Source organism: Arthrobacter nitrophenolicus (assembly GCF_045833485.1).
GTDB classification, from domain to species: domain Bacteria; phylum Actinomycetota; class Actinomycetes; order Actinomycetales; family Micrococcaceae; genus Arthrobacter; species Arthrobacter nitrophenolicus.
This window is the reverse complement of record NZ_CP174504.1, coordinates 342,082-455,494: the sequence shown is the minus strand read 5'-3', so window position 1 is coordinate 455,494 and position 113,413 is coordinate 342,082. Positions and strand designations below refer to the sequence as shown.

115 protein-coding genes and 1 tRNA gene (2 of these 116 running past the window's edge) are annotated in these 113,413 nt (G+C 64.2%); 72 read left to right on the top strand and 44 right to left on the bottom strand.

Features of this window, described 5'->3' with window-relative positions:
- From ACJJV6_RS02125 to ACJJV6_RS02110, 4 genes are all read left to right on the top strand, one after another.
- Positions 1-516, top strand: the 3' portion of a protein-coding gene (locus ACJJV6_RS02125; protein WP_407709821.1) for a flavodoxin family protein. Its footprint begins 207 nt before the window's first position; only the last 516 of its 723 coding nucleotides appear in the window; its start codon lies beyond the left edge, outside the window; the stop codon is at positions 514-516.
- Between the two features lie 110 nt (positions 517-626).
- Complete coding sequence (locus ACJJV6_RS02120; RefSeq protein ID WP_407709820.1) at positions 627-1,709, top strand: YgfZ/GcvT domain-containing protein; 1,083 nt, start codon at positions 627-629, stop codon at positions 1,707-1,709.
- A complete protein-coding gene (locus ACJJV6_RS02115; RefSeq protein WP_407709819.1) occupies positions 1,709-2,113 on the top strand; it encodes an ankyrin repeat domain-containing protein in 405 nt (134 codons plus the stop codon). The genes ACJJV6_RS02120 and ACJJV6_RS02115 overlap by 1 nt, the downstream gene beginning before the upstream one ends.
- A gap of 56 nt (positions 2,114-2,169) precedes the next feature.
- Positions 2,170-3,687, top strand: coding sequence for a DHA2 family efflux MFS transporter permease subunit (locus ACJJV6_RS02110; RefSeq protein WP_407709818.1), 1,518 nt, complete (start codon positions 2,170-2,172; stop codon positions 3,685-3,687).
- Here ACJJV6_RS02110 and ACJJV6_RS02105 read toward each other — a convergent pair.
- From ACJJV6_RS02105 to ACJJV6_RS02085, 5 genes are all read right to left on the bottom strand, one after another.
- Entirely contained in the window at positions 3,649-4,365 is a 717-nt protein-coding gene (locus ACJJV6_RS02105; RefSeq protein ID WP_407709817.1) for a GNAT family N-acetyltransferase, read from the bottom strand. The genes ACJJV6_RS02110 and ACJJV6_RS02105 overlap by 39 nt on opposite strands.
- 44 nt (positions 4,366-4,409) lie before the next feature.
- A complete protein-coding gene (locus tag ACJJV6_RS02100) occupies positions 4,410-5,435 on the bottom strand; it encodes an ATP-dependent 6-phosphofructokinase (protein ID WP_009358329.1) in 1,026 nt (341 codons plus the stop codon).
- Positions 5,436-5,602: 167 nt separating this feature from the next.
- A complete protein-coding gene (locus ACJJV6_RS02095) occupies positions 5,603-5,860 on the bottom strand; it encodes a PspC domain-containing protein (protein WP_009358328.1) in 258 nt (85 codons plus the stop codon).
- 3 nt (positions 5,861-5,863) lie between these two features.
- Positions 5,864-6,172: a hypothetical protein gene (locus ACJJV6_RS02090; protein ID WP_407709816.1), complete on the bottom strand. Its 309-nt coding sequence runs from the start codon at positions 6,170-6,172 to the stop codon at positions 5,864-5,866.
- Between the two features lies 1 nt (position 6,173).
- Complete coding sequence (locus ACJJV6_RS02085) at positions 6,174-7,748, bottom strand: PspC domain-containing protein (RefSeq protein WP_407709815.1); 1,575 nt, start codon at positions 7,746-7,748, stop codon at positions 6,174-6,176.
- Between the two features lie 125 nt (positions 7,749-7,873).
- Here ACJJV6_RS02085 and ACJJV6_RS02080 point away from each other — a divergent pair, with 125 nt between their 5' ends.
- On the top strand, positions 7,874-9,292 hold the full coding sequence (locus tag ACJJV6_RS02080) for a PspC domain-containing protein (RefSeq protein WP_407709814.1): 1,419 nt from the start codon (positions 7,874-7,876) through the stop codon (positions 9,290-9,292).
- Positions 9,289-9,969 (top strand): response regulator transcription factor, encoded by a 681-nt coding sequence (locus tag ACJJV6_RS02075; protein ID WP_009358324.1) that lies wholly within the window; start codon positions 9,289-9,291, stop codon positions 9,967-9,969. The genes ACJJV6_RS02080 and ACJJV6_RS02075 overlap by 4 nt, the downstream gene beginning before the upstream one ends.
- 81 nt (positions 9,970-10,050) lie before the next feature.
- On the opposite strand, the gene ACJJV6_RS02070 is transcribed toward ACJJV6_RS02075, so the two are convergent.
- A complete protein-coding gene (locus ACJJV6_RS02070; RefSeq protein ID WP_407709813.1) occupies positions 10,051-11,268 on the bottom strand; it encodes a pyridoxal phosphate-dependent aminotransferase in 1,218 nt (405 codons plus the stop codon).
- A 274-nt stretch (positions 11,269-11,542) separates the two neighbouring features.
- Here ACJJV6_RS02070 and ACJJV6_RS02065 point away from each other — a divergent pair.
- From ACJJV6_RS02065 to rplL, 9 genes are all read left to right on the top strand, one after another.
- Positions 11,543-11,615: transfer RNA gene (locus tag ACJJV6_RS02065), tRNA-Trp, on the top strand.
- A gap of 83 nt (positions 11,616-11,698) precedes the next feature.
- Positions 11,699-11,983, top strand: a complete 285-nt coding sequence (gene secE, locus ACJJV6_RS02060; protein WP_009358322.1) for a preprotein translocase subunit SecE — start codon at positions 11,699-11,701, stop codon at positions 11,981-11,983.
- Positions 11,984-12,097: 114 nt separating this feature from the next.
- Entirely contained in the window at positions 12,098-12,901 is an 804-nt protein-coding gene (nusG, locus tag ACJJV6_RS02055; protein ID WP_407709812.1) for a transcription termination/antitermination protein NusG, read from the top strand.
- A gap of 128 nt (positions 12,902-13,029) precedes the next feature.
- Positions 13,030-13,461, top strand: coding sequence for a 50S ribosomal protein L11 (gene rplK / locus ACJJV6_RS02050; protein ID WP_003803853.1), 432 nt, complete (start codon positions 13,030-13,032; stop codon positions 13,459-13,461).
- 180 nt (positions 13,462-13,641) lie between these two features.
- On the top strand, positions 13,642-14,349 hold the full coding sequence (gene rplA, locus ACJJV6_RS02045) for a 50S ribosomal protein L1 (RefSeq protein ID WP_009358320.1): 708 nt from the start codon (positions 13,642-13,644) through the stop codon (positions 14,347-14,349).
- Between the two features lie 136 nt (positions 14,350-14,485).
- Positions 14,486-15,583, top strand: a complete 1,098-nt coding sequence (locus ACJJV6_RS02040) for a GNAT family N-acetyltransferase (protein WP_407709811.1) — start codon at positions 14,486-14,488, stop codon at positions 15,581-15,583.
- Between the two features lie 8 nt (positions 15,584-15,591).
- The gene (locus tag ACJJV6_RS02035; RefSeq protein ID WP_407709810.1) at positions 15,592-16,710 is read left to right on the top strand and encodes a GNAT family N-acetyltransferase; all 1,119 of its coding nucleotides are present in this window, start codon (positions 15,592-15,594) and stop codon (positions 16,708-16,710) included.
- A gap of 326 nt (positions 16,711-17,036) precedes the next feature.
- Complete coding sequence (gene rplJ, locus ACJJV6_RS02030; protein WP_133345774.1) at positions 17,037-17,618, top strand: 50S ribosomal protein L10; 582 nt, start codon at positions 17,037-17,039, stop codon at positions 17,616-17,618.
- 78 nt (positions 17,619-17,696) lie between these two features.
- Positions 17,697-18,074: a 50S ribosomal protein L7/L12 gene (gene rplL, locus ACJJV6_RS02025; protein WP_009358316.1), complete on the top strand. Its 378-nt coding sequence runs from the start codon at positions 17,697-17,699 to the stop codon at positions 18,072-18,074.
- 67 nt (positions 18,075-18,141) lie between these two features.
- Here rplL and ACJJV6_RS02020 read toward each other — a convergent pair whose 3' ends face one another.
- Positions 18,142-18,639, bottom strand: coding sequence for an aminoacyl-tRNA deacylase (locus tag ACJJV6_RS02020; protein WP_407709809.1), 498 nt, complete (start codon positions 18,637-18,639; stop codon positions 18,142-18,144).
- A complete protein-coding gene (locus ACJJV6_RS02015; RefSeq protein WP_407709808.1) occupies positions 18,639-19,838 on the bottom strand; it encodes an acetyl-CoA C-acetyltransferase in 1,200 nt (399 codons plus the stop codon). The genes ACJJV6_RS02020 and ACJJV6_RS02015 overlap by 1 nt, the downstream gene beginning before the upstream one ends.
- 228 nt (positions 19,839-20,066) lie before the next feature.
- On the opposite strand from ACJJV6_RS02015, the gene ACJJV6_RS02010 reads away from it, so the two are divergent.
- The 9 genes from ACJJV6_RS02010 to ACJJV6_RS01970 all read left to right on the top strand — a co-directional run bounded on the left by ACJJV6_RS02010 (position 20,067) and on the right by ACJJV6_RS01970 (position 37,602).
- Complete coding sequence (locus tag ACJJV6_RS02010; protein ID WP_407709807.1) at positions 20,067-20,531, top strand: hypothetical protein; 465 nt, start codon at positions 20,067-20,069, stop codon at positions 20,529-20,531.
- Positions 20,532-20,839: 308 nt separating this feature from the next.
- The gene (gene rpoB, locus ACJJV6_RS02005; RefSeq protein ID WP_133345782.1) at positions 20,840-24,349 is read left to right on the top strand and encodes a DNA-directed RNA polymerase subunit beta; all 3,510 of its coding nucleotides are present in this window, start codon (positions 20,840-20,842) and stop codon (positions 24,347-24,349) included.
- A 159-nt stretch (positions 24,350-24,508) separates the two neighbouring features.
- Complete coding sequence (locus tag ACJJV6_RS02000; protein WP_407709806.1) at positions 24,509-28,408, top strand: DNA-directed RNA polymerase subunit beta'; 3,900 nt, start codon at positions 24,509-24,511, stop codon at positions 28,406-28,408.
- Positions 28,409-28,783: 375 nt separating this feature from the next.
- Positions 28,784-29,158: a 30S ribosomal protein S12 gene (rpsL, locus tag ACJJV6_RS01995; RefSeq protein WP_009358312.1), complete on the top strand. Its 375-nt coding sequence runs from the start codon at positions 28,784-28,786 to the stop codon at positions 29,156-29,158.
- A gap of 1 nt (position 29,159) precedes the next feature.
- Entirely contained in the window at positions 29,160-29,630 is a 471-nt protein-coding gene (gene rpsG, locus ACJJV6_RS01990; protein WP_003803829.1) for a 30S ribosomal protein S7, read from the top strand.
- A gap of 69 nt (positions 29,631-29,699) precedes the next feature.
- Complete coding sequence (fusA, locus tag ACJJV6_RS01985; protein ID WP_009358311.1) at positions 29,700-31,814, top strand: elongation factor G; 2,115 nt, start codon at positions 29,700-29,702, stop codon at positions 31,812-31,814.
- 247 nt (positions 31,815-32,061) lie between these two features.
- Entirely contained in the window at positions 32,062-33,252 is a 1,191-nt protein-coding gene (gene tuf, locus ACJJV6_RS01980) for an elongation factor Tu (RefSeq protein WP_009358310.1), read from the top strand.
- A 151-nt stretch (positions 33,253-33,403) separates the two neighbouring features.
- Positions 33,404-37,447 (top strand): hypothetical protein, encoded by a 4,044-nt coding sequence (locus ACJJV6_RS01975; RefSeq protein ID WP_407709805.1) that lies wholly within the window; start codon positions 33,404-33,406, stop codon positions 37,445-37,447.
- Positions 37,448-37,476: 29 nt separating this feature from the next.
- Positions 37,477-37,602, top strand: coding sequence for a hypothetical protein (locus ACJJV6_RS01970; protein ID WP_009358308.1), 126 nt, complete (start codon positions 37,477-37,479; stop codon positions 37,600-37,602).
- A gap of 46 nt (positions 37,603-37,648) precedes the next feature.
- On the opposite strand, the gene ACJJV6_RS01965 is transcribed toward ACJJV6_RS01970, so the two are convergent.
- The gene (locus tag ACJJV6_RS01965; protein ID WP_407709804.1) at positions 37,649-39,088 is read right to left on the bottom strand and encodes a GH1 family beta-glucosidase; all 1,440 of its coding nucleotides are present in this window, start codon (positions 39,086-39,088) and stop codon (positions 37,649-37,651) included.
- A gap of 401 nt (positions 39,089-39,489) precedes the next feature.
- On the opposite strand from ACJJV6_RS01965, the gene rpsJ reads away from it, so the two are divergent.
- The 23 genes from rpsJ (at position 39,490) to map (ending at position 52,551) form a co-directional block, all read left to right on the top strand.
- Positions 39,490-39,798 carry a 30S ribosomal protein S10 gene (gene rpsJ, locus ACJJV6_RS01960; protein ID WP_003803825.1) on the top strand — a complete coding sequence of 103 codons (309 nt, stop codon included), beginning with the start codon at positions 39,490-39,492 and terminating at the stop codon, positions 39,796-39,798.
- Positions 39,799-39,815: 17 nt separating this feature from the next.
- Positions 39,816-40,466, top strand: coding sequence for a 50S ribosomal protein L3 (gene rplC, locus ACJJV6_RS01955; RefSeq protein ID WP_354175172.1), 651 nt, complete (start codon positions 39,816-39,818; stop codon positions 40,464-40,466).
- 4 nt (positions 40,467-40,470) lie between these two features.
- A complete protein-coding gene (gene rplD / locus ACJJV6_RS01950; protein ID WP_133345792.1) occupies positions 40,471-41,091 on the top strand; it encodes a 50S ribosomal protein L4 in 621 nt (206 codons plus the stop codon).
- A complete protein-coding gene (gene rplW / locus ACJJV6_RS01945; protein ID WP_009358306.1) occupies positions 41,088-41,393 on the top strand; it encodes a 50S ribosomal protein L23 in 306 nt (101 codons plus the stop codon). Before rplD ends, rplW begins: the two co-directional genes overlap by 4 nt.
- Positions 41,394-41,422: 29 nt before the next feature.
- Positions 41,423-42,262, top strand: a complete 840-nt coding sequence (gene rplB, locus ACJJV6_RS01940) for a 50S ribosomal protein L2 (protein WP_009358305.1) — start codon at positions 41,423-41,425, stop codon at positions 42,260-42,262.
- A 12-nt stretch (positions 42,263-42,274) separates the two neighbouring features.
- Positions 42,275-42,556: a 30S ribosomal protein S19 gene (gene rpsS / locus ACJJV6_RS01935; protein ID WP_003803803.1), complete on the top strand. Its 282-nt coding sequence runs from the start codon at positions 42,275-42,277 to the stop codon at positions 42,554-42,556.
- Between the two features lie 38 nt (positions 42,557-42,594).
- The gene (rplV, locus tag ACJJV6_RS01930; protein ID WP_009358304.1) at positions 42,595-42,960 is read left to right on the top strand and encodes a 50S ribosomal protein L22; all 366 of its coding nucleotides are present in this window, start codon (positions 42,595-42,597) and stop codon (positions 42,958-42,960) included.
- Positions 42,961-43,794: a 30S ribosomal protein S3 gene (rpsC, locus tag ACJJV6_RS01925; protein WP_009358303.1), complete on the top strand. Its 834-nt coding sequence runs from the start codon at positions 42,961-42,963 to the stop codon at positions 43,792-43,794.
- On the top strand, positions 43,795-44,211 hold the full coding sequence (rplP, locus tag ACJJV6_RS01920) for a 50S ribosomal protein L16 (protein ID WP_009358302.1): 417 nt from the start codon (positions 43,795-43,797) through the stop codon (positions 44,209-44,211).
- A 2-nt stretch (positions 44,212-44,213) separates the two neighbouring features.
- Complete coding sequence (gene rpmC / locus ACJJV6_RS01915) at positions 44,214-44,543, top strand: 50S ribosomal protein L29 (RefSeq protein WP_009358301.1); 330 nt, start codon at positions 44,214-44,216, stop codon at positions 44,541-44,543.
- Positions 44,540-44,845, top strand: coding sequence for a 30S ribosomal protein S17 (gene rpsQ, locus ACJJV6_RS01910; protein ID WP_009358300.1), 306 nt, complete (start codon positions 44,540-44,542; stop codon positions 44,843-44,845). Before rpmC ends, rpsQ begins: the two co-directional genes overlap by 4 nt.
- A gap of 571 nt (positions 44,846-45,416) precedes the next feature.
- Complete coding sequence (gene rplN, locus ACJJV6_RS01905) at positions 45,417-45,785, top strand: 50S ribosomal protein L14 (RefSeq protein WP_009358299.1); 369 nt, start codon at positions 45,417-45,419, stop codon at positions 45,783-45,785.
- Between the two features lie 3 nt (positions 45,786-45,788).
- Positions 45,789-46,151 (top strand): 50S ribosomal protein L24, encoded by a 363-nt coding sequence (rplX, locus tag ACJJV6_RS01900; protein WP_009358298.1) that lies wholly within the window; start codon positions 45,789-45,791, stop codon positions 46,149-46,151.
- A complete protein-coding gene (gene rplE / locus ACJJV6_RS01895; RefSeq protein WP_009358297.1) occupies positions 46,151-46,732 on the top strand; it encodes a 50S ribosomal protein L5 in 582 nt (193 codons plus the stop codon). The genes rplX and rplE overlap by 1 nt, the downstream gene beginning before the upstream one ends.
- Positions 46,733-46,812: 80 nt before the next feature.
- Positions 46,813-47,211 carry a 30S ribosomal protein S8 gene (gene rpsH / locus ACJJV6_RS01890; RefSeq protein WP_043454616.1) on the top strand — a complete coding sequence of 133 codons (399 nt, stop codon included), beginning with the start codon at positions 46,813-46,815 and terminating at the stop codon, positions 47,209-47,211.
- Between the two features lie 18 nt (positions 47,212-47,229).
- On the top strand, positions 47,230-47,766 hold the full coding sequence (rplF, locus tag ACJJV6_RS01885) for a 50S ribosomal protein L6 (RefSeq protein ID WP_009358294.1): 537 nt from the start codon (positions 47,230-47,232) through the stop codon (positions 47,764-47,766).
- A 2-nt stretch (positions 47,767-47,768) separates the two neighbouring features.
- Positions 47,769-48,152 (top strand): 50S ribosomal protein L18, encoded by a 384-nt coding sequence (gene rplR, locus ACJJV6_RS01880; protein ID WP_133345794.1) that lies wholly within the window; start codon positions 47,769-47,771, stop codon positions 48,150-48,152.
- Positions 48,149-48,865, top strand: a complete 717-nt coding sequence (rpsE, locus tag ACJJV6_RS01875) for a 30S ribosomal protein S5 (protein ID WP_133345796.1) — start codon at positions 48,149-48,151, stop codon at positions 48,863-48,865. The genes rplR and rpsE overlap by 4 nt, the downstream gene beginning before the upstream one ends.
- A gap of 2 nt (positions 48,866-48,867) precedes the next feature.
- Entirely contained in the window at positions 48,868-49,074 is a 207-nt protein-coding gene (gene rpmD / locus ACJJV6_RS01870) for a 50S ribosomal protein L30 (protein WP_009358731.1), read from the top strand.
- A complete protein-coding gene (rplO, locus tag ACJJV6_RS01865; protein WP_009358730.1) occupies positions 49,075-49,551 on the top strand; it encodes a 50S ribosomal protein L15 in 477 nt (158 codons plus the stop codon).
- A 216-nt stretch (positions 49,552-49,767) separates the two neighbouring features.
- A complete protein-coding gene (gene secY / locus ACJJV6_RS01860; RefSeq protein WP_009358729.1) occupies positions 49,768-51,078 on the top strand; it encodes a preprotein translocase subunit SecY in 1,311 nt (436 codons plus the stop codon).
- Positions 51,079-51,083: 5 nt separating this feature from the next.
- On the top strand, positions 51,084-51,653 hold the full coding sequence (locus ACJJV6_RS01855) for an adenylate kinase (protein WP_205753905.1): 570 nt from the start codon (positions 51,084-51,086) through the stop codon (positions 51,651-51,653).
- Positions 51,654-51,723: 70 nt separating this feature from the next.
- On the top strand, positions 51,724-52,551 hold the full coding sequence (map, locus tag ACJJV6_RS01850) for a type I methionyl aminopeptidase (protein WP_009358727.1): 828 nt from the start codon (positions 51,724-51,726) through the stop codon (positions 52,549-52,551).
- A 69-nt stretch (positions 52,552-52,620) separates the two neighbouring features.
- Here the strand turns inward: map and ACJJV6_RS01845 are convergent, their stop codons facing one another.
- Together ACJJV6_RS01845 and ACJJV6_RS01840 are read right to left on the bottom strand one after the other, a co-directional pair.
- On the bottom strand, positions 52,621-52,845 hold the full coding sequence (locus tag ACJJV6_RS01845; protein WP_407709803.1) for a helix-turn-helix domain-containing protein: 225 nt from the start codon (positions 52,843-52,845) through the stop codon (positions 52,621-52,623).
- Entirely contained in the window at positions 52,845-53,336 is a 492-nt protein-coding gene (locus ACJJV6_RS01840) for a DUF2975 domain-containing protein (RefSeq protein ID WP_009358725.1), read from the bottom strand. The genes ACJJV6_RS01845 and ACJJV6_RS01840 overlap by 1 nt, the downstream gene beginning before the upstream one ends.
- 107 nt (positions 53,337-53,443) lie before the next feature.
- Here ACJJV6_RS01840 and ACJJV6_RS01835 point away from each other — a divergent pair, with 107 nt between their 5' ends.
- The 8 genes from ACJJV6_RS01835 to ACJJV6_RS01800 all read left to right on the top strand — a co-directional run bounded on the left by ACJJV6_RS01835 (position 53,444) and on the right by ACJJV6_RS01800 (position 58,724).
- Positions 53,444-54,412 carry a P1 family peptidase gene (locus ACJJV6_RS01835; protein WP_407709802.1) on the top strand — a complete coding sequence of 323 codons (969 nt, stop codon included), beginning with the start codon at positions 53,444-53,446 and terminating at the stop codon, positions 54,410-54,412.
- Between the two features lie 176 nt (positions 54,413-54,588).
- The gene (gene infA, locus ACJJV6_RS01830) at positions 54,589-54,810 is read left to right on the top strand and encodes a translation initiation factor IF-1 (protein WP_009358723.1); all 222 of its coding nucleotides are present in this window, start codon (positions 54,589-54,591) and stop codon (positions 54,808-54,810) included.
- Positions 54,811-54,878: 68 nt separating this feature from the next.
- A complete protein-coding gene (rpmJ, locus tag ACJJV6_RS01825) occupies positions 54,879-54,992 on the top strand; it encodes a 50S ribosomal protein L36 (RefSeq protein ID WP_009358722.1) in 114 nt (37 codons plus the stop codon).
- 182 nt (positions 54,993-55,174) lie between these two features.
- Positions 55,175-55,549, top strand: coding sequence for a 30S ribosomal protein S13 (gene rpsM / locus ACJJV6_RS01820; protein ID WP_003803743.1), 375 nt, complete (start codon positions 55,175-55,177; stop codon positions 55,547-55,549).
- 54 nt (positions 55,550-55,603) lie between these two features.
- A complete protein-coding gene (gene rpsK / locus ACJJV6_RS01815; protein ID WP_009358720.1) occupies positions 55,604-56,005 on the top strand; it encodes a 30S ribosomal protein S11 in 402 nt (133 codons plus the stop codon).
- Positions 56,006-56,134: 129 nt separating this feature from the next.
- Positions 56,135-57,145, top strand: coding sequence for a DNA-directed RNA polymerase subunit alpha (locus ACJJV6_RS01810; protein ID WP_009358719.1), 1,011 nt, complete (start codon positions 56,135-56,137; stop codon positions 57,143-57,145).
- A 68-nt stretch (positions 57,146-57,213) separates the two neighbouring features.
- Positions 57,214-57,801: a 50S ribosomal protein L17 gene (gene rplQ / locus ACJJV6_RS01805; protein ID WP_035753292.1), complete on the top strand. Its 588-nt coding sequence runs from the start codon at positions 57,214-57,216 to the stop codon at positions 57,799-57,801.
- 32 nt (positions 57,802-57,833) lie between these two features.
- Positions 57,834-58,724 (top strand): tRNA pseudouridine synthase A, encoded by an 891-nt coding sequence (locus ACJJV6_RS01800; protein WP_407709801.1) that lies wholly within the window; start codon positions 57,834-57,836, stop codon positions 58,722-58,724.
- A gap of 50 nt (positions 58,725-58,774) precedes the next feature.
- Here ACJJV6_RS01800 and ACJJV6_RS01795 read toward each other — a convergent pair whose 3' ends face one another.
- Positions 58,775-60,442, bottom strand: coding sequence for a sensor histidine kinase (locus tag ACJJV6_RS01795; protein ID WP_407709800.1), 1,668 nt, complete (start codon positions 60,440-60,442; stop codon positions 58,775-58,777).
- 257 nt (positions 60,443-60,699) lie between these two features.
- On the opposite strand from ACJJV6_RS01795, the gene ACJJV6_RS01790 reads away from it, so the two are divergent.
- Positions 60,700-61,494: a response regulator transcription factor gene (locus ACJJV6_RS01790; protein ID WP_407709799.1), complete on the top strand. Its 795-nt coding sequence runs from the start codon at positions 60,700-60,702 to the stop codon at positions 61,492-61,494.
- On the opposite strand, the gene ACJJV6_RS01785 is transcribed toward ACJJV6_RS01790, so the two are convergent.
- The 19 genes from ACJJV6_RS01785 to ACJJV6_RS01695 all read right to left on the bottom strand — a co-directional run bounded on the left by ACJJV6_RS01785 (position 61,491) and on the right by ACJJV6_RS01695 (position 77,592).
- Positions 61,491-61,955 (bottom strand): Hpt domain-containing protein, encoded by a 465-nt coding sequence (locus ACJJV6_RS01785; RefSeq protein ID WP_009358714.1) that lies wholly within the window; start codon positions 61,953-61,955, stop codon positions 61,491-61,493. The two genes, ACJJV6_RS01790 and ACJJV6_RS01785, sit on opposite strands and share 4 nt — an antisense overlap.
- Before the next feature lie 92 nt (positions 61,956-62,047).
- Entirely contained in the window at positions 62,048-62,932 is an 885-nt protein-coding gene (locus tag ACJJV6_RS01780; protein WP_009358713.1) for a type II secretion system F family protein, read from the bottom strand.
- A gap of 7 nt (positions 62,933-62,939) precedes the next feature.
- The gene (locus ACJJV6_RS01775; protein ID WP_407709798.1) at positions 62,940-63,872 is read right to left on the bottom strand and encodes a type II secretion system F family protein; all 933 of its coding nucleotides are present in this window, start codon (positions 63,870-63,872) and stop codon (positions 62,940-62,942) included.
- A gap of 8 nt (positions 63,873-63,880) precedes the next feature.
- Positions 63,881-65,383, bottom strand: a complete 1,503-nt coding sequence (locus tag ACJJV6_RS01770; protein WP_009358711.1) for a CpaF family protein — start codon at positions 65,381-65,383, stop codon at positions 63,881-63,883.
- Positions 65,383-66,579: an AAA family ATPase gene (locus ACJJV6_RS01765; protein WP_354175189.1), complete on the bottom strand. Its 1,197-nt coding sequence runs from the start codon at positions 66,577-66,579 to the stop codon at positions 65,383-65,385. The genes ACJJV6_RS01770 and ACJJV6_RS01765 overlap by 1 nt, the downstream gene beginning before the upstream one ends.
- Positions 66,576-67,331 (bottom strand): Flp pilus assembly protein CpaB, encoded by a 756-nt coding sequence (locus ACJJV6_RS01760; protein ID WP_407709797.1) that lies wholly within the window; start codon positions 67,329-67,331, stop codon positions 66,576-66,578. Before ACJJV6_RS01760 ends, ACJJV6_RS01765 begins: the two co-directional genes overlap by 4 nt.
- Positions 67,332-67,361: 30 nt before the next feature.
- Positions 67,362-68,399: a pilus assembly protein TadG-related protein gene (locus ACJJV6_RS01755; protein WP_407709796.1), complete on the bottom strand. Its 1,038-nt coding sequence runs from the start codon at positions 68,397-68,399 to the stop codon at positions 67,362-67,364.
- A complete protein-coding gene (locus ACJJV6_RS01750) occupies positions 68,387-68,758 on the bottom strand; it encodes a TadE/TadG family type IV pilus assembly protein (RefSeq protein ID WP_407709795.1) in 372 nt (123 codons plus the stop codon). The genes ACJJV6_RS01755 and ACJJV6_RS01750 overlap by 13 nt, the downstream gene beginning before the upstream one ends.
- Before the next feature lie 97 nt (positions 68,759-68,855).
- The gene (locus ACJJV6_RS01745; protein ID WP_407709794.1) at positions 68,856-69,065 is read right to left on the bottom strand and encodes a Flp family type IVb pilin; all 210 of its coding nucleotides are present in this window, start codon (positions 69,063-69,065) and stop codon (positions 68,856-68,858) included.
- 266 nt (positions 69,066-69,331) lie between these two features.
- Positions 69,332-70,210, bottom strand: a complete 879-nt coding sequence (locus ACJJV6_RS01740; protein ID WP_407709793.1) for a type II secretion system F family protein — start codon at positions 70,208-70,210, stop codon at positions 69,332-69,334.
- Between the two features lie 9 nt (positions 70,211-70,219).
- Positions 70,220-71,167 (bottom strand): type II secretion system F family protein, encoded by a 948-nt coding sequence (locus ACJJV6_RS01735; protein WP_407709792.1) that lies wholly within the window; start codon positions 71,165-71,167, stop codon positions 70,220-70,222.
- Positions 71,164-72,630, bottom strand: a complete 1,467-nt coding sequence (locus tag ACJJV6_RS01730; RefSeq protein ID WP_407709791.1) for a CpaF family protein — start codon at positions 72,628-72,630, stop codon at positions 71,164-71,166. The genes ACJJV6_RS01735 and ACJJV6_RS01730 overlap by 4 nt, the downstream gene beginning before the upstream one ends.
- Positions 72,627-73,826: a CpaE family protein gene (locus ACJJV6_RS01725; RefSeq protein ID WP_407709790.1), complete on the bottom strand. Its 1,200-nt coding sequence runs from the start codon at positions 73,824-73,826 to the stop codon at positions 72,627-72,629. Before ACJJV6_RS01725 ends, ACJJV6_RS01730 begins: the two co-directional genes overlap by 4 nt.
- Positions 73,826-74,401, bottom strand: a complete 576-nt coding sequence (locus tag ACJJV6_RS01720) for a Flp pilus assembly protein CpaB (RefSeq protein ID WP_407709789.1) — start codon at positions 74,399-74,401, stop codon at positions 73,826-73,828. The genes ACJJV6_RS01725 and ACJJV6_RS01720 overlap by 1 nt, the downstream gene beginning before the upstream one ends.
- Before the next feature lie 247 nt (positions 74,402-74,648).
- Positions 74,649-75,665: a pilus assembly protein TadG-related protein gene (locus tag ACJJV6_RS01715; RefSeq protein ID WP_407709788.1), complete on the bottom strand. Its 1,017-nt coding sequence runs from the start codon at positions 75,663-75,665 to the stop codon at positions 74,649-74,651.
- Between the two features lie 29 nt (positions 75,666-75,694).
- A complete protein-coding gene (locus ACJJV6_RS01710; RefSeq protein WP_407709787.1) occupies positions 75,695-76,102 on the bottom strand; it encodes a TadE/TadG family type IV pilus assembly protein in 408 nt (135 codons plus the stop codon).
- An 86-nt stretch (positions 76,103-76,188) separates the two neighbouring features.
- Positions 76,189-76,383: a Flp family type IVb pilin gene (locus tag ACJJV6_RS01705; protein ID WP_407709786.1), complete on the bottom strand. Its 195-nt coding sequence runs from the start codon at positions 76,381-76,383 to the stop codon at positions 76,189-76,191.
- Between the two features lie 82 nt (positions 76,384-76,465).
- Entirely contained in the window at positions 76,466-76,648 is a 183-nt protein-coding gene (locus ACJJV6_RS01700) for a Flp family type IVb pilin (protein WP_407710454.1), read from the bottom strand.
- A gap of 278 nt (positions 76,649-76,926) precedes the next feature.
- Entirely contained in the window at positions 76,927-77,592 is a 666-nt protein-coding gene (locus ACJJV6_RS01695; RefSeq protein ID WP_407709785.1) for a prepilin peptidase, read from the bottom strand.
- A 294-nt stretch (positions 77,593-77,886) separates the two neighbouring features.
- Here ACJJV6_RS01695 and rplM point away from each other — a divergent pair, with 294 nt between their 5' ends.
- Complete coding sequence (gene rplM / locus ACJJV6_RS01690) at positions 77,887-78,330, top strand: 50S ribosomal protein L13 (protein WP_009358699.1); 444 nt, start codon at positions 77,887-77,889, stop codon at positions 78,328-78,330.
- 39 nt (positions 78,331-78,369) lie between these two features.
- Positions 78,370-78,876: a 30S ribosomal protein S9 gene (rpsI, locus tag ACJJV6_RS01685; RefSeq protein ID WP_058266545.1), complete on the top strand. Its 507-nt coding sequence runs from the start codon at positions 78,370-78,372 to the stop codon at positions 78,874-78,876.
- A gap of 57 nt (positions 78,877-78,933) precedes the next feature.
- Here the strand turns inward: rpsI and ACJJV6_RS01680 are convergent, their stop codons facing one another.
- Positions 78,934-80,691, bottom strand: coding sequence for an ArnT family glycosyltransferase (locus ACJJV6_RS01680; protein ID WP_407709784.1), 1,758 nt, complete (start codon positions 80,689-80,691; stop codon positions 78,934-78,936).
- Positions 80,692-80,852: 161 nt separating this feature from the next.
- Positions 80,853-82,091, bottom strand: a complete 1,239-nt coding sequence (locus tag ACJJV6_RS01675; RefSeq protein ID WP_407709783.1) for a glycosyltransferase — start codon at positions 82,089-82,091, stop codon at positions 80,853-80,855.
- Positions 82,092-82,394: 303 nt separating this feature from the next.
- On the opposite strand from ACJJV6_RS01675, the gene ACJJV6_RS01670 reads away from it, so the two are divergent.
- From ACJJV6_RS01670 to ACJJV6_RS01655, 4 genes are all read left to right on the top strand, one after another.
- Positions 82,395-83,558 carry an acyltransferase family protein gene (locus tag ACJJV6_RS01670; protein WP_407709782.1) on the top strand — a complete coding sequence of 388 codons (1,164 nt, stop codon included), beginning with the start codon at positions 82,395-82,397 and terminating at the stop codon, positions 83,556-83,558.
- Positions 83,559-83,681: 123 nt separating this feature from the next.
- Positions 83,682-85,043: a phosphoglucosamine mutase gene (gene glmM / locus ACJJV6_RS01665; RefSeq protein ID WP_407709781.1), complete on the top strand. Its 1,362-nt coding sequence runs from the start codon at positions 83,682-83,684 to the stop codon at positions 85,041-85,043.
- A 262-nt stretch (positions 85,044-85,305) separates the two neighbouring features.
- On the top strand, positions 85,306-85,647 hold the full coding sequence (locus ACJJV6_RS01660; protein ID WP_407709780.1) for a hypothetical protein: 342 nt from the start codon (positions 85,306-85,308) through the stop codon (positions 85,645-85,647).
- Between the two features lie 82 nt (positions 85,648-85,729).
- Complete coding sequence (locus tag ACJJV6_RS01655) at positions 85,730-85,969, top strand: hypothetical protein (protein ID WP_407709779.1); 240 nt, start codon at positions 85,730-85,732, stop codon at positions 85,967-85,969.
- Positions 85,970-86,116: 147 nt separating this feature from the next.
- On the opposite strand, the gene istB is transcribed toward ACJJV6_RS01655, so the two are convergent.
- The 4 genes from istB to mscL form a co-directional block, all read right to left on the bottom strand.
- Positions 86,117-86,875, bottom strand: a complete 759-nt coding sequence (gene istB / locus ACJJV6_RS01650) for an IS21-like element helper ATPase IstB (protein WP_009358266.1) — start codon at positions 86,873-86,875, stop codon at positions 86,117-86,119.
- Complete coding sequence (gene istA, locus ACJJV6_RS01645) at positions 86,872-88,107, bottom strand: IS21 family transposase (RefSeq protein WP_009358267.1); 1,236 nt, start codon at positions 88,105-88,107, stop codon at positions 86,872-86,874. The genes istB and istA overlap by 4 nt, the downstream gene beginning before the upstream one ends.
- Before the next feature lie 672 nt (positions 88,108-88,779).
- Positions 88,780-89,091 (bottom strand): hypothetical protein, encoded by a 312-nt coding sequence (locus tag ACJJV6_RS01640; RefSeq protein ID WP_407709778.1) that lies wholly within the window; start codon positions 89,089-89,091, stop codon positions 88,780-88,782.
- Positions 89,092-89,870: 779 nt separating this feature from the next.
- Complete coding sequence (gene mscL / locus ACJJV6_RS01635; RefSeq protein ID WP_009358694.1) at positions 89,871-90,275, bottom strand: large conductance mechanosensitive channel protein MscL; 405 nt, start codon at positions 90,273-90,275, stop codon at positions 89,871-89,873.
- A 248-nt stretch (positions 90,276-90,523) separates the two neighbouring features.
- On the opposite strand from mscL, the gene ACJJV6_RS01630 reads away from it, so the two are divergent.
- The gene (locus tag ACJJV6_RS01630) at positions 90,524-90,868 is read left to right on the top strand and encodes a hypothetical protein (RefSeq protein WP_407709777.1); all 345 of its coding nucleotides are present in this window, start codon (positions 90,524-90,526) and stop codon (positions 90,866-90,868) included.
- A gap of 65 nt (positions 90,869-90,933) precedes the next feature.
- On the opposite strand, the gene ACJJV6_RS01625 is transcribed toward ACJJV6_RS01630, so the two are convergent.
- The gene (locus ACJJV6_RS01625; protein WP_407709776.1) at positions 90,934-91,800 is read right to left on the bottom strand and encodes a D-alanyl-D-alanine carboxypeptidase family protein; all 867 of its coding nucleotides are present in this window, start codon (positions 91,798-91,800) and stop codon (positions 90,934-90,936) included.
- 5 nt (positions 91,801-91,805) lie between these two features.
- Positions 91,806-92,801, bottom strand: coding sequence for a type I pantothenate kinase (gene coaA / locus ACJJV6_RS01620; protein WP_205753896.1), 996 nt, complete (start codon positions 92,799-92,801; stop codon positions 91,806-91,808).
- A 109-nt stretch (positions 92,802-92,910) separates the two neighbouring features.
- Here coaA and glmS point away from each other — a divergent pair, with 109 nt between their 5' ends.
- The gene (gene glmS, locus ACJJV6_RS01615; protein WP_407709775.1) at positions 92,911-94,803 is read left to right on the top strand and encodes a glutamine--fructose-6-phosphate transaminase (isomerizing); all 1,893 of its coding nucleotides are present in this window, start codon (positions 92,911-92,913) and stop codon (positions 94,801-94,803) included.
- 765 nt (positions 94,804-95,568) lie between these two features.
- Here the strand turns inward: glmS and ACJJV6_RS01610 are convergent.
- Entirely contained in the window at positions 95,569-96,858 is a 1,290-nt protein-coding gene (locus ACJJV6_RS01610; RefSeq protein ID WP_407709387.1) for an ISL3 family transposase, read from the bottom strand.
- A gap of 146 nt (positions 96,859-97,004) precedes the next feature.
- Between ACJJV6_RS01610 and ACJJV6_RS01605 the strand changes: the two genes are divergently transcribed.
- The 8 genes from ACJJV6_RS01605 to ACJJV6_RS01570 all read left to right on the top strand — a co-directional run bounded on the left by ACJJV6_RS01605 (position 97,005) and on the right by ACJJV6_RS01570 (position 108,993).
- On the top strand, positions 97,005-97,991 hold the full coding sequence (locus ACJJV6_RS01605) for a hypothetical protein (RefSeq protein WP_407709774.1): 987 nt from the start codon (positions 97,005-97,007) through the stop codon (positions 97,989-97,991).
- A gap of 237 nt (positions 97,992-98,228) precedes the next feature.
- Positions 98,229-98,576 carry a holo-ACP synthase gene (locus ACJJV6_RS01600; protein ID WP_407709773.1) on the top strand — a complete coding sequence of 116 codons (348 nt, stop codon included), beginning with the start codon at positions 98,229-98,231 and terminating at the stop codon, positions 98,574-98,576.
- Between the two features lie 31 nt (positions 98,577-98,607).
- A complete protein-coding gene (locus tag ACJJV6_RS01595; protein ID WP_407709772.1) occupies positions 98,608-100,173 on the top strand; it encodes an NAD(P)H-hydrate dehydratase in 1,566 nt (521 codons plus the stop codon).
- A gap of 89 nt (positions 100,174-100,262) precedes the next feature.
- Entirely contained in the window at positions 100,263-102,518 is a 2,256-nt protein-coding gene (gene glgX, locus ACJJV6_RS01590) for a glycogen debranching protein GlgX (RefSeq protein ID WP_407709771.1), read from the top strand.
- Complete coding sequence (gene treY, locus ACJJV6_RS01585; protein WP_407709770.1) at positions 102,515-104,845, top strand: malto-oligosyltrehalose synthase; 2,331 nt, start codon at positions 102,515-102,517, stop codon at positions 104,843-104,845. Before glgX ends, treY begins: the two co-directional genes overlap by 4 nt.
- On the top strand, positions 104,842-106,611 hold the full coding sequence (gene treZ, locus ACJJV6_RS01580; protein WP_407709769.1) for a malto-oligosyltrehalose trehalohydrolase: 1,770 nt from the start codon (positions 104,842-104,844) through the stop codon (positions 106,609-106,611). Before treY ends, treZ begins: the two co-directional genes overlap by 4 nt.
- 102 nt (positions 106,612-106,713) lie before the next feature.
- A complete protein-coding gene (gene mgrA / locus ACJJV6_RS01575; protein ID WP_009357036.1) occupies positions 106,714-107,757 on the top strand; it encodes an L-glyceraldehyde 3-phosphate reductase in 1,044 nt (347 codons plus the stop codon).
- Positions 107,758-107,907: 150 nt separating this feature from the next.
- Positions 107,908-108,993 carry an inositol-3-phosphate synthase gene (locus ACJJV6_RS01570; RefSeq protein WP_009357035.1) on the top strand — a complete coding sequence of 362 codons (1,086 nt, stop codon included), beginning with the start codon at positions 107,908-107,910 and terminating at the stop codon, positions 108,991-108,993.
- 75 nt (positions 108,994-109,068) lie between these two features.
- On the opposite strand, the gene ACJJV6_RS01565 is transcribed toward ACJJV6_RS01570, so the two are convergent.
- The 4 genes from ACJJV6_RS01565 to ACJJV6_RS01550 all read right to left on the bottom strand — a co-directional run.
- The gene (locus ACJJV6_RS01565) at positions 109,069-109,986 is read right to left on the bottom strand and encodes a DUF559 domain-containing protein (protein WP_407709768.1); all 918 of its coding nucleotides are present in this window, start codon (positions 109,984-109,986) and stop codon (positions 109,069-109,071) included.
- A gap of 130 nt (positions 109,987-110,116) precedes the next feature.
- Positions 110,117-111,793: a formate--tetrahydrofolate ligase gene (locus ACJJV6_RS01560; protein ID WP_407710453.1), complete on the bottom strand. Its 1,677-nt coding sequence runs from the start codon at positions 111,791-111,793 to the stop codon at positions 110,117-110,119.
- Between the two features lie 109 nt (positions 111,794-111,902).
- Positions 111,903-113,168, bottom strand: coding sequence for a D-inositol-3-phosphate glycosyltransferase (gene mshA, locus ACJJV6_RS01555; protein ID WP_407709767.1), 1,266 nt, complete (start codon positions 113,166-113,168; stop codon positions 111,903-111,905).
- A gap of 97 nt (positions 113,169-113,265) precedes the next feature.
- Positions 113,266-113,413, bottom strand: the 3' end of a protein-coding gene (locus tag ACJJV6_RS01550) for a 6-phospho-beta-glucosidase (RefSeq protein ID WP_407709766.1). It continues 1,256 nt past the right edge of the window; the window shows 148 of its 1,404 coding nt (coding positions 1,257-1,404); its start codon lies off the right edge, out of view; the stop codon is at positions 113,266-113,268.

The following is a 113,413-nucleotide window of genomic DNA, read 5'->3' as shown; positions in this document are numbered from 1 at the left end:
TACGGCTGGCAGACCGACGAGTGGCCTGAGCTCTACCCCGCGGTCCAGGCGGCGGACATCGTGATAGTAGCCGGCCCCATCTGGCTTGGGGACAACTCCTCGCAGACCAAGAAGCTGATTGAGCGCCTCTACGCCCATTCCGGAGAACTCAACAGCAAGGGCCAGTGGGCGTTCTACCCGAAGGTGGGCGGCTGCCTGATCACCGGCAACGAGGACGGCATCAAGCACTGCTCCATGAACATCCTCTACAGCCTGCAGCACATCGGCTTCAGCATCCCGCCGCAGGCAGACGCCGGCTGGATCGGGCCCGTGGGGCCGGGCCCCAGCTACCTGGATGAGGGTTCTGGTGGGCCCGAAAGCGACTTCACCAACCGGAACACGACGTTCATGACCTGGAATCTCCTGCACCTGGCCCGGATTCTCAAGGACGCCGGCGGCCTGCCCGCCTACGGCAACCTGCCGCAGGAATGGTCCGCCGGAACCCGGTTCGATTTTGAAAACCCGGAATACCGTTGACTGCTGCCCGGTGGTTGAGCAGTCGAAACCGGAGTACCGATAGAACCCTTGCCGGTGGTTGAGCCTGTCGAAACCGGAATACCTACTGACATAAGGACGTTGCCCCAAGTATGACTATTCCCAGCCCTCTGTTGTCGCGCCGTGCCGCCGTTGAGGCAGCCGGCGCGGACGCCGGCGTCGCGGCCCACTACGGCGAGCCCCTGCGCGAGCAGCGGGCCCTCGCCGCCGGAACCGCCGTCGTCGACCTCTCCCACCGCGGCGTCGTGACCGTAACCGGTCCCGACCGGCTGAGTTGGCTCAACACCCTCTCCTCGCAGCAGGTCACCGGCCTGGCTCCGGGCGAGTCCACCGAGCTGCTGCTCCTCAGCTTGCAGGGGCGGATTGAGTTTGATGCGCGGGTGGTTGACGACGGCGGGACCACCTGGCTGATTGTCGAGGGCACCGAGGCAGCGCCGCTGGCGGAGTTCCTCAACAGGATGAAGTTCATGCTGCGGGTCGAGGTGGCCGACGTCTCCACCGACTGGGCTGTTGTGGGCAGCACCAAAGCCGTCCCGGAATGGTCCGGCCTGCTGGCCTGGCAGGACCCGTGGCCGCATGTCAGCGCAGGCGGCTTCTCCTATGCCACGGTGACCGAGGCCAACCATCCCGGGCTTGAACGTCCCTGGTTTGAATACCTTGTCCCCGCGGCGGCCCTGGAGGAGACGGTTGGAGGCCGGCCTCTCGCCGGCACCCTCGCGGCCGAGGCCCTGCGCGTGGCCGCCTGGCGGCCCCGGATCGGTGCCGAAACGGATGACAAGACCATCCCGCACGAGCTTGACCTCCTCCGTACAGCGGTGCACCTGGCCAAGGGCTGCTACAAGGGGCAGGAGACCGTTGCCCGCGTCCACAACCTGGGGCATCCGCCGCGGCGCCTCGTGTTCCTGCAGTTGGACGGATCGCAGCACACCCTTCCCGCCGCCGGCAGCCCTGTGCTGGTGGGCGACCGGAAGGTGGGGACGGTGACCTCGGTGGCCCAGCACTACGAAATGGGACCGGTTGCGCTGGCAGTCATAAAACGTTCGGTTGCCCCGGATGAGATACTGACGGTTCTGGACGGGGACGAGCCGTACCCCGCCAGCCAAGAACTCATCGTCGCCCCCGACGCCGGCCAGGTGGTGGGGCGCCAGACCGGATTCCTCAGGGGGCCACGCTGATGACTGACAACGCCGCACCAACGGCCGGGACCGACGACGACGCCGTCGCCCTCGCCCATACACTCTTCGAGGCGGCCAGGGAGGGCAACACGGACCTGTTGCGGGCCTATCTTGAGGCGGGCGCCCCGGCCAACCTGACCAACTCCGCCGGGGACTCCCTCCTGATGCTGGCCGCGTACCACGGCCACGCAGATGCGGTGCAGCTTGTCCTCCAGCACGGCGCGGACGCCAACACTCCCAATGACCGCGGCCAGACACCCCTGGCCGGGGCGGCCTTCAAGGGTTACGCGGACGTGGCCCGCGTGCTGCTGGACGCCGGCGCGGATCCTGACGCCGGTTCCCCGTCCGCCCGCGCAGCGGCACAGATGTTCGCGCGCCAGGAGATCCTGGACCTCCTCGGCTAGCCACTGCTTCCCGGTGGTTGACAGGCTCAACCACCGGCCCTGAGAAAGATGACCGAGTGGAAAACGTAGCAAAACCGTGGCCGGCCCTGTGGTCCCTGGTGATCGGGTTCTTCATGATCCTGATCGACAGCACCATCGTCTCCGTGGCCAACCCAGTGATCATGGAGGGCCTGGGTGCGGACATCAACTCGGTGATCTGGGTGACCAGCGCCTACCTGCTGGCGTACGCGGTGCCGCTGCTGATCACCGGCAGGCTCGGCGACCGGTTCGGACCCAAGAAGCTCTACCTCCTGGGCCTGGTGGTGTTCACCCTCGCCTCGCTGTGGTGCGGACTGGCCGGGAACGTGGAGACCCTGATTGCCGCACGCGTGCTGCAGGGCCTCGGCGCCGCGATCATGACGCCGCAGACCATGGCCGTGATCACCCGGATCTTCCCGCCAGACCGGCGCGGGGCGGCCATGTCGGTGTGGGGAGCCACTGCCGGGATGGCCACCCTGGTGGGACCCATTCTGGGCGGCGTCCTGGTGGACGGACTGGGCTGGCAGTGGATCTTCTTCATCAACCTGCCCGTCGGTGTCGTCGGCTTCATCCTGGCGCTGCGGAACGTTCCCGCCCTCACCACCCACCGGCACAGGTTCGACATCCCCGGTGTGGTGCTCAGCGCCGTCGGGCTCTTCCTGCTGGTCTTTGGCATCCAGGAAGGCGAGACGTACAACTGGGGCACCATCATCGGACCCGTCAGCGTGTGGAGCCTCATCATTGCCGGCCTGGTTGTGCTGGCGGGCTTTGTGGTGTGGCAGCGGTACAACAAGGGTGAGCCGCTGCTGCCGCTGGGGCTGTTCCGGGACCGGAACTTCTCGCTCGCCAACCTCGGCATCACGATGGTGGGCTTCACCGTGACGGCCTTCGGCCTGCCCCTGATTTTCTACTACCAGATGGTCCGCGGCCTGACCCCCACGCAGTCAGCCCTGCTGATGGTGCCCATGGCCCTGATTTCAGGCGGACTGGCGCCCGTGGTGGGGAAGCTGGTGGACCGGATCAACCCCAAGTACCTGGCCGCCGGCGGCCTGACCCTGATGGCTGTTGCCCTGGCCTGGAACGCCTTGCTCATGCAGCCCGGAACGCCCATCCTGCTGTTCCTGCTGCCCAGCGCCGTCCTGGGGTTCGCAAACGCCGGGATCTGGGCGCCGCTCAGCACCACCGCAACCCGCAACCTTCCGCCCCGCCAGGCCGGGGCAGGCTCAGGCGTCTACAACACCACCCGCCAGTTCGGGGCGGTGCTGGGAAGTGCAGCCATCGCCGTGCTGATCCAGGCACGACTCGCCGCTGAGCTGCCCGCCGGCGGGCCAGCCGGTGCGACGGGCGAAGGGATGGCCCTCACCGGCACTTTGCCGGAAGCCCTCCACAGCGGGTTCTCGACGGCGATGGCCCAGTCCATCCTGCTGCCCGCCGCGGTGATCCTGGCCGGCGCGGCGGTGGCGCTGTTCTTCGCCAAACCCCAGCCGGTTCAGCACTGGGGCGCGGGAGCGCCCGCATCAGCCAAGGTGGACGCTGGTCTGGATTCCGCCGGCTGAAAGGCCAAGTCTGCGGGCCAGCGCCAGCGCCCCGGTGTTGCTGACGTCCGTCCGCCACTGGAGGGTCAGCCCGGCGGCCAGTGCTTCATGGGCCGCGATGGAGGCGGCCAGCGTCCCGAGCCCCTGCCGTCGCCATTCCGGGTCCACCAGGACACCGAGGTGCGCCAGCAGGCCCTCCCACTCCGCGTAGGCCCCGCAGGCCAGGGGAACCCGCCGTCCCTCTAGCTCGTGGACGATGGTGTAGCGGTTTTCCAGGTCGGAAAGGCCCACCTCGTTGACGTCATCCGGCGGGCACCGGCCCTCAAGTTCGATGGCCTCGGGGTTGCCGTGCGAAACGGTCATTTCCCCTGCCGGCTGCTTGAGCGGCAGGTCGTCCGCAAAGAACAGTGCCGCGGCGCCCAGGCCATGCCCGCCACGGGAGCGGGTCAGGGTCAGGAGGGTCACGTGCTGTGCCATCTCTTCGTCCGGAATGCCCGCCGCGGCGTCGATGACCCACTGCGGGCCCACCAGGGCGGAACTGCCGAAGAGGCGGAGAAACTCCACGGTCCGGGCTGAATCGTCAGCCCGGACCACGCGTTCACCGGATGCAAGGGCTGCCCCGAAGGCGTCGTCATCCAGCCCAAGGCGCCGTGCCCACGCAAGCTGGATGATGGCGGCGGAACCGGGGTCGAGTGTCATGTTCCCAGCCTAGGGCGGCCAGGCCGCTCAACCGAGCAGGCCGCTCAGCCGAAGAGGACCGCGGCTTCGTCGTAGCGCTTCTGCGGCACGGTCTTGAGCTGGCCCAGGGCGTCCTGGAAGCCGACGTGCTCGATGTCCGTACCCTTCAGGGCCACCATGGTGCCCCAGTAGCCTTCCACCACGGAGTCGATGGCGGCCATGCCGAGCCGGGTGGCGAGGACCCGGTCGAAGGCTGAGGGGACGCCGCCGCGCTGGATGTGGCCGAGGATGGTGGCGCGGGTTTCGATGCCCGTGCGGGCCTCCAGTTCCGGTGCCAGCTGGTCGGCGATGCCGCCCAGGCGGGGACGGCCGAAGGTGTCCAGGCCGCGTTCGGAGTGCGGGGTTTCCATGTGCTCCGGGACGAAGCCCTCGGCCACCACCACCAGCGGCGCGCGGCCGCGGGCGTGGGCTTCGTTCACCCATTCGGTGATCTGCTCGATGCTGACCTTCTGCTCCGGGATGAGGATGGCGTGGGCACCTGCGGCCATGCCGGCGTGCAGCGCGATCCAGCCCACGTGCCGGCCCATGACCTCGGCGATCATGCAGCGGTGGTGGGATTCGCCGGTGGTGCGGAGCCGGTCGATGGCTTCGGTGGCGATTTGCACGGCGGTGTCGAAACCGAAGGTGTAGTCGGTGGCGTCAAGGTCGTTGTCCACGGTCTTGGGGACGCCGACGATCTTGAGGCCGGCGTCGGTGAGGCGCTTGGCGGCGGCCAGCGTTCCCTCACCGCCGATGGCGATGATCGCGTCGATTCCCAGCCGGTCCATGTGGGCCTTGATGACCTCGGGGCCGCCGCCGTTGTCGAACGGGTTGGTGCGGGAGGTGCCGAGGATGGTGCCGCCCTGCTTGGCGATGCCGCGGACCATGGTGCGGGGGATGTCGATGATGTCGCCTTCCACCACGCCGCGCCAGCCGTCGAGGAATCCGACGAACTCGTGGCCGTGGATGGCGATGCCTTTCAGTACGGCGCCGCGGATCACCGCGTTCAATCCGGGGCAGTCGCCACCGCTGGTGAGGATTCCAATTTTCATGTTTGGCTCAAATCCTGGGAGAGGGTTTACAGGCAGAGCGCCACGCTGAGCTCATCTAGAAGTGTAGTGGGAGGTGTGGGGTACGACACAAACTGGTTACAAACGCCGCGGCCGCCGGCAACGCAGCAGCCCCTGCCCGGTGGGGGCAGGGGCTGCTGGGAGAGTTGTCAGGGACGGTTCAGCGAGCGCCGGTCCAGGAAGGTCTGGAGCGGGATCACGTTGCGCTGGTCCGGCAGGACCGCCCACGCCAGGAGGTAGAAGACGACGGCGGGTCCCGGCAGCAGGCAAAACACCAGGAAGGCGATCCGGACGTAGGCCACATCCACGTTCAGCTTGGCCGCGATGCCGCCCAGGACGCCGCCGAGCCAGCGCTGCGGGCCGCGTTTCAGGCCGAGGCCCCTGACGATGCTGAAAAACTTGTCCATGGTTCAAGACTTCCCTGTTGTTGGTTCATTGTCACGTTTTCGGGCCGACAGCAGTCCGCCCACCACCAGCGCGGCGCCGGCTCCGATCATGAGCCCGATCAGGACGTAGGTGCCGTTGAGGGTCACGATGCCCAGCTGGGCCACGATGATCAGGGCCGCCAGGGCCAGGACAATCAGTCCCCATACCACCGTGCCCACCCGGGCCGGTGCCGTTCCTGCATCGGTGCTTGCCGCCGTCGGGACGCCCGAGTAGGAGCCAGTGGTCCGGGGTTCGGGGGTCCGGGGCCCGGGGGCCTGGTTGCTGTTGCTCATTTCAGTTGCCTTCCTCGATGGTGACGTTGCTGAACGTGCCGTCGATCTGGACCACCAGGCGGCTGCCGGGCTCGTCGGTGTTGTAGCTGCTTTCGCGGGTGGTGGTGCCGCCGCGCTGTCCGGTCACCTCATTGAGGTTTCCCATGGTCATGTCCGCCTTGATGTCCACGGGCACGTTGTCCGGGATGACCACGGTCACGTTGCTGGCGGTGATGTCCAGCGGGATGACGACGTCGGAGCTGAGCGGGGCGTCGTCGGCCAGGTTGGTGAGGTCCACAGTTCCCCGTCCGGCCGTGACATCGTACCCGTCCTGGGCCTCCGCGATGGTGGCCGGGCTCCAATTGACCTGCTGGAACCGGACCCTGTCGCCGTCGCCCACCACGTTGTACACACCCCCGGTGACCAGCGCGATGACGGCGAACAGGCTCAGGACGCCTGCCGTCCTGCCGCGGATGCCGGCCACCAGGATGCCCAGGCCCAGTACTGCGGCTGCGCTTGCCCAGACGATCGCGTTGGCGGCATCGCCCAGGTCAATCACGTTGGTGACGTCCAGGGCCTTGAGTCCACCACCCACCAGCAGCGCCGCACCCGTTGCGATGGCCACAGCGGGGGCGCCCGGACCCGCAGGCCGGGGCTTCGGCGGCCGCGGTGGCGTGGGGGTGCCGTATGCAGGCGCTCCGGTGCCGCCGCCATAGGTCCCGTCCGCGTAGGAGCCGGTGCCCGGGCCGCTGCCGTAGGACGGCATGGACCCGGAACCGGGGGCGGTGCCGTAGGTTGTGCCGGTGGCGGAGAAGGAGGAGGTGGTGGCACTTCCGGAGTGCCCGGCGTCGTACGTACCGCTGTAGGGACCCGGCTGCTGTCCGGCCATCGCGGGCCTGGCGCCCTTGTTGCGCTGGGACAGGTAGTAGATCAGGTAGATGGCGCCGCCCACCCAGAAGACGGTCCAGAGGAAGCCGCCGAAGCCGTTATGGGTCCAGCCCCAGAAGCCGCCGCCCAGGCCCGTCAGGCCCACGATGATGGCGATCAGGGCGCCGGTCATCCCTGTGGTCCAGCGGCCCGCCCCGGCTTCCTGCACGTGGATCCGGCCGTCCGGTTCGGGGAGGAACGCCCAGGCCAGGCCGTACAGCAGCACGCCGATGCCGGCGAAGAGCGTGAGGACGATGAAGACGCCGCGGATGATCAGCGGGTCCACGCCCAGCCGGTTGGCGATGCCGCTGGAGACGCCGCCCACCCAGCGGTCGGTGCCGCGGTGGATGCCGTGGCCCCGGACCCAGGTGAAGAAGTCCGTGGACTGCGAGGGGGCAGTGGAAGCGTACTGCGGGCCGGGAAGCCCGCCGGACGCCGCCTCATGGCTGCCGGAAGGAATGCTGCCTCCGGGCTGGTAGCCGGAGGCGTTCCGGCCGTCAGCGGGACCGGCGTTATTCCTGTCCGCGTCCTGCGGGGCGGTAGGGCCCGCGGACGGGGCCGAAGTTGGTGGCACGGAGGACGGCAGGGGCTCGGTGGGCCGCTGGCTGCCGGGACCCGGAAGGGGCTCGGTGGGCTGGCCGTCGTCGGGGGAGGGGGTCTGCGAGTTCATACCTAAATCCTCGCGTTTGCGCAGGTCGGCGCTCTACTGGGGGATACCCTGAACCGCCCCTGAGTCACCCCCGGTTGCCGCCGGAATCCGGTCCGGGGAACCCTGATCCGTGCTTGGATTGTTCCATGACAACCCTCCCGGCAAGGCCGCCCCTGGCCCGCAGCAGCGACCGCGTGATCGCGGGCGTGTGTTCGGGCCTGGCGGTCCACCTGGGCTGGCCGGTCAAGAATGTCCGGGTGGCCATGGCACTCGCCTCCCTCGCCGGCGGGGCCGGTCTGGCCTTTTACGCCTGGCTGTGGATCATGGTTCCCACCGCGGACGAGGCCGCCCGGCGCAATGCCCGCCGCCCGGCGTCGCCCATTGCGCCTGCGGTGAGCCAGCCGGCAAATTCCCCGTCCGGGGTGCCGGCTCCTGTTCCGGACCTTTCCGACCGGGGCGCGGGCGCTGGCATAGCGGCCTCACCGGGCGGTGCTGCCGCCCGGGCCGCAACGCCTTTCGAGGACGGCGGCCGGACCAGTGCAGCCCCCGGCTCCGTCCAGCCACCGCCCTGGTTCCGCTTCCGGACCATGAAGTACGGCAAGGAAATCCTGCTGGGCTCCGGCCTGCTGCTGGTGGCCGGCATCATGATCGCGCAGCTGCTGGGGGTGGACGTTCCGCTCGGAACGCTGATCCCGGCCGCGGCGGTCCTGGGCGGCGCCTCCATCGCCTGGATGCAGCTGGATGAAACGCGGCGCGCCGGCCTGGTGGACAAGACGAAGGCCGACCAGGCCGGCGGCTGGGCGCGCCTGGCTGCCGGACTTGCCCTGGTGGTTGCCGGGGTGCTGGTGATGGTGTCCGGCTCCGGTTCCTGGGAGCAGACCTGGCTTGCGCTGCTGGCCTCGGTGGCTGTGCTGGGCGGCGTGGTGCTGGTCCTGCTGCCGTGGGCGCTGAAGTTCTGGCGGGACCTGGAGGCCGAGCGGGCCGGCAGGATCCGCGAAATGGAACGGGCGGAGATCGCCGCGCACCTCCATGATTCCGTCCTGCAGACGCTGGCCCTCATCCAGCGCCGGGCCGGCAACGAGCACGACGTCGTCCGGCTGGCCCGTGCGCAGGAGCGCGAACTTCGCGGCTGGCTGTTCCAGGACCCCGGCCGTGAAGCGGGGCAGTTGTCGGACCGGATCAAGGCGGTCGCCGCGGAGGTGGAGGACCTGCTGGGCAACGCCGTCGAGGTTGTCAGTGTGGGGGACACCGCCATGACCGAGGCACACGAAGCCCTGGTCCAGGCCAGCCGCGAGGCGATGCTCAACGCTTCACGGCACGGCGGCGGCACGGTATCCGTCTACCTCGAGGCCTCGGACGGGCAGGCGGAGGTCTTCATCAAGGACCGGGGCCCCGGCTTTGAACTCTCGGACGTGCCCGAGGACCGGCTGGGCGTGCGGGAATCGATCATCGGCAGGATGAAACGGCACGGCGGCACCGCCACCATCCTCAGCACCGGAACCGGCACGGAAGTGCGTTTGCGGCTGCAGGCGGCAGGCACGGATAACTCGGAAGGGAAACCATGAACACCAGCCAGGGGGCGGCCTCCCGTCCCGTGAACTCCGTCCGAGTGGTCATCGTGGACGACCATGCGATCTTCAGGTCCGGGCTGAAGGCTGACCTTGACGCCAGCATCCAGGTGGTGGGCGAAGCCGCCACCGTGGAACAGGCCATCGCGGTGATCGCCGAGCAGCGCCCGGACGTGGTGCTGCTGGATGTGCACCTGCCCGGCGGGCTGGGCGGTGGCGGGCGCGAGGTGATCGCCGGTTCCGCCCCGCTGCTGGGTTCCACCCGGTTCCTGGCCCTCAGTGTCTCCGACGCCGCCGAGGACGTGGTGGCCGTGATCCGGGCCGGCGCCCGCGGGTACGTCACCAAGACCATTTCCGGCGCCGAGATCACCGACGCGGTGTTCCGTGTGGCCGGCGGCGACGCCGTGTTTTCGCCCCGCCTGGCAGGGTTTGTCCTGGACGCGTTCGGCACCGCCCCCGCCGACATCGCCGACGACGAACTGGACAAGCTCTCGGCCCGGGAACTGGAGGTCATGCGCCTGATCGCCCGCGGCTACAGCTACAAGGAAGTCGCCAAGGAGCTGTTCATCAGCATCAAGACGGTGGAAACCCACGTCTCGGCGGTGCTGCGGAAGCTCCAGCTTTCCAGCCGGCATGAGCTCACCAAGTGGGCCGCCGAACGCCGCCTCCTCTAAACCAAAGTTGCTCCATCACTTTTGGTCCCTAAAAGGGCGGTTTAGGGACCAAAAGTGATGGAGCAACCGGTGTGGGGGGAGTTACTGGGCCTTGCCGAGGAAGTCCTGCAGGCGCTGCACACCGGTGGCCAGGTCCTCGTCGCCCAGGGCGTAGGACAGGCGCAGGTAACCGGAGGGGCCGAACGCCTCGCCGGGAACCACGGCCACCTCAACCTCGTCCAGGATCAGGGCTGCCAGCTCCGCGGAGGTCTGCGGCGTGGCGGTGCCTGACGCCGTCGGGAACTCCTTGCCCAGCAGCGCGCGAACGTCCGCGTAGACGTAGAAGGCACCCTTCGGCGTCGGGCATTCGACGCCCTCGATGGCGTTCAGGCCCGCGACGATGGCCTTCCGGCGGCGGTCGAACGCGACCTTCATCTCGTCCACGGCGGTCAGCGGGCCGGAGACAGCGGCAAGCGCGGCGATCTGCATGATGTTGGAGACGTTGGAGGTAGCGTGCGACTGCAGGTTGGTGGCGGCCTTGATGACGTCTGCGGGGCCGATCATCCAGCCCACGCGCCAGCCGGTCATGGCGTAGGTCTTGGCCACGCCGTTGAGGATGACCACCTTGTCGCCCAGCTCGGGAGCGGCGGTGGCGATGGAGGTGAAGGGGACGCCGTCGTAGGTCAGGTGCTCGTAGATCTCGTCGGTGACCACCCAGAGGCCCTTCGCCGCGGCCCACTTGCCGATCTCGGCCACCTGTTCCGGGGAGTAGACCGAGCCCGTGGGGTTCGACGGCGAGACGAACAGCAGGATCTTGGTGCGGTCCGTGACGGCAGCCTCGAGCTGCTCGACGGTCACCAGGTAATCCTGCTCCGGGCCGGCGAAAACCTCGACCGGAACGCCGCCGGCCAGCCGGATGGCCTCCGGGTAGGTGGTCCAGAAGGGGGTGGGAACGATGACCTCGTCACCCGGATCCACCAAGGTGGCGAACGTGTTGTAGACCGCCTGCTTGCCGCCGTTGGTGACCAGCACCTGGGACGGGTCGACGGCGTAGCCCGAGTCGCGGAGAGTCTTCTCGGCGATGGCCTTCTTCAGCTCGGGCAGCCCGCCCGCGGGGGAGTACCGGTGGTACTTCGGCTGGCTTGCGGCGTCGATGGCTGCCTGCACGATGTAGTCCGGGGTGGGGAAGTCGGGTTCGCCCGCCCCGAAGCCAATCACCGGCCGGCCAGCTGCCTTGAGCGCCTTCGCCTTGGCATCAACGGCAAGGGTTGCGGATTCGGCAATAGCGGAAATGCGTTGGGAAACGCGGGCGGCAGACATGGCAGGTCCGTTCTTCGCTTGCAGCCGTGAGGCTGGAATGTGGGATTCGACGAGTTCTACTCTATGCTGTTCACCGGACCCTTCGGGTGGCCCGTTTTGAATTGTGACTGCCCCGGCAGCTGATCTCAGGACGCGCTGGTGAGGGGCCCGAACGGGCCGGTTTTACGAACGTGCAGATGTTGCGTAGACTGGTTCACCGGTGTTGAAAACACGGATGATGGCGTGCGCCCCAGTTCAAGCTGGCGGATCGTCGTCGGAGTGACATTCACTCCATAGGGTAGTGGCGCAATTGGTAGCGCAGCGGTCTCCAAAACCGCAGGTTGCAGGTTCGAGTCCTGTCTGCCCTGCGCAAGCTGCCCCGGGGCAAAATCCCGGGGCAAGCGCAGCAACCATGGTTCTGATCAGGGCCGGGTAATCCAGCATTGCAAAGATGAGCGAGGACCAGGTGACCGAAACAGCTGCCAGCAGCTCCAAGGGCCGCCCAGCTAAGAAGGACGCCAAGGCAAACTTCTTCGCCCGCATTGCGCTCTTCGTCCGCCAGATCATTGGCGAACTGAAGAAGGTTGTTGCACCAACCCGCAAGGAACTGATCAATTACACGCTCGTGGTGCTGGTGTTCGTGGCCATCATGATGGTCATCGTCAGCCTGCTGGATATCGGATTCGGATCCGCTATCGGTTGGATCTTCGGCGGTTCCGGCTCCACGGACAGCTAAGGCTGCAGGGTCCGCAGGCCGCGTGTTTACTCCGGAAAACCGGAGGGAAACAGCGGCGTGCGGAATTGAGCCATTTAAATAGGCATGTTAGGCAATGAGGAAGCAGGAGACCAAGTGTCTGAGCAGGAGCTCGGGGTAACCGAGACTGAGCTGGAAGAGTCCGCGGACATCACGGCAGAAGCCGGTGACGAGTCTGAGGTTGAGTCCGCCGCGCCCGAATCCGACGCCGCCGGCTCCGACGTTGCCGAGACCAAAGACGGGGAGGGCGACGACGAGCCCGCCGACGCCCTCGCCGCTGCCGCCGCCACCGCGGCCGCCGACCCGGCCGAGGAGTTCAAGGCCAAGCTGCGCCGCCAGGAAGGTGACTGGTACGTCATCCACTCCTACGCCGGTTACGAAAACCGCGTGAAGGCCAACCTCGAGACCCGCATCCAGACCCTGGACATGGAAGATTACATCTTCGAAATCCAGGTGCCGATGGAAGAAGTCGTTGAGATCAAGAACGCCCAGCGCAAGATCATCAACCGCGTCCGCATCCCCGGCTACGTCCTGGTCCGCATGGACCTGACCGACGCCTCCTGGGGCGCCGTCCGCCACACCCCCGGCGTGACCGGCTTCGTGGGCAACGCCCACAACCCGGTGCCGCTGCGCCTGGACGAAGTCTTCTCCATGCTGGCCCCGGTCTTCGAGGAAGAGCAGGCCGAGAAGGGCAAGCCGGTCAACAAGCAGAACCAGGCTCCCGTGGCTGTCGACTTCGAAGTCGGCGAGTCGGTCATCGTCAAGGAGGGCCCGTTCGAGACCCTCCCGGCCACCATCTCCGAAATCAAGCCGGAATCCCAGACCCTCGTGGTGCTGGTCTCCATCTTCGAGCGCGAAACGCCGGTCACCCTGGCGTTCAACCAGGTCACCAAGATCTGACAACCCAAGAATTCGTCCCGGCGCTGCCCGCTTAGCGGCACCGGAACGGCCGGCCGCCTTGCCATGGCGGCCAAAAACCTGAGGCACGCTCCTGTGTCCCAGGACGTTATTGAGAGAAGGACCCTACATTGGCTCCCAAGAAGAAGGTCACCGGCCTCATCAAGCTGCAGATCCAGGCAGGTGCCGCTAACCCGGCTCCGCCGATCGGTCCTGCGCTTGGCCAGCACGGTGTCAACATCATGGAATTCTGCAAGGCGTACAACGCTGCGACGGAAGCCCAGCGCGGAAATGTCATCCCCGTGGAAATCACGGTCTACGAAGACCGTTCCTTCACGTTCATCACCAAGACCCCGCCGGCTGCAGAGCTCATTAAGAAGGCCGCAGGCGTTGCCAAGGGTTCCGCCACTCCGCACACCGTCAAGGTTGCCAAGCTGACCCAGGCCCAGGTCAACGAGATCGCCTCCACCAAGATGGAAGACCTCAACGCCACCAGCCTCGAAGGTGCAGCAAAGATCATCGCCGGTACCGCCCGCTCCATGGGCATCACGGTCGAGGGCTAATACCCCGTCCAGCCTTCCGGACTCGGGCAGTTGACGACGACGGGCGGCACCGCCGGGAAACCGGCACCATCAAAAATTGAAATGTCGGGCATCCGGGCCGAATAACGAGACCGGACCACCGACTGTGGCAGGGCCCAGCGCGGTCCGCAGACCACAACTGCACAAGGAGAAACAAGCAGCATGGCAAAGCGCAGCAAAGCATATGAGGCAGCAGCCGCCAAGATCGACGCGGAGAAGTTCTACGCGCCGTTCGAGGCAGTAACGCTCGCCAAGGACACCAACCCGTCCAAGTTCGACGCCACGGTTGAGGTTGCCTTCCGCCTCGGCGTTGACCCCCGCAAGGCTGACCAGATGGTCCGCGGCACGGTCAACCTGCCCCACGGCACCGGCAAGACCGCCCGCGTCCTCGTGTTCGCCACGGGTGACAAGGCTGAGGCAGCAATCGCCGCCGGCGCCGACTTCGTTGGTTCCGACGACCTGATCGAAAAGATCGCCGCCGGCTGGACCGACTTTGACGCCGCCGTCGCCACCCCCGACCTCATGGGCAAGGTTGGCCGCCTCGGTAAGGTCCTGGGTCCGCGTAACCTGATGCCGAACCCGAAGACGGGCACCGTGACCCCCGACGTCACCAAGGCCGTCAACGACATCAAGGGTGGCAAGATCGACTTCCGCGTCGACAAGCACTCCAACCTGCACTTCATCATCGGCAAGGTCTCGTTCGACGCCGTGAAGCTGGCCGAGAACTACGCCGCAGCCCTGGAAGAGGTGCTTCGCCTGAAGCCGTCCGCTGCCAAGGGCCGCTACATCCAGAAGGCAACGGTTGCCACCACGTTCGGTCCCGGCATCTCCGTTGACCCCAACGTCACCAAGGTGCTCATCGAGGCATAGCCTTTAGCAGCATCCCGTGCCATTCCGGCACACAGGAAGGGACCGCCCGGCAGCAGCCGGGCGGTCCCTTCCGCGTTAGCCCCACCTTTCCCGTCGCCGCACTCGACAGCAAGCCCGGGCTGGCTAGGCTATGGTCATGACGCAGCCGAACGGCCTGGCGATTACCGCCGTCGTGATGCCCGGGTCCCTGGACGAAGCACAGGACGCACGGGACTTCCTTGACTGCCAGGAAATGCGGCAGGCGCACGAGCTGGAGACCTGGGGCAACCTTGACCGCGGATACACCCTCGCCGAGGAACTGGAACACTGGCGCGGAACCCCCTATGAGGCCCGGCACCTGTTCGTGGGCCGGATCGACGGGAAAACCGTCGGTATGTGCTCGGTGACGCTGCCACTGCGGGAGAACCTTTGGACGGCCGGGATCGGAGTCCTGGTGGTACCCGCGTTCCGGCGCCGCGGGATCGGCCGCCAGCTCCTGCTGTTTGCCGAGGACGTGGCGCAGCAGCACGGCCGTACCTCGCTGGACGGCTACTTTGAACTGCCGGCACACGTGATGGAAGGCGCAGGTCCGCTGCTGCCCGCAAAATCCGGGGCCGGGGGGCTGCCGGCGGGGGAGCCTTCCACCGCCTTCGCGGCGGCCGGAGGCTACGAGCTGGAACAGGTGGAGACGTCCAGCCGCCTTGTCCTGCCCGTGCCACCCGAGCGGCTGGCCGCACTGGAGGCTGCCGCGTCCGCCCATGCGGGGGACTACACGCTTGTGGGATGGGCTGATGCCTGCCCCGCCGAACTCGTGGACAGCTACGCGCACCTGAACGCCCGGATGAGCGTTGATGTGCCCACGGCCGGAATGGACTGGGAGGGCGAACTCTGGGACGCGGACAGGGTTCGCCGGGACGAGGAGATGCTTGCCCGCAGCGGAGTGCAGTCCGTGGTGTCAGCGGCGATGCACAGGCCCACCGGCCAACTGGTCGCCTACACCGTCCTCAACTGGCGGCCGGAGGTCCCCGGAGTCATCCTGCAGCAGGACACCCTGGTGTCCGGCCAGCACCGGGGGCACCGCCTGGGGATGCTGATCAAGATCAGGAACCTGCGGATGGCCCAGGCGAGATGGCCCGCAGCGAAGTCGGTCCTGACATGGAACGCCAACGAAAACCAGCATATGCTGGCGATTAATATCGCGCTTGGATTCACACCTGCAGGCTATGAGGGTGAGTGGCAGAAACGGCTGGGATGATGCCCCATATGGCAAAAGACGTGAAGATCGAGCAGCTCTGGATCCCCGACTCGCTGGACTCTCCGGACGCGGCGGACTTTTTGGCCGCCGTCGAAGTGGGCCGCAAGGTCAGGATGCAGACCTGGGGGAGTGACGACCTCGCCTACGGGCCGCTGGAGAAGCTCCTCGAGTTCGAGGACCCGTACGAGCGCCAGCTCATCCTGGTGGCAAAAGTCGACGGCGAAATCGTGGGCACCGTGGATATCGCCCTGCCCATGACGGACCACCTGGACCTTGCGGAGTTCACCCTCGACATCCTGCCCGAGTTCCAGCGCCAGGGCGTGGGCCGCCGCCTCCTCGAAGCCGCCGAACACCTGGCCCGCGCTGAGGGTCGCACCATGATCCTGGTGGACACGAACCACCCGGGTGCTTCCCTGCACGAGTTTGAGAAGGCACTGCTGGTCCCCGGTTCTGGGCTTGGGTTCGTTCCGCTGGAGAGCCGGGAAGTGGAGTTCGCCCAGAAGACGGGCTACACGCTGCAGCACATCGAGCAGTTCAGTTCGTGTTCACTCCCGCTGGATTCGAAGCTCGTGGCCGACCTGCAGGCGGAGGCGGACGAGGCGAACAACGGCCGGTACCGGCTGCACCACTGGACTGACCGCTGCCCCGACCAGTGGCTGGAAGCCGTCGCCGTCCTGGAGAACCAGGCGGGCGCGGATGTGGACCCCGCACTGGACGTGCCGGTGGAGCAGGACATGGTGTTCGACGGCGGCATCCTCCGTGAAGCGGAGGACGTCGCCATTGCGCAGGGCAGGCGGACGGTGGTCACCGCCGTCGAGCACATCGCCAGCGGTTCCCTGGTGGGGCTGACCACCATTACGGTGCTGGCGCACCGCACGGACGTGGTGTTTCAGGACGACACGCTGGTGCTGCAGGAACACCGGGGCAACAAGCTGGGGCTGCTGATCAAGGTGGCCAACATGGAACGGCTCACAGAGCAGTTTCCTGATGCGCGCGTGATCTACACCTGGAATGCCCCGGAAAACCGGTACCTGCTGACCGTCAACCAGCAGCTGGGCTTCCGCACCGCCGGGGTCACAGGCATCTGGCAGAAGGAACTTCCCAAGCTGCAGAGCCGGAACAGCTGACGGCCTGCCGCGCCCCTGGGGGAGCGGCAGGGGCACGATTTGGCGGTCCGTCATGCCCTCCCGTAGACTGGGATGACCAAAGACCGTCGGTTATTGGAAATCCACTCTCCCGGACATGGCGCAAATCTGCTGTCCTGCGCGGGAGGTGCCGTGGTTTTCCTTACGAAGGCCCCTGAACATAGGGCGGCCGGCGCAGGTGAACGAAGCAAAGCTCCATGGAGAACCGTGTTGAGCCAAGCCCCGTGCATCTGCGCGGGGCGTTTTTAGTTTTAGCTCTCTTGAGCGGGGACCGTCGAATACCCGGCACTATCCCCGGAAGGAGGGTTATGGCAACGCCTACCAAGGTTTCAGCAGTAGCTGAGATCACTAACGATTTCAAGGAATCGAACGCCGCTGTCCTGACCGAATACCGCGGGCTCACCGTTGCACAGCTCAAGCAGCTGCGTGTTTCTCTCGGCCAGGACACCAAGTTCGCGGTCGTCAAGAACACCCTGACCGCCATTGCAGCCAAGGAAGCCGGCGTCGAAGCATTCGACGGCCAGCTTGCCGGCCCCACTGCAATCGCGTTCATCAAGGGTGACGCAGTTGCCGCTGCCAAGAGCCTGACGGATTTTGCCAAGGCCAACAAGCAGCTGGTCATCAAGACCGGCTACTTCGAGGGCAAGGCACTGAACGCCAGCGAGGTTGCCGAACTGGCAGCGCTCGAGTCCCGCGAGCTGCAGCTCGCCAAGGTTGCAGGCGTCCTCAAGGCTCCCGCCGCCGCAGCTGCACGCATCATTGACGCACTGCGCCTCAAGCTTGAAGAAGAGAACGGTGCTCCGGCTGCTGCCGAGGCGCCCGCCGCTGAAGAAGCTCCCGCCGCCGAAGCCGAAGCACCTGCCGAAGCTCCCGCAGCCGAAGAGAACTAATTCTCTTTACCCCACAAGACTCAGGTGCATGGCCGGGCGATGAGCCTGCCGGACACCACAACAGGAAGGACGCCTACCATGGCGAAGCTCAGCAACGAAGAGCTCATTGAAGCTTTCAAGGAACTGACCATCATCGAGCTCTCCGAGTTCGTCAAGCTCTTCGAAGAGACCTTCGAAGTTACCGCTGCTGCTGTTGCAGTTGCTGGCCCCGCTGCCGGCGGCGCTGCAGAAGAGGCTGAAGAGAAGACCGACTTCGACGTCATCCTCGAAGCTGCTGGCGACAAGAAGATCGCAGTCATCAAGGAAGTTCGCGCCATCACCTCCCTCGGCCTCAAGGAAGCCAAGGACCTGGTTGACGGTGCCCCCAAGGCTGTCCTCGAAGGTGCCAACAAGGAAGCTGCCGAGAAGGCCAAGGAGCAGCTCGAGGCTGCAGGCGCCACCGTTACCCTCAAGTAACAGCGCATACTCCTGGAAAACCCCGTCCACTCCGGTGGGCGGGGTTTTCTGCGTCCTGGACGGGGTCCTAGGCGGGATCGGAGATGTCAGCCACCACGGCGTCCAAGGCGGACGTCAGGGCGTCGGCGTCGACGAAGGCGCTGTAGCCGTGGGCGCCGGCACCCATGGAGATCCGCCTGCCGGTAATGGTGGCATCCGCATAGACAGGCCACGGGGTGGTGCTTCCCAGCGGGGTGATGGTGCCGCGCTCGTACCCGGTTGCCTCCAGCGCCATGTCCGCCGGCGGCAGGGACAGCTTGTTGACCCCCACGAGGGTGCGCAGCTTCGGCCAGGAAATTTGCCGGTCGCCCGGAACCAGCGCGAACAGGAAAGTCCCGTCCTTGTGCTTGACCACCAGCGACTTCACGATGTCGGCGGGGCTGATTCCCAGGATGCCCGCCGCTTCCTCGAGGCTCCGGGCGGCCGGGCGTTCCACTATTTCAATCTCCAGGCCGCGGGCGGCGGCGTCGGCCAGGAACCGTTCCTGCCCGGCGCCGTCCGCACCGTTCGAGGCTGCCCCCGCCATCAGTCGCGGTACAGCAGGAGCGCCTCGCCCTGCCCGCCGCCCCCGCACAGGGACACGGCGGCCTTGCCTGTTCCGCGGCGCTTGAGCTCGTGGGCGGCATGGACCGCCAAACGTGCACCGGAAGCGCCGATGGGATGCCCCAGGGCGATGGCCCCGCCGTGGATATTGCACTTCTCCAGCGGGTAGTCCAGGTCCTTGAGTGACTGAACGGCCACGGACCCGAAGGCCTCGTTGATCTCGATGAAGTCCAGGTCCGCCGTGGTCCACCCGGCCCGGCCCAGCGCGTTCATGATGGCGTTCGAAGGCTGCGAATGCAGGGAATTGTCCGGTCCGGCCACCTGTCCCGGTTTGCCCACCACGGCCAGGTACTCCAGCCCGTGGGCCTCGGCATAAGCCCGCGAGGCCAGCACCAGGGCGGCGGCGCCGTCGGACAGGGGAGACGAGTTGCCCGCGGTGATGGTGCCGTCAGTGACGAAGGCAGCCCGCAGCCCGGCCAGGGACTCGACGGAGGCGTTGGGGCGGACGCCCTCGTCAGTGTCCACCACGAGGGGGTCGCCCTTGCGCTGCTTCACGCTGAGGGGGACGATCTCGTCGTCGAACGTTCCGTTCTTTGCCGCCAGCGCCGCGCGCTGGTGCGACTGCGCAGCCACGTTGTCCTGTGACGTCCTGTCGATGCCCAGGGTGAGGTTCCGGGTTTCCGTGGAGAGGCCCATCGACTGGCCGTCAAACGCGTCGGTCAAGCCGTCGTGGGCGGCGGCGTCCAGAGCCTGGATGGAGCCATAGGTCCAGCCCTGGCGCGAGCCGGGCAGCAGGTGCGGTGCCCGGGTCATCGACTCCTGGCCGCCGGCCACCACCACGGCGGCCTCGCCTGCGCGGATCATCCGGGCGGCGTCAATGACCGCAGTCAGGCCCGAGAGGCACACCTTGTTGACCGTCACCGCCGGAACATTCCAGCCGATGCCGGCGCCGATGGAGCTTTGCCGGGCAGGGTTCTGGCCGGCACCGGCCTGCAGGACCTGGCCCATGATCACCGCTTCGACGTCGCCAGCGTCCACGCCGCTGGCCTCCAGCGCAGCCCTGATCGCGTGGGCTCCCAAATCGACGGCGGTGAAGCTCGCCAGCTGGCCGCTGATCCGGCCTGTTGGAGTGCGTGCTGCCGCGAGGATAACAACGTCGCTGTTGTCTGGAGAGTTGGCCATGGTTATCTCTTCCGCTCTGATCCGATGTAAGCCACCAAGGCTATCGTGACCCTGGTCACCTAACTATTCAAACGCCGGAGCGGCTATGTGCATTCCTCCCTGTGCGCCTGCGCCAGGGGAGAGGTCCCCATCGTTTCGGGATGCACGACGGCGGCTGCCTGCGTAGGGTGGGCGGCGGACAGTATTGCCGGTGGGGACCCCGGACGCCGGGCGGACGGAGAAGTAAAAGTGAAGAAGACCCTGGCCCTCGTGGCCGCTGCCGGCCTGGCGGCGTTGACCGGCTGCTCGGTCTCTGCCCCGGCACCTGCCGGACCGTCGCCGTCGGAATCCGTGGCGCCGGCTTCCGGCGGGACCGAACCGGCGCCGTCAGCGCCGTCCGGCGCCACAGCCGCAGCCTCAGGCGCGCGGGAGGCATGCGAGCGGTTCAACTCCCTGTTCGCCGAGTATGCAGCCGTTAGGGCGGACGACGCCGGCGGCTATGAGGACATCTACCTTCAGGCCGAGGACGCGAAGGACACCGTGGCGGGGGACTTGCGGGGCCTGTTCGCTGCCCTTAGCCTGCTGGCCATCGACCATTCGTCGACGGCCGAAGCCGGCGGGGCGCCAGCCCAGGAATCGCGGGACGCCGTGCGCGATGCGGTCTTCGCGAACTCCGGAACCTGCACGGCGGAAGGGGTCACCCTCCGGCTCTGAAGGGTTCCGGCAGGGTATCCGGCGCACCTCAAAACAAGTGCTTGCATTCCGGCCGGATGTGGGGTAGACACGTAGGTTATTTTGCCGTATCGTAGATATTTGCGTCTTCCCTGTTTACCTTCAGCCTTCATATAGCGGTGGGCTTTGCCTGGCAGCTGACAATCAACGTGCCGTAACAACGTCACAGCATAGTCGGTGCCGGCCCCGGGTCATATAGCGGAACCGGATGGTAGCGCTGCGGACTCTGTCTGCAGGGTGCACAGCGGGGGAGATCTGAAAACGCCTGAAGGTCTGTGGAAGGATCCCTCTTGGTCGCCTCGAGCACCTCTAATAACGAAACCGCTAACACCGCCGACAGCACTGATGGTGCCACTCGCCGGCTTTCATTCGCAAAGATTCACGAACCTCTTGACGTTCCGAATCTGCTTGCCCTGCAGACGGACAGCTTTGACTGGCTGGTCGGCAACGAACGCTGGCAGGCACGCGTAGCAAAGGCTGTCGAGGAAAACGATCTCAGCGTCGCCACCACGTCCGGCCTCTCGGACATCTTCGAAGAAATCTCCCCGATCGAGGACTTCCAGGGCACCATGTCCCTGAGCTTCTCCGATCCGGAGTTCGCCGACCCCAAGTACACCATGGCCGAGTGCAAGGACCGGGACGCAACGTACTCGGCTCCGCTGTACGTCAAGGCCGAGTTCATGAACAACAACACGGGCGAAATCAAGCAGCAGACCGTGTTCATGGGCGACTTCCCGCTGATGACCGAGAAGGGCACCTTCGTGGTCAACGGCACCGAGCGTGTCGTCGTCTCCCAGCTGGTCCGTTCGCCGGGCGCCTACTTCGAGCGCGCCGCTGACAAGACCAGCGACAAGGACATCTTCACTGCCAAGATCATCCCGTCCCGCGGTGCATGGTTCGAGCTCGAAATCGACAAGCGCGACCAGGTCGGCGTCCGCCTCGACCGCAAGCGCAAGCAGTCGGTCACCGTCCTGCTGAAGGCCCTTGGCTGGACCGAAGGCCAGATCCTCGAAGAGTTCGGCCAGTACGACTCCATGCGCGCCACCCTGGAGAAGGACGCCACCGAGACCCGCGAAGACGCGCTGCTGGACATCTACCGCAAGCTGCGTCCGGGCGAGCCGCCCACCGTCGAGGCTGCCCAGTCCCTGCTGGACAACCTGTACTTCAACTCCAAGCGCTACGATCTGGCCAAGGTCGGCCGCTACAAGATCAACCGCAAGCTCGGCATCGACCGCTCCCTTGGCGACAAGGAAGCCTCGGTCCTGCACGTTGAAGACATCGTTGCCATGATCAAGTTCCTCGTCGCGCTGCACGCCGGCGAGAAGACCATCAAGGGCGTCCGCGACGGCCAGGAAGTGGACCTGCGCGTCGAGATCGACGACATCGACCACTTCGGCAACCGCCGCATCCGCGCCGTCGGTGAGCTCATCGAGAACCAGGTCCGCACCGGCCTGTCCCGCATGGAGCGCGTTGTCCGCGAGCGTATGACCACCCAGGACGTCGAGGCCATCACGCCGCAGACCCTGATCAACATCCGCCCCGTGGTTGCAGCCATCAAGGAGTTCTTCGGAACCTCCCAGCTGTCGCAGTTCATGGACCAGAACAACCCGCTCTCGGGCCTGACCCACAAGCGCCGGCTGTCGGCCCTTGGCCCCGGTGGTCTGTCCCGTGACCGCGCCGGCATGGAAGTCCGTGACGTGCACCCGTCCCACTACGGACGTATGTGCCCCATCGAAACCCCTGAAGGCCCGAACATTGGTCTGATCGGTTCGCTGGCCTCCTACGGACGCATCAACCCGTTCGGCTTCATCGAGACCCCGTACCGCAAGGTCAAGGACGGCGTCGTGTCCGACGACGTCCAGTACCTGACGGCCGACGACGAGGCCGAGGTGCTGATCGCCCAGGCCAACGCGCCGCTGGACGAGAACAAGCGCTTCGCCGAAGAGACCGTCCTGGTCCGTGCCCGTGGTGGTGGAGGCGAGCCCGTCCTGGTTCCGGCTGAAGACGTCGAGTTCATGGACGTTTCCCCGCGCCAGATGGTGTCCGTTGCCACGGCCCTGATCCCGTTCCTCGAGCACGACGACGCCAACCGCGCACTCATGGGTGCCAACATGCAGCGCCAGGCCGTGCCGCTGGTCCGTTCCGAGGCCCCGTTCGTGGGCACCGGCATGGAGCGCGCCGCTGCCGTGGACGCCGGTGACGTGGTCATCGCAAAGAAGGCCGGTGTGGTCACCGAGGTTTCCGCCGAACTCGTCATCATGCTCAACGACGACGGCACGGAAACCAACTACCGCATCAACAAGTTCGCCCGCTCCAACCAGGGCAACTGCTACAACCACCGTGTCCTGGTGAACGAAGGCCAGCGCCTCGAGGTCGGCGGCATCATCGCCGACGGCCCGGCAACGGACCAGGGTGAGCTTGCCCTCGGCAAGAACCTGCTCGTGGCATTCATGTCCTGGGAAGGCCACAACTTCGAGGACGCCATCATCCTCTCGCAGCGAATCGTTGCCGAGGACGTCCTTTCCTCCATCCACATCGAGGAGCACGAGATCGATGCCCGCGACACCAAGCTTGGTGCCGAGGAAATCACCCGTGACATCCCCAACGTGTCCGAGGAAGTCCTGGCAGGCCTGGACGAGCGTGGCATCATCCACATCGGTGCCGAGGTCGAAGCCGGCGACATCCTGGTCGGAAAGGTCACCCCGAAGGGTGAAACCGAGCTGACCCCGGAAGAGCGCCTGCTGCGCGCCATCTTCGGCGAGAAGTCCCGCGAAGTGCGCGACACCTCCCTGAAGGTTCCCCACGGCGAGTCCGGCACCGTCATCGGCGTCCGCGTCTTCGACCGCGACAACGATGACGAGCTGCCCCCGGGCGTCAACCAGCTGGTCCGCGTCTACGTGGCTGCCAAGCGCAAGATCACCGACGGCGACAAGCTCGCCGGCCGCCACGGCAACAAGGGCGTTATCTCCAAGATCCTCCCGGTCGAGGACATGCCCTTCCTTGCGGACGGTACCCCCGTTGATATCGTCCTGAACCCGCTGGGTGTTCCGGGCCGTATGAACGTCGGCCAGGTGCTCGAGACGCACCTCGGCTGGGTTGCCAAGACCGGCTGGAAGATCGAAGGCGAGCCCGAGTGGGTCAAGCAGCTGCCCAACCTGCCGCGCGAGAGTGGCCCCACCACTGTTGCCACGCCGGTGTTCGACGGCGCCCGCGAAGAGGAAATCACGGGCCTGCTGGACTCCACCAACGTGACCCGCGACGGTGAGCGCCTGATCAACTCCTCCGGCAAGACCCGCCTGTTCGACGGCCGCTCCGGCGAGCCGTTCCCGGATCCGATCTCGGTCGGCTACATGTACATCCTGAAGCTCCACCACCTGGTGGACGACAAGATCCACGCCCGCTCCACCGGCCCGTACTCCATGATCACGCAGCAGCCGCTGGGTGGTAAGGCGCAGTTCGGTGGCCAGCGCTTCGGTGAAATGGAAGTGTGGGCGCTCGAAGCCTACGGCGCCGCCTACACGCTTCAGGAACTCCTCACGATCAAGTCCGATGACATCCACGGCCGCGTGAAGGTCTACGAGGCCATCGTCAAGGGCGAGAACATCCCGGAGCCGGGTGTTCCCGAGTCCTTCAAGGTGTTGATCAAGGAAATGCAGTCGCTGTGCCTGAACGTGGAAGTCCTCTCCACGGACGGAACCACAATTGAAATGCGTGACTCTGATGACGCAGTCTTCACGGCTGCGGAGGAACTGGGCATCGATCTGTCTCGTGCAGAGCCCAGCTCCGTAGAAGAGGTCTAAGGAGTCCGACGACGGCGGGCCGCGTCCGCCGTCGTCCTCCTTCCTTCTCCCGCACCCAAGGTGCCCGGTGGTTGTGTTTCGACAGGCTCAACAACCGAGTCGAAACCTCGGCACCGTAAAGACTTCAGAATTTAGAGAACAAGAGAGAACAGGGACCATATGTCCAGCGAATCCTCCTTCGGCCTCATGCAGATCGGCCTCGCCACCGCGGAAGACATCCGCGGCTGGTCTTACGGCGAGGTTAAGAAGCCGGAAACCATCAACTACCGCACGCTCAAGCCCGAGAAGGACGGCCTCTTCTGCGAGAAGATCTTCGGCCCGTCCCGCGACTGGGAATGCTACTGCGGCAAGTACAAGCGCGTGCGCTTCAAGGGCATCATCTGTGAGCGCTGTGGCGTCGAAGTCACCCGCGCCAAGGTCCGCCGCGAGCGCATGGGCCACATCGAGCTGGCCGCACCGGTCACGCACATCTGGTACTTCAAGGGTGTTCCGTCCCGCCTGGGCTACCTCCTTGACCTGGCACCGAAGGACCTCGAAAAGGTCATCTACTTCGCTGCCTACATGATCACCAGCGTCGACGAGGCGGCCCGCCACGAGGAACTGCCCAACCTGCAGGTTGAGCACGACATCGAGAAGAAGCAGCTGATCGACAACCGCGATTCCGATATCGCCGCGATTGCCCGCGACCTCGAGGGCGAAATCGCGCGCCTGGAGGCCGAAGGCGCCAAGGCTGCCGACAAGAAGAAGGCACGCGACTCCGCCGACCGCCAGATGGCGAACGTGCGCAAGCGTGCCGACGCCGACATCGAGCGCCTCGAGCAGGTCTGGGACCGCTTCAAGAACCTGAAGGTCGCCGACCTCGAAGGTGACGAGGGCCTGTACCGCGAACTGCGTGACCGCTACGGCATGTACTTCGAAGGCTCCATGGGTGCCGAAGCGATCAAGAAGCGCCTTGAAAGCTTCGACATGCAGGCCGAATCCGACCTGCTCCGCGACGTCATCGCCAACGGCAAGGGCCAGCGCAAGACCCGCGCCCTCAAGCGCCTCAAGGTGGTCAACGCGTTCCTGACCACCAACAACAGCCCGCTTGGCATGGTCCTCGACGCCGTCCCGGTGATCCCGCCGGAACTGCGCCCCATGGTCCAGCTGGACGGTGGCCGCTTCGCGACCTCCGACCTCAACGACCTGTACCGCCGCGTGATCAACCGCAACAACCGCCTCAAGCGCCTGCTTGACCTGGGCGCTCCGGAGATCATCGTCAACAACGAGAAGCGCATGCTTCAGGAAGCTGTTGACAGCCTCTTCGACAACGGCCGCCGCGGCCGTCCCGTCACGGGCCCGGGCAACCGTCCGCTGAAGTCCCTGAGCGACATGCTCAAGGGCAAGCAGGGCCGTTTCCGCCAGAACCTCCTCGGCAAGCGCGTCGACTACTCCGGCCGTTCGGTCATCGTCGTCGGCCCGCAGCTGAAGCTGCACCAGTGCGGCCTGCCCAAGCAGATGGCGCTGGAGCTCTTCAAGCCGTTCGTGATGAAGCGCCTGGTTGACCTCAACCACGCCCAGAACATCAAGTCGGCCAAGCGCATGGTGGAGCGTTACCGTCCGCAGGTCTGGGACGTGCTCGAAGAGATCATCACCGAACACCCGGTGCTGCTCAACCGTGCACCTACCCTGCACCGCCTGGGCATCCAGGCGTTCGAGCCGCAGCTCGTTGAAGGCAAGGCCATCCAGCTTCACCCGCTGGTCTGTGGCGCCTTCAACGCCGACTTCGACGGCGACCAGATGGCAGTCCACCTGCCGCTGAGCCCGGAAGCCCAGGCTGAGGCCCGCATCCTGATGCTGTCCTCGAACAACATCCTGAAGCCCTCGGACGGACGCCCGGTCACCCTGCCGTCGCAGGATATGATCATCGGCCTCTACCACCTGACCACCAAGCGGAAGGGTTCGGCCGGCGAAGGCCGCATCTTCGGCTCGGTCTCCGAGGCCATCATGGCGTTCGACGCCCGCGAGCTGCACCTGAACTCGCAGGTCAAGATCCGCCTCGAAGGCTTCGTGCCGTACGCCGGCTGGGAAGCCCCCGAAGGCTGGGAGCCGGGCCAGCCCGCGCTCGTCCAGACCTCCCTGGGCCAGGTGCTCTTCAACGAGACCCTGCCTGAGGACTACCCGTGGGTTGAGGCTGTTGCCGACAAGGGCGAACTGTCCCGCATCGTCAACGACCTCGCCGAGCGCTACCCGAAGGTCGTCACGGCTGCCACGCTGGACAACCTGAAGGACGCCGGTTTCTACTGGGCCACCCGCTCGGGCGTCACCGTCGCCATCTCCGACATCGAGGTCCCGGCCGCAAAGCCGGAAATCCTTGCCGGGTACGAGGAGCGTGCAGCGAAGATCCAGGGCCAGTACGACAAGGGCCTGATCGACGACGACGAGCGCCGCCAGGAACTGATCGAGATCTGGAACAAGGCAACCAACGAGATCGCTTCGGTGATGCGCGAGAGCCTGTCCCCGATGAACACCATCAACCGCATGGTGTCCTCCGGTGCACGTGGTAACTGGATGCAGGTCCGCCAGATCGCGGGTATCCGTGGCCTGGTGGCCAACCCGAAGGGTGAAATCATCCCGCGCCCAATCAAGTCCTCCTACCGTGAGGGCCTGTCGGTGCTGGAATACTTCATCGCCACGCACGGTGCCCGTAAGGGCCTCGCCGATACCGCTCTTCGTACCGCCAACTCGGGTTACCTGACCCGTCGTCTGGTGGACGTGTCCCAGGACGTCATCGTCCGCGAAGAGGACTGCGGCACCGAGCGCGGCCTGGTCACGCCCATCGCCGTCGCCGATTCCAACGGCGAGCTGGTGCTGGACGAGAACGTCGAGAACAGTGCCTACGCACGTACGCTGGCTGTCGACGTCGTGGACTCCGAGGGCAAGGTCCTCGCCGCCGCCGGCACCGACTGCGGCGACGTCGTCATCGACGAGCTGTTCAAGGCAGGCATCACCGAGGTCAAGGTCCGCTCCGTTCTCACCTGTGAGTCCAGCGTCGGCACCTGCGCCCTGTGCTACGGCCGCTCGCTGGCCACCGGCAAGACCGTGGACATCGGCGAGGCCGTGGGCATCATCGCCGCACAGTCCATCGGTGAACCTGGTACCCAGCTGACCATGCGTACGTTCCACACCGGTGGTGCAGTCTCCGCCAGCGGTGGCGACGACATCACCCAGGGTCTGCCCCGTATCCAGGAGCTCTTCGAAGCCCGTACTCCGAAGGGTGTTGCGCCGATTGCCGAGGCAGCCGGCCGCATCACCATCGAAGAGTCCGAGCGCCAGATGCGCCTGGTCATCACCCCGGATGACGGAACCGAAGAGATCGCCTACCCGGTCCTTCGCCGTTCACGCCTGCTGATCGAGGATGGCGACCACGTCACCGTCGGCCAGAAGCTGATCAACGGACCGGTGGACCCCAAGCAGGTCCTGCGCATCATGGGTCCGCGTGCTGCACAGAAGTTCCTGGTGGACGAAGTCCAGGGCGTGTACCGCAGCCAGGGCATCGGTATCCACGACAAGCACGTCGAGGTTATCGTCCGCCAGATGCTGCGCCGCGTCACGGTCATCGAGTCCGGCGAATCGGACCTGCTCCCCGGCGAACTCGCCGAGCGCAGCCGCTTCGAGGACGCCAACCGCCGCGTTGTATCCGAGGGCAAGACTCCGGCATCCGGACGTCCCGAGCTCATGGGTATCACCAAGGCGTCGCTGGCCACCGAGTCCTGGCTGTCCGCAGCTTCCTTCCAGGAGACCACCCGCGTCCTGACGCAGGCGGCCATGGAAGGCAAGAGCGATCCGCTGCTTGGCCTCAAGGAGAACGTCATCATCGGTAAGCTGATCCCGGCCGGCACGGGCCTCCCGCGCTACACCGAGGTCACCGTCGAGCCCACTGAGGAAGCGAAGGCCAACCTGTTCACAGGCCCCAGCGCATTCAGTGACTTCTCGTACGACACCCTGGGTGGCGACGGAGCTCCTGAGTTCCACGCCATCCCGCTGGATGACTACGACCTGGGCAACGACTTCCGGTAGACGTGCCTGTAAGGGATGGTCCCGCACCGTACGGTGCGGGACCATCCCCGTTTAACAGTGCCGATTAAGGCATGGAGGCCGTCCATGCTAGACTTGTTACCAATTGTTATTGTGGCAGTGGATGAGTGCGCCGGCTCCAGCTGAAAGGCTGAGCCAGAGCGACGTTTCCGGTTTGCAGGGTTCTTGTGCAACGTATGCCACATTTTCGCATGCCTAGGGACATTTTGACGCGAGTCGGGTCACGGGCATGGGATCCGACTATTAAGGCTTCGCCTTCGCCGCCTCCGGAGATTCCTCCAAGGGCCCGGGCGGCGGGGCAACGCAACAAGAGAGCGGCCGGAAGCGGCTGTTCCGGATAAAACGGAGAACACGAGAGTGCCTACGATTAACCAGCTGGTCCGCAAGGGCCGCACGCCTAAGGTCTCAAAGACCAAGGCTCCCGCGCTTAAGGGCAGCCCGATGCGCCGCGGTGTTTGCACCCGCGTCTACACCACCACCCCCAAGAAGCCGAACTCGGCTCTTCGTAAGGTGGCACGTGTGCGCCTCAACGGCGGCGTGGAAGTAACCGCCTACATCCCCGGTGTTGGCCACAACCTGCAGGAGCACTCCATTGTGCTCGTTCGCGGTGGTCGTGTTAAGGACCTCCCGGGTGTCCGCTACAAGATCGTCCGTGGCGCCCTCGATACCCAGGGTGTGAAGAACCGTAAGCAGGCCCGCAGCCGCTACGGCGCAAAGATGGAGAAGAAGTAATATGCCTCGCAAGGGTCCGGCCCCCAAGCGGCCGCTCGTTTCGGATCCGGTTTACGGCTCCCCGCTGGTAACCCAGCTCATCAACAAGGTGCTCGTTGACGGCAAGAAGTCCACGGCAGAGCGCATCGTCTACGGTGCCCTCGAAGGCGCACGAGCCAAGTCCGGCGGCGACCCCGTAGCAGCCCTGAAGAAGGCCATGGACAACGTCAAGCCTTCCCTCGAGGTCCGCTCCCGCCGCGTCGGTGGCGCCACGTACCAGGTTCCGGTTGAGGTTAAGCCGGGCCGCTCCACCGCACTCGCCCTGCGGTGGCTGGTGGGCTACTCCAAGGCCCGCCGTGAGAAGACCATGACCGAGCGCCTCCAGAACGAAATCCTGGATGCCTCCAACGGTCTCGGTGCCGCTGTGAAGCGTCGCGAAGACACCCACAAGATGGCCGAGTCCAACAAGGCCTTCGCACACTACCGCTGGTAATACTCCCCGGACGCCGCCGGCTCAAAAGAGCCGGCGGCGAACGCGTAGTCCATCCCAAAAGGAGACCCCGTGGCACAGGACGTGCTTACCGACCTTAGTAAGGTCCGCAACATCGGCATCATGGCCCACATTGATGCCGGCAAGACCACCACAACCGAGCGCATCCTGTTCTACACGGGTGTGAACCACAAGATCGGCGAAACGCACGACGGCGCTTCGACCACTGACTGGATGGAACAGGAAAAGGAACGCGGCATCACCATCACGTCTGCCGCCGTGACCTGCTTCTGGGAAAACAACCAGATCAACATCATCGACACCCCCGGCCACGTTGACTTCACCGTTGAGGTAGAGCGCTCCCTGCGCGTCCTCGACGGCGCCGTTGCCGTCTTCGATGGCAAGGAAGGCGTTGAGCCGCAGTCCGAGACCGTGTGGCGCCAGGCTGACAAGTACAACGTCCCGCGTATCTGCTTCGTCAACAAGATGGACAAGCTGGGTGCTGACTTCTACTTCACCGTAGACACCATCATCAGCCGCCTCGGTGCCAAGCCGCTGGTCATGCAGCTGCCCATCGGTGCCGAGAACGACTTCATCGGCGTCGTGGACCTGCTCTACATGCGCGCACTGGTGTGGCCCGGCGATGCCAAGGGCGACGTCACCATGGGTGCGAAGTACGAGATCCAGGAGATCCCGGCTGACCTCCAGGAGAAGGCTGAAGAGTACCGCGCGCAGCTGGTCGAGACCGTTGCCGAGGCCTCCGAAGAACTCATGGAGAAGTACCTCGAAGGCGAAGAGCTCACCATCGACGAGCTCAAGGCCGGCATCCGCAAGATGACCATCAACTCCGAGCTGTACCCGGTCTTCTGTGGCTCCGCCTTCAAGAACCGCGGCGTGCAGCCCATGCTCGACGCAGTGGTGGACTACCTGCCGAACCCGCTCGACGTTCCTCCGATGATCGGTCACGATCCGAAGGACGAAGAGAAGGAACTGACCCGCAAGCCTTCCGCCGACGAGCCGTTCTCGGCCCTGGCGTTCAAGATTGCGGCGCACCCGTTCTTCGGCCAGCTCACCTTCATCCGCGTGTACTCCGGCCACGTTGAATCCGGCGCCCAGGTGGTCAACTCCACCAAGGGCAAGAAGGAGCGCATCGGCAAGCTGTTCCAGATGCACGCCAACAAGGAAATGCCCGTTGAGGCAGCCACCGCCGGCCACATCTACGCAGCGATCGGCCTGAAGGACACCACCACGGGCGACACCCTGTGTGATGCCAACAACCAGATCGTCCTCGAGTCCATGAGCTTCCCGGAGCCCGTGATCTCCGTGGCCATCGAGCCGAACACCAAGGGTGACCAGGAGAAGCTCTCCACGGCCATCCAGAAGCTCTCCGCTGAGGACCCCACCTTCCAGGTGTCCCTCAACGAAGACACCGGCCAGACCATCATCGCCGGCATGGGCGAACTCCACCTGGACATCCTGGTGGACCGCATGCGCCGCGAATTCAAGGTCGAGGCCAACGTGGGCAAGCCGCAGGTTGCTTACCGCGAAACCATCAAGCGTGCCGTGGAGCGCCACGACTACACGCACAAGAAGCAGACCGGTGGTTCCGGCCAGTTCGCAAAGGTCCAGATCGCGATCGAGCCGCTGGACACGGCCGAGGGCGAGCTGTACGAGTTCGAGAACAAGGTCACCGGTGGCCGCGTTCCGCGCGAGTACATCCCGTCTGTGGACGCCGGTATCCAGGACGCCCTGAATGACGGTGTGCTGGCCGGTTACCCGGTTGTCGGCATCAAGGCAACGCTGATTGACGGCGCCTACCACGATGTTGACTCCTCGGAAATGGCGTTCAAGATCGCCGGCCGCATGGCTTTCAAGGAAGCTGCGCGGAAGGCAAACCCGGTTCTGCTCGAACCGCTGATGGATGTCGAGGTCCGCACCCCTGAGGAATACATGGGTGACGTTATCGGTGACCTCAACTCCCGTCGTGGCCAGATGCAGTCCATGGAGGACGCAGCAGGCGTCAAGGTTGTTCGTGCACACGTTCCGCTGTCCGGCATGTTCGGTTACATCGGCGACCTGCGTTCGAAGACCCAGGGCCGTGCTGTCTACTCCATGACGTTCAACAGCTACGCCGAGGTCCCGAAGGCAGTTGCCGACGAGATCATCCAGAAGAGCCGCGGCGAGTAGTCCTTCGGACTTTCAAAGCGAACACCTCGGGTGCGCCCGCCGGAAACGGAAAGCGCAGCCAGTACAGGTGGCCGGGCCTGGTCCCGGCCGGATCCGGCCACCTGTACGAACAGGCTCAAGGGACTAGTATTAGTTCCTGAATCTGCAATTTCACCAATCCAAAGCCCCCAAGTAGACTTGCCTGAGTTTCTGCCGCGAGAAGCGCGGTTAGAGGGCAAGCCATTTGAAAACGTTCTAGGAGGAACCTGTGGCAAAGGCAAAGTTCGAGCGGACTAAGCCGCACGTCAACATCGGCACCATCGGTCACGTTGACCACGGTAAGACGACGCTGACGGCCGCCATTTCCAAGGTGCTGTACGACAAGTACCCGGATCTCAACGAGAAGCGCGACTTCGCGTCGATCGACTCTGCTCCCGAAGAGCGTCAGCGCGGTATTACCATCAACATCTCCCACGTGGAGTACCAGACCGAGAAGCGTCACTACGCACACGTTGACGCCCCCGGTCACGCTGACTACATCAAGAACATGATCACCGGTGCTGCCCAGATGGACGGCGCAATCCTCGTGGTTGCTGCTACCGACGGCCCCATGGCACAGACCCGCGAGCACGTTTTGCTCGCCCGCCAGGTTGGTGTTCCCTACCTGCTGGTCGCGCTGAACAAGGCTGACATGGTTGAGGACGAGGAACTCCTCGACCTCGTTGAAATGGAAGTTCGTGAGCTCCTGAGCTCGCAGGGCTTCGATGGCGACGACGCTCCGGTTGTCCGCGTTTCCGGCCTGAAGGCCCTGGAAGGCGACCCCGAGTGGGTCAAGTCCGTTGAGGACCTGATGGCTGCTGTGGACGAGTCCGTTCCGGACCCCGTTCGTGACCGCGACAAGCCGTTCCTGATGCCGATCGAAGACGTCTTTACCATCACCGGTCGTGGCACCGTTGTTACGGGCCGCGCCGAGCGTGGAACCCTCGCCATCAACTCCGAGGTTGAGATCGTCGGCATCCGCCCGGTCCAGAAGACCACGGTTACCGGTATCGAGATGTTCCACAAGCAGCTCGACGAAGCATGGGCCGGCGAGAACTGTGGCCTCCTGCTCCGCGGTCTGAAGCGCGACGACGTCGAGCGTGGCCAGGTTGTCGTCAAGCCGGGTTCCATCACCCCGCACACCGACTTCGAGGCCAACGTCTACATCCTGTCCAAGGACGAAGGCGGACGCCACAACCCGTTCTACTCGAACTACCGCCCGCAGTTCTACTTCCGCACGACGGACGTTACCGGCGTTATCACCCTGCCCGAGGGCACGGAAATGGTTATGCCCGGCGACAACACTGAGATGACCGTTGCGCTCATCCAGCCGATCGCTATGGAAGAGGGCCTCGGCTTCGCTATCCGCGAAGGCGGCCGCACCGTGGGTTCGGGACGCGTTACCAAGATCATCAAGTAGTCCTTGCTGATCACCGGATCATGGGGGAATAGACCCGCATAATCCACAGAAAGCCCCGCTGCCATGTGCAGCGGGGCTTTCTTTTGCTACCGTTAATCCAGTCATTGGATAAATTGCAGTCGTACAGTACTGCCTAGCGAGAGGAAGCGGCATGAGGGATGCATCCTACGAGGCGGGGTACCGGGACGGCCACCTCCAGGGGTGGCTGGACGCGATGGCGAAGGTCGCCCAGGAGCGGCAGCCGAAGTCCATGCCGCCGCTGCAGTCCGTGCCCGGGATAGCCGCGCCTGTTATTGGAAGGACGCCGCCGCCCCAGCCCCCAGCCCGGCCCCCTGCCCGGCAGCAGCCTGCCGCGAAAGTGCTCCCGCCGGCCAGGCAGCAAACGTATCCTGCCAGGCCGGCACGTCTCGCCGAATCCGACGAAGAACGCAAGGCCCGCCGGGAGCGCCGGGACCGGCAGAACATCAACGTCACGCTGTACGTTGCCAGCCTCCTCCTTGTTGCGGCAGCGGCGCTGTTCGTGGGGACCGGGTTGGCGCCGATGTTCCGCTTCGCCGGCGTCTGCGCAGTCGCTGCCCTGTTCTACGCCTCGGGACTGGTCCTTCACCGGAGGGTCCACCGGCTCAGGCCTGCCGCCGTGGCGTTCACCGGTACGGGCCTCGCGCTGATACCGGTGATCGGCCTTGCCCTGTATAACTTCGTGTTGTTCCACGGACCAGCAGTCTGGCTGCTGACGTCCCTCGCCGGAACCTTCGCTTACATCGCCGCCGCCCTTCGGCTCGAGAGCAGGGTCCTGGTGTACCTGTCGTTAACGTTCGTCGTTTCAACAGCATGGTCCGGCGTTGCCGTGCTGGGTGGCGCCCTCGTGTGGTACTTCGTTGCTCTCGCAGGCGTGGCGGTGCTGTTTACGGTGGTGTCCCTGCTGCGGCCGGGATGGCTTCCTCCTGTCTTCACCAGGCCCTTGGCCACCCTCCACCCTCTGGTGGTGCCGGCGGTTGCCTTGGTATCGACCTTCTTCCCGCTGCTGCTGGCCAGGTGGGAGTATGCCCTGGTCCTGGGCATCTGCGGGGTGTACTTCGGCGTGATGACCGCCGTCCGGGGCGCCCCGTTCAGGCTGTTGAATTTCTATGCTGCGCGGCTGGCGCTGACTGTGTCCGGCAGTGTAGCGGTGTGGGAAGTCACGGGCCACGGGGCGGATGCGTTGTTCGCTGCCGGGCTGTTCCTGGCGCTGCAGTCCACCGCAACCGCCTTTGGCGGTCGCGTCCTGGCCGGCTGGTTTCCAGGTGACGCCGCCGCGGCAGGGTGGCTGGCCAGGCAACCACAGGCGCCCGACGGCGGCACTTTGCGGAGTGCCGGGTGGTGGCGCCTTGACGCGCTCCTGACACATGCGGCGCACTTCGCGGTGACGGCGGCGTTGGCCGCCGTCACCGCGCTGCCGGGAACGGCGGTTGCCTCCCTGCAGGGCGACAGCCTGGTACCGCTCTGGCTGCCGGCCTTGATCCTGCTGCTCGCCGGCTTCGTGCTGGCTGCAAGGCTCCAGGGCGGCGCTGAACTGGCACCGTTCGCGGCCTTGGGGCTGGCCTGGTTCTTCAGTCCGGTGCTGGGGGAGTGGGCGTTTGCGGCCTTGCCGCTGCTGGCGTCGCTCATCTGGCTGGCGAGGGCGCTCCGGAAGGGGGAGGAACGGCCGGGGCTGCTGGTGCTGAACGCCCGGGTTGCCGCTACCTTGGCGGTTCCCGCGGCGGCAGCGGCCCTCACGCAGGGGGTTCTGCAGAACCACGCGGTGTGGTTCGGCGTTGTTGCGGTGGCAGTCAGCCAGCAGTTGTTGTCCGCAGCATTGCAGCGCCTGGGGCACGCCGCTCTTGCTTCGCAAGCCACACTGGCCGCTTTTTCAGGCCTTGGTGTTGTGGGAGTCGCCGTCCTGGCGTCAGTCGACGCCACCCGTGGAAATCTCCTGACAATGGTCGCGATCCTGCTGCAGTTGCTGGCAGCTCTGTCCACCGGCCTGATGCTGCTCCGGCGTCCTGCCGATCCAGGCACCTGGCGTCCCACCGTTGGCGAACTGCTGCCGCTTGTGGTTTCCGCCGTCATGGTGGAATTCGCCTTTCGGCTGGTTTCCACCGGCGCAGGAAACGTGGCGCTTGTGCTGCTGCTGGCATATGTGGCTGGTGTCGCATTGACGCTGCCTGCCCGCCTCCACCGCTGGAGCTACTGGTGGCTGGCGAGGGTTACGGGAACAATCCTGGTGCTGACGGCGTTCGGGCAGCTTGTGCAGGGTGGGGCCGTGCCCGTCCTGGCCAGGGAGCAGGTCCGGCCGGCCACCATGCTGGCCGTGGCCCTGGGACTCCAGCTGGTCCTTGTCCTGGGTGCGTATCTCCGGCAGCGCACGCCGCGCGGTGTGACAGTTGATATCGGCCTGGTCCTCGTGGTGCAGCTGATCGCCGCCCTGACGGCCCCGCTGGGTGAAGGAAGCTGGCAGGCCGTCTTTGTTCCGGCCGTGGCGGCCGGATCGGCCGTGCTGGCCGGGTACGTACTGCGGCGTGAGGGTGGCGCCGAAGGGTTTGCGCCGGGGGCGTTCGTTGTCCTGGTGTACCTCTCGTCCGGCAACCTGCTCCTCGTAGAGGTGCTGCTCGGCATTTTCGCACTGTTCGCCGCAGTCATGGTGCCGGCTGCTTCCTCCTCCCTGCAGAAAGGGTGGTACTTCGTCGCGGCCCGTGTGTTGACGGCTGCACTGGCGGTGGTCCTCAGCTACGACATCACTGCTTCGCCGGCCGCGGTGTCCCTGACGTTCGCCTTGGTCCTTGCGGCCCAGCATGCGGTGCGCTGGTTGCTGCGGTCCAGCCTGCAGTCGGTGCCGTTCCAGCAGGCAGCCGTCTGGATTACGCTGGCCGGACAGGCCCTGCTGCCCCTGGGATACGCCCTCCGCTACGGCCAGGCGGGTGAAAGCGGGGGCCGCGGCGTCCTGTTCCTGGAGCTGGCGCTGCTGCTCGTATCCGCTGTGCTGGCCCGCCGTCTGTTTGTTGCCCGCGGTGCCCTGTACTTCGGCCTCTACGCCGTGTTGTTCGGGGTGCTGGTGCTCGGTCCGTTCGCTACTTTCGGGGCCGGGCCGCTGTTGGGATACACGGAAACCTCAGCGGTCCTCATGCTCCTGGGCCTCCTCGCAGCAGGGGCAGGCGTGCTGGGGAACCGTCGGCACACTACGCCTGCCGGGGTGGAGCGTTGGCTGTGGCTTGTTGCAGCAGTATCTTTCACAGGCACAGCCCTTCTGGTTGCACCGCAGGCGGAGGGCTGGGTTTCCGGCACCGCCGTCCTTGCCCTGGCCGCTGTCCTGTTCATTGCCTCGCACGTTGAACGGATCCCGGCGCTGTACCCGCCCGCGGCGGCAGCACTGCCCACCGGCGCGTTCATGCTCGCAGGCTCAGTATTTGACGGGCTCGGTGGGGACTGGGGCCGCTATCTTCCGTGGTTGGCCGGCCCCGGGCTTGCGGCCGCAGCCCTGTATGCGCTCCGCCGGGCCAGGGCCTCCCGCCTGGTCCAGGAGCCGCTGCGCCGCTGGTCATTGGCGGGCGCATCCTTCCTGGGCTTCGGCACAGCTGCGCTGGCCGGGCTTCCGGTCGATTCAACAGCGTGGTGTGCTGCTGCACTGCTGGCTTGTGCTGCCGGAGTCGCCGTGCTCGAAGCCCCTGCAGCACTGCGCCGCGTAGCGGCAGAAATCGGGGCACTGGCAGTGGTTGCGGCGGCCCAGCGGGCGGCCCTCTTCAGATTCGATACAGCGGACCTGCCGGACCCCTTCTGGGCAGTCCAGTGGTACGTGGTGCTGGGATCTTTGCTGGCGGCCTTGCGGTACCTTGCCGGCCAGAACGCGCCTGGCCGGGCTCTTGCAACGGCGTCGGCTGCCCTGCTCACGCTGTCCGGCGCCGGAGTTGTCGCGGGCGGGACTGGCGGCCAGCAGTTGTGGCTCCTGCTCCTTCTGGCCGGGCTGCTGGTGGCGGGCCTGGTACTTGGGGACCGGTTCTTTGTTCGTTGGGGCGCCGGCGGGGTTGCTGCCTGCATCCTGTGGGCAATGCGGGAGTACACCTTCGCGCTGCTGGCGATTGTCGCCGTCGGACTGATTGCCTTTGCCGTGTGGCGCCTCAACCGCAGCACGGGCGCTGAAGCTGCCGGCGGGAAGGACGGCCCCGCGCGGAAGCTCCCCTGATACTGTGGCAGCATCGAGAGGAGATCATCATGGGATGGCTTATTTTCCTGATCATCGTGGCCGTGGTGGTGGCAGGCGTGTTCTGGGCCAAGAAGCACTTCCGCCACGAGATCGACCGCGCCAAGCGGATCAACCGGGCCAACAAGAACCAGTAGCTGGCCGCTCTGCCGGCTTCCGCGGATAAGGAATACCTGGGCCCGGCTACTGGCCCGCCCGGTTCTTCCGCGCCCGCGAAAGGGCCCGGTACCAGTAGAAGGACTGTTTCGGGGTCCTGGCCTGCGTCTCGAAGTCAACGTGGACCAACCCGAATCTTTGGGAGTAGCCGGCAGCCCACTCGAAGTTGTCCATCAGCGTCCACACGTAATAGCCCCGCAGGTCGACGCCTGCCGCCATGCCGCCCGGGGATGTGGCGTCCAATGCAGCGCGCAGGTGCGTGGCCAGGTATTGCACCCGCTCCTCATCCTGCAGGGTGCCTTCAACCTTGTCGGGCTCGGGAAAACTGGCACCGCCTTCGGTGATGTAGACGGGCGGGAGGGCGTCCCCGTACCGGTCCTGGAGTTCCTTGAGCAGGATGGCCAGATGTTCGGGGGCCACGGGCCAGCCGAATCCGGTGCTGCTGAGCTCTGGGTACCCCACCTCGTGGAAGGGCAGCCGGGCTACAGCTTTGTGAGTGTTGGCCGGGATGGGGGTGACGCCCCGGCCGACGGCCACCTTCACCGGGAAGTAGTAGTTCAGGCCGTAGAAATCCAGTGGCTGGTGGATGGTGCGCAGGTCTGCGTCGGAGATCCTGCCGATGGAGCGCAGCCACGGCCGGGCGTACACCGGAAGCGTGGGGTACCGGCCCAGCAGGACGGGGTCGGCGTAGATCCGGTTCATCAGCAGGTCATACATCCGGGCCACCATCCGGTCGCCGATGCTCCGGCTGCCGGGCCGGACGGGCGCATGGAGGTTGGTCACGCCCACGCTGCCCGTCACGCCGGCAGCCCGGAGTGCCTGTACTCCCAGCCCGTGCGCCAGCAACTGGTGGTGGATGGAGGGGAGGGCATCGAACATCAGCGCGTGGCCGGGGGCGTGGACGCCCAGGGCATAGCCGTTCAGGGTTACCGAGAGGGGCTCGTTGAGCGTGACCCACTGGGCCACGCGGTCGCCGTAGCGCGCCGCGGCTGCGGCGGCGTACTCGCCAAAGCGTTCGGCGGTCTCGCGGTTCAGCCAGCCGCCGCGGTGCTCGAGGGGCAGGGGCGTGTCCCAGTGGTACAGCGTGGCCATGGGGGAGACGCCGGCCTCCAGCAGCTGGTCGATCAGCCGGTCGTAGAAGTCCAGGCCCTCCGGGTTGAAGCTGCCCCGGCCGTCAGGCTGGATCCGCGGCCACGACAGCGAGAACCGGTAGGAATCCACGCCCAGTTCCTGCAGCAGCGCCACATCTTCCGGCAGCCTGTTGTAGTGGTCGCAGGCAACGGCGGGGGAGTGGCCGTCCATGATGGCGCCGGGTTTCTCCGCGAACGCGTCCCAGCCCGAGGGGCCGCGGCCGCCTTCACCGAGGGCGCCCTCAATCTGGAAGGCGGCGGCCGCCACGCCAAGAGTGAACGACGGCGGCATCCGGCCGGCCAGGTCCGTCACCGATTCAGTGCTTTCCAGCGTCATGTCCTTATCATCCATTCGGAGGCAACCAAGGGCAATGGCCCGGCCAGGCCCGGCCCCACGAGGGACGATTCGCATCTGCCGGGGATTTCCGGCATACTAGATGAGTTGTTCAAGCGCTTCTTCGCGTCCCGATCCGGATAATGCCGGATGCAGGGTCCAGGTTGAAGACCAAACATAACCCACCCCAATGGAATTGCGGATTTGTATGCGTGTTGAGCGCGACACGCCCGACCGCGGGGGTCGGTTACGCCGGCAAGGTGAGGAACCCGGATTCATCCGGATTCAGTTTGTGCGGCGGGTGGTAGTTACGACTTCAAATGCTTCGGCAGCCACATACAACAGGAAAGTGAACAGGGCAGCCCTAAACCGGGGAAGCACAGACTGAAAGAGAGTCAGGCGACATGGCGGGACAAAAAATCCGCATCCGGCTGAAGTCATACGACCACGAGGTCATTGACGTTTCAGCACGGAAGATCGTTGAGACGGTCACGCGCGCAGGCGCAACGGTAGTTGGCCCCGTGCCGCTGCCGACGGAGAAGAACGTTTACTGCGTTATCCGCTCTCCGCACAAGTACAAGGACAGCCGCGAGCACTTCGAAATGCGCACGCACAAGCGTCTTATCGACATCATCGATCCCACGCCGAAGGCTGTTGACTCGCTCATGCGTCTCGACCTGCCGGCTGACGTGAACATCGAAATCAAGCTGTAGGGAGGTGCTGAGAAACTATGACCGCAACCCGTAACGTAAAGGGCCTGCTGGGCACGAAGCTCGGCATGACCCAGGTCTGGGACGAGAACAACAAGCTCATCCCCGTCACTGTGGTCCAGGCAGACTCGAACGTCATCACCCAGCTGCGCAACGCAGAAGCTGATGGCTACGTCGCCGTTCAGATCGGCTACGGCCAGATCGATCCCCGCAAGGTCACCAAGCCGCTGGCTGGTCACTTTGAAAAGGCAGGCGTTACGCCTCGCCGTCACGTCGTCGAACTTCGTACCGCAGATGCTGCCGAGTACAAGCTGGGCCAGGAGCTCTCCGTGGAGCTCTTCGAAGCCGGCCAGAAGATCGACGTCGTTGGCACCACCAAGGGTAAGGGCTTCGCCGGTGTTATGAAGCGTCACGGCTTCCACGGCGTTGGAGCTTCCCACGGTGCCCACAAGAACCACCGTAAGCCCGGTTCCATCGGTGGTGCATCCACCCCGAGCCGCGTCTTCAAGGGCATGAAAATGGCCGGCCGCATGGGCGCCGTTCGTCACACCACGCTGAACCTGACGGTTCACGCGGTTGACGTCGAGAAGTCGCTGCTCCTGATCAAGGGTGCCGTTCCCGGCGCCCGCGGCCAGGTCGTACTCGTACGCACCGCCGTGAAGGGAGCCTAGTTCAATGGCTAACACTGTCCAGGTTGACCTGCCTGCAGAGATCTTCGACGTTCAGACCAACGTGCCGCTGCTGCACCAGGTTGTCGTTGCCCAGCTCGCTGCTGCTCGCCAGGGTACCCACAAGACCAAGACCCGCGCTGAAGTTTCCGGTGCAGGACGCAAGCCGTTCAAGCAGAAGGGTACCGGCCGCGCCCGCCAGGGTTCGATCCGTGCTCCGCACATGACCGGCGGTGGCATTGTTCACGGTCCCACCCCGCGTGACTACAGCCAGCGCACCCCCAAGAAGATGATTGCTGCTGCCCTGCGCGGCGCACTGTCTGACCGGGCCCGCAACGGACGCATCCACGTTGTCTCCGAGCTGGTTGCAGGCGACAAGCCTTCGGCCAAGACCGCACTGGCAACGCTCCGCGGTGTTTCCGACCGCAAGAACCTGCTGGTTGTCATCGAGCGCGCCAACGACGTTGCTGCACTGTCCGTGCGCAACCTTGCCGGTGTTCACGTTCTGTACGCAGACCAGCTGAACACCTACGACGTTCTCGTGTCTGATGACGTTGTCTTCACCAAGGCTGCCTACGACGCATTCGTTGCCGCCAAGGCAGCTAAGAACGAGGAGGATGCCAAGTGAGCGCAGCCACCATCAAGGATCCCCGCGACGTCGTGCTTGCACCCGTCGTGTCGGAAAAGAGCTACGGCCTGATCGACGAGGGCAAGTACACCTTCCTGGTGGACCCCCGGTCGAACAAGACCGAGATCAAGCTGGCCGTGGAGAAGATCTTCTCCGTCAAGGTCGAATCGATCAACACCATCAACCGTGCCGGTAAGCGCAAGCGCACCAAATTCGGATGGGGTACCCGCAAGAACACCAAGCGTGCGATTGTCACCCTCAAAGAAGGCACCATCGACATCTTCGGCGGTCCGCTCTCGTAGCGGAGACCACTTTAACGAGGAAATAAATTATGGGAATCCGTAAATACAAGCCGACTACCCCGGGCCGTCGTGGCTCGAGCGTAGCGGACTTCATCGAAATCACGCGGTCGACGCCGGAAAAGTCGTTGGTACGTCCGCTGCCCAAGAAGGGCGGCCGTAACAACACCGGTAAGATCACCACCCGTCACAAGGGTGGCGGACACAAGCGCCAGTACCGTCTGATCGACTTCCGTCGCCACGACAAGGACGGCGTTGACGCTCGCGTAGCCGAAATTGAGTACGATCCGAACCGTACGGCCCGCATCGCGCTCCTGCACTACGTTGATGGCACCAAGCGTTACATCATCGCCCCGAACAAGCTGTCCCAGGGTGACTTCGTGGAAGCAGGTGCCAACGCTGACATCAAGCCTGGCAACAACCTGCCCCTGCGCAACATCCCCGTGGGTACCGTTATCCACGCAGTTGAACTGCGTCCGGGTGGCGGCGCCAAGATGGGCCGCTCCGCCGGTGCATCCATCCAGCTCGTTGCCAAGGAAGGCCGCTTCGCCCAGCTGCGCCTGCCTTCCGGCGAAATCCGCAACGTTGACGTGCGCTGCCGCGCAACCGTCGGCGAGGTCGGCAACGCCGAGCAGTCGAACATCAACTGGGGCAAGGCCGGCCGTATGCGGTGGAAGGGCGTCCGCCCGACCGTCCGTGGTGTCGCCATGAACCCGGTTGACCACCCGCACGGTGGTGGTGAAGGTAAGACCTCCGGTGGTCGTAACCCCGTCAACCCGAACGGTCAGCGGGAAGGCCGCACCCGGCGCCCCAACAAAGAGAGCGACAAGCTTATTGTGCGTCGCCGTCGTACTGGCAAGAACAAGCGATAGGAGCCTGGACACATGCCACGCAGCCTGAAAAAAGGTCCTTTCGTTGACCAGCACCTCTTTGTGAAGGTAGCCAGGGAAAACGAAAAGGGCACCAAGAACGTCATCAAGACCTGGTCCCGCCGTTCGATGATCATCCCCGACATGCTCGGACACACGATCGCCGTACACGACGGACGCAAGCACATCCCGGTGTTTGTCACTGAGTCGATGGTCGGGCACAAGCTCGGCGAATTCGCTCCCACGCGGACATTCCGCGGCCATGTCAAGGACGACCGTAAGGGCAAGCGCCGCTAGGCGCCTGCGCTTACGTCATAGACGAGAGAAGGAAAGCAATGGAAGCCAAGGCAATTGCGCGCCACATCCGCGTAACGCCTATGAAGGCCCGGCGCGTCGTCAACCTTGTTCGTGGATTGCAAGCGAATGAGGCTCTGGCAATTCTGAAGTTTGCCCCGCAGGCAGCTTCGGAGCCGGTATTCAAGGTAGTACAGTCGGCAATCTCCAACGCCCGGGTCCTCGCGGACCGCGACGGCGTGGCGTTTGACGAAGGTGACCTCATCATCAGCGAAGCGTTTGTTGATGAAGGCCCGACCATGAAGCGGTTCCAGCCGCGCGCCCAGGGTCGTGCATTTCAGATCAAGAAGCGCACCAGCCACATCACCGTGGTAGTCGCTACCCCGGAGAAAGAGGAGGCTCGCTAAGTGGGACAGAAAGTAAACCCGCACGGGTTCCGACTCGGCATCACCACCGATCACGTATCGCACTGGTTCGCTGACAGCACCAAGGCCGGCCAGCGGTACAAGGACTTCGTTCGCGAAGACATCCGCATCCGCCAGCTCATGTCCACGGGCATGGAGCGCGCCGGCATCGCGAAGGTCGAGATCGAGCGCACCCGTGACCGCGTCCGCGTGGACATCCACACGGCCCGTCCCGGCATCGTCATCGGCCGCCGTGGAGCAGAAGCAGACCGCATCCGCGGCGAGCTCGAAAAGCTCACCGGCAAGCAGGTCCAGCTGAACATCCTCGAGGTCAAGAACCCCGAGATGGAAGCCCAGCTTGTTGCCCAGGGCGTTGCTGAGCAGCTGACTTCCCGTGTGGCATTCCGCCGCGCCATGAAGAAGGCCATGCAGTCCGCGCAGCGTGCCGGTGCCAAGGGCATCCGTATCGCCTGCTCGGGTCGACTGGGTGGCGCTGAAATGTCCCGCTCGGAGTTCTACCGCGAAGGCCGTGTGCCCCTGCACACCCTCCGCGCGAACATCGACTACGGCTTCTACGAAGCCAAGACCACCTTCGGCCGCATCGGTGTGAAGGTCTGGATCTACAAGGGTGACGTCACCGCCAAGGAACTGGCCGCCCAGGCCGCCTCCGCCCCGTCCCGCGGCCGCTCCGGCGACCGTCCGGGCCGCCCGGGTGGCGCTGACCGTGGCGATCGCCGCCGTCGCAACGACCGTCCGGCCGCTGACGCAGCTCCTGCTGCCGAAGCGCCGGCAGGTGAGGCTGCACCCGCTGCAGCAGTAGAAGGAGGACAGGCTTAAATGCTTATCCCACGTCGAGTCAAGCACCGTAAGCAGCACCACCCGGGTCGTTCCGGCGCTGCTACGGGCGGCACCAAGGTCTCGTTCGGTGAGTACGGCATCCAGGCCCTGAGCCCGGCATACGTCACCAACCGTCAGATCGAGTCCGCTCGTATCGCGATGACCCGCCACATCAAGCGTGGCGGTAAGGTCTGGATCAACATCTACCCGGACCGTCCCCTGACCAAGAAGCCTGCCGAAACCCGCATGGGTTCCGGTAAGGGTTCGCCGGAATGGTGGGTCGCCAACGTCAAGCCGGGCCGGGTTCTCTTCGAACTCGCCGGTGTCAATGAAGAGGTAGCTCGCGAGGCCCTGCGCCTGGCAATCCACAAGCTGCCGTTGAAGGCACGCATCGTGCGTCGCGAGGGTGGTGAATAGAAATGGCAGTAGGATCCAAGGATCTGGCTCCCGCAAAGCTGGACGGTTTCGACAACGAGCGTCTCGTTGAAGAACTCCGCAAGGCCAAGGAAGAGCTGTTCAACCTGCGTTTCCAGTCCGCCACCGGTCAGCTGGAGAACCACGGTCGCCTGCGCGCGGTAAAGAAGGACATCGCCCGCATCTACACCGTTCTCCGTGAGCGCGAGCTGGGCATCCGTGCCGAGGTTGCCGCACCGGTTGTGGAAGCCAAGGAAGAGAAGAAGTCCAAGAAGGCTGCAACCAAGAAGGCCGAAAAGGCTGAAACGGTTGAGACCGAGGAGGATGCCAAGTGAGTGAAAAGGACCAGAACGTGACGGAAACTGCTACCGCAGCCACGGCTGAGCAGCGCGGTTACCGCAAGACGCGTCGCGGCTACGTGGTCTCGGACAAGATGGAAAAGACCATCGTTGTCCAGGTTGAGGACCGCGTGAAGCACGCACTGTACGGCAAGGTCATCCGCCGTACCTCCAAGGTCAAGGCCCACGACGAGAACAACACCGCCGGCATCGGCGACCTGGTTGTCATCGCCGAGACCCGTCCGCTGTCCGCCACCAAGAACTGGCGGCTCGTGGAAATCCTCGAGAAGGCCAAGTAGCACCTGCTGCTTCGCTGTTGCAGCCCCTGCTCCCATCGGGAGCGGGGGCTGCCTCGTTTAACGCAACCCTGCGTCACGCGGTGCACGCTTCCGGTGGGCTTACGACGGCGGTGCCGCGGCTTTCCGGGGGAGCGGCACCTTCGGCGGGCCGAAAGGCTGCCGGGCGTGACGCCGTCGTGCACCCCCCTACGCCCGCGCACCAACGGCGCCTGAAACCCGTTGGAAGAAGGCGCGCTGTAAGTGGGGGAGCGTTGGTGGCGCCGTGTTGCTTGCGGGGGAGCGGCCTGTGGTGATATGGGGAACCGGCCGATCTGTGCTAAGATTTTGAGTTTGTATGGCGCCTTTCGTGCGCCGTTCACCAAACTCGTAAACAAGCGTGCCACAGCATAGTGCTCCTGTGCGCCCGGGATCCGTCCCGGACAGATGGGAGCAACTGCTTCTGGCACGGGCGTTTAGGCCTGGTCTGGCAAAATCCAGGCAGGTCAAGAGACACCCCGATCAACCGTTCCGCAAGGCTCATTCCGTAGGAAGATTTTCGGTCTGAGAACCGGCGCGACGCAAGGAGTAAATAGTGATTCAGCAGGAGTCGCGACTCAAGGTCGCCGACAACACGGGTGCTAAGGAAATCCTTACCATTCGCGTTCTCGGTGGATCCGGCCGTCGCTACGCAGGCATCGGTGACGTCATTGTCGCCACCGTCAAGGACGCAATCCCGGGCGGCAACGTAAAGAAGGGCGATGTTGTCAAGGCAGTCATCGTCCGTACCAAGAAGGAACGCCGCCGTGCGGATGGTTCCTACATCAAGTTTGACGAGAACGCAGCTGTGATCCTGAAGGGCGACGGTGACCCCCGCGGTACCCGTATCTTCGGACCGGTTGGTCGTGAACTCCGTGACAAGAAGTTCATGAAGATCGTTTCTCTGGCTCCGGAGGTGCTCTAGTCCATGGCTGCAAAGATCAAGAAGGGTGACCTGGTCCAGGTCATCACTGGCGCCAAGGCTGAGCGCGGCGGCGACCGCGGCAAGCAGGGCAAGGTCCTGCGCGTGTTCACCGACACCAACCGCGTGTTGGTTGAAGGCATCAACCGCGTCACCAAGCACACCAAGGTCGGTCAGTCGCAGCGCGGCACCAAGACCGGTGGCATCGAGGTTGTTGAAGCCCCGATCCACATCTCCAACGTGGCACTGGTTGACCCGTCGACCAAGAAGCCGACCCGCGTGGGCTTCCGCCTCGACACCGTAGAGAAGGACGGCGTCAAGAAGACCGTCCGCATCCGCGTGTCCAAGAGCACCGGGAAGGACATCTAATGACTGAGACTCTCGAGACTCCGGCAACGAAGATCGTTCCTCGTCTGAAGACCAAGTACGCAGAATCCATCAAGGCCCAGCTCCAGGATGAATTCAAGTACGCGAACGTGAACCAGGTTCCCCGCCTCGTCAAGGTTGTTGTGAACATGGGTGTTGGAGATGCCGCCAAGGACTCCAAGCTGATCGACGGCGCTGTCCGCGACCTCACCCAGATCACCGGCCAGAAGCCGCAGGTTACCAAGGCCCGCAAGTCGATCGCACAGTTCAAGCTGCGCGAAGGCATGCCCATCGGCGCACACGCTACCCTGCGTGGCGACCGCATGTGGGAATTCGTGGACCGTCTGGTCACCCTGGCCCTGCCCCGTATCCGCGACTTCCGCGGCCTCAGCGGCAAGCAGTTCGATGGCAACGGCAACTACACCTTCGGTCTGACCGAGCAGGTTATGTTCCACGAAATCGACCAGGACAAGATCGACCGCGTCCGCGGTATGGACATCACGGTTGTGACCACTGCCAAGACCGACGACGAAGGCCGCGCGCTGCTCAAGGCGCTTGGTTTCCCGTTCAAGACCGAAGCTTAATTACTACGTAAAAGGTCCGGCCGCCGGCTTCATCGGAAGCAGACGGCGGAAACCGTTACGAGGAAGGGCAAGAGCCCACCATGACAATGACAGATCCTGTCGCAGACATGCTTACGCGCCTGCGTAACGCAAACTCGGCATACCACGACACCGTGTCTATGCCTTACAGCAAGCTCAAGGCTCGCGTTGCCGACATCCTCAAGGCCGAAGGCTTCATCGCCGGCTGGAAGGAAGAGGACGCAGAGGTCGGCAAGAAGCTGACCCTCGAGCTCAAGTTCGGTCCGAACCGCGAGCGTTCCATCGCCGGTGTTCGCCGCATCTCCAAGCCGGGTCTCCGCGTTTACGCGAAGTCCACCAACCTGCCGCACGTGCTGGGTGGCCTGGGTATCGCAATCCTGTCCACCTCTTCCGGCCTCCTGACTGACAAGCAGGCCGGCAAGAAGGGCGTGGGCGGCGAAGTCCTCGCGTACGTCTGGTAACGGGAAAGGAAGAGAATAATGTCACGTATTGGACGTCTCCCCATCACCGTTCCTGCCGGCGTTGAGGTCAAGGTTGACGGCTCTGTCGTCAGCGTCAAGGGTTCCAAGGGCGAACTGAGCCACACTGTGGCCAGCCCCATCGAGGTTGCCCTGGAAGACAACACCCTGACCGTCACCCGCCCGAACGACGAGCGCGCCTCCCGTTCGCTCCACGGCCTGACCCGCACCCTGATCGCCAACATGATCCAGGGCGTCACCGCAGGCTACGAGAAGAAGCTTGAAATCGTCGGTACCGGTTACCGTGTTCAGGCCAAGGGATCTGACCTGGAGTTCGCTCTGGGCTTCAGCCACCCGGTCAACGTGTCGGCTCCTGCCGGCATCACCTTTGCAGTAGAGGGACCGACCAAGCTCTCTGTCTCAGGCATCAACAAGCAGCAGGTCGGCGAAGTTGCTGCCAACATCCGCAAGCTGCGGAAGCCTGACCCGTATAAGGGCAAGGGCATCCGTTACGCCGGCGAAGTTATCCGCCGCAAGGTCGGAAAGGCTGGTAAGTAACCATGGCCATCGCCATTAACAAGAAGCGCACGAACAAGAGCAAGGCTGCTGCCCGCAGCCGCCGCCAGCTTCGTATCCGCAAGCGCATTGCAGGAACGGCCGTTCGCCCCCGCCTGGTGGTTAACCGGTCCGCCCGCCACGTATTTGTCCAGGTTGTCGATGACAGCATTGGCCAGACCGTAGCAAGCGCGTCCACTCTGGAAGCCGACCTCCGTGCATTCGACGGTGACAAGACCGCCAAGGCCAAGCGCGTTGGCGAGCTCGTTGCCGAGCGTGCCAAGGCTGCCGGTGTCGAGGCAGTTGTCTTCGACCGCGGTGGTAACAAGTACCACGGCCGGATTGCCGCCGTCGCTGACGGTGCACGCGAAGGTGGGCTGTCACTGTGACCGAAGCAAACAAGGAAAAGGACACTGTGTCTGCAGATCAGAAGGCTCCCGAAGCCGCAGCTGCTGAGACCACTGCCCCCGCTGCCGACGACCGCCGTGGTGGCGCCCGTCGTGGCGAGCGTGGCGACCGCGGCCAGGGCCGCGGCGACCGCGGTGGCCGTGGCGGCCGCGACGGTGGCCGTGAAGCCGAAAAGAACCAGTTCGTAGAGCGCGTTGTCACCATCAACCGCGTTTCCAAGGTGGTCAAGGGTGGTCGTCGCTTCAGCTTCACCGCACTGGTCGTCGTTGGTGACGGTAACGGCATGGTCGGCGTGGGCTACGGCAAGGCCAAGGAAGTTCCCGCTGCTATCGCCAAGGGCGTTGAAGAGGCCAAGAAGTCCTTCTTCCGCGTTCCCCGCGTTGGCAACACCATCCCGCACCGCGTTCAGGGTGAAGCCGCTGCCGGCGTCGTAATGCTGCGTCCGGCTTCCGCCGGTACCGGTGTTATCGCCGGTGGTCCGGTCCGTGCAGTACTGGAGTGCGTGGGCATCCACGACATCCTCTCCAAGTCGCTCGGTTCCTCCAACGCCATCAACATCGTCCACGCGACCGTTGATGCCCTGAAGCGCCTCGAAGAGCCGGCATCCGTGGCAGCACGCCGCGGCCTGCCGCTGGACGAGATCGCTCCGCAGGCACTGGTGAAGGCCCTCCTGGCTCCGAAGGCAGGTGTTTAGTCATGGCTAAGAACCTGGTCCCCTCCGACGCACAGTTGGAAATCACTCAGATCAAGTCCGCCATTGGCGGCAAGCAGAACCAGCGCGACACCCTGCGGTCCCTCGGCCTGAAGCGGATCGGACACACCGTTGTCCGCACCGCCGATGCCGTGACCGTCGGGATGCTCAACACGGTTCCGCACCTGGTAAAGGTAGAGGAGGCGAAGTAAATGGCAGAGAACGAAAAGGCTCAGGCTGAAAAGCAGAACGCCCTGAAGGTTCACCACCTGCGTCCCGCCCCGGGTGCAAAGACCGCCAAGACCCGTGTTGGTCGTGGTGAGGCATCCAAGGGTAAGACCGCCGGTCGCGGTACCAAGGGTACGGCAGCCCGCTACCAGGTGAAGGCTGGCTTTGCCGGCGGCCAGCTGCCGCTGCACATGCGCCTGCCCAAGCTGCGCGGCTTCAAGAACCCGTTCCGGGTTGAGTTCCAGGTTGTGAACCTGGACAAGCTCAACGAGCTGTTCCCCGAAGGTGGCACCGTCACCGTGGAGAACCTGGTCGAAAAGGGTGCCGTTCGCAAGAACCAGCCCGTCAAGGTGCTGGGCACCGGCGACATCACCGTCAAGGTTGACGTCACCGCCCACGCATTCTCGGCCAGCGCCGCTGAAAAGATCGCAGCAGCAGGCGGAAGCACCACCGCTCTCTAGAGCCGGTGGGCGACAGCCCGTTGTTCAACTCCCGATGACCGGGGCCAACGCCCCGGTCATCGGGAGTTTTTCACATCCGCACGCCGTATTTTTCCCGCCATCCGGCGCAGCAGCGCTTCCGCGGATTGTTCGCATGGCGCATCCAACCGTTAGACTCGGTTGTTGGGATTTATTGGGCCCCATCACACCACTCTTATAAACACCACAGGAGGACGCTTGCTTAGCGCATTTGGCCGGGCCTTTCGCACGCCTGATCTGCGACGCAAGTTGTTGTTCACGCTGGGAATCATCACCATCTTCCGCTTGGGTGCTTTCATTCCCTCGCCTGGTGTGGACTACCAGAATGTCCAGCAATGTTTGCAGAACGGTCAGACGGCCGGCGGGCTGTACCAGCTCGTCAACCTGTTCAGCGGCGGCGCGTTGCTCCAGGTGTCCATCTTCGCCCTGGGCATCATGCCGTACATCACGGCCAGCATCATCGTCCAGCTGCTCCGGGTGGTCATTCCCCGCTTCCAGCAGCTGTACGAAGAGGGCGCGTCGGGCCAGTCCAAGCTGACCCAGTACACGCGGTACCTCACCATCGCCCTGGGCCTGCTCAACGCCACCACCCTGGTGTCCCTGGCCCGGTCGGGCCAGCTGCTTCCCGGTTGTGCGCTGCCCATCATCCCCGATGACAGCATCATCACCACCATCCTGATCATCATCACCCTGACCGCCGGTACGGGCCTGATCATGTGGATGGGCGAGCTCGTCACCGAGAAGGGTGTGGGCAACGGCATGTCCCTGCTCATCTTCACCTCGATCGCAGCGACGTTCCCCACCTCCCTGGGTGCCATCTGGACCTCGCAGGGACCGGCCACGTTCTTCACCGTCCTGGCCGTGGGCCTGCTGACCGTGGCGCTGGTGGTCTTCGTGGAGCAGTCACAGCGCCGGGTCCCGGTGCAGTACGCCAAGCGGATGATCGGACGCCGCACCGTGGGCGGCACCAGCACCTACATTCCCATCAAGGTGAACATGGCCGGTGTTATCCCGGTCATCTTCGCTTCCTCCATGCTCTACCTGCCCGGCCTGATTGCACAGTTCAACCAGCCGCAGCAGGGCGAGCAGCTCCAGCCGTGGGTCGAATGGATCAACAACAACCTGGTCCGCGGCGACCAGCCGATCTATATGGTTCTGTACTTCGCCATGATCGTCTTCTTTACCTACTTCTATGTCGCGATCACCTTCAACCCTGAAGAAGTGTCCGACAACATGAAGAAGTACGGCGGCTTCATTCCAGGTATCCGCGCCGGCAAGCCGACCGCTGATTACCTGCAGTACGTGCTTTCCCGGATCACGCTCCCCGGCGCCCTGTACTTGGGCTTCGTGGCACTGATTCCGCTGGTGGCACTGGTACTGATCAACGCGAACCAGAACTTCCCGTTCGGTGGCACCTCGATCCTGATCATGGTGGGCGTTGGCCTGGAGACCGTAAAGCAAATTGATGCGCAGCTACAACAACGTCACTACGAAGGGCTTTTGCGATGACGAGAATGCTGATTATTGGACCTCCCGGTTCCGGAAAAGGAACGCAGGCGGAGCGGATTTCAGAGCGCCTCGGCGTTGTGGCGATCTCCACCGGCGACATCTTCCGCGCCAATGTAAAGGGCGAAACGCCCCTTGGCATCGAGGCCAAGAAGTACATGGACAACGGGGACTTCGTTCCGGACAGCGTGACCAACAAGATGGTCCGTGACCGCCTCAGCGAGGCCGACGTCGAAAGCGGCTTCCTGCTGGATGGCTACCCGCGCACCACTGCGCAGGTGGACTACCTCGACGAGATCCTCGCCAAGGGCGACGAGAAGCTCGACGTCGTCCTGCAGCTCACTGCCGACGATGAGGAACTGGTGCACCGCCTGCTGGGCCGGGCCAAGGAAACTGGCCGGAGCGACGACAACGAAGCCGTCATCCGCCACCGCCTTGACCTCTACCACGAGCAGACCGAAGCGGTCGTGGCCAAGTACGCCGAGCGCGGCATCCTCACCCAGGTTGACGGCATCGGCCCCATCGATGACGTGACCGACCGCGTGATGCAGGCCATCAAGGCGGCACAGGCAGCCTGATCCAGGCACCGTTTTTCTGAGGCTCCTCCCGGAACAGGGGAGGAGCCTCAGCCATTTGAAAGGACACACCATGGGCTTCCGCCAGCCCCGCATCGAACTCAAGAACAACGCCCAGATGCGCACCATGCACGAGGCAGGACTGGTCCTGAGCCGCGCCCTGGACGCAGCCGTTGCCGCCGCCGTCCCGGGCGTCACCACCAAGCACCTCGACGATGTCTTCGCTGCCGTGCTCAACGAGGCCGGCGCCAAGTCCAACTTCCTCGGCTACCACGGCTTCCCCGCCACCGTCTGCACTTCCGTGAACGAGGAAGTGGTCCACGGCATCCCGGGCAGCCGCGTGCTGCAGGACGGCGACATCATCTCCATCGACGGCGGTGCCATCGTGGACGGCTGGCACTCCGATTCGGCCCGGACCGTCATCGTGGGGACCGCCGACCCGGAGGACCAGCGGCTCTCCGACGTCACCCGCGCCGCCATGTGGCGGGGGATCGCGGCCCTGGCCACCGGGACGCACGTGGGTGATATCGGCGCCGCCATCGACGACTACGTCTCGTCGGTTCCCGGCAAGCCGCTGGGCATCCTGGAGGACTACGTGGGGCACGGCATCGGCTCCGAGATGCACATGGCGCCGGACGTCCTGAACTACCGCACCACCCACCGCGGCCCTAGGATCAAGCCGGGCCTGTGCCTTGCCATCGAGCCGATGCTGGTCCGCGGCGGCATTGAAACCGCCGTGCTGGAGGACGACTGGACGGTGGTCACCACCGACGGCAAGCGTTCCTGCCAGTGGGAGCATTCCGTTGCGGTGCACGAGAAGGGCATCTGGGTCCTGTCAGCGCCCGACGGCGGCGCGGAGGACCTTGTCCCCCTCGGCGTCACCCCTGTGCCGATCCCCTAGGACCCGTTGATTGAGCCTGTCGAAATCGAAGCGGGGTTTCGACAGGCTCAACCACCGACGTCGACAGGCTCAACCACCAGTCCCAGCGACGTCCGGTTCCCACCGGAGCAGGTCGCCGGGCTGGCACTCGAGCACCTCGCACAGCGCCTCAAGCGTTGTGAAGCGAACGGCCTTGGCGCGTCCGTTCTTGAGCACCGCCAGGTTGGCCGGCGTGATGCCCACTTTTTCTGCCAGCACCCCTACGGGCATTTTGCGCTTCGCCAGCAGCACGTCGATGTCCACGATGATGGCCATCAGATCACCTCGTCGAGTTCATCTCGCAGGTGCTTGGCCTCCGCGTCACGCGCCACTGCCTGGGCCAGGAGGGTCCGGAGCACCAGAACGATCAGTGCCACGCCGCCGATCATCAGGGCGGCGCCGCAGATCAGCAGCACGATGCCCGGCGCGACGTCCCCAGGGGCCAGCAGCACGGCGATTCCAAAAACGAGGACTGCCGCCGCGGCGATGGCCCAGAAGATGATGTCCACGTAGCGGAAGGCCCCGTGGGAGAACACGGTTCCCCGCCGCACCATGGTCAGCAGCTGCCAGACGCACACCGCCGTGACCTGAACGCAGACGATGCCCAGGACCACGATGGCCAGGAACGCGATCCGCAGCCCGTCCGGGGCCGCGGCTTCCTGGAGGTCGATGGACACCAGGGGCACCATCCATACCTGGACGAACAGTGAACCAGCCAAAACCAGCGCGATGACGATGCGCAGCGCGAGGACTGCCAGCTTTCCCATGAACTCTCCTTTATCGAACAACAACATGATTCTATCGATATTCAATAGGTTAAGTAAACGCATCTCAGTTACGCCGCCGATGACCCATGCGGGGGCAGAATGGGCGCATGGGTTCTCTGACTGATGTGCCGGGTGTCCGGGTGGGGCAGGTCCACAAAATCGGGGCCGGCTGGTTGACTGGCGTGACCGTGGTCCTGCCGCCGCCCGGCACGGTGGGTTCAGTGGACGTCCAGGGTGGCGGACCTGCAACCCATGAGACGGATGCGCTGGACCCCACCAGCCTCGTCAGCCAGGTGGACGCTGTGGTCCTCACCGGCGGAAGCGCCTACGGCCTCGCCTCCGCTGCCGGCGTGCAGCGCTGGTGCGAGGAAAACGGCCGCGGGTTCGCCGTGCCGGGGGGAGTGGTGCCCATCGTTCCGGCCGCCGCGATTTTCGACCTTGGCAGGGGCGGCGACTTTTCCGCCCGCCCGACGCCCGAGATGGGCTACGCGGCAGCGGTTGCCGCGGCCGCTGAAATGGAAGGGCACGACGTCGAACGCGGCAACGTGGGTGCCGGCACGGGAGCACTCATCGGCAGGACGTTCAAGGGCGGGGTGGGCACCGCCTCCGCAACGTTGGAAGGCGGGGTGGTGGTTGGCGCCCTCGCTGTGGTCAACGCCCTGGGCCTGCCGCTGGTGGAGCATTCGGTGGTTGAGGAGGCGGTGGTTGAGCCTGTCGAAACCCGCGGCCGGGATTTCGGCAAGCTCAATCTCCAGGGGTTGAACACCACCCTCGTTGTGGTGGCCACCAATGCCGTGCTCGATGTGGCCGAATGCAAGCGGACCGCCGCCGCATCGCATGCCGGGATCGCCCGGGCGCTGAACCCCAGCCACACCCTCGCGGACGGGGATACCGTCTTCTGCCTCGCCACTGGCGGTGTGGCGCTGGACCGGAGCGATGAAACCGCCCGGCAAATCAGCCTGGTAACCCTGCAGAGTGCGGCAGCCGACGTCGTACGCCTGGCGATCCTGGACGGTGTTGCCAGCGCGGAGCCGGTCAGCACTCCGGCCGGTGACTATGGTGCGTACGGCGGGTAGATGCGCTAGCATGGCTGGATTTAACTTTCTTGGCCCGATGGCGTAGTGTTGTTTGTTGGTTGTCTGGACTGCCGCGCCCTTTTGGGCCTGGGGCAGGCAACTGATCCAACAAAAACGTTCGTGGCAATGCCTGGTGCAATCCGGCAGGGCTGCGGCAACAACAGTTAGCGGAGGGTATGGCCAAGAAGGACGGGGTCATTGAGATCGAAGGCGTTGTGACCGAGGCGCTGCCTAACGCGATGTTTCGCGTTGAGCTCACCAACAAGCACATCGTCCTGGCACACATCTCTGGAAAGATGCGTCAGCACTACATCCGGATCCTCCCCGAGGATCGCGTAGTGGTGGAGCTGAGCCCGTACGACCTCACCCGTGGTCGTATCGTCTACCGCTACAAGTAAATTGCTGGGCGGCGTCAGTATGAACTGCTGCTGCTCCAGTTGACCACTGTTACACGCAAAGGAATGCCATGAAGGTCAAGCCGAGCGTCAAGCAGATCTGCGAAAAGTGCAAAGTGATCCGCCGTAATGGCCGGGTCATGGTGATCTGCGAGAACCCGCGCCACAAGCAGCGCCAGGGCTAATTCCCTTTCCTGGGAAACCCTGGGTTGCTAACCCACGCAAGTAAATAAAGGCAGCACAAGCTGATCTGGAACATTGAGCTCGACAGAGTCCGGACAGCTAACCCCCGGTCGGAGGCTGGGGCCGTACAGAAGTGCGGGTGTACTGCCTACGACCTCCGGTTTATTCAAGGAGTACTGCCACTATGGCTCGTCTCGCTGGCGTAGACATTCCCCGCGAAAAGCGGCTGGAAATTGCGCTTACTTACATCTACGGCGTGGGCAAGACCCGTGCACACGAAACCCTGGCTGCCACTGGCATCAGCGCTGACGTCCGCGTTAAGGACCTCACCGACGCCCAGCTGGTTGAACTGCGTGACTACATTGAAGGCAACTACAAGGTTGAGGGTGACCTTCGCCGCGAAGTAGCAGCCGACATCCGCCGCAAGGTTGAAATCGGCAGCTACGAAGGCCTGCGCCACCGCAAGGGCCTGCCCGTACGCGGTCAGCGTACGAAGACCAACGCACGTACCCGCAAGGGCCCGAAGCGTACCGTCGCCGGCAAGAAGAAGGCCCGTTAAAATCCCGGCCGGGATTAACGGAGCTTTCCCCAATAACTTTCTGTAGGAGAAAAAATGCCCCCGAAGACTCGTGGCGCGGTACGCAAGCCGCGTAAGAAGGACAAGAAGAATATCGCGCTGGGCCAGGCGCACATCAAGAGCACCTTTAACAACACCATCGTTTCCATCACGGATCCGACCGGCGCTGTTATTTCCTGGGCTTCCTCTGGTGAGGTCGGCTTCAAGGGCTCGCGTAAGTCCACCCCGTTCGCTGCCCAGATGGCTGCCGAAGCCGCTGCAAAGCGTGCGCAGGAGCACGGCATGCGCAAGGTAGACGTTTTCGTCAAGGGACCGGGTTCCGGACGCGAAACCGCAATCCGTTCGCTGCAGGCCGCAGGCCTCGAGGTTGGCTCCATCCAGGACGTCACCCCCGCAGCCCACAACGGCTGCCGCCCCCCGAAGCGCCGCCGCGTCTAATTCTTTTCCGCAGCAGGAGCTTGCCCGGACCAGCAATGGTCCGGGCAAGCCCAGCGCGTTAAGTCTCAGACCGAATTTCCACCACCTGTGTTGCGTCATATAGCGGATGCTCGCCGAAAGGAAACCTAAGTGCTCATTGCACAGCGCCCCACCCTCTCCGAAGAGGTAGTCTCCGAAAACCGTTCCCGGTTCGTCATCGAACCGCTGGAACCGGGCTTCGGCTACACCCTCGGAAACTCCCTCCGCCGTACCCTGCTCTCCTCCATCCCCGGTGCTGCCGTAACCAGCATCCGGATCGATGGCGTGCTGCATGAGTTCACCACGGTTCCGGGTGTCAAGGAAGATGTCACCGAGATCATCCTGAACATCAAGAACCTGTCGGTTTCCTCCGAGCACGACGAGCCTGTTGTGGCTTACCTGCGCAAGCAGGGTCCCGGAGTCGTCACCGCCGCGGACATCGCTCCGCCGGCCGGCGTCGAATTCCACAACCCGGATCTGCACATCGCCACGCTGAACTCGAAGGGCAAGTTCGAGCTCGAACTGACCATCGAGCGCGGCCGCGGCTACGTTTCGGCAGCTCAGAACAAGTCCGGCGACGCAGAGATCGGCCGTATCCCGGTCGACTCCATCTACTCGCCGGTGCTGAAGGTTACTTTCCGCGTGGAAGCAACCCGTGTTGAGCAGCGCACCGACTTCGACAAGCTGATTGTCGACGTCGAGACCAAGCAGGCCATCGCCCCGCGCGATGCCGTTGCTTCCGCAGGCACCACCCTGGTGGAACTGTTCGGTCTGGCCCGTGAGCTGAACACCGCAGCTGAAGGTATCGAGATCGGCCCGTCGCCCACCGACGCTGCCCTGGCAGCCGACATGGCACTGCCGATCGAGGATCTGGACCTCACCGTCCGTTCCTACAACTGCCTCAAGCGTGAGGGCATCCACACCGTGGGTGAACTCGTTGCCCGCTCCGAGGCCGACCTGATGGACATCCGCAACTTCGGTGCCAAGTCCATCGACGAGGTCAAGGCAAAGCTGGTTGAACTGGGCCTGTCCCTCAAGGACTCGCCTCCCGGTTTTGACCTCGCAGCACGCGCCGCAGCAATCGAAGAGGACGACGCCGCCTTCGGCGACGACGAACTCTAAACCAGACCTTGGCCGTCGGGCAGCACCACGGGGTGCCGCCCACGGCTTCCACATGAGGAGAAACAATTATGCCTACCCCCACTAAGGGTCCGCGCCTCGGAGGCGGCCCGGCTCACGAGCGCCTCATGCTCGCGAACCTGGCATCTTCCCTGTTCGAGCACAAGCGGATCACCACCACGGTGACCAAGGCCAAGCGCCTGAAGCCGTACGCAGAGCGCCTGGTGACCTTCGCCAAGCGTGGCGACCTGGCTTCCCGCCGCCGCGTCCTGGGCCTGATCAGCAACAAGGGCGTTGTCCACGAGCTGTTCACCGACATTGCCCAGGCAGTGGAGAACCGCGACGGCGGCTACACCCGCATCACCAAGATCGGCAACCGCAAGGGCGACAACGCTCCCATGGCTGTCATCGAGCTGGTTCTTGAGCCGGTTTCCGCCAAGCAGGCCGTCGTTGCCGAGGCAACGAACGCTGCCAAGCGCGACGCTGACAAGAAGGAAGCCGCCGCTGCTGCTCCGGCTGCCGAGGAAGCTCCCGAAGCTGAGGAGACCACCGAGGCTCCCGCCGCTGAAGAAGCTGCAACCGAAGAGGCTCCGGCCGCTGAGGAAGCTCCTGCAGAAGAGGCTGAGGCCCCCGCTGCCGAGGAGAAGGACGCGAAGTAATTCGCTGACCGGCTTCGCATAGACTTGGGTCTATGAACGACCAAAAACCCGCGGCCCCCGCTTTAGGGGGCGGCGGGTTTTTGCGTATCCGGCTTGATCTTTCGTACGACGGCGGCCCGTTCAACGGGTGGGCCGTGCAACCGGGCCTGCGCACGGTCCAGGGCGTCCTCGAGGAAGCCCTGGAGCTGCTGATCCGGCGTCCCATCCGGGTAACCGTGGCAGGCCGCACCGACGCAGGGGTGCACGCCCGCGGGCAGGTGGTCCACCTGGACCTTTCCGAAGCCGAGTGGCTGGGAATGGCCCGCGGCCACGAACTGGATCCCGCCGTCGCCATGATGCGGCGGATCCGCGGGGCGCTGAACCGCGTGCTGGGCGACCTGCACGGCGCCGTGGAGGTGCACCGCGCGGCTCCCGCGCCGGAAGGGTTCGACGCCCGCTTCTCCGCCCTTTGGCGGCGCTACAGCTACCGTATTGCGGACGGCCCCGCGCTCTGGGACCCGCTGGGCCGGTACTCCACGCTCTGGCACAAGAACCCGCTGGACGTCGGCCTGCTGAACGAGGGCGCCGCCCAGCTGCTGGGGCTGCAGAACTTCCTGGCCTTCTGCAAGCCGCGGGAAGGCGCCACCACCATCCGCGACCTGCAGCGGTTCGAGTTCGCACGCGGTGAGGACGGCGTCATCGTTGCCACCGTCCAGGCCGACGCGTTCTGCCACAACATGGTCCGTGCCCTGGTGGGGTCGGCGCTGTATGTGGGCGAAGGCGTGGTGGAGCCAGGCTGGCTTTATGAGCGGCTGCTCGCCAAGAAACGGGATGCGAAATCCGTGCTGGCCGCGCCGCACCCCCTTGTCTTGGAGGAAGTGGCCTACCCGTCCGACGGCGAACTGCTGGCACGCGCCGAGCTCACCCGGGCGCTGCGGGAGTAAGGCACTTGGTTTCGACAGGCTCAACCACCGGTGGTTGAGCCTGTGGAACCCTAGAACGACGGCGGGGGTCCGTCCGCGGGCAGGGTGAGCGTGAAGGTGCTCCCTTGGCCCTGGCCGCTGACGCAGGTGATGCTGCCGCCGTGGCGTTCAACGATCATCTTGGTGATGGACAGCCCCAGCCCGGCGCCGGGGATGGCAGCCTCGCGTGCCGCGTCGGTGCGGAAGAAGCGCCGGAAGACCTGGCCGGCGTCGTCGTTGCTCATGCCCATCCCGGTATCGCTGACGCTCAGCTGCACCCAGTCGCTGCCGGCACTGGCGCTGATCAGGACGCGGCCGCCGTCGGGGGAGTACTTGATGGCGTTGGACACGAGGTTGTCCAGCGCCTGGCCGATCCGGATGGGGTCAGCATAGGCCCAGAGCGGCGACGGAACGTCCGCCGTAAGCTTGATGTGTGCCTGCTCTGCCTGGGCCTGCGCGGAGCCCACGCTGGTTTCCACGAGGCTTGCCAGATCGGTGCGCTTCGGGTGCACGTTCAGGGCCGTGGACGCGGAGGCGGTGAGGTCTGAGACGAGGGCCAGCATCCGCTCCGCATTGCGCTGCACCACGGTGAGCCGCCGTTCCACCTGCGGCGGCAGTCCGGTCACGTCGTCCAGCACCAGGTCCACGTTGCCGATGATGGAGTTCAGGGGCGTCTTGAACTCGTGCGAGACGTTGGAGATCAGCTCCTGGTGGGCTGCCAGGGCTTCCACCCAGCCGGTGACGTCGCTGTAGACCACCACGGCGCCGGTGAGGGTGCCGTCCTCGGCCACCAGCGGGCGGGCAGCGGTGGACATCGCCCGCTGTTCCGGTCCCTCTCCGGCCCACACCAGGTAATCCGCGAAGGATTCACCAGCCATTGCGCGGCTGACCGGCCGCCTTTCTGGCGGGAGCAGGGTCCGCCTGTCCGGCCCGAAGATCAGCTGGTGCCCCTGCCCGGGGGCGGCGTCGTCGGCCCCCGTTGCCCGGCGGAAGTTCCGCTGCCGGTCGTTCGAAACGAGGAAGCGCCCGGAACGGTCGACGGCGGCGATGCCGACGTCGGTGGCCTCCAGAACCGTCTCCAGCAGCTTCTCCCGTTCCCGGCTTTCGTGCAGGAGTTGCCGGAGTTCGCGGTCCTTTTCTGCCAGTTCGCGTTGCTGCAGCCGGAGGTTCATGCTCGCGAACCGGATGGCCAGCGAGACGGCCAGCATCATCAGCGGAAAAAGGAACACGGTGGTCACGTCCGAGGCGGTGAGGTTGGGGAACCGTCCCACTGCACCGGGCAGCATGATCAGCAGGGTACCGGCGAAGCTGAGCAACCAGCTGCTCCGCACCAGCATCCCTGAAGCGGAGAGCCAGATCACCGGGAAGACCACCAGCACGGCGAGGCCCGGAAGGAGCGGCGCGGCGCCGTTGCGCAGCAGTCCGATGGCCAGGAAGTCCAGGACGGGGATCAGCAGGTAAGGCCGGTGCGGCAGGCGCTCCCAGGGAACCAGGAAGCAGGCTGCGAACAGGAAGGCATGCAGGACGATGCCGGACATATAGAACGGATTTTGCAGCAAAGTTGGCCAGGCGAGCGGCGTGGCCACGGCAAGCGCAGCCACCACCAGTGTCAGCGGCAGCTGGCACAGTGCGACTTGTGAGCGGGTCCCCAATTCCCGGAAAAGGCGCAGCGGACCGCGCCGGAACAGGGGTTCAGCCATGAAAGCCTTTGAGCCCTCCCGCCCCGATATTCCAGGCAAAGTTCCCTTGTGGTGCCGAATTCCTGCAGGTCACCGTCATGCACATCCTTTCCCAGCCGATAATGCACATGTTCTGTCATGATAATTGACTTTTCACAATGAAAGTCGAAACAGATGTAATCAGCCTGGCTTACTTGTAGCGTATAAATGGTTGGAGCGGGTATGGCATTGGCGCTGGGCCGATGGGGGGGTCGTATCCGCCTGGCATGGGGATAGCAATGGACGACGATCTTGGTGTAGCTGTGGTCATCGAAGACGATGCCGACGTTCGGAACCTCCTGGAAGGGGTCCTGAGCCAGGCCGGCTTCGAAGTCCATACAGCATGTGACGGGCGGGCCGGGGTTGAGGTGGTCCGCAGCAAGCAGGCCAACGTGGTGACGCTGGACATCGGCCTGCCCGATATTGACGGGTTTGAGGTCCTCCGGAGGATCCGCCATTTCAGCAACGCCTACGTGGTGATGCTGACGGGCAGGACCGAGGAACCGGACCTGCTCTCAGCGCTGAACGCGGGGGCGGACGACTACATCGCCAAACCCTTCCGCCCCAGGGAATTGCGGGCGCGTGTTGCCGCCATGATGCGGCGGCCGCGGCACGAAATCAACGCCCAAAAGCCAGCATCCGCCGCGTGGGCATCCACGCCCGCTGCCGCTGCAACGCGGACCCATGACGTGGCCGTCCTGCAGCACAACGGCCTGGTCCTGAACCACCGGACCAGGACCGTGGAGGTAAACGGTGAGCCCCTGGCGCTGACCCGCAGCGAGTTCGACCTTCTCCACGTGCTGCTGAAGGGCGGCGGCGCGGTGTGTACCAGGGCGGACCTGGTGAAGGCGGTCCGAGGCGACTTCTACGACGAGGATACGTACATCAGCGAGGCGGACGAGCGCGCAGTCGAAGTCCACATCGGCAACCTGCGGCGCAAGCTCAAGGAGGACCCGCTGCAGCCGCGCTGGCTGCAGACCGTGCGCGGCGTGGGCTACCGGCTGGCACCGGCACGGCCCGTGGGAAAGACCTAGTCCGTTCCCAGGATGTACGTGGACTGGAGCTCGGTGATGGTCAGGCCGCCGTCCATGGCCACGCGCTCCATCAGGACCTTGCCCTGGCCAAAGTCACCCAGGCGGATCAGTGTTTCCAGCAGCTCCGCCAGTTTGGCAAGGCGAACGCCGCCCACCATGGCGGAGCTGATCTTCAGGCTGATGGCTGCATCCAGTGCCGACTCGCTGTCCTGGCTGTGGACCGCTGCGGCGAGGCGCGAATAGCGCTGGTCCCACATGGCCGCATAGTCGCGTGCGAAGCGTTTGGCCAGCCCGGTTCCGGCCAGTTCGTCTTCCAGTTCGTCCAGGACGGCGGCGTCAATGAGCGGCAAGAGCCCGGCCGCTTCCTGTGAGGGCGCGGAAAGGCTGGGCGCTGTGATCCCGGCCGGCAAGGGGCCGGCAGAAAGGCCCTCGCTGCTGGAGCCGGAATCTGGACTGTGCATTGTTCAAGGCTACTTCCTGGAATTCTTTCGTTGGCCTATTTTGGGCGAATCTGTGTAAACCTTGACCGACTCTTCAGCGGCCCTTGTGGCTGTCATTGGCCGCTGAACGTCATCACGGTATTAACCACGGCAGGGCCCAGGATGGCAATGAAGAGGACGGGGAAAATGAAGAACAGCAGCGGAAAGAGGATCATCACCGGAAGTTTCATGGCTTTTTCCTCTGCCCGTTGCCGGCGCTTCACGCGCATCACCTTGGCCTGGACCCGCAGGACCCGGCTGATGGCGATCCCGTAGGTGTCCGCCTGGACCACGGCCTGGACAAAGCTCCGCAGCTCCGGGATGTTGGTCCGTTCCGCCAGGGCGATGTAGGACTCGCGGCGGCTGCGGCCCACCTGCATGTCCTGCAGCGTGCGGACCAGCTCCTCCGCCAGCGGCCCCTTCCCGTTCTCCCCGGCCCGGGCCATGGCGCCCTCGAACCCGAGGCCGGCCTCCACGGAGATCAGCATCTGGTCCAGGGTGTTGGCGAGCTCCAGCTGGATGACCTTCTGCCGCTCCTGCCCCTTGCTGTACAGCAGCAGGTCAGGAATGAAGTAGCCCAGGAACAGGACGAAAAGGCCTGACAGCTTCATGAGCGGAGTACTGCCGATGGCGGTCAGGTAGATGCCGACGGCGATGCCTGCCAGGCCGATGGCGAGTTTGGACCCCAGCACCTTGCCCAGCGGCATGGAGACCGGGCGGCCGGCCAGGGACAGCAGCCGGTCAAGGAACGCCACGTAGGCGGGGGGAGTGAGGCGGCGGCCGATGCCTTCGAGCAGCCCGGGCCTCGTTTCCGGCGCCGCGGCGACGGGCGGGGCGCCGCGGCCGAGGAGTTCGCCGACGGCCAGCCGGCCCTGCTTGTCGACTGTCAGGGCGGACCAGGCGAGGACCGCCAGCGGGACACAGACCAGCAGGACGGAGAGGAGGATGATGACGTTCACGGGGTCCTCAGAACTTCAGGTTGATGATCTTGCGCATCCACAGCGCGCCGATGGTCATGAGGACAAAGGACGCGCCGATCATGGCCCAGCCCAGCGGGTGGGTGAACATTGAGTCCATGTAGGTGGGACTCACGGTGAGCAGCATGGCCACGATGCCGAACGGCATGGCGATCAGGATGTAGGCGGAGAACTTGCCTTCCGCCGCCAGTGCCTTGATGTGGCCCTTGATCTCCGCGCGCTCGCGGATGGTTTCGTTGACCTGGTCCAGGACGTCGGCGAGGTTGCCGCCCACTTCCCGGTTGATCTGGATGGCCTGCGAAATCCAGACGAAATCCTCGTTCTTCATCCGGTCGGCCGTGTCATTGAGCGCGGCCAGCAGGTCGCGGCCCAGGCTGGTTTCGGTGATCACCCGCCGCATCTCCTCCGAGGTCGGCTTCTGCGACTCGGCCGCGGCCGCGTCGATGGCGCGCAGGATGCTGTGCCCGGCACGGAGTCCTCCGGAGAGGAGCTGCAGGGTGTCCCCGAGCTGGCCGTCGAAGGCCGCCCGGCGCTTTCCGGCCAGGAACCCGAGGACGAGCTTGCCGATCATGGGTGCCAGCAGGGCAAGGAGGAGCCCCACCAGCGGGCCCACGGTGACAGTTCCCACCAGCATGCCGATGCAGGCGCCGATCCCCACCAGGAGGAAGAATTCCGCCTGGCTGAGGCGGAGCCCGGCGTTCTCAAGCTGGGGGCGGGAGAACAGGGCGAGGTTCCGCCCGACCAGGAGCCGTTCGAAGGACCGGACGGCCGTCAGCGAGAAGCGTGCCAGGGAGGACGGCGGGTCGGCGTCGAACGGACGACGGCGGTCCAGCGGCACCGAGGGGGCGCCGGGCAGGATCACGGCCACGCCCAGCAGGCAGACGGCGGTGAGCAGGATGACGGCTCCGGTTGCGAGGATCACGGTGGCGCCTATCGTCCGGGAGTGGTGGTGCCGGCGGGGTTCAGGGGTGATGCAAAGACCGACGGGGACACATGGATGCCCAGGTCCTCGAACCGGTCGATGAAGCGGGGCCGGATTCCCGTGGCCACGGGCTTGCCCAGGAACCGTCCCTGCGCGTCCACTCCGGCGGAGTAGTCGAAGACGAAGGCGTCCTGGAGCGTGACGATGTCCCCTTCCATACCCTGCACTTCGGTGACGTGCGTAATGCGCCGGGACCCGTCCCGGAGGCGGGAAATCTGCACAATGAGGTTGACGGCGGAGGCGATCTGTTCCCGGATGGCCCGCAGCGGCAGGTCCATCCCGGCCATGAGCACCAGGGTTTCGAGCCTGGCCACGGCGTCGCGCGGGGAGTTGGAGTGCACGGTGGACAGCGAGCCGTCGTGGCCGGTGTTCATTGCCTGCAGCATGTCCAGCGATTCGCCGCCGCGGACCTCACCCACCACGATCCGGTCCGGGCGCATACGCAGCGAGTTCCGCAGCAGTTCGCGGATGGTCACCTCGCCTTTGCCTTCGGTGTTGGGCGGGCGGCTTTCGAGCCGGACCACGTGTTCCTGCTGGATCTGGAGTTCCACGGCGTCCTCGATGGTGACGATCCGTTCGTCCGCCGGAAGGAAGGACGAGAGGACGTTGAGGAGGGTGGTCTTACCGGTGCCCGTGCCGCCGGAGACGATGATGTTCAGCTTTGCCTTGACGCAGGCATTGAGCAGTTCGGCCATCTCCGGGGTCAGGGTGCCGAAGTCGATCAGGTTGCGGACGGTCAGGGGCGTCTTGCTGAACTTCCGGATGGTGAGCGAGGATCCGCCCACCGCCAGCGGCGGGATGACGGCGTTCACGCGGGAGCCGTCCTCGAGGCGGGCGTCCACCAGGGGGGACGACTCGTCGATGCGGCGGCCCACCTTGGACACGATCCGTTCGATGACCTTGCGCAGGTGCTCCTCGGAGCTGAACCGGGACTCGGACAGCGTCAGTTTGCCTTTGCGCTCCACGTAGATCTGGTCCATCCGGTTGACCATGATTTCGCTGACGTCCGGATCATCGAGAAGGCGCTGGAGGGGGCCGTAGCCCAGGACGTCGTCGGCAACGTCGCGGACCAGGCGGGTGCGTTCCTCGGACGTGAGCGGAACCTGCTCGGCGTCGATGATGCGGGAGAGTTCCTCCTTGGCGGTGCTCCGGAGTTCCTGCTCGGTGACCGCTGCGTCGTTGAACCGGGCGCCCATCCGTTCGAAAAGGGCGTTGGCCGCACGCAGCTTCATGGCGGCGAAGACATCCACCTTGGGTGCCGTGGGCACCTGCTGGGTGCCGGCGTCGGGCGCTGGCACCACGACGGCGGGGCGCGCGGGAAGGTGCCCTTCCGCCGTCGTGCCCGGAAAAGTGTCCGGGGCGGCGGAGACGGGACGCTCCAGCACGGCGGTGGCCGCGCCGGATGCCTGGCCGCGGTCCTGGGCCGCGCTGATCCGTTCGGAGAGTTTCATCAGATGACCACCCTTCGGTGAAGCTTCCGCTGTGTCTGGGTACGCCACGCCGGGTTGAACCGCTCCACCAGTTGGCGGAGGCTCTTCACGGCAGGGTCTTTCCTGGATTCCTGGAGGACGGGGATGCCCCGGTTGGTGGACAGGGCCACGGCGCGGGACCGGGGGACGCTGACATCCACGGGCGCGCCGATGGTGGACTCGACGTCCTGGACGTTGAGGCCGGCCTTGGCGTCCGCCATGTTCAGGACCACGTGCCGGGACTCGGGCATAATGTCCAGCTGGCGTAGGACTTCCAGGCCGGAACGCAGGCCGCGGAGGCTGGGGACGTCCATCGCGCTGACCCACACCACGTCGGTGCACTGTTCCATGGCGGCCAGGCCGATTTCCGGCATGCCGGGCGCGGTATCGATGACCACGTACTGGAATTCCTGGGCCAGCTGCTCGATAAGGCGGCTGACCTGCTCGGGTGTGATGTGGTCCGCGTCCACCGGGTTGGGCGGGGCGCAGAGAGCGTAAATGCCTGCCGGGTGCACGGTGAGGAAGGCCTTGAGGACCAGTGGGTCCTGCGCCGCCGCCGGGGTCACGGCGTCAGTGACGGTGTGCTCCGGGGTCAGGTACAGGCCGGACGCGACGTCGCCGAACTGCAGGTCCAGGTCCACGATCACCACGCTCATGGGCGCGATCTGGCCCAGGCCGATGGCGATGTTGGTGGCGAGGGTGGTCTTGCCGACGCCGCCCTTGGGCGAGAAGACGCCGATGACCAGGCCCTTGCCGCCGTTTTCCGTGGGCGGGGCCTCGTGGTTGCGGTGCCGGGTGGCGAAGGACTGGCAGGCGCGTTCCAGGAGGACACGGATTTCCGCCGCGTCCGCCTGCGGGCTGAGGATGTCCCTGATGCCGGCGCGCATGGCGTGCAGGAGGAAGTCCGGCTCGATGTCGCTGACCAGGACCAGGCTGAGGCCGGGGAGCTGGACGTCGAACACCTTGGCGAACCGGAGTGCCTCCTCGTAGGGCACGTCCGGGCCGATGATCAGGACCTCGGGCTGCTCCTGGTTAAGGAGGGAGAACAGCTCGGCGGGCCCTGCCGGGAGGATGTCCGAGGCGATGGTCTGCACGGTGCCGCGCAGGCCGTTGGCGACGGCGGCGCGCAGCTTCTGGTCGAACTCGCCGTTGGGGGAGAGGAGGACGAAGCGGCTCACTTGTACACCACTTCCTTGCGTTCGATCCGGGGGCCGTTGTCTTCGGCGTCCACGGGTTCCTTGGTGAGCCAGAGGCTGCCGTTGATGGATGTGAAGATGATCTTGGCGGCGTCCACGTCGGTGACGGCGACGGTGAGCATAAGTGAGCCTTCGGGAAGGGTGGTGTCCTGCGGGTTGGTGCCGGCCTCAGAGGTTTCCGCGCCGGAGGCCTGCGGGGCGCGCTGGACGGCGGTGACCAGGACCTTCCGGAGGGTGAGCTGAGTGGTGGCGTCTTCAGCCTTGGCCTTGTACGCGCCGCCTTCGAAGTTGAGGGCGATGCCCACGTGGTCGCCCACGTTGATCCGCCCGCCCGCCACGCGCTGCGGCTCCAGCTGGAAGGAGACTTCCTGCAGTCCGGCAGGAACTTCCACCGCGCCGCTCTCCTTGGCTTCCTCGGGGGCGACCAGCCGCTCGGCCAGCAGCTGCTCGCCGGGAACGAGGTCCACTGCGGCCACCGTGCCGGCCTTGCCGTCGAGGGTGCTGAGGGCGGTGTCTGACACGCCCGCGGCGGGGACCTTTTCGATGACCAGGCTGGCGGCCATGTCATTGACCGGGGTGCCGGCGGGAACGGCCTCCTTCACCACCAGGACTTCGCGGGGTTCGGTGGAGGCCAGGGCCCGCTGGTCGGCGCCGTTGGCGTAGAAGATGATGAGGATGGCCCCCACGAGCGCCAGGGCGACGGCGGCCGTTCCGGCGAGCAGGCGAGACTTCACTGTGTTACTCCGTGGGTTCGTGGGGCGTGTTCAAAGGGTGAGGCGCGCGATGGTGGCGCCGTACTGGTCCACCGGGCCGAGGGTGTAGCCGTCGGCGAGGGAGACGTATTTGACGAATTTGCCGATGATGCCGCGGCACTCGCCCTTGCATTCGGTCGCGGTGGTGACACCCGTCGTCGTCGACTTTTCGCTGCGGTACTCGTAGGGGAGGCCGGTGCCGCCGCTGAACTTCCAGCCGGTGACCTCGAAGGCGGCGAATGACACCAGGCCGTAGATGGCGCCCGCGCCGGTTCCGGTCACCTTGTTGAAGACTGGAAGGAGGACGATCACCTTGCGGCCGGCGGCAATTTCGCTGGCCCATTTGTTGAGCTCGGTGGTGCAGTTGCCGGGGGCGTTGTTGCCGGGGTCGCTGCCGCCCTCGCTGACGGCCAGGTCGATGGTGCCGCCGCACTTGCCGGCGTCCTGGACCAGCCAGCCGAAGCCGCCCTGGACTGCGGCGCCGGACGGGCCGTAGTTGCAGTCGGCGTTCTGGTTCTTGCCGTGTTCCTGGAGGAGCTGGAGTGCGCCGCCGATGTTGTCCTTGACCTGGCAGATGGAGAACGCCAGGGGGAACGCGGTGCGGCCCGCTTTGGGGCTGCCCCACGCTGCCGAGGACCGGGCTCCCACCTCCTTGGAGGGGATGCCGATCGCGTTGGCGAAGAAGAGCGAGACAGAGTTGTCTTTCCCGCCGGTTTCCTTGGCGCTGGTGGTGACGCTGACCGTCCGGGCGGTCTTGTCCAGCTGGATGCTTTGGACCTTGCTCATGCCGTCCAAAGCGTTCTGGTTGGCGAGGCTCCCGGCGAGGGTGGACGTCGTCGAGCATTGTGCGTCCGTGGCGTCCCTGGCGCATTTTTGTGCCAGGGCGATGGCGGAGGCGTCCGCGCCGCTTTGCAGCTGCGCGCGTTCCGAGTAGATGACCCCGACGTCGACGGCGATGGCCGTGAAGCCGAGGAGCGTGACCAGGAGGAGGGCGACGATGACGCTGACGGCGCCTTTCTCCGCGTGGTCCTGGCCGCTTACCCGCCGCACAGCATGACTCCTTTGCCCGTCATCGGGAACGGCCCGGCGATGCCGGTGATGGTGGACAGGTTGTATTTGATGGTGAGGGTAACCTGGTTCCCCGTGCTGCAGGCCGTGGTGCTGAGGCTGATGTCTGAGGCCGGGATGGTGCTGACCGAGGCCGCAGCGTTTATCGCTGCAGTCTTGGCACCGGCCGGATCGTTGGCGATGGCCATGACCCGGACGCCGTCGCGCGCTGCGTTTGTGAGCGTGATCTGGGCGTTGTAGGCGCGGCCGAACTCGATGGTGCCCAGGACCAGCATCAGGAGGAGGGGCAACAGGATCGCGAATTCGACGGCGGCTGCTCCGCGCTCCGAATCGTTCGTCACCTGCTGCACCTCCTCCTGGGTTGCTGGTTGTACTTGGGCCTTGTTGGGGGTGCGGTTCCGATATGGGGGGGGGCCGGAACCGCCTCGGGGGAGGTTGTTAGCCTGCGGAACCGCTGGGTGCAGTAGTGGGCGCCGGGATCTTGGTTTCAACGTTGGTGAACATCTCGTTGAGGGTGCCACCCAGGGTGCTGACAGCGACGATGATGACGACGGCGATGAGGGCGACCATGATGCCGTATTCGACGGCCGTGGCGCCCTTTTCCTCGGTGCGGAGGCGGGCCATGAGGTTGGTGTAGAGAGAAAGCATTTGAGACTCCTGTGCGAGACGGATTGGCTGGTCCTGCACCAGCACTGAAACGAAGTTAGCAACCGGAATTGGCTCAAAAGCCGGACCTTGGAGCATCCTGCGCAAACGCTTTCACTCCCGCACTTATCCTGCGCTTTTGCTTGGTTTTCGCTGCGCTAACGCTGGGAATCCCTGGGGTGCGGGCACACAAACGGACCCCCTCGGTTCTGGGTGCCGAGGGGGTCCGGTCTATGGGGCGTCGTTTGACGCATATGTCCGCCGAAGGTTTAAGTGAAGGCCTCGACGATCTTGATGGCCGCTGGCCCGAGGAGAACGATAAACAGCACGGGGAAGATGCAGAGGAGTAGCGGAAAGAGTACCTTCACTGGGAGCTTCATCGCCTTCTCCTCAGCACGTTGGCGACGCTTGACTCTGGCCTGCTTGGCCTGGGTGCGGAGGACTTTGGCAATTCCAATCCCATACTTGTCAGCCTGGATTACGGCCCTAACGAAACTGCGCAAGTCTTGAACCGATGAGCGATCGGCGAGGGCCTGGTATGCCTCCTGCCGTGGCCGCCCCACCTGCAGGTCTTGAAGGGTACGCATTAGTTCCTGCGCAAGTGGACCTCCGCCGTAGCCACCGGCCCTGGCCATGGCCGCCTCAAACCCAAGCCCAGCCTCGACCGATATGAGCAATTGGTCCAAAGTATTGGGCAGCTCAAGCTCAATGTCCTTCTGGCGCTTGACCCCCTTGTTGTAGACCAACAGGTCGGGGAGGAAGTAGAGGAAGACCGAGAGGAAGAGCCCTAAAGCCATTACTTGCGGTGAAGGGGATCGGGCGAACATTAGGAGACCAAGAATCGCACCAGTGAGGGCGAGTAGTGGTTTTGCAATAATTAGGCGTTCCAACGGCAGTGATGCGGGCCGTCCAGCGAGTGACAACCAGCGATCCAACTTTGCCTCGTAGCCCGTCGGTGTCAGACGCTTGGATAGGTCAAGAAGCGCCGGTGGGCGTTGGATGGCGGCGCCACCCTCGTGCGTAAATCCCTGGGTCAAGTTTGTCTGCACTGCAAGTGCCGCTTTGCGGTCAGTCGTAAACAGTGCCCAGATCAGGTAGGCCATGGGAAGCACTACCAGCGATATGAACAGCAACGCTAACGGTGTCATCGTGTCCCCCTAGAACTTGATCTTTACAACGCGGCTCATCCAAAAGCCGCCCACGGCGAACATGACCATCGCGGCCACCAGCTGTACCAGCCCCAAAGGATGCTCCACGAAGACATTGAGGTAGCCCGGATTGATGAAGGCCAGGATGATGGCCACACCTACTGGCATTGCCATCAGAACGTATGCCGACATCTTTCCTTCGGCGCTGAGTGACCTTACTTGCCCCTTGATTTCACTTCGCTCACGTATTGTTCCCGCAACCTGCTCAAGTACTTCCGCCAGGTCACCGCCGACTTCGCGGTTGATCTGGATTGCCTGGGATATCCAACGAAAGTCCTCGCTGTCCATCCGGTCGGCAACGTCGTCAAGGGCCAAACGCGGATCCTTGCCGATCCGGGTCTCGTTGACTATGCGGAGGAGCTCTTCAGATGTTGGTGCGTCAGCCTCCTGGGCGGCAGCCTCAATCGAGCGGAGGATGCTGTGGCCCACCCTTAGTCCGCCAATCAGCATTTGAATTGTGTCGGTCAACTGGGCCTCAAACTTCGCCCGGCGCTTGTCGCGCAGAACGGTCAGCGCCAACTTGGCAAGGAAAGGGGTGGCTACCCCAGCCAAAAGTCCCAAGAACGGGTGGGTCAGAAGTGCCACAAAGGCGGCCAGCAGAATGGAGGCTATCGAAACCCCTACCGTAAAGTCTGCAGGCGCCATTTTGACCCCGGCGTTGTACAGTACCTCGCGGTTGTAGGGGCCCCCGGACTGTCCGATGACGTTTTCCATCGCATGGACCGCTGATTGCGAAACCCTGGCAACAGCGGATGTGTCTTGCTGGATACCCAGTCGGCGCCGTTCCAGGGGAATGGAGCCGAACTTTGGCCTGAAGACGACGAAGAACACAAGAACTATTGCGGACAGGCAAAGTGCTACCGCAAGCACGAAAACGATGGGCGATTCCACGATCATCGCCGTCCTGCCGGAGCCAAGCCAGCACCGAAGACCGCCGGTGATACAGCGATGCCAAGGTCGGCGAACCGATCCAGGAAGCGGGGGCGAATACCTGTGGCTATGGGCTTGCCGAGGAACCGGCCCTGGGCATCCACGCCGGCTGAGTAGTCGAACAGGAAGGCATCCTGCAACGTGACGATATCTCCTTCCATGCCCTGCACCTCGGTCACGTGCGTCACACGCCGGCTGCCGTCTCGAAGGCGGGTTACCTGGATGATTAAGTCCACTGCCGATGACACCTGTTCCCGGATTGCCCGGAGAGGGAGGTCCATACCCGCCATGAGAACCAGGGTCTCCAGCCGTGCGACCGCATCTCTCGGCGAGTTTGCATGGACTGTGGACAATGAACCGTCGTGGCCAGTGTTCATGGCCTGCAGCATGTCCAGGCATTCCCCGCTGCGGACTTCACCGACAATGATTCGGTCAGGCCGCATGCGGAGGGAATTGCGCACGAGTTCACGGATTGACACGGCGCCTTTTCCCTCGATGTTGGGTGGACGGCTTTCCAGGCGGACAACATGCTCCTGCTGCAGTTGCAGTTCAACTGCATCCTCGATGGTGACGATACGGTCATCCGGTGGGATGAACGAGGAGAGCACGTTGAGCAAGGTGGTTTTGCCGGTGCCTGTACCGCCCGAGACGATGATGTTCAAGCGCGCGCGTACGCAGGCGCTCAGTAACTCTGCCATTTCAGGAGTTAGCGAACCCCAGTCAATGAGGTTTTGTACGGTCAGTGGAACCTTGCTGAACTTTCGGATGGTGAGCGAGGGTCCGTTGACTGCGAGCGGCGGAATGATTGCGTTAACTCTGGAACCGTCTTCCAGGCGAGCGTCCACCAGGGGTGACGATTCGTCAATCCGGCGGCCCACTTTGGAGACAATACGCTCTATAACCGTTCGAAGGTGGTCATCGGAACTGAACCGGATGCCGGTCAAAGTCAAGCGCCCGTGACGCTCGATGTAAATCTGATCGAAACGATTGACCATGATTTCAGTGACGGAAGGATCCTCAAGGAGCCGCTGCAGAGGGCCAAGGCCCATCACTTCGTCAGCAATTTCGCGAATCAGCCGGCGGCGCTCCTCCGGTGACAGCGGGACCTGCTCCTCATCGATGACCGCTGAAAGCTCCTCGACAGCAGAGCTACGAAGAGATTCTTCCGACGAGGCAGTGTCGCCAAAACGGGTACCCATCCGCTCAAAGAGAGCCTGGGCAGCCCTTTGCTTAAGGGCGGCCAGCGCATCGACAGCCGGTGCTGGGGCCACGGCCACCTGCCCTGCCGAACCCGATAGGGTCGGCGGAGGGGCAGCGGGCGGTGCAACTACCAGCGGTGCTGATGGTTCCTGTGCGCCTGCCGGTCCTGCTGTCTGTCCTGAGGCCGCTGGGCTGCCGCTATTTCGTGACAAACGATCCGAGAGTTTCATGACACCACCACCCGTCGGTGAAGTTTGGTTTGAGGTGAAGCGATCCATTGCGGGTCGAAACGGTCGACCAGCTTTTTCAGCCCTTTGGACGCAGAGTCCCGCACGTTGCTCTGCAGGATCGGTATTCCCCTGTTTGTGGAGAAAGGAAGGGTTCTTGAGCGGGGAATGACTGTGTCCACGGGAACCCCGATGGTCGCTTCAACGTCCTGTACGGAGATCCCACTTTTGCGGTCAGCAAAGTTCAATACCGTGTGGCGTCCCTGCGGAAGAAGCTGGAGTTCCCGCAGAACGGCGAAACTCTTGTGCAGCCCTCGGATGCTTGGTACATCCATGCCGCAGACCCATACACCGTCGGTGGCCAACTCAAGGGTTGCCAGGACGTGCTCGCCCAACCCAGGAGCAGTATCAACCACGACATACTTGAATTCGCTAGCGAGCTGGTTGATGAGCCGACTGACATGCTCTGCCGTTATGGAATCCGACTCTGCTGGAGACTTCGGCCCGCAAAGAGCATAGATGCCAGCCGGGTGCACTGTGAGGAATGCCTTCAAGACCATAGAGTCCTGGGAGGCGGCGCCGTGCACTGCATCTGTGATCGAGTGCTCCGGCTCCAGCAGAAGGCCGGAAGCAACATCACCGAACTGAAGGTCCAAATCCACGAGCACCACACCCATTGGGGCTACTTTGCCCAGCCCGATGGCCAGATTGGTAGCGACGGTGGTCTTACCCACGCCACCCTTCGGGGACATAACTGCTATAACCCGACCGCGGTCCTGTGAGCTTTCAGCTGCCGGAGCCATCCCTCGGCGCCGGCTTGCGGCCGCCAGGCACGCGCGTTCTAGAAGGACCCTCAGCTCACTGAGGCCAATCTCCGACGTCACCACGTCCCGGATACCGGCATGCATCGCGCGGAGCACCAGTTCCGGATTTGGCTCTGCGATCAGGACAAGGCTGATTTCCGGATACTGCAGGTCAAATACGGTGGCAAGCTTCAAGGCGTCGTCTGGCAAGACTCCGGGTCCGAGGATGAGAACTTCGGGAGGTGCGCCACTGAGCTGCTTGAAGACATCGTCTGGTCCGCCTGTCATGACATCCGGCGAGAGAGTCTGCAGTTCGCCATGGAGTGCACCTGTGATTGCCTGGCGTATACGGCTTTCGAAATCGCGTACTGCTGTGACGGCTACAAAACGGCTCATCAGTACAGCCCGCCGAATGTTGTGACAGGGGGATCTGTTTTCGCGGTCTTGTCGGTCTGCTTGGCGAGCCACAGTGTTCCGAACTCGGCCCCGAAAACCATCTTCGCGGCATCAGCGTCGCTGCGGGCTACGGTAACAAACGCGGAGCCGTTGGGCATCTCCACCTCATTTTCGGAGCCGTTGGAACCTGAACTGCTCTTGGTATCAGGTGCTGCCTTTTGTACGGCGGTCACCAGGACGTCGTGGAAGAGCAAGCCAGTGGACTGTTTCCAGCCACGGAGCTCCGCGGGGACTGAGGCGTCCGCCGGAATTTGTTCCTCAGTCTCGAAAGAGGAATAGACGGTTACGGTGTCGCCGGCTTCAAGTCGACCACCCAGGAGTCGTTCAGGGGTTAGCAGGAACGTCACTTCCTCCATGCCTTCAGGGACGGGTACTGTGCCGGGGACAAGATCGCGGGGGTCAACCAGACGTGCTGCAAGCAGTTGCTCGCCCGGTTCCAGTCCGACCGCGGTTACCTTCCCCTCCTGCTCATCCAGGGTGGCCAGTGCACCTTCCGGTACTGCTGACTTAGGCAACGACTCTGAGCGGATTTTGCCGGCAAGGTCGGAAGCCTTGGTACCTGCCGGCACTTGCTCTGTAACAACCAGGACGTTCACAGGTTCGAGGCCGGCCTGGGCTCGGGCGGACGCGCCCTGTACGTACACGAAAAGGAGAACAGCTCCAACTACTGCCAGCAGTAATGCAGCCAAGCCTCCCAGTAGGCGTGATTTCACTTCAATTGCTCCTTCATTGACGTGGCAAGCGAGACGTAGTCCTGCTCGGTTACTTCGTTAGGGACACCGAGCTCGCCCCGAAATTGGGACCGTCCCCGGTGATGATGCCGCTCTCTTCGAGAGAGACGAAACGGGCAAAGTAGCCCTGAAGTCCCCTGCAGTTGCCCGTACAGCTTGGGGCGGCAGGATCTACGTGGGTCAAAGCTGGACCGCCAAACTTGTAGCCCGTGACCTGGAACGCGGCGAAGCCGACGAGGGTGTAGACAGTGTTTTCGCCGCCGTCGGTCGCGGTATCAAACAGAGGAACCAGAGCGGGCTGATCCATGATGGTGGCGAGGATGGCGTCGCACTCCGCTGCTGTTGGAAAGTGATTGCCCGGTTGTCCTTCCACAGTTGCGTCTATGTCGATGTCAGCTGCACAACCTGAGTCCGTCTCCAGCCATCCAAACCCACCGGGCTGGTAGCCGTTTTGATCGGCACAGCCCGGGTAATCTGGGGCGTTTTCGTCGTACCTCAGCAGTATGTGTGTTGCGGTGGGATCACCCGTGAAGTTTCCCGTGGAATCCAACTCAGCGAGCTGGCTTGAGGTGAGGTACTTTCGGAATACACACTCACTGACTGTCCAGGGGAGAGTGGAACCCGACGATGGGGGACCCCAGGAGGCTTCTGCGGCGGCTGTGATTTGGCTTGTATCGAAGCCCATCACCCTCGCAAAAAAGAGGGAGAAATGGTCAGCGCCCGTAGCTGCCTCCCGCGCGTTCGTCTCTACACGTACGGTCGTCGGGTTGGGTTGAGTGACTGAGAAGACTCCGGTGGAGCCGTCATTCGCATTTTCGTCTGCCAGCCGGTTCACGGGTGCAGCCATGGCTGTTGCGCAATCGAGACCCTTGGCACAGTCGCCGGCGATAGCTAGGGCAGTTGCATCGGCGCCGTTCTGAATTTGTGCTTTCTCTGCGTACATTGCCCCGACATCCACGGCCACTGCAGCGCAGCCGAGCAGCGCCACCATTAGCACGGCGACCATGATTGTAGCTGCGCCCCTCTGGGAGTCATTCGTTGTGGCCAAAGTCTTCCTGCCGAAAGGAAGACGCCGCGTCAGCCGCCGCATCTCATTACCCCTACTCCTGTCATGGACAACGGAAAAATGCCTGGCGCCCCAAAGAAGCCGGCATCGAGAAAACCTGTCAAAGAGGGCAGCGAGACGCTCGTCGTTACCTGTACGTCTGAACCTGAAGAGCAGCTGCTGGCATTGTCGGTTACTGATACCCCGAGGCCGGACAGTGCTGGCGCCGCCGCCAAGGCTGTCGCTTGGACATCCAGGCCAGCGTCGGCATGATGGATGGCGGCATAACGGGCTCCCTCGCGGGCAGCTTGTGTCAGGGACACCTGGACGTTATAGACCCTGCCGAACTCGATGATTCCTAGAAGTATCAGCAACAGCAGCGGGAGGACGATCGCCATCTCCACCGCTACGGCGCCTCTTTCCTTCCCTGATAAGTTCATAGCCTCTCCCAGCGTGTCCCAGAAAGATTGGTAAATGGTGATGGCCGTGGCAGTGCTGGCGGGTCACTGCCACGGCTGATGCCGCTTTAAAGGGCGGTTGAAACGGATGTGAAGAGAGCCGCGATCTGGGGGCCGAGGATGATGACGGCTGCCATGACCAGGACTGCAATGAAAGCGACCATGATTCCGTACTCGACCATCGTGGCGCCTTTTTCCTCCGAACTGAGGCGGGCTTTGGCTGTGTGGAGAACGGATGTAAGAGTGGCAATGAAGGCGTTCATGTCTGATTCCTTTCGCAAATCGCTGAAGGCACTTGATGCACCTGGAGCGGCGGAGGCGGTACACCGCCCCCGCCGGCAGGTACTAGAGAGCGGTCGAGACCCGGGTGAACAGTGCGGCGATCTGCGGTCCGAGGATGATGACGGCTGCCATAACCAGGACTGCGATGAAGGCGACCATGATGCCGTATTCGACCATCGTTGCGCCCTTCTCTTCGCGGGTGAAACGATCCTTGACGCCGGCGATAAAAGCAGTCATCGAGACCATAAGAGAAGTCATTGTAGTTTCCTTAATTCGGTGAAATGGATAGATATTGATTTCAACGAATTTCCAGCTGCCCCCATAGTTCTTTAGCGGCTGGACTTCGCTAAGAAAAGATTGTCATTCGGGGAAGTAGGCAACAATGAGTAGCAGTACTCGACTTTTTTATAGCGGATGAAAACTACGTACTTAAAACAAGGGGGCAGTACTCAGCGAGAGGAGCGGCTACGCGACCGACTACTTGGATCGTGTGCTAAAGATGCCACGGGGTCGAGTTAGTGCGGCTACGGCATGAAGAAGGCGACGGCGCCGACGGCGCCAAGCATGGTAGGTCCGTGGGCCACTTCTGTCGGGCTTTTTTGGCCTTTTCTGCTGAGCAGGGAGACGGTGACAATGCCATTGAGGATGAACCCCAAGAGGGCTCCATAGAGCACCTGGGTCCAGCCTAGGTACCCGAGGTACAGGCCAACGGGAGCTGCGAGCTTTACGTCGCCCATTCCAATACCTCCGGGCGAAATCAGCCCCAAAACAAGGTAGCCGGCAAACAGAATCAGTGCCCCAAGCGCCGCGCGCAGCAGATCGTCAGCCTGCTGAGTGAATATTCCCGGTGCTAAAAGCAGTAGAAGGCCGCCGGCGAGCAGTGCTAGTACCAGCGGGTTGGGCAGCAAATGATGTTCGATGTCAATCCGCGCCAGCTGTACCCCTAAAACAGCAAGCAATATAAACGCCGGCAGTCCGGCTCCAATTCCAAACCGAAAAGTAAAGGCGGCGCACGCGAACCCGGTGATAACCGCCGTCGTGATTCGCGTGAGAGGGGTGGGCATGCCGCCCAGCCGTGGAAGTAGCTTTGCTATGAGCACCTCGGCAACCGGAGAGAGGGCGATGCCCAGGAGCCCGATGCCGGCGACAACGAGCCAGCCGGCTGAACCGTCGTAACCTGTTCCCAGCATCGCGACCCCCTGCGTTCGTCAGGCCGGCGGACCTGAGGTTCCGTCCGGCTACCCCATTTTGACCCTGAACCCCCTGACGCGCTAATCTTGGTAGTCGTTGTGCGTGTCCTATTCCGATGGTGCGTGCCCGCTTGAGAATCCGGTTGCAGGATGACTACTCAACGGACACATTCGGAACCACAGGATGACTGGTTACATAGAGCCCTCACCTCTGTTCCGGTAGCGCGCAGACAGTAGGTGCACGAGCTAGTGACACCTAAACAAGAACGCCAGAACAAGAACGAGGCAAACACCGTGCGTACGTACACCCCGAAGCCCGGCGATATCAACCGCCAGTGGCACGTCATTGACGCCACAGACGTTGTCCTTGGTCGTCTTGCAAGCCAGACCGCAATCCTGCTGCGCGGCAAGCACAAGGCCACCTATGCATCCCACATGGACATGGGCGACTTCGTCATCATCATCAACGCTGAAAAGGTAGCCCTGACCGGCGCCAAGCTGGAACAGAAGCGTGCTTACCGCCACTCCGGCTACCCGGGCGGTCTGACCTCCGTCAACTACGCGGAACTGCTGGAATCCAACCCGGTCCGCGCCGTGGAGAAGGCCATCAAGGGCATGCTCCCGAAGAACTCCCTGGCTGCTCAGCAGCTCGGCAAGCTGAAGGTGTACCGCGGTGCTGAGCACCCCCACGCCGCCCAGCAGCCCAAGACTTTCGAAATCACCCAGGTCGCCCAGTAGTCCTGGCCACCAAACAACTTACTTAATACAAGGAGAATCGTGGCTCAGAACGAAGAACTGACCACCGAGGCCGTTGAGGCCGAGGAAAACCTGACCAGCTACACCTCTGAGAGCTCGGCTGCCGAAGCTGCTCCCAAGAAGGAGCGCCCGGCCCTGACCGTTGCCGGCGCAGCTGTTGGCCGCCGCAAGGAAGCCGTTGCACGCGTCCGCGTCGTGCCCGGCACCGGCAAGTGGACCATCAATGGCCGCGAGCTGGCGAACTACTTCCCGAACAAGCTGCACCAGCAGGACGTCAACGAGCCCTTCAAGATCCTTGATCTCGAAGGCGCCTACGACGTCATCGCCCGCATCCACGGCGGCGGCATCTCCGGCCAGGCCGGCGCCCTGCGCCTCGGCATCGCCCGTTCGCTGAATGAGATCGACGTCGAGAACAACCGCGCCACGCTGAAGAAGGCCGGTTACCTGTCCCGCGACGCCCGTGTCATCGAACGTAAGAAGGCCGGTCTCAAGAAGGCCCGCAAGGCTCAGCAGTACTCCAAGCGCTAATCCCGCTTGCACAGAAGCCCGTCCCGCCCTTTGGCGGGGCGGGTTTTTGCATTACGGCTACTGGGTGAGGTCGTACGACTCCATGCCGTCAACACGGTCTGCTCGATGAGTCTCCCTTACCCACTTCACGATCTTCGCGGATTCCCCTTGCCCTTCCTGCGTCAGTGTTGGAAGGTTTCCTATGAGCAGGGCACCCACCCGTCCCTCAGCAACCCACTGTTGAAAGACGCTTAAAGTGGGGTAGGGGTCTGTCCCATCCCACCCGCCGATTGGTAATACGCTACGTTGGCTGGCTAGCTGGAGGTTTGCGGCCGTCTGGGCCCCCACGGTGGCAGCAGGCCATGTGAGGCTTTCAGGTGCATCCTCAAGTTGCTCAACGATGCCAGGCGGAGCCTCGTCTCCGTAGACCAAAACGGCGACACCGGGAGGCAAGTCCACGGGCCAATCAACCCGATTTGGGTGATCGGACCGGATGCCGAAAATACTTGGTCCAGCGATAACGCCCGCTCCTACGTGCGGATTAATAACAGTATTGACGGACCACAGCAGTGGCACGATGAGTATGGCGGCCAAGAGGAAACCAACGGATATTTTTCTCATGGTTATATTTGGAGGCGGGAGTACCTGAAGTGCCAGAATTATTCCTCCCGTACACGCAATCAACAGAGGTAAGCCCGGAAATTCCTGCACCGAACGGCTCGCAGTGATAAAAGCAAGCAAGAGCGATGACGCGAATGTGAAAGCAAGGGCAAGGCGAAAGCGCAGAATATTTGAACGGTGCGCGAGATATAGAATGGTGATTGCCGCGAGGATCGAAAGTGGTGGTACCGCAGTAAGCGAGTAGTAAGGGTGAAGGATTCCTGACATATATGCCACTACGCCACAAGCCGATACGAGCCAAACACTCGAGAATAGTAAGAGTGCATTTTTGCTTGTGGCACCTCTTCGAGTGCAGATGTAGACAACCGTAAGTATCAGTCCTGCTACTGCAAAGGGAATAAACCAGCCAAATTGACCCGAAAACTGAGGCTGGAGGAAACGCGTGATCCCTGGTTCTGGGTTTTCGGCGAGCCTTGCGGCGGAACCGGACAGCGTACGCGTGGCGTCTTCGCCCGTCAGCCGTCCTAAACCGTTGTACCCAAGGGCAAGTTCCAGGGAGCTGTTGCCCCTGGAACCGCCTATAAACGGTCGGGAGGAGGGATCCGTAAGTTGCACGGCCAGTAGCCAGGAACCACCGATGCCCATCGCCGCCAGTCCCGCGAGTGTCAGATGTAGCAGGCGCCTTAGCCAGGCTTCTTGGGCAAATGCTAAGTATGTGGCCACCAACGCCGGGATGACAAGGCAAATCTGCAGTTGCTTCGTCAGGAATCCTGCTCCCACCAAAACACCCGCGAGAATCAGCCAGACAGGGCGTTTCGCGTCGATCGCTTTGAGCACAGACAGTGCGATGCCCACCATAATCAGGACCAATAGGGCATCCGGGTTGTTATACCGGAACATAACCGTGCTCACGGGTGTCACCGCCATGAGGGTAGCCGCCAGAAGGCCGGCAGCTGCTCCGAACCGTTTGCGGACTGAAATGTAAAGCAGAAATGCCGTTAGAACACCCATGAACGCCTGTGGAAGCAGGATGCTCCAGCTGTTCAGCCCGAATAGGCGGGCCGATAGTGCCATGACCCAAATACTCAGGGGTGGCTTGTCGACAGTTATAGCGTTCCCAGGGTCAGAGGAACCGTAAAAAAAGGCGGTCCAGTCCTCCGCTCCAGACATCACCGCGGCGGAGTAATAGGCGTTCGCCCATCCGTTTACGCCCAAGTTCCAGCAGTATAGAAGGCCCGTCAGCAGCAGGAGCGACAGAAGCGCTGGACGCTCCCAGCGAGGCTGGGATGATGGGCCGACAAGCAAACTCTTGACCCTAGCGTGGGCTTTCAGGAGTATCCTCTGTGGCTTAGCCGTCGCAATCGTCACGGACTGGCTCAACGTGCCGCCCCGCGGACTGCTTGAACGGCGAGGACCGTTACCCGTTCGGTGTTCTGACGTACCTTGAACACCCATAGCCGGAGGAGTACGAAGCGCATGAGGGTAGCGAGAATGTTGGCCGCGGTAAGGATCAGCAGCTCCAGGTTTGGCGTGGAGTCAGGATAGGCCGCGTGCAGTACCAAAAGCGAGGAGGAAGTGATGCTCCAAGCCAGCAGGAAGACTATGAGGCCTTGCAATTGCTGTGTGAAGAGTCTTTCCGGGCCTCTGATGCCAAACGTGAACCTTCGGTTGGCCGCTGTATTACCGAGCGCGGTCATGAGCAGTGCCAGGAAGTTTGCTTCCTGCGCTCCGAAAGGGCCTTGAAGAATTAGGTACAGCAGGGCGAAGGCCAACGTCGAGAAGACCCCCACCACGCCAAAGCGCAGCACCTGACCAAAGAAGCTGGGCCGGTCGGCAGGCACGATTGGCCGCCGTCCCAATTCGGCGTAAATGGCTTGCACCGGGATCACGCCATTGACTAGCGACCCGGCAACCCGGACCATACCGCGCAAGTCGTCCAACGCAGTCTGCTTTATATCGACACTGCTGTCCGGATCATCCACCCAGTCCACAGGAATTTCATGAATACGAAGACCGGAGCGTTCGGCGATGATCAGCAGCTCCGTGTCAAAGAACCAGCCGTTGTCCTCCACGTGCGGGAGGAGACGTTTGGCTACGTCCGCCCGAATTGCTTTGAAGCCGCACTGGGCGTCGGAAAAGCGCACCTGCATGGTCCGGCGGAGGAGGAAATTGTATGACCGGGAAATAAGCTCACGCTTTGGACCGCGGATTACCCGCGAGTTTTGGCCTAGCCGGGTGCCAATGGAAATGTCGGAATGTCCAGAAAGCAAAGGTGCGACCAACGGCGGCAGGGCAGCAAGATCCGTGGACAGGTCAACATCTAGGTAGGCCAGGACTTTTGCCTCCGAAGCGCCCCACGCATCTCTCAGGGCGAGCCCGCGGCCTTTGACCTCAAGCCGGCGGTAACTGACGTTCGGCATATGCTCGCTGAGTCGAGCGGCAATCACCGGAGTCCGGTCGGTGCTTGCATTATCGGCGATGGTAATTCTCCACGTCGATGGCATTTCATGCGTCAGATATTCGGCGAGCCTTGTGATGCTTCTTTCGAGTACCGCTTCTTCGTTGTAGACCGGTACTACAATTTCGAGCGCCAAGCCCCCATAGCTAGGTGTCATGCATGGATCGTAGGGGTGGTGAAATCGGCATAGCGAGGCTTTTCGCCAAAGACAGGTAGGCCTGGCGCAAATCAAGTAGTCCAGCGGGGAGCACCTTCGATGGGGTAGGTACACGCCGCAGGTAGCTTGGGTGAATGACCAGATCAGCTGAAGCCCTTGTCAGTTGCCCTGACGCCGGGGGGAGAAGCCTGAAAGGAAGGCGTCCCGCCACTCTCTCTCCATTGAATTGCGGGGGAGGACAGGCCTGTAGATCAGGTACTGGTTACCCGGGTTTTCTGGGCGAACTGCCAATAAGTTGAGTCCATGGGGGACATCAGCGAATCAAGCGGAACTTCGCGCTTTACGGCGCTTGACGGACTTCGTGGGCTCTCTGCCTTGGTCGTATTAATTCATCACTGCCTTCTTGTTTCACCTTTGCTTGCCGTAGCGGTTAACACTGATGGGACTGGCACATTTGAACCGTGGGTCTGGTGGGTTACGTTCACTCCCTTTCATCTGTTCTGGGCTGGCCATGAAGCGGTTTATGTCTTTTTCATCCTGTCAGGGTTCGTTCTGACCCTTCCGTTCACGGGTCCTGCTCAGCCAAACTGGGAAGCATACTTCCCCAGGCGACTCATAAGGATTTACCTGCCCGTCTGGGTTTCCTTGTGTATTGCGTTAGTGACGGTGTGGGTTGTTCCGCGAGTAAGCAGCCTAGAGCTAAGTTCTTGGGTTAACTCGCATGACGAAGTGCACGACCCCATGGGCGACGCTTTCCTCCTGGGCGGTACAGGGGCCTTGAACTCGCCCCTCTGGTCGCTTCAGTGGGAGATGATCTTTTCCCTGCTACTGCCGTTATATGTGGCGGCAGGAAGAAGATTTCGTCGATGGTGGCCGTTGGTTGCCGCAATGCTGGTTGTGGTTATCGCTGCGGGAAATATCATGTATCTGGCCGTTCCCGTGTACATGCCGATGTTCGGCGTTGGTGTCTTGATGGCGTGGGGGCGCGAGGATCTGCACAGGTGGGCGGCCCGCCTTCGCCACGCACAATGGTTTGGCCTTTTGACCCTTGCGGGTATCTTGCTGTGCGCTCAATGGATCGCTTATCAGTCGCAAATTTACATCGCCCTGGCGACTGTCGGTGGTTCTTTATTGGTTTTTGCCTTCGTAGCATGGCCACCAACCATTCGTCTGGGTAATAGTCCTGTGCTCAGGTGGCTCGGAGGGCGGTCCTTCAGCTTGTATCTGATACATGAGCCTGTCGTCCTAGCCATTACGTTCGGTATGAAGTCGAGTGATGTTCTTCTGGTTGCGGTGTTTGGGATTCCAGTTTCATTGCTTGCAGCGGAGTTATTTTTCCGCCTCGTCGAGCAGCCCAGTCAGAAACTGGCCATCTCTGGGGGAAAGTTGTCGGAGTCTATGGGCCGTCGAGTCAAGAGTTTGGTGTGGAGGGGTTTCAGGCAAAGACTTCGGCAATCTGTGTCGTAGGGATTCGAGCCTCGGCTGCGCGTTCTTTCGTTGCATTCTCAAGCTACTTGCCTTAATAAGTTGGCCCGGTCGCACCAGCTACTCAGATGCAGCCCCGGCATCCCCATCCTCTAGACTTGACCGGTGTCTAGATTATTTGGAACTGATGGTGTCCGGGGGCTGGCCAACGGCCTGCTGACAGCAGAGCTGGCCATGCAGCTGGCCCAGGCGGCCGCCGTCGTGCTCGGCCACGACCGCAACTCCAACGGCTCCCGGCCCCGGGCCGTGGTGGCCCGTGACCCCCGCGCCAGCGGCGAATTCATCGCCGCAGCGGTGGAGGCCGGCCTCTCCAGCTCGGGCGTGGACGTCTATGACGCCGGGGTCCTCCCCACCCCGGCTGCGGCCTATCTGGTGGCGGACCTGAATGCCGACTTCGGCGTCATGATCTCCGCTTCGCACAACCCCGCACCGGACAACGGCATCAAGTTCTTCGCCCGCGGCGGCCAGAAACTCCCCGACGACGTGGAGGACGCCATCGAGGCGCAGATGGCCAACGAGGCCGTCCGTCCCACCGGCGCCGACGTGGGACGCATCCAGCGCTTCTCCGACGCCGAGGACCGCTACATCGTCCACCTCCTGGGCACGCTGCCGCACAACCTCAACGGACTCACCGTGGTCCTGGACTGCGCTCACGGCGCCGCCAGCGGCTGCTCCCCGCAGGTCTTCAAGGACGCCGGCGCCAACGTCATCGTCATCGGCGCGGAGCCGGACGGGCTGAACATCAACGACGGCGTCGGCTCCACCCACCTCGGCCCGCTTAAGGAAGCCGTAGTGAAGCACGGCGCAGACCTCGGCATCGCCCACGACGGCGACGCCGACCGCTGCCTCGCCGTGGACCATGAGGGCAACGAGGTGGACGGCGACCAGATCATGGCCATCCTCGCCGTCGCGTTGAAAGACTCAGGCAAGTTGAAGGACGACGTCCTTGTGGCCACCGTCATGAGCAACCTAGGCCTGAAGATTGCACTGCGGGAGGCCGGCATCAGCATCCGCGAAACGGCCGTGGGGGACCGCTACGTCCTCGAAGGCATGCGCGAGGGCGGCTTCAACCTCGGCGGCGAACAGTCCGGCCACGTCATCTTCTCCGACTACGCCACCACCGGCGACGGACTCCTCACCGGCCTGCAGCTCGCCGCCCAGGTCGCCCTGACCAAAAAGCCGCTCAAGGAGCTGGCCACCGTGATGACCAAGCTCCCTCAGGTCCTCATCAACGTCAAGGGCGTCGACCGCACCCAGGTCGGCAGCAGCGAGGTCCTCGCACAGGCTGTGGCCACCGCGGAGGCCACCCTCGGCGACACCGGACGCGTCCTGCTCCGCCCCTCCGGCACCGAGCCCGTGGTCCGCGTCATGGTGGAAGCCGGCGACGAGGAAACCGCCCAGTCCATCGCCGAGCACCTGGCCCAGGTGGTCCGCACCGAACTGGCTCTGGAACTCGTTAGCGAGTAGAGCGGCAGCAAGAGGCCAGCCTCCGGGGAATGAAGTGGTCCCCGGAAAGTGGACTCGTGAGTTATCTGGACTAAGTGCCCGCGCGGCATCTGTCTTTCTGACGCCTCTGTTGCAGGCGTGGAGGGCAGGGTGATCTCCAGCTGCGACCAACGGGCTGCCCATCCACGTTGGCGCTGCTCTCCTAGGACATGCGGGCCTCCAGATCAGCCGGGGCTACTTTGCGGTGTTCGACGAGGACGTGGTCGGCCACCACCAGATGCACATGGCCAACCGACGAGCGTTGCGGCCTGACCACGAGTATGCGCTGGTAACTAATATCGAATGGGAGGAATTCGAGGAACACTTCGACAAACGCAAAGTTGAGCTCGGCTTCTGCGGCCGGCCCTACGGCACGCCCTGCGCGCACGAGCACGCCTGCATCCGCTGCCCCATGCTGCACGTGGAACCGCGAATGATCCTCCGGCTGGACGAACTCGAAGCCGACCTCATGGCAGGCGAGACAGGGCGGAGAACGAAGGCTGGAAGGGGGAAGTCGACGGACTGGAACCCCAGGGTATCTCCAGGACAAACGCGGCCGGGCACTGCGGCTACGAAGAAGCGCTGAAACGCACGGCGACCACTGACAGCGCCCATGCGAGGAAATGCCGGCCGGGTCATCGAGCGAGCCGTAGATGTCTAGATAACCCATGGACAAGCAACGTTTTCTGATTTGCTACGACTATGGGGTGGGAGGGCTCTGGGCCTTTATCTATGCCCGTTCTTCCGAAGAGATTCTTGGTAAATACCCTGAACTGTACGTTGCTAGTAGTGGCCGCGATGGATGGATGGGAACAAAATGGCCGGGATCGAATCAATGGAGCCACGACATCGAGGGAGAGCCCTTCGGCGTACTCAGGGTAGTCACCGAAGAAAGAAGCCATGACTGAACTACGACGACAGGGACGGGATCTGCTGCAAGAGTGAGTGTCCCACGGAGCGTTCCACAGAAGACGGTACTAACGGATGCCGATGTTAACGCCAACCGAAAATAGGGCCAGTTTTGCCGATTGAAAACAGGGCCACGGGTTGCTGTTCTATTGTGCCTGAAGCTGGGTTCTTGTCTTGTTCCGGAGCCGGTAGCTGCTACCGGTGAGGTTCAGGACTTCTGCGTGGTGAACGATCCGGTCGATCATCGCCGAGGCCACTGTCGCGTCGCTGAAGACCTCGCCCCACCTGCTGAAGGCGAGGTTGCTGGTAAGCACCAGGGAGGCGTGTTCGTAGCGGGATGAGACTAACTGGAAGAACAGGTTGGCCGAGTCCTGGTCGAAGGGAATGTAGCCGACTTCGTCAACGATGAGCAGCTTGTAACGGCGCAGCTTGGCCAGTTCCTGGGGCAGGCGTCCGCGGTCGTGGGCTTCGGCCAGTCTCGATACCCACCCGGTCGCGGTGTCGAACAGGACGCGATGCCCGGCGTGTGCGGCCCGGATCCCGATCCCGACGGCCAGGTGGGTTTTCCCGGTGCCGGGCGGGCCCAGAAGGACCACGTTCTTGGCTTCCTCCAGGAAGACCCCAGTTCCCAGGTGCGCGACGAGGTTCCGGTCCGCGGCGGGCTGGTGGTCGAAGTTGAACTCCTCCAGCAGCTTGTGTCCGGGGAACCTCGCGGCCCTGATCCGCAGGGCGGCCCCGGAGGCTTCGCGTTCGGCAACCTCGCGGGAGAGGACAGCGGCGAGGTATTCCTCGTGTGACCAGCCTGCCTCCCGGGCCCGGTCGCCGAGGGTACGGTAGCCGTCGGCGATCCGCGGGGCGCGCAGTGCGCGGGCGTAGTACTCGATGTCCTTCACTGCAGCGTTCACCGTGCTGCCCCGGAGAGCTCGCGGGCATCGTCGGGGATGGCGACGCCGAACAGTTCGTCATAGATCGACAGGTCACGTTCCTCCACTACCGTGGACCGTCCGGCCTTGACGCTGCGGTGGATCCGTCGGAGGGAGGCGGCCTTGTCTACGTGGCCGGGGTCGGTGAAGATCTGGTGCCTGGCCCACCGCCGCTCATGGCTGGCCAGTAGCCGGCCGTCTGCGCTCACGGTGACTTTTTCCAGGTCTGCTTCGACGTTCACGATCCGCCCGATCGCGCCCGGGTCCACGGAATAGTCGTTGGAGAAGACCCGCACGTAGTAGTCCCGTGGTAGCCGGACGCTGCTGCGGAAGGCGAACTCGGGCGCCACTGGCGTTAACGGGCGCATCGCATCCCGGTCCCGGACGAAGAGCTCGATCGGACGGCCATGACGGGTCCGGGAGTAGCGCGCGTTCGCGCGTGGCAGCCAGTCCGCGAGCTGATCGTTGAAATCCAGCGGGGACGCGAACGTCCGTCCGGGCATGAAGCCTTGGCGGAAGTAACGGTTCATCCGCTCCACCACTCCTTTGGATTCCGGATCCCGTGGCGGCAACTGCCGGATCTCGCAGCCCAGGACGCCCGCGAACGCCGCCGCCGGCTCGGTCAGCCGGCCCTGGCCGATCCCTGATTCGTTGTCCCAGACCAGCTGCTTCGGGACCGCGCCGGCCTCCTGCAGCAGCGACCACATCCCGCCAAGCAGATCAAAGGTCGTGCGGGTCGGCAGCATCCTGGCCTGGATATATCCGGAGAACGCGCTCGTCATCACCAGCACCGGAGGCTTGCCCTCCTGCCCGTGCCCCAGGGGTAGCGGCTCATGGGGGAACCATAAATCGCACTGCATCGCCTGGCCCGGTTTATGGACCAGCCGGTCCACCGGATCCGCCGGCATATATTCGGGCCGGAGTCCACGGACCTTGTCCCGGAACAAGGATGCAGAGCCCGTCCAGCCGACGCGTTCGGCCAGTACTGAGGCCGGCATCGTCGGCGTCTGCACCAACAAGGCCCGCACCTGTGGCGCGTAAGCATCAAAGCTCGAACCGGCCGGTTTCCGCTCATACTTCGGTGGCCGCTCTGCCTCCAACGCCCGGTCCACCGTCCCCCGCGAAACCCCGAGCTGTTTAGCCAGCTCCCTCTTGGAGATCTTCTCCGTCGCGTATCGGTGGCGTATCTGCGCCCAAACATCCAATGTGATCACCTTCCATAATGGTCAGTGGCCTCATTTTCAGTTGGCGTTATTGGCCCTATTTTCGGTTGGCGTCAACAGCCGACGACACAATGAGGTGATGGAATGGCCATTGAACTAACAATTCATGTGCAGAATCAGTTGCACGAAACGATGAGAACCTTTGTGGAACCGCCGGGCGAACCCTTCCTAAAGTTCTGTCGCGCAGCGACTGCTATCGGAGTGCGATACGTCGACTTCATTTGGCCGTACTCGGACGCGATGTTGAACTTTTTCCAATTGGCGGCGTGGTTGGAGGACTTTCCACGAGTTCTGGACTTTGATGTAATCTCGCCCGAGGAGAGGGCGAGTGCCCGAAGGGTGCTTGAGGCTGCTAAGGAGGCTCACACTCTAGCCGGCTACTTGTTCATCGAAGGCTGATCATGGACGACCGGAGGGTCCCGGTTGGCTTGACGCGCGTCGTCGCCCATCTTGGCGTGGCCATCCGACGGGTGCCCGCGAAGCGTGAGGGCCGGGGCCACCTAGCCGAGGCCGCAGGTCTGACTCTGTAGTGCAAAACGCTTTGATGTATTAGCCCACCGCCAGGACGAAATTGTGTGAACCAGCAATGGCCGTCACCCAAGCACCGTGGGCCGGTCCAACCGCCGTTCCTGGCAGTTTGCATGGCGCAGGCCCGAGCTGAGGTCATGACACTGAAAACGCTTTAAGCGTCTTCGGCCAAACGACTACGTACCGATCTTCATCGGCTCGCCTGTATGCCGACTTTACGTCAGTCCACCGTGTGCTGGAACGAAGCGATGTCATCGCGTCCTGAAACGCTATGAGAGGCAGGTCGCTGCAGATGAAGATGTTCATTTCGGTGGTGCCGAAGTCGTGGCCGTCCACGAAGCCGTGCGCACCCGGGAGGTTTTCCTCGAGCAGATCCTCCATCGCGATGAGCTCATCGTAGTCATCCTCTGAGTTAACCGACCATTGCAGAACAAGGATGTACTTCACTACCGTCTCCTTCCCGAGACTTTTTATTTAGCCGTGGAAAAGCTCATCGAGTTCGCATCCACTCTGATCCGACACGTTGAAGGCCTTCGCCAACTCCGAGGGAGAGAGCGAGGGACCAATCGGCAACCACTGCCGAGAGCAGGCCGATTGGCGTCACACGCACAGCGGCTCGATCCACTTGATCTGCCGGGCTATCCAACGCCTCCCACTGATCGACTTCCCATCGGAAGACCGACACTGGCGGTGAGGACTTGGTAAGGACTCCGAGTGTCGTGACCAGATGGCTCTCCAGTGGCACGGCTAGGTTCCAAGGGCGCACCAGCCACTGCCAAACCGGATCCGGCCCTTCGCCCAGGCTCTTGGCCATGTCCGGAATATCCACCGTGGAGGGAGGATCAATCGGGATCACCTGAACCCAATTACCGCTTGCTTGCTGCCTCCGTGCGCCGAGCTGTAATGCCTCTACCCAGTCTTGTTCTACTGCTCCGAGGGCAAAGGTGCCGAGTCCCTCAACACAGACCGGGGGCGGGTCATGGGACGGTAGATGAGCGAGATCTGCGGCGCAAGCACGGAGAACCCGATCAACTTGACGAACGTCGTAGCGCAGGGCTCCTGCGCACACTAATTCATAGCCTGACTGGGCCGCGGCACCTTGCGTGTACGCGTAGGGCGGGATCGTGCTTTGCTGGACAGCCGTGACATGTATTTCAAGACTCACGCGCACACCCTCCACTAGGCAGACTGCCCTCCTTACGTCCCGGAGGATCTTAGTGTGACAGCTAGGAAGCCCGGCTTCTCAGTGCATCGCGGATTTCGGTCAGCAGCGCAATCTGCGGGTCCTCCGCCGACTCCTTCTTCACGTCCTGGCCGATCCCCAGACGCCGGTTGCGGCGCTCGATCATCAGGTTCATCGGCATGACCACCACGAAGTAGATGGCGGCCGAGATCAGCAGGAAATTGACGATGGCCGTCAGCAGGACGCCGAACTCGATGGCGTTGCCGTTGAGGTCAACCCTTGCGAAGCTGTCAAAGTTCGGCGAACCGACCACCGCGGCGACAAAGGGCATCAGCACCTTGTTCACCAGCGCCGTCACAACCGACCCGAACGCGGTGCCGATGACAACGGCGACGGCAAGGTCAACCACGTTGCCCTTCATGATGAAATTCTTGAATCCAGTCAGCATAAGAACCAACGTAGTGGAGGCTGGAAGGGCTCCCCAAACATAAGAGGGGGCTATTTCACGCCGGCAGCCCTCCGGCAGCCCGAAAAGTCTACGGAACACCCGCCGGCCCCCAAGTTATTGCTCAGGCTTTAATCAAGATCGTTGCTGGCTGTGGGACGGCCTTCATAGGGTCGGTGAATCACGCATTACGGCCCATAGGGTGAGCCACCGCGAGCCCGGGTTACTTGCACACAGATTTGGGGGAGACCATGACGGACCGAGACGTGGAGATAGCACAAACGGTCGAGGACGGTGGAACACTGGAAGTTCGGCACACTCCTGCGTGGGAAGTGAAGCACAAGCTGGAGCAGAACCCGGACGAGATGGTCCACTTCGTCTGCTGCCGTGATGTCGTCTGGCGGAAAGCCCTCTGCGGGTACGAGGAAATCGAGATGACCATCGCAACCCAGATCAAGGTCCTCTGCACGATGTGTGTTGAGGTCATGACAGCAAAGAGCGGCGTGCCTTGGGACGGAAACTGCCCGGTCGACGATCAGCCGTGCCCTGACGAAGAAGCGGTAGACAAGATCATTGACGAGCGGACCGCCCGGTAGCGCTGGTATCTTGTCTCCCGTCACTGTCCTTGGCCTGAAGAGTTGCGCGGAACGACTTCTTCGGCCTACAGGTACCCCGGCGCCGCCTCCACGCCGAAGTACTCCTCCAGCGTGAAGATGCCCTTGGAAGCCATATCCGTGGCCGCCTCGACGCCGATGTACCGCAGGTGCCACGGCTCGTAGTAGTACCCCGTGATGGGGTGGAACATCCACGGGTACCGCACCACGAAGCCGAACCGGTGCCCGTTCGCCTTGGCCCACACGGCCGCGGGTTGGTCCGCGAAGCACGGCTGGAACCCGCAGGCCCCGTTGCCGTCCGCAATGTCGAACGCCCACCCCGTCTGGTGCTCCGAATAGCCCGGGCGCGCACTCGCGGTGTCGGCGTCGGCCTGGCCTCGCGCCGCCACATAGCTGTTGTACGTGGCCACCTGGGTGGCGTACGAGCGGTATCCGCTCGCCAGCACCATCGAAACGCCATCCCGCGCGGCAGCGGCAAACATCGCCTCGGCCGCGGCCGCCGTCGTGCTATTCAGCAGGGCAGCCTCCCCGGACGCGGTCATCGCGACGGCGGGCCGCACTAGGTCGGCCGGCGCGTAGGCCGCCGGCACCAGCGGCCGGCGCTTGTTGACGATCAGCCACGGGCTCGCCGGATCCGTCAGGGAGAACTGCCGCGGCAACGCTGCGGAGGGCGACGGCGCAGGGGCAGCCTCCGGCGCTGCGGGAGGCACTGCGGCGGCCTCCGCCGTCGTGGTTGCCGAGGCGGTCGCGGCAGCGGGAGAGGGCGACGTTGACGAAGGAGCCGGCGACGGCGCTGCCGCCTGGGGTGCCTCCGGCATGCAGGCCGTCAGGACAGTCAGCCCGGCCCCCGTCGCCAGGAAGCGGGCGAAGCTGCGGCGGCTGGAAAGCGGCGGGCCGGAGCAGTCGTGGCACACCTGTGCTACACCTTCCGCAGCAGCATGCGGCGGACCGTATGGTCGGCCTCTTTGGTGAGCACCAGCTGCGCACGCCCGCGGGTGGGCAGGACGTTCTCCTCCAGGTTGGGCTCGTTGATGCGCTTCCAGATCTCCCGGGCGGTGGTCTCCGCTTCCTCGTCGGACAGGCTGGCGTAGCGGTGGAAGTAGGATTCCGGCTGCGCGAACGCCGTGCTCCGCAGCTTCCGGAACCGGTCCACGTACCACTCCTCGATGTGGGACGTCTTGGCATCCACGTAAATGGAGAAGTCAAAGAAGTCGCTCAGCGCCAGGCCCTGCCTGCCGTCGTGCCGGGGACGCGCCGGGGCCAGCACATTCAGGCCCTCCACGATCAGGACGTCCGGCCGGCGGACCACCACTTCCTTGCCCGGAACAATGTCGTACGTGACGTGCGAGTACCAGGGCGCACGGACCTCCTCGGCCCCTCCCTTGATCTCGCTCACGAAACGCAGGAGCGCACGCCGGTCGTAGGACTCCGGAAAGCCCTTGCGGTCCAGCAGCTGGCGGCGCTTGAGCTCAGCCAGCGGATAAAGGAAGCCGTCAGTGGTAATCAGCTCCACGTTGGGCGTGCCCGGCCAGCGGCGCAGCATCTCGCGGAGCACACGGGCGATGGTGGACTTCCCCACGGCTACGGAGCCGGCAACGCCGATCACGAACGGGGTGCGCTGGGTCTGCTCGCCCAGGAACGTGGTGGTGGCCGCATGCAGCTGGCCCGCCGCCTCAACGTACAGGTGCAGCAGCCGCGACAGGGGCAGGTAGACCTCCCGGATTTCCGTCATGTCCAGGGGGTCGCCCAGGCCGCGCAGACGGAGAATATCCTCCTCGTTAAGAGGCTGTTCCATCTGGGCTGCCAACCTGGACCAGGTCTGCCGGTCCAGCTCCACGAACGGGGAGACACCCTCTCCATTCGCCTCGTTGCGTTGCAAAGTCACGCTAGTGATTCTGCCCCGCCCCCGGCACATAGCGAAATGCAGGCGCATCTGCGGGCACCGCCCGCCCGCAACATAGAAGTCCTCCGTGGCCTGGCCTCGCGTTTTAAAGCTACGGCTCCCAGCCGATAGTCTTTAGCGTATGTGTGGAATCGTGGGATATGTGGGCCGTCCGGTTGACGGCGTAATTGCCGGTCACAGTGCGTTGGATGTTGTCCTGGAGGGGCTGCGCCGCCTGGAGTACCGGGGCTACGACTCCGCCGGGGTGGCGGTGGTGTCCCAGGGCAGCATCGAGGCGCGGAAGAAGTCCGGGAAGCTGAGCAACCTGGTGGCCGAGCTGGAGGCCCGGCCGCTGCCGGAGACCGTGACCGGGATCGGCCACACCCGCTGGGCCACGCACGGCGGCCCGACCGACCGGAACGCGCACCCGCACCTGGCCGACGGCGGCAAGCTGGCCGTGATCCACAACGGCATCATTGAGAACTTCGCCGAGCTCAAGCTCGAGCTGCTGGACAAGGGTGTGGAGTTCCTCTCCGAGACGGACACCGAGGTGGCGGCCGCGCTGCTGGGGGACATCTTCCGCAACAAGCTGGGCGGGGACACGTCCGACGGCGGCCTGACCCGGGCCATGGAGCTCGCCTGCCAGCGCCTTGAGGGGGCTTTCACCCTCCTGGCCGTGCACGCTGACCAGCCCGACGTGGTGGTGGCCGCGCGCCGCAACTCGCCGCTGGTGGTCGGCCTGGGCGAGGGCGAGAACTTCCTGGGCTCTGACGTGTCCGGGTTCATCGACTACACCCGCCGCGCCGTGGAGCTGGGCCAGGACCAGATTGTCACCATCACCGCGGACACCGTGGAGATCACGGACTTTTACGGCAACCCGGCCGCGGGCAAGGAATACCACGTGGACTGGGACCCGGCCTCGGCTGAAAAGGGCGGCTTCACCTCGTTCATGGAGAAGGAAATCCATGACCAGCCCGACGCCGTGGCGCAGACGCTGCTGGGCCGCTCGGACATCAACGGCAAGCTGACCCTGGACGAGCTGCGGATCGACGTTGAACGCCTGAAGCAGGTCAACAAGATCATCGTGCTGGCCTGCGGCACCGCCGCGTATGCCGGTACGGTGGCCAAATACGCGATCGAGAACTGGTGCCGGATCCCCACCGAGGTGGAGCTGGCGCACGAGTTCCGCTACCGCGACCCGATCCTGGACGAGAACACCCTGGTGGTGTCCATCAGCCAGTCCGGCGAGACCATGGACACGCTGATGGCCGTCCGTTACGCCCGGGAACAGGGCGCCAAGACCATCTCCATCTGCAACACCAACGGCTCCACCATCCCGCGCGAGTCCGACGCCGTGCTGTACACGCACGCCGGCCCGGAGATCGCCGTCGCCTCCACGAAGGCGTTCCTGGCCCAGATCACGGCCGCGTACCTGCTGGGTCTCTACCTGGCCCAGCTGCGCGGCAACATCTTCTCCGGCCAGATCAAGGACGTCCTTGCGGACCTGAACAAGATCCCCGCGAAGATCCAGAAGATCCTGGACAACGCCGGACCGCTGCGCGAACTCGCCCGGAGCATGGCCAACGAAAAGTCCGTGCTGTTCCTGGGCCGGCACGTGGGCTACCCGGTGGCGCTCGAGGGTGCTTTGAAGCTGAAGGAAATCGCCTACATCCATGCCGAGGGCTTCGCCGCCGGCGAGCTCAAGCACGGCCCCATCGCCCTGATCGACGAGGGCCAGCCGGTGTTCGTGGTGGTCCCGTCCCCGCGCGGCCGCGACTCGCTGCACGCCAAGGTGGTCTCCAACATCCAGGAAGTTCGCGCCCGCGGCGCCCGCACCCTGGTCATCGCCGAGGAAGGCGACGAAGCAGTCAAGGCCTACGCCGAGCACGTCTTCTACGTCCCCGAGACGCCCACCCTGCTGATGCCGCTGCTGACCACCGTCCCGCTGCAGATCTTCGCCGCGGAACTCGCCGCAGCCAAGGGCTACGACGTGGACCAGCCGCGCAACCTGGCCAAGAGCGTCACCGTAGAATAACTGCTTTGTATCGCCGCAGGGCGATGATTCGATCCAAACGTGAAGCCCGGACCTTACGGTCCGGGCTTCACGTTTGCTTTTCTCTGTATTGGCAGAATTGGTTATCCCATAATCTGGCCGGAACGCGGCAGATATAGCAGGCTGTAGTTCTGCAAGCTGGCGCTTTTGATGTGCTTGGCTTGGGTTCGATGATGCCATGCTCACGTGCTAGAGGGGGACTGTGATGGGGGAACCAGCCGGAACCGAAATATTACGATCCAACAAGCAATGGCTAGGGCCCCGCTACAGTATCCCATGGGCACTTTTGGGCATAGGGGCAATATGGATTTTGTTGCTTCCGCGGATCATCCCAAACCTTAGTTTTGACCGAGGGGTCTTCGTGTCCGTTGCGGAGCGCCTTCTTGCGGGTGACATTCTTTATCTAAACGTCTGGGACAATAAGGATCCACTATTTTTCTTTGGATTGGCGATTACTCGATCGATTTCTCCATATCTGGACATCCTGGGCGAAATCTGCTGGATTGCTTGCTCCTCCTGCGCAGTTCTAGTAGTTTCAAAATGGGTCGGATGCGATGAAAACACAGCCCGGTTTGCTGCTTTTGGAACTGCACCACTAATCCTTACTGGCAGCTTTTACCTTCCCGGCCATACGCACCTGCCCGGTATCGCACTAACACTGTGTTTTTTCAGCGCGGGCATATGTGGGCGCCCCGTGGTTACAGGGCTCTTCGCGGTTCGTGGTGAATGTTCTGCCGTGATGGGTGTTCATGCCGCTGTTCTGGCGGCACTGCGCAACAGGATACGCGTTTTATAGTTGCCTGCGTTCGTGAATCCCCGGCCTGTCCTTTTGATGTGCTTGATCGCGGTGTTATTGGCTTCGACTTTCGCGGTTGTCGCGCCGGTGACAATGAGGACCTCGATCTCTTTCCACCACCGGCAGACCGTGCGCCAGAGCCGGTTCGTCTCCGGCTGAGCGGCCCGTTCGACCAAGACCTGCAGGCGGTCTTTGGCAACGGCCGCGTCTGCAAGGGAACCGGTAATCAGCAGGGCCCGGAGCTGCTCCTTGACCAGCCACGCGGCCTGCAGCTTTCCGGTGGCGTCGTCGGTGGCAAACACGGTGCTGAGCCTGGCGCGTGCCCGGTCCGAGAGCGTGTCGCCAGCACGGAGGAGCAGCCGCCGGTTGGCCCAGACTGGATCGATGGAGCGCCCCCGCCGACCATGAACCTGCTGGGTGAGCCTCTGCCGGACTTCGGTGAGCATGTCATTGCCGAGCTTGACCAAATGGAACGCGTCGACCGAGACAGCGGTCCGCGGAAGCCACATCCGCAGGGCCTTTCTGAACGCCGCCGAGGGGTCAATCGCAACGACCTGCACCCCAAGCCGCCACTCCAGCGGGCGGGCGAACAGCCAGTCTCCAACCCCGCCACTGTCGCGGCCGTCCACGATGCCAAGGACCTGCCCGGTGTCCAGATCGACAATGGTGGTCATCCAGGGTTCGTAGCGTTTCCAGGCCTTGGTGGCTGGGTCGCGAAAGAACCGCACGGACCGGTAGCGGTGTTCATCAATGCCGAGCATCCGCGGGGCCAAGGCATCGACATCAGGCAGGGTGAGGGCTGCGGAGTCCAGGGCTTTCTGGACGAGCCACCATGAAACACCGAAGGCAGCGGCGACCTCCGCCGCTGCCCGCCCTGACCCGATCACCGCGGCCACGAGGGCATCCCGAAGCCGGCTGGTAGACCGTGCCCGGCGAGGGACCTGGGAGGTCTCTTCGGTGAATGTCTGTCGTGAGCACAGGTACTCATCGCAGAAGAACCGTCGCTTTGCCCAGACCACCTCAACCGGCCCGGCGACGGGGATGTCACGCAGCCGCTGGGGCCGGCGGGAATGTACGCGACTGCCGATCACGCCGCAGGACGGGCAGCCCGCCTCTGCGGTTGAACCGACATGGATCCGTCGCTGCCCGAAGGCAAGAATCTCGGTGCCGGTGACCCGGTAGTCGGGCAAGTTGAAGATGGTGGTGGCAGCATCTGGGCGCGGGGAAGTAGGCTCGATCAAGGCTCGTAGCTCCTGACTTGATGAATGCGTAGAGAACATCCATCACAGCAGGGCTGCGGGCCCTTCAGCTTTCAAGACACGGAACGCGTTTCACCATCTACCGCGAAGAGCCGGTTACAGGGGCGCTCATTGGAACTCTTGCTTTCATGAAAATTACGATGCTTCCTGTTGCAATTCTCATATTCTCGGTTCTCCTCCTTTTGGTGCGCGATTGGCGGTTTGCAGTGAAGGCCCTGATCGGGTTCATGCTGGCGGTGGGAGGAGTATTTGCTTTGCTGCTAGTGCGTGGCGAGTTGCAACCATATATGCAATCACTCGTCCTGAATGCTGCCTACTCACAAGGTTCCCTTGTTGAGGGTGAAGCAGGAACATTCGTACTGCACTTGCTTCGGGTAACGTCACCGGAATCGCTTTCCCTCGTGGTTGTCATCCTTTTGATGGTTATCTCGGTACTGGTGGCTCATATGAGAAGGGGCACGGGGCTTTTGGCTAGTAGACGCAGCCTGATCCTCTGGGCATCAGTCGGAGCATCTTTCTTCGGTGGTCTCGCCGTCCTAGGCTTTACTGGGCTCTGGCACCACCACGTTCAGGTCCTATATGTGCCAGCAGTGCTGGCCATTGTTGGTTTCATGAAGCTACTTCAACCAGTATTCAACGTCCGCTCCGCTCTTCCTGCAGCCGCGTTCACAATTCTTGCCGTGCTCTTGGGCGGTCAGTTGTCACTAGGCGTGTACATGACGTCCGTCGCGCGGTCATTTTCCAGCATGCCCCAGTCATTTTCCGAGATTGGTTCCATTCCGTCCGAGGCGCGAGCAGTCCTGACTTTCGGAGAGCAAGGGACATATGCCCGCGTAGGACAAAATGACGACCTGGGCCATGCCCACGGCCTTCGAGGATGGAAACTGGCATGTCCAAAGTTTCATCAATACCCATTCGATTCAGAGCAGACTCTCAAAGATGCTTCGGAGTGTCTTTCGAATGCCCAAGTGATCATTGTTTCTCCCACAGCAGTAGCTATTCCCCGTTTCGAAACCTGGAACAGCTATTTGTCTAGAGTTGAGGATATACTCCGGCTCAAATATGACTGTACATATCGAGAACAGGAAAGAGTTTGTCTCCGTCGTGATGCGTAGAGAGCTGATAAAGGTACTTTGCCCTCATATTGCTTGACAGGCTGGGGGTCGAACTTTACCTCGAATCCGTCCTGTAAATGTGCCAATTTCTCTGGATCAGTCGACATGGATTGACTTGACCGTGTGGCGTTGTGGATTATCCGGTCTATTTGCCCGTTATGCTCCAAAATCGGTGCCCTTTGCTCTTCAGTTGACCCATGTGCACGGCCTTCCCGGACCTCACCGTAGAGTAGTGCCATGATCGTAGGCATTGGGGTAGACGTCGTTGATATCGAGCGGTTTGACCGCCAGCTGGAGCGCACACCGGGGCTTCGGGACCGTTTGTTCGTCCCCGCGGAGCGGGAACTGAACATCCGGTCCCTGGCCGCCCGGTTCGCCGCCAAGGAGGCCGTGGCAAAGGTCCTGGGCGCGCCCGCCGGCATGAACTGGCAGGACTGCTGGATCGGCCTGGACCACAACGGGCCCACCGTCCAGGTCAAAGGCACCGTGCTGGCCGTTGCCGAGGCCAAGGGCGTCAAGCGCTGGCACCTCTCCATCAGCCACGACGGCGGGATAGCCACCGCCACCGTCCTGGCCGAGGGCTGATCCTGCCCCGGGCCAGGCCCCAGGTGACCGGATGATCAGCGCCTTTACCGGGACGCAGGTCCGGGCTGCCGAGGAACCCCTCCTGGCGGCCGGGCTGGGCGACGTCCTGATGCAGCGCGCCGCCCACGGGCTGGCCAACGCCATCATCAGCGAACTCCGCGCCCGCGGCCGGCGCATCTACGGCGCGCGCCTGGTGGTGCTCGCCGGCAAGGGCAACAACGGCGGTGACGGGCTGTACGCCGCCGCCTTTCTCGCCGCCCGCGGGATGCGTACGACGGCGGTCCTCACCTCAGGGGCCGGGCACCCGCAGGCCCTGGCCGCCTTTGAACGCGCCGGCGGACGTACCCACGACCTCGCCGGCGCGGCACCCGGCGAGCTGGCGGCGGAAACCGCGCGTGCCGACGTCGTGATTGACGCCATCCTGGGAACGGGCGCCAAAGGCGGGCTGCAGGGGAGTGCTGCCGGCTTCGTCGAGGCCATTTCGGATGCACGCCTGCATGCCGGGCACGGCTTTGTGGTGGCCTGCGACCTGCCCAGCGGCGTGGACGCCGATACCGGCGCGGCTGCGGAACCGGTGCTGGCGGCCGACCTGACCGTCACGTTCGGGGCCGCCAAGAGCGGACTGCTGGCGGACCCCGGGGCGGACTATGCCGGCCGGGTCCACGTGGTGCCCATCGGCATCGAAGACAACTTTCCCCGCCCCTCCGTGCGCCGGCTGGAAGCGGCGGACATCGCCGACCTCCTGCCCGGCCCCGCCCGCCGCGCGCACAAATACTCGCGCGGCGTGCTGGGGGTCGTGGCGGGATCCGCAACCTACCCCGGAGCCGCCGTGCTGGCATGCCGTGGCGCGCTTGCCGCCGGCGTGGGGATGGTGCGGTACCTGGGCCCGCCCGAGGTGGCGGACCTGGTGCGCCAGTCCTGCCCGGAAGTGGTGTGTAGTACCGGCTCGGTGGCCGACAACCGGGTGCAGGCGTGGCTGGTGGGTTCCGGGATGGGCCCCGACGACCACGATCAGCTGGCCCGGGCCCGGGACGCCCTTGACTCCGGGCTCCCCACCGTGGCCGACGCCGGCGCCCTGCCGGCCCTTCCGGACCGGCTCGCCCCGCACGTGGTCCTCACCCCGCACGCCGGCGAGCTCGCCACGCTGCTGCAGCGCCTGGGCGGAACCGAAGACCGCGCCGCCGTCGAAGCGGCAACACTGGAAGCCGCCCGGAACGCAGCCGCCCGCACCGGCGCCACCGTCCTGCTCAAAGGCGCCTCCACCCTGGTGGCCGCACCCTCCGGTGACGTCTACAGCCAGGCGGACGGCACACCCTGGCTCGCCACCGCCGGCAGCGGCGACGTGCTGGCTGGCGTCATCGGTGCGCTGCTCGCCCAGGCGGGCTCCGGCGTCGAACATTTGAACGAACTCGCCGTTGACGATGACGGCCGGTGGGCTGCCATCGCCGCACTGGGAGCCGCCCTGCACGGCAAAGCAGGAAGGGCGGCGTCGGACGTCAACTCGGGAGGCCCGATCACTGCTGGCGTAATCGCCGACGCGATTCCCGGCGTCTGGGGTAAAGTCAGCATGCTTAGCAACGGGTGGCCCGAAACGTAAAAGTCACAGCCACCCGCTACGGTAGGCATAGTTCGCACCGGCAGCTGAGGGCGGTTTTGTACCGCTGCCGACCAACGATGAGGAGCATTATGGAAGTCTGGCCCGGATCGGCTTATCCGCTTGGCGCCACCTACAACGGCACCGGCACTAACTTTGCCCTGTTCAGCGAACGAGCAGAAAAAGTGGAACTGTGCCTCTTCGACGACGACGGCAAGGAAACCCGCATCACGCTGGACGAAGTGGACGGCTACGTGTGGCACTGCTACATCCCGCAGGTCCAGCCCGGCCAGAAGTACGGCTACCGCGTGCACGGAACCTACGACCCCGCCTCGGGCAACAGGTTCAACCCGAACAAGCTCCTGCTGGATCCCTATGCCAAGGCCATCCACGGCCAGATCGACTGGGACCCGGCGCTGTTCACCTACAACCTGGGCGAGCCTGACTCCGTCAACAACGCGGACTCCGCCAAGCACATGATGATGGGCGTCGTCATCAACCCGTTCTTCGACTGGGAGGGCGACCAGCAGCTGCGCATCCCCTACCACCAGTCCGTCATCTACGAGGCCCATGTCAAGGGCCTCACCCAGCTGCACCCGGACGTGCCCGAGGAACAGCGCGGAACCTACGCCGGCGTGGCGCATCCCGCCGTCATTTCCCACTTGCAGAAGCTCGGCGTGACCGCCATCGAGCTCATGCCGGTCCACCAGTTCGTCAATGACGGCACCCTTGAGGACAAGGGCCTGAACAACTACTGGGGCTACAACACCATCGGCTTTTTCGCTCCCCAGAACACCTACAGCTCCACCGGCGATACCGGCATGCAGGTCCAGGACTTCAAGGCCATGGTCCGCTCGCTGCACAAGGCGGGCATCGAGGTCATCCTCGACGTGGTCTACAACCACACCGCCGAAGGCAACCACCTGGGCCCCACGCTGTCCTTCAAGGGCATTGACAACGCCGCCTACTACCGGCTGATGGAGGGCGACGAAAAGCACTACATGGACTACACGGGCACCGGCAACTCGCTGAACGTCCGGCACCCGCATTCCCTGCAGCTGATCATGGACTCGCTGCGCTACTGGGTCACCGAGATGCACGTGGACGGCTTCCGCTTCGACCTCGCCTCCACCCTGGCCCGCGAATTCTATGACGTGGACAAGCTGTCCACCTTCTTCGAACTCATCCAGCAGGACCCGGTAGTTTCCCAGGTCAAGCTCATTGCCGAGCCCTGGGACGTTGGACCCGGCGGCTACCAGGTGGGCAACTTCCCGCCGCAGTGGACCGAATGGAACGGGAAGTACCGCGACACCGTCCGCGACTTCTGGCGCGGCGAGCCCGCCACGCTTGGCGAATTCGCCTCCCGCATCACCGGCTCGGCGGACCTCTACGAGCACTCCGGCCGCCGCCCTGTTGCCTCCATCAACTTCGTCACGGCCCATGACGGCTTCACGCTTGCGGACCTGGTGTCCTACAACGAGAAGCACAACGACGCCAACGGGGAGGGCAACAACGACGGCGAGTCCCACAACCGGTCCTGGAACTGCGGTGCCGAAGGCCCCACGGATGATCCAAAGGTGCTCGCGCTGCGTGCCCGCCAGCAACGGAACTTCATCGCCTCGCTGCTCCTGTCCCAGGGCGTGCCCATGCTCCTGCACGGCGACGAGCTGGGCCGCACCCAGCAGGGCAACAACAACGGCTACTGCCAGGACTCCGAGCTGACCTGGATCAACTGGGACAGCATCGACCAGCCGCTGATCGAGTTCACGGCCGCCGTGAACGCGCTCCGCGCCAAGCACCCCACCTTCCGCCGCAGCCGCTTCTTCGACGGACGGCCTGTCCTTCGGGGAGAAGGCGAACGGCTGCCGGACATCGTATGGCTGGACCCGTCCGGCGAAACGATGAAACCCGAAGCCTGGGACAGCGGGTTCGGCCGCTCCGTGGGCGTCTTCCTGAACGGGGACGGCATCCAGGGCAAGGACACCCGTGGACGCAGGATCACCGACGTGAGCTTCCTGCTGTTCTTCAACGCCCACGATGACACCGTCAAGTTCACGCTGCCTTCAGACGAGTACGCTCCGGCCTGGGACATCATCATTGACACTGCCGGGCAGAACGCCGACACTGAGCCGGTTCCCGCCGGGCAGCCGCTGCCGGTTGAAGCCAAGTCCCTGATGGTCCTGCGCGCCCACACCGTTGAGGAAGTCGAGCCGGACCACTCCGTAGCCGCCTCCCTCGCCGCGCTGACCCAGACGTCCAGCAGCGAGACGGAAACCATCAGCACCCCCGCAGTGGCGGAACCCGGTAAGACCACCAAGGTGGGGGAGCGGAAGGCTGCGAAAAAGTGAGGGCCCCCGCATCCACATACCGGCTGCAGATCCGCAGCAGTTTCACGCTGTTTGATGCCGCCGAGCAGGTTCCGTACCTGAAATCGCTGGGTGTGGACTGGGTGTACCTCTCACCCATCCTCACCGCGGAGCAGGGCTCGGACCACGGCTACGACGTGACCGACCCCTCCGCCGTTGACCCCGCCCGCGGCGGCCCGGAGGGACTGCTGGCACTGTCCAAGGCAGCCCGCGAGCACGGCATGGGCGTTCTGGTGGACATCGTGCCCAACCACGTGGGGGTTGCCTCACCGCCGCAGAACCCCTGGTGGTGGTCGCTGCTCCGGGAGGGCCGCGGCTCACCGTACGCGGAAGCGTTCGACGTCGACTGGGACCTCGGCGGCGGCAAGATCCGGCTGCCCATGCTCGGTTCTGATGAGGACCTGGACAAGCTGGAAGTGGTGGACGGCGAGCTCCGCTACTACGACCACCGCTTCCCGCTTGCTCCGGGCACCTACACGGAGGGCGACTCCCCGCAGGAGGTCCACAGCCGGCAGCACTACGAGCTGATGGGCTGGCGCCGCGCGGATGCCGAGCTCAACTACCGCCGCTTCTTCGCCGTCACCACCCTGGCGGGCATCCGGGTCGAGGACCCCAAGGTCTTCGAGGAAGCCCATGCCGAGGTGGGCCGCTGGTTCCGTGAGGGACTGGTGGACGGACTCCGGGTGGACCACCCGGACGGACTGGCCGATCCGGCCGGTTACCTCCGCTGGCTCAAGGACCTCACCGGCGGGGCTTATGTCCTGGTGGAAAAGATCCTGGAGCCGGGCGAGGTCCTGCCCGGTGACTTCGCCTGCGAAGGCACCACCGGCTACGACGCCCTGGCTGACGTGGACCGCGTATTCGTGGACCCGGCCGGCCAGGCCGCCCTGGACCGGCTGGACGCGGACCTGCGCGGGGCACCGGAATCGGCAGACTATGCCCGGATGATCCGCGGAACCAAGCGCATGATCGCCGACGGCATCCTGCGTTCCGAGGTGCTGCGCCTGGCCCGGCTGGTGCCGGAATCCTACGGCCTGCCCCAGGACCAGGCGGCGGATGCCATCGCGGAGATCATCGCCTCCTTCCCGGTCTACCGCACCTACCTGCCCACCGGCGCCGAGGTCCTCAAGGAAGCGTGCGAGTCCGCGGCCGAACACCGGCCGGATCTCGCCGTTGCCGTGGGAACCCTCCTGCCGCTGCTGCTGGACCCCTCAAACCCGATTGCGGTCCGGTTCCAGCAGACCTCCGGCATGGTGATGGCCAAGGGCGTGGAGGACACCGCGTTCTACCGCTACACCCGTTTGGGAACCCTGACCGAGGTGGGTGCCGAACCCACCGAGTTCGCGGTTACGCCGGACGAGTTCCACCACCGGATGCGCCGTCGGCAGCAGGACCTGCCGCTGTCGATGACCACCATGTCCACGCACGACACCAAGCGCAGCGAGGACGCGCGGGCCCGGATCTCCGTGATCGCCGAGCTGCCGCAGGAGTGGACCGCCACGCTGGACACCCTGCGCGAGCTGGCGCCGGTGCCGGACGGCCCGTACGAGAACCTGCTCTGGCAGGCCATCGTCGGCGCCTGGCCCGCCAGCCGGGAACGGCTCCAGGGGTACGCCGAAAAGGCCGCCCGCGAGGCCGGCAACTCCACCACGTGGACGGAGCCCAACGAGGACTTTGAGTCCGCGGTGAAGGCGGCCGTGGACGCGGCGTTCGATAACCCCCGCGTCAACCAGGCCGTGGCGGAGTTCGTGGCGCGGATCGACGCCTATGCCGCCTCCAACTCACTGTCGGCAAAACTGGTCCAGCTCACCATGCCGGGCGTGCCGGATGTCTACCAGGGCAGCGAGTTCTGGGAGCGGTCCTTGACGGACCCGGACAACCGGCGGCCCGTCGACTTTGCGCTCCGCCGCGAAGAACTGGCAAGGATCGACGGCGGGACGTTGCCGGACGCGGGGACGGAAGCCAGCAAGCTCCTGGCCACCGCGCGGGCACTCCGACTGCGCAGGGACCGGCCGGAACTGTTCCAGGGCTACACCCCGGTGACTGCCTCCGGAGCCGCAGCCCGCCATCTGCTGGCGTTTTCCCGCGGCACGTCGGAAGCTTCGCCCGGAGCGGTGACCCTGGCCACCCGGCTTCCCGCCGGACTGGAAGCAGGCGGCGGCTGGCGGGACACCGCCGTCGAACTTCGCGCTCCGATGCGTGACGAGCTCACCGGCACCGCCTTCGGGCCCGGACCCGTTTTGGTGGCGGATGTCCTGGGTACCTACCCCGTGGCTTTGCTGGTTCCGGTGGATGGAGAGAAGGCATGACCCTCGTCAATGACGGTCCCGAACGCTTCGATGTGTGGGCGCCGGAGGCCGGGTCCGTGGTCCTGCTGGCCGGTGGCCGGGAGTACCCGATGCAGAAAAAGGAGACGGCGCCCGGCTCCGAAGGGTGGTGGACCGCCCCCGGCGCCCCCGCCCAGGGCGAGGTGGACTACGGCTACCTGCTGGACGGGGACAGCAAGCCCCTGCCCGACCCCCGGTCCCGCCGGCTTCCGTCGGGCGTCCATGAGCTGTCCAGGACATTCGATCCCGCCTCCTACGCCTGGCAGGACTCCGGCTGGCGCGGCAATGACCTGACAGGCGCGGTGATCTACGAACTCCACGTGGGCACCTTCACGCCTGCCGGGACCCTGGACGCCGCGGCGGAAAAGCTGGGCTACCTGGCCGGGCTGGGCATCGACTTCGTGGAACTGCTGCCCGTCAACGGGTTCAACGGAACCCACAACTGGGGCTACGACGGTGTGCAGTGGTACACCGTCCATGAGGGCTACGGCGGACCGGCCGCGTACCAGCGGTTCGTCGACGCCGCCCACGCGGCCGGGCTGGGCGTCATCCAGGACGTGGTCTACAACCACCTCGGACCCAGCGGCAACTACCTGCCCAAATTCGGCCCCTACCTGAAGCAGGGGGACGCCAACACCTGGGGCGATTCCCTGAACCTGGACGGTGCCGGCTCGGACGTGGTGCGCGAATACATCCTGGAGAACGCCGCCCTGTGGCTGCGGGACTACCGCGTGGACGGGCTCCGACTGGACGCCGTGCACGCCTTCCGGGACGAGCGCGCCGTGCACCTCCTCGAGGAACTCGGCGCCCTGGGCGATGCCGTGGCCGCGGAAACGGGGCTGCCCAAGACGCTCATCGCCGAATCGGACCTGAACAACCCGCGCCTGCTCTATCCGCGGGATGCCAACGGCTACGGGCTGGCGGGGCAGTGGAGCGACGACTTCCACCACGCCGTCCACGTGAACGTCAGCGGCGAAACCACCGGGTACTACTCCGACTTCGACTCCCTGGCCGTGCTCGCCAAGGTGCTGAAGGACGGGTTCCTGCATGACGGCAGCTACTCCAGCTTCCGCGGCCGGCACCACGGCAGGCCCATCAACACCGCCCTGGTGCATCCCGCGGCGCTGGTGGTCTGCAACCAGAACCACGACCAGATCGGCAACCGGGCCACGGGGGACAGGCTCTCGCAGTCGTTGTCCCACGGGCAGCTGGCTGTCGCCGCGGTGCTCACGCTCACCTCGCCGTTCACGCCCATGCTGTTCATGGGGGAGGAATGGGGTGCCTCCACGCCGTGGCAGTTCTTCACGTCGCACCCGGAACCCGAGCTCGGCAAGGCCACCGCGGAAGGGCGCATCAGGGAGTTCGAGCGCATGGGGTGGGATCCCGCCGTCGTGCCCGATCCCCAGGATCCGGAAACCTTCCGCCGGTCCAGGCTGGACTGGGACGAGGCCGCCACCGGCGACCACTCGCGGCTGCTGGACCTGTACCGGCAGCTGACCTCGCTGCGGCGCCAGCACACCGAGCTGGCCGGGCTGGGGTTTGCGGAAACGGACGTGGCGTTCGACGACGACGAGCGCTGGCTGCGGTTCCGCCGCGGCAGCGTCGAGGTGCTGGTCAACTTCTCCGACGCGAAGATCCGGCTGGACGGGGCCGCCGGGTCTGTCCTGCTGGCAACCGACGAGGCGTCAGGCCTGGAGGGCGAGTCCCTGGCCCTGGCGCCGTGGAGCGCAGCAATCCTCAAGTCCTGAGTGATGGACTAAAGCGGCGCCGCGGGCCGGCTGTTGTCAGCCCGCGGCGTAACTTTCCCTCGTTGTCCTGTTACCGGGGTCACAGCTGGCAGGATGGAATGTATGACTTTTTCTGCAGCGGGGGACCGCTACGATTCCATGCCCTACCGACGTGTCGGCCGCAGCGGCCTGAAGCTTCCAGCCATCTCGCTGGGCCTGTGGCACAACTTCGGTGACGACAAGCGCTTTGACGAACAGCGCGCCATCCTCCGCCGCGCGTTCGACCTCGGCGTCAACCACTTCGACCTTGCCAACAACTACGGCCCGCCGGACGGCTCCGCCGAGACCAACTTCGGCCGGCACCTGCAGGACGACTTCAAGCCCTACCGTGACGAGCTGGTCATCTCCACCAAGGCCGGGTACTACATGTGGCCCGGGCCCTACGGCGAATGGGGGTCCCGCAAATACCTCATCTCCAGCCTGGACCAGTCCCTGCAGCGGATGGGCCTGGACTACGTGGACATCTTCTACAGCCACCGGCCCGATCCGGAAACCCCGATGGAGGAGACCATGGGGGCCCTGGACCACGCCGTCCGCTCCGGAAAGGCCCTCTACGCCGGTATCTCCTCCTACACGCCGGAGCAGACCATCGAGGCCGCACGGATCCTGAAGGAACTGGGGACGCCGCTGCTGATCCATCAGCCCAGCTACTCCATGCTGAACCGCTGGACCGAAGACGGTTCGCCCAACCTCTACGAGGTCCTCGACCAGGTGGGGGCCGGGTCCATCGCCTTCTCGCCCCTGGCCCAGGGCATGCTGACCAACCGATACCTCAACGGCATTCCCGCCGACTCGCGCGCCGCCAAGGCCCGTTTCCTGTCCGAGGACGCCATCACGGACGAGAAACTGGACCGGATCCGCGGGCTCCACGCCATCGCCGAAGGCCGGGGACAGTCGCTGGCGCAGATGGCCATCGCCTGGATCCTGCGCGACCAGCCCAAGGGCTCCCCGGTCACGTCTGCGCTTATCGGCGCGTCCAGCGTCCGCCAGCTGGAGGACTCGCTGGCCGCCATCAACAACCTGGACTTCACGTCCGAGGAGCTGACGGCGATCGACGAATTCGCCGTCGAATCGGACATCAACCTGTGGAAGCAGCCGGTTTCCTGATTGTTGAAGCGCGGGACGTGGGAACAATGCCCCGTCCCGCGCTGTTGGGTACTATGAAAAGGCGCCGCGCGGCGCCGTACCAGCCGGCCGCCGTCGCGATCCTCCCCGACGCACCCCGGCCGGCTGACGTTTTGTCCTCAAAGGAGTTCCGTGTCTTCACATCCGATCCGTGTTGCCATCGTCGGCGTAGGCAACTGCGCCGCTTCGCTGGTTCAGGGCGTCCAGTACTACAAGGATGCCGACCCCAACACCACCATCCCGGGCCTGATGCACGTTGAGTTCGGCCAGTACCACGTGGGTGATGTTGAATTCGTCGCCGCGTTCGACGTCGACGGCAAGAAGGTCGGGCACGACCTGGCCGACGCCATCCTGGCCAGCGAAAACAACACCATCAAGATCGCCGACGTGCCGCCCACTGGCGTTACCGTCCAGCGCGGCCACACCCTGGACGGCCTGGGCAAGTACTACCTCGAGACCATCGAGGAGTCCACCGAAGAGCCCGTGGACGTGGTCCAGGCCCTCAAGGACGCCAAGGTTGACGTCCTGGTCTGCTACCTGCCCGTCGGTTCCCAGGATGCTGCCGAGTTCTACGCCCAGGCTGCCATCGACGCCGGCGTCGCCTTCGTCAACGCCCTGCCCGTCTTCATCGCCGGCACCAAGGAGTGGGCTGACAAGTTCACCGCTGCCGGTGTGCCGATCGTGGGTGACGACATCAAGAGCCAGATCGGTGCCACCATCACGCACCGCGTCATGGCCAAGCTGTTCGAGGACCGCGGCGTCACCCTGGACCGCACGTACCAGCTGAACGTTGGCGGCAACATGGACTTCAAGAACATGCTGGAACGCGACCGCCTGGAGTCCAAGAAGATCTCCAAGACCCAGGCCGTCACTTCCAACGTCGAGGCCGAGCTGGCAGCGAAGGACGTCCACATCGGACCGTCCGACTACGTCCAGTGGCTCGACGACCGCAAGTGGGCGTTCGTCCGCCTCGAGGGCCGCAACTTCGGTGACGCCCCCGTCTCGCTGGAGTACAAGCTGGAGGTCTGGGACTCGCCCAACTCCGCCGGCGTGATCATCGACGCCATCCGAGCCGCCAAGATCGGCCTGGACCGCGGCATCGGCGGCCCGCTGCTCTCCGCCTCGAGCTACTTCATGAAGTCGCCGCCGGAGCAGTTCAACGACGACCTCGCCCGCGAAAAGGTGGAAGCCTTCATCCGCGGCGACCTGGAGCGCTAACCCCCTTCCGTTGCTCTATCACTTTTGGTCCCTAAAACCCCGGTCTGGGGACCAAGAGTGATAGAGCAACGCTGTTTAAGGCTCGCGGAGGGCGGCGCGGACCTGCCCTACGGCACGGCGGAAGTTTTGGGCCAGGTCGTCGGCATTGAACTTGAAGTACTTCCACCCGGCTGAGTGAAAATATGCATCCCGCCGATTGTCGCGTGACTGCTGTTCCCGTGTCAGGTGATGGCCGCCGTCGTACTGTATGGCAACGCGCTGCCGGCGGTAACCCATATCGGCGGCAGGTGAATAGGGGTCATCCTGCACGATACGCATCTGCAATTCAGGCTCCGGCAGTCCCGCCTCCGTCAGAGCCAGCCGCAAAAACGTCTCAGGGGCAGAGTCCGCGCCAGCGCGAATAAGGTGGACGGCGGCGCGTGCCTTGACGATGCCCTGCAGCTTCGGGTGCCGGGTCAGCATCCGCTGCAGCTCCGGAAGACTGGACCAAGGCTCCGCCCGTACTTCCAATCCGGGCCGCGGCTGGCGAACCAATTGGTCACCGACAGCAACAAGGTCCTCAAGCGGAACAAGCCGGGCCAGGTCAAGCCACGTTCGCGCTGGAGTGGAAATCCAAGTGCCCTCCCAGAACACCACCTCGTCCGCGAAAGCAAGTACGGTATGGCCCACCACGCCCTCACGGCGCACTGGTGGCAGTGCTCTGGGCTTGCTCAGGTGCAGCTCACGGCAGTCCTGAAACCAGGCAGGAAGCCACAAACCGAAAAGGACAGCTGCGGTGAGGTGGGAAATCCAGGCACCGGGGGTCGCAGCCGACAGGGCCCGCGCCATGGCAGGCAACTCAAACTCCCAACCCGACGGCATATACAGCAGACGTCCACCGGATGCGAGATCCGATGAGCGGAGCCTCCCTGGGCTCAGGCTCGCCGCACGCGCCTCGCGGACAGTGAAGGGAGCTGACCTGAGGTGAACGGGTAACGGTTGCACGGGGCGCATGCGAAACATTCTTACCCGGGGCGGCCAACCCTCGCAGAACTTATCCACACCCCCTGTTGCTCTATCAGTTGTGGTCCCCAAACCCCTGCTTTAGGGACCACAACTGATAGAGCAACGGGGGGAGGCGGGGTTAGGTGAGGCCGACCGGGTTGCCAGCGTCGTCCACGTCCATGCGCAGGGCCGCGGGGACGGCCGGGAGGCCGGGCATGGTCATCACCGCACCCGTGAGCGCCACAATGAAACCCGCGCCGGTCTTGGGCAGCAGGTCACGCACGTGGATGGTGAAACCCTTCGGGGCGCCGAGCCGGGAGGCGTCGTCGGTGAAGGAGTACTGGGTCTTCGCCATGCACACCGGCAGCCCGGACCAGCCGTTCCGCTCGATGTCGGCCAGCCGCTTCAGCGCCGGCACGGAAAAGTCGACGCCGTCCGCCCCGTAGATCTCCTGCACGATGGTCCGGATCTTGTCCTCCACAGACAGCTCCAGCGGGTACAGGTGCCGGAAACTGTTCGGCCCCGCCACCACGCGTGCCACCAGGGCCGCGAGCTCGTCCCCGCCGTCCCCGCCACCGCCGCGCCCCCACACATCAGCGACAGCAGCGTGCACTCCCTCAGCAGCGCACCAGGCCAGCAGCCAGTCCAGCTCCTCCTGTGAATCAAGGCCGAATTTATTGATGGCCACGATGGGAGTAACCCCGAACTTCTCCACGTTCCGCAGGTGCCTGCGCAGGTTGGGCACTCCGGCCTCGAGCGCTGCGAGGTCCGGACGGGTCAGCTGGTCCTTGGCCATCCCGCCCTGCATCTTCAGCGCCCGCACCGTGGCCACCACCACGACGGCGGACGGTGCCAAACCAGCGGTCCGCGCCTTGATGTCCATGAACTTCTCGGCGCCCAGGTCGGCGCCGAAGCCGGCCTCGGTCACCACGATGTCCGCCAGCCGCCGGGCAGTCTGGGTGGCGATGAGCGAGTTGCAGCCGTGCGCAATGTTGGCAAACGGACCACCGTGGACCAGGGCCGGCGTGCCGGCGATGGTCTGCACCAGGTTGGGCTTGATGGCTTCCTTCAGGAGCAGTGTGAGTGCCCCCTGCACGCCGAGGTCGGCCACGGTCACGGGAGCGCGGTCGTAGGTGTAGCCGAAGGTGATCCTGCCCAGGCGCTCGCGGAGGTCAGTGAGGTCCGAGGCCAGGCAGAAGACGGCCATGATCTCGGACGCCACGGTGATATCGAAACCGTCCTGCCGGGGAACCCCCTGGGAGGGCCCGCCGAGTCCGATCACCACTTCACGCAAAGCCCGGTCGTTCATGTCCAGGACCCGTTTGAAGGTCATCCGCCGGGGATCGATGTTCAAGGCGTTGCCCTGGTAGATGTGGTTGTCCACCAGCGCCATCAGGGCGTTGTTGGCCGACGTGATCGCGTGGAAGTCGCCAGTGAAGTGCAGGTTGATCTCATCCATGGGCAGGACCTGGGACAGCCCGCCGCCGGTGGCACCGCCCTTCATGCCCAGGACCGGGCCCAGCGACGGTTCCCGGAGCGCGATCATCACCTTGTGCCCGGCCCGGGCCAACGAGTCGGCGAGGCCGACAGTGGTGGTGGATTTCCCCTCGCCCGCAGGGGTGGGGGACATGGCCGAAACCAGCACCACCTTCCCGGCCGGCGGCGGGGCGTCCAGCCGGGCGGGGTCGATCTTCGCCTTGAACCGGCCATAGAGCTCCACCGCGTCGGCGTTGATCCCCGCGGCGGCAGCGATTTCAGGAATCGGCCGGATCCGCGCGGCGCGTGCTATTTCAAGGTCGGAGGGGAAGTCAGACATCATCGTCCTTTCCTGTGCGTCACAGGTAACGTACCCCGGGAATGCCGGCCCAAGCCCCGGCCGCGCCGGGATCCCTTGCGACGCCGTGCCCGCCAGAACGCGGGGTCCCTCAGGACGCCGGGACGGCCGGCGCCAGCCGGTGCCCCACGTGATGCTCGACGGCGGCGTGGTAGCTTTCGAGCGTGATGGCGGCGGTGCGGGACCAGCCGGAGTTCTGGGCGCGGATGGCGGCGGCCCGCCCCATGTCCTCCCGGGTGGCGGGATCGTCGTAGAGGGCCTCCAGGGCGTCGGCCCAGTCCGCGGCATGGTGCCCGTCAACGAGCAGCCCGGTGCGGCCGTGGAAGATTGCCCGGGAGAGCCCGCCCACCCGGGTGGCCACCACCGGAGTGCCGCAGGCCTGGGCTTCCAGCGCCACCAGGCCGAAGGATTCGCTGAAGGACGGCATCACCACAACGTCCGCCGCCCGGAACCATTCAGCAAGCTCCGGTGCCTTGACCGGCGGAAGCTGCGTGACGACGTCGTCCATTCCCGCTTCGGAGATCCACCGGCGCAGGTTGAACTCCTTGTTCCCGCTCAGGGAGCCCAGGATGGTGAGCCGCAGGTCGATGTCCGGGCGCCGGTGCCGCAGCAAGGCCGCGGCCTTGACCAGGACATGGGGGCCCTTCAGCCGCTGGATGCGGCCGGCGAACAGGAGGTGGAAGGTGCCGGGACCGATGCCCCGGTTGGCCCGGGACCGGGCCCGGAACGCCGGCGTGAAGGTGCCCAGATCAACGCCGGGCGGGGCGATGTCGATCCGGTCGTACGTGGCGCCGTAGTGGGACACCAGTTCCGCGGCCTCGGAACTGGTGTTGGCGATCAGCCGCGCCGCCCCGTCCACAATCCGGTGCTCGCCCAGCTCGCGCCGCCGCGGCTCGGGCTGCTCGCCGGACTCCAGCAGCAGGTTCTTCACCTTGGCCATGGTGTGCATGGTGTGGACCAGCGGAACGCCCCACAGCTCGGACAGCTCCAGGCCGGCGATCCCGGACACCCAGTAGTGGGAGTGGATGACGTCATACCGGCCGTGCGGCTGCCGGCGGCGGATCTGTTCGATCTCGGCCACCATCTGGTGCAGGAGTCCGGGAAGTTCCTCCTTGGGAATCTTCCGGGGCGGCCCGGCCAGGACGTTGTGCACGCAGACACCGGGATCGGGGTGCTCGACGGCGGGCTGGCCTGCGGAGGTGGCTCGGGTGAAGATCTCCACCTCAACGCCTGCCTCGGCGAGGGCGGACGCGAGTTCGCGGATGTAGACGTTCATGCCGCCCGCGTCACCGGACCCCGGCTGCTCCATGGGGGAGGTGTGGAGGGAGAGTAAAGCGACCCTGCGGATCAATGCCACGGGACCTCCTTCCGGCCGCCGGCTCGTACTGTGCGCGCCGGATCATTGGGCGTTCGATAAAACACTACTCCCTACCCTTAACGCCCGCCGTTGTGTGTCAGGCGGCGCCCCCGCCCCACAATTTCCGCAGCGCAGGAAAGGCGTGTTCGTACCCGGCGAGCAGATCCGAGGCCAGGTCCGGCGAATCAACCAGGGGATGACGCGCGAACGCCGCCAGGGCAGCGTCCCGGGTGCCCTCCGTTGCC

Excerpts from the sequence above, each read along its gene's own strand:
- mscL (WP_009358694.1), bottom strand. The coding sequence starts at position 90,275 with ATGCTGACTGGATTCAAGAATTTCATCATGAAGGGCAACGTGGTTGAC.
- rplJ (WP_133345774.1), top strand. The coding sequence starts at position 17,037 with ATGGCAACGCCTACCAAGGTTTCAGCAGTAGCTGAGATCACTAACGAT.
- rplD (WP_133345792.1), top strand. The coding sequence starts at position 40,471 with ATGGCTAACACTGTCCAGGTTGACCTGCCTGCAGAGATCTTCGACGTT.
- ACJJV6_RS02000 (WP_407709806.1), top strand. The coding sequence starts at position 24,509 with ATGTCCAGCGAATCCTCCTTCGGCCTCATGCAGATCGGCCTCGCCACC.
- ACJJV6_RS01600 (WP_407709773.1), top strand. The coding sequence starts at position 98,229 with ATGATCGTAGGCATTGGGGTAGACGTCGTTGATATCGAGCGGTTTGAC.
- ACJJV6_RS01745 (WP_407709794.1), bottom strand. The coding sequence starts at position 69,065 with ATGCTTTCTCTCTACACCAACCTCATGGCCCGCCTCCGCACCGAGGAA.
- rplA (WP_009358320.1), top strand. The coding sequence starts at position 13,642 with ATGGCAAAGCGCAGCAAAGCATATGAGGCAGCAGCCGCCAAGATCGAC.
- rpsG (WP_003803829.1), top strand. The coding sequence starts at position 29,160 with ATGCCTCGCAAGGGTCCGGCCCCCAAGCGGCCGCTCGTTTCGGATCCG.
- ACJJV6_RS02105 (WP_407709817.1), bottom strand. The coding sequence starts at position 4,365 with ATGACACTCGACCCCGGTTCCGCCGCCATCATCCAGCTTGCGTGGGCA.
- ACJJV6_RS01790 (WP_407709799.1), top strand. The coding sequence starts at position 60,700 with ATGGACGACGATCTTGGTGTAGCTGTGGTCATCGAAGACGATGCCGAC.
- infA (WP_009358723.1), top strand. The coding sequence starts at position 54,589 with ATGGCCAAGAAGGACGGGGTCATTGAGATCGAAGGCGTTGTGACCGAG.
- rplC (WP_354175172.1), top strand. The coding sequence starts at position 39,816 with ATGACCGCAACCCGTAACGTAAAGGGCCTGCTGGGCACGAAGCTCGGC.
- rpmC (WP_009358301.1), top strand. The coding sequence starts at position 44,214 with ATGGCAGTAGGATCCAAGGATCTGGCTCCCGCAAAGCTGGACGGTTTC.
- ACJJV6_RS02080 (WP_407709814.1), top strand. The coding sequence starts at position 7,874 with ATGACAACCCTCCCGGCAAGGCCGCCCCTGGCCCGCAGCAGCGACCGC.
- rplQ (WP_035753292.1), top strand. The coding sequence starts at position 57,214 with ATGCCTACCCCCACTAAGGGTCCGCGCCTCGGAGGCGGCCCGGCTCAC.
- rplL (WP_009358316.1), top strand. The coding sequence starts at position 17,697 with ATGGCGAAGCTCAGCAACGAAGAGCTCATTGAAGCTTTCAAGGAACTG.
- rpsS (WP_003803803.1), top strand. The coding sequence starts at position 42,275 with ATGCCACGCAGCCTGAAAAAAGGTCCTTTCGTTGACCAGCACCTCTTT.
- ACJJV6_RS02075 (WP_009358324.1), top strand. The coding sequence starts at position 9,289 with ATGAACACCAGCCAGGGGGCGGCCTCCCGTCCCGTGAACTCCGTCCGA.
- ACJJV6_RS01660 (WP_407709780.1), top strand. The coding sequence starts at position 85,306 with ATGGCCAACCGACGAGCGTTGCGGCCTGACCACGAGTATGCGCTGGTA.
- ACJJV6_RS01800 (WP_407709801.1), top strand. The coding sequence starts at position 57,834 with ATGAACGACCAAAAACCCGCGGCCCCCGCTTTAGGGGGCGGCGGGTTT.
- ACJJV6_RS02040 (WP_407709811.1), top strand. The coding sequence starts at position 14,486 with ATGACGCAGCCGAACGGCCTGGCGATTACCGCCGTCGTGATGCCCGGG.
- ACJJV6_RS01560 (WP_407710453.1), bottom strand. The coding sequence starts at position 111,793 with ATGTCTGACTTCCCCTCCGACCTTGAAATAGCACGCGCCGCGCGGATC.
- glgX (WP_407709771.1), top strand. The coding sequence starts at position 100,263 with ATGGAAGTCTGGCCCGGATCGGCTTATCCGCTTGGCGCCACCTACAAC.
- rplR (WP_133345794.1), top strand. The coding sequence starts at position 47,769 with ATGGCCATCGCCATTAACAAGAAGCGCACGAACAAGAGCAAGGCTGCT.
- ACJJV6_RS01965 (WP_407709804.1), bottom strand. The coding sequence starts at position 39,088 with ATGACGCTGGAAAGCACTGAATCGGTGACGGACCTGGCCGGCCGGATG.
- ACJJV6_RS02035 (WP_407709810.1), top strand. The coding sequence starts at position 15,592 with ATGGCAAAAGACGTGAAGATCGAGCAGCTCTGGATCCCCGACTCGCTG.
- rplP (WP_009358302.1), top strand. The coding sequence starts at position 43,795 with ATGCTTATCCCACGTCGAGTCAAGCACCGTAAGCAGCACCACCCGGGT.
- ACJJV6_RS01710 (WP_407709787.1), bottom strand. The coding sequence starts at position 76,102 with ATGAACTTATCAGGGAAGGAAAGAGGCGCCGTAGCGGTGGAGATGGCG.
- ACJJV6_RS02015 (WP_407709808.1), bottom strand. The coding sequence starts at position 19,838 with ATGGCCAACTCTCCAGACAACAGCGACGTTGTTATCCTCGCGGCAGCA.
- rpsK (WP_009358720.1), top strand. The coding sequence starts at position 55,604 with ATGCCCCCGAAGACTCGTGGCGCGGTACGCAAGCCGCGTAAGAAGGAC.
- rpmJ (WP_009358722.1), top strand. The coding sequence starts at position 54,879 with ATGAAGGTCAAGCCGAGCGTCAAGCAGATCTGCGAAAAGTGCAAAGTG.
- secE (WP_009358322.1), top strand. The coding sequence starts at position 11,699 with ATGAGCGAGGACCAGGTGACCGAAACAGCTGCCAGCAGCTCCAAGGGC.
- rplX (WP_009358298.1), top strand. The coding sequence starts at position 45,789 with ATGGCTGCAAAGATCAAGAAGGGTGACCTGGTCCAGGTCATCACTGGC.
- ACJJV6_RS01970 (WP_009358308.1), top strand. The coding sequence starts at position 37,477 with ATGGGATGGCTTATTTTCCTGATCATCGTGGCCGTGGTGGTGGCAGGC.
- ACJJV6_RS01725 (WP_407709790.1), bottom strand. The coding sequence starts at position 73,826 with ATGAGCCGTTTTGTAGCCGTCACAGCAGTACGCGATTTCGAAAGCCGT.
- rplO (WP_009358730.1), top strand. The coding sequence starts at position 49,075 with ATGGCAGAGAACGAAAAGGCTCAGGCTGAAAAGCAGAACGCCCTGAAG.
- map (WP_009358727.1), top strand. The coding sequence starts at position 51,724 with ATGGGCTTCCGCCAGCCCCGCATCGAACTCAAGAACAACGCCCAGATG.
- ACJJV6_RS02090 (WP_407709816.1), bottom strand. The coding sequence starts at position 6,172 with ATGAGCAACAGCAACCAGGCCCCCGGGCCCCGGACCCCCGAACCCCGG.
- ACJJV6_RS01855 (WP_205753905.1), top strand. The coding sequence starts at position 51,084 with ATGCTGATTATTGGACCTCCCGGTTCCGGAAAAGGAACGCAGGCGGAG.
- ACJJV6_RS01845 (WP_407709803.1), bottom strand. The coding sequence starts at position 52,845 with ATGGCCATCATCGTGGACATCGACGTGCTGCTGGCGAAGCGCAAAATG.
- rplB (WP_009358305.1), top strand. The coding sequence starts at position 41,423 with ATGGGAATCCGTAAATACAAGCCGACTACCCCGGGCCGTCGTGGCTCG.
- rpsJ (WP_003803825.1), top strand. The coding sequence starts at position 39,490 with ATGGCGGGACAAAAAATCCGCATCCGGCTGAAGTCATACGACCACGAG.
- ACJJV6_RS01740 (WP_407709793.1), bottom strand. The coding sequence starts at position 70,210 with ATGACACCGTTAGCGTTGCTGTTCATATCGCTGGTAGTGCTTCCCATG.
- ACJJV6_RS01605 (WP_407709774.1), top strand. The coding sequence starts at position 97,005 with ATGAAAATTACGATGCTTCCTGTTGCAATTCTCATATTCTCGGTTCTC.
- ACJJV6_RS01785 (WP_009358714.1), bottom strand. The coding sequence starts at position 61,955 with ATGCACAGTCCAGATTCCGGCTCCAGCAGCGAGGGCCTTTCTGCCGGC.
- ACJJV6_RS02120 (WP_407709820.1), top strand. The coding sequence starts at position 627 with ATGACTATTCCCAGCCCTCTGTTGTCGCGCCGTGCCGCCGTTGAGGCA.
- ACJJV6_RS02115 (WP_407709819.1), top strand. The coding sequence starts at position 1,709 with ATGACTGACAACGCCGCACCAACGGCCGGGACCGACGACGACGCCGTC.
- ACJJV6_RS01670 (WP_407709782.1), top strand. The coding sequence starts at position 82,395 with ATGGGGGACATCAGCGAATCAAGCGGAACTTCGCGCTTTACGGCGCTT.
- ACJJV6_RS01655 (WP_407709779.1), top strand. The coding sequence starts at position 85,730 with ATGGACAAGCAACGTTTTCTGATTTGCTACGACTATGGGGTGGGAGGG.
- ACJJV6_RS01700 (WP_407710454.1), bottom strand. The coding sequence starts at position 76,648 with ATGGTCTCGATGACTGCTTTTATCGCCGGCGTCAAGGATCGTTTCACC.
- rpsM (WP_003803743.1), top strand. The coding sequence starts at position 55,175 with ATGGCTCGTCTCGCTGGCGTAGACATTCCCCGCGAAAAGCGGCTGGAA.
- ACJJV6_RS02070 (WP_407709813.1), bottom strand. The coding sequence starts at position 11,268 with ATGTCTGCCGCCCGCGTTTCCCAACGCATTTCCGCTATTGCCGAATCC.
- coaA (WP_205753896.1), bottom strand. The coding sequence starts at position 92,801 with ATGTGCCGGGGGCGGGGCAGAATCACTAGCGTGACTTTGCAACGCAAC.
- ACJJV6_RS01770 (WP_009358711.1), bottom strand. The coding sequence starts at position 65,383 with ATGAAACTCTCCGAACGGATCAGCGCGGCCCAGGACCGCGGCCAGGCA.
- rpmD (WP_009358731.1), top strand. The coding sequence starts at position 48,868 with ATGGCTAAGAACCTGGTCCCCTCCGACGCACAGTTGGAAATCACTCAG.
- ACJJV6_RS01565 (WP_407709768.1), bottom strand. The coding sequence starts at position 109,986 with ATGCGCCCCGTGCAACCGTTACCCGTTCACCTCAGGTCAGCTCCCTTC.
- ACJJV6_RS01705 (WP_407709786.1), bottom strand. The coding sequence starts at position 76,383 with ATGAACGCCTTCATTGCCACTCTTACATCCGTTCTCCACACAGCCAAA.
- ACJJV6_RS01730 (WP_407709791.1), bottom strand. The coding sequence starts at position 72,630 with ATGAAACTCTCGGATCGTTTGTCACGAAATAGCGGCAGCCCAGCGGCC.
- mgrA (WP_009357036.1), top strand. The coding sequence starts at position 106,714 with ATGACTTTTTCTGCAGCGGGGGACCGCTACGATTCCATGCCCTACCGA.
- ACJJV6_RS01630 (WP_407709777.1), top strand. The coding sequence starts at position 90,524 with ATGACGGACCGAGACGTGGAGATAGCACAAACGGTCGAGGACGGTGGA.
- rplE (WP_009358297.1), top strand. The coding sequence starts at position 46,151 with ATGACTGAGACTCTCGAGACTCCGGCAACGAAGATCGTTCCTCGTCTG.
- rplF (WP_009358294.1), top strand. The coding sequence starts at position 47,230 with ATGTCACGTATTGGACGTCTCCCCATCACCGTTCCTGCCGGCGTTGAG.
- ACJJV6_RS02085 (WP_407709815.1), bottom strand. The coding sequence starts at position 7,748 with ATGAACTCGCAGACCCCCTCCCCCGACGACGGCCAGCCCACCGAGCCC.
- rpsH (WP_043454616.1), top strand. The coding sequence starts at position 46,813 with ATGACAATGACAGATCCTGTCGCAGACATGCTTACGCGCCTGCGTAAC.
- ACJJV6_RS01595 (WP_407709772.1), top strand. The coding sequence starts at position 98,608 with ATGATCAGCGCCTTTACCGGGACGCAGGTCCGGGCTGCCGAGGAACCC.
- ACJJV6_RS02095 (WP_009358328.1), bottom strand. The coding sequence starts at position 5,860 with ATGGACAAGTTTTTCAGCATCGTCAGGGGCCTCGGCCTGAAACGCGGC.
- glmS (WP_407709775.1), top strand. The coding sequence starts at position 92,911 with ATGTGTGGAATCGTGGGATATGTGGGCCGTCCGGTTGACGGCGTAATT.
- ACJJV6_RS01695 (WP_407709785.1), bottom strand. The coding sequence starts at position 77,592 with ATGCTGGGAACAGGTTACGACGGTTCAGCCGGCTGGCTCGTTGTCGCC.
- ACJJV6_RS01840 (WP_009358725.1), bottom strand. The coding sequence starts at position 53,336 with ATGGGAAAGCTGGCAGTCCTCGCGCTGCGCATCGTCATCGCGCTGGTT.
- ACJJV6_RS01835 (WP_407709802.1), top strand. The coding sequence starts at position 53,444 with ATGGGTTCTCTGACTGATGTGCCGGGTGTCCGGGTGGGGCAGGTCCAC.
- ACJJV6_RS01975 (WP_407709805.1), top strand. The coding sequence starts at position 33,404 with ATGAGGGATGCATCCTACGAGGCGGGGTACCGGGACGGCCACCTCCAG.
- treZ (WP_407709769.1), top strand. The coding sequence starts at position 104,842 with ATGACCCTCGTCAATGACGGTCCCGAACGCTTCGATGTGTGGGCGCCG.
- ACJJV6_RS02100 (WP_009358329.1), bottom strand. The coding sequence starts at position 5,435 with ATGAAAATTGGAATCCTCACCAGCGGTGGCGACTGCCCCGGATTGAAC.
- ACJJV6_RS01675 (WP_407709783.1), bottom strand. The coding sequence starts at position 82,091 with ATGACACCTAGCTATGGGGGCTTGGCGCTCGAAATTGTAGTACCGGTC.
- rplV (WP_009358304.1), top strand. The coding sequence starts at position 42,595 with ATGGAAGCCAAGGCAATTGCGCGCCACATCCGCGTAACGCCTATGAAG.
- ACJJV6_RS01735 (WP_407709792.1), bottom strand. The coding sequence starts at position 71,167 with ATGATCGTGGAATCGCCCATCGTTTTCGTGCTTGCGGTAGCACTTTGC.
- ACJJV6_RS02020 (WP_407709809.1), bottom strand. The coding sequence starts at position 18,639 with ATGGCGGGGGCAGCCTCGAACGGTGCGGACGGCGCCGGGCAGGAACGG.
- ACJJV6_RS01795 (WP_407709800.1), bottom strand. The coding sequence starts at position 60,442 with ATGGCTGAACCCCTGTTCCGGCGCGGTCCGCTGCGCCTTTTCCGGGAA.